Annotated in this window: 97 protein-coding genes and 1 riboswitch (2 of these 98 only partly in view); of the genes, 8 read left to right on the top strand and 89 right to left on the bottom strand. The window is 49.4% G+C overall.

Translation table 11 applies throughout. The features are described from left to right. From WH37_RS14845 to fabZ, 15 genes are all read right to left on the bottom strand, one after another. Positions 1–1,106, bottom strand: partial view of a stalk domain-containing protein gene (locus WH37_RS14845; protein ID WP_046231364.1) — the 5' portion only. 1,606 nt of this gene lie to the left of the window's left edge; the window shows 1,106 of its 2,712 coding nt (coding positions 1–1,106); it begins with the start codon at positions 1,104–1,106; its stop codon lies off the left edge, out of view. A gap of 320 nt (positions 1,107–1,426) precedes the next feature. After that, entirely contained in the window at positions 1,427–5,788 is a 4,362-nt protein-coding gene (locus WH37_RS14840; protein ID WP_046231363.1) for an Ig-like domain-containing protein, read from the bottom strand. 233 nt (positions 5,789–6,021) lie between these two features. Then, a complete protein-coding gene (locus WH37_RS14835) occupies positions 6,022–6,918 on the bottom strand; it encodes a hypothetical protein (RefSeq protein WP_046231362.1) in 897 nt (298 codons plus the stop codon). Positions 6,919–7,175: 257 nt separating this feature from the next. Then, complete coding sequence (metK, locus tag WH37_RS14830) at positions 7,176–8,378, bottom strand: methionine adenosyltransferase (protein WP_046231361.1); 1,203 nt, start codon at positions 8,376–8,378, stop codon at positions 7,176–7,178. Positions 8,379–8,551: 173 nt separating this feature from the next. Beyond that, positions 8,552–8,824: an alpha/beta-type small acid-soluble spore protein gene (locus WH37_RS14825; protein ID WP_046231360.1), complete on the bottom strand. Its 273-nt coding sequence runs from the start codon at positions 8,822–8,824 to the stop codon at positions 8,552–8,554. Positions 8,825–8,930: 106 nt separating this feature from the next. Further along, positions 8,931–9,449: a hypothetical protein gene (locus WH37_RS14820; protein ID WP_046231359.1), complete on the bottom strand. Its 519-nt coding sequence runs from the start codon at positions 9,447–9,449 to the stop codon at positions 8,931–8,933. Between the two features lie 96 nt (positions 9,450–9,545). Further along, the gene (locus WH37_RS14815) at positions 9,546–11,687 is read right to left on the bottom strand and encodes a hypothetical protein (protein ID WP_046231358.1); all 2,142 of its coding nucleotides are present in this window, start codon (positions 11,685–11,687) and stop codon (positions 9,546–9,548) included. A 195-nt stretch (positions 11,688–11,882) separates the two neighbouring features. Continuing rightward, a complete protein-coding gene (locus tag WH37_RS14810) occupies positions 11,883–14,603 on the bottom strand; it encodes an S-layer homology domain-containing protein (protein WP_046231357.1) in 2,721 nt (906 codons plus the stop codon). A gap of 539 nt (positions 14,604–15,142) precedes the next feature. Beyond that, the gene (locus tag WH37_RS14805) at positions 15,143–18,802 is read right to left on the bottom strand and encodes an S-layer homology domain-containing protein (protein ID WP_046231356.1); all 3,660 of its coding nucleotides are present in this window, start codon (positions 18,800–18,802) and stop codon (positions 15,143–15,145) included. A 360-nt stretch (positions 18,803–19,162) separates the two neighbouring features. Then, positions 19,163–20,305, bottom strand: coding sequence for a glycosyltransferase family 4 protein (locus WH37_RS14800; RefSeq protein WP_046231355.1), 1,143 nt, complete (start codon positions 20,303–20,305; stop codon positions 19,163–19,165). Between the two features lie 103 nt (positions 20,306–20,408). Beyond that, positions 20,409–21,119 carry a WecB/TagA/CpsF family glycosyltransferase gene (locus WH37_RS14795; RefSeq protein WP_082110825.1) on the bottom strand — a complete coding sequence of 237 codons (711 nt, stop codon included), beginning with the start codon at positions 21,117–21,119 and terminating at the stop codon, positions 20,409–20,411. Positions 21,120–21,177: 58 nt separating this feature from the next. After that, complete coding sequence (gene csaB, locus WH37_RS14790) at positions 21,178–22,377, bottom strand: polysaccharide pyruvyl transferase CsaB (protein WP_046231353.1); 1,200 nt, start codon at positions 22,375–22,377, stop codon at positions 21,178–21,180. Beyond that, positions 22,341–24,521 (bottom strand): DUF5693 family protein, encoded by a 2,181-nt coding sequence (locus tag WH37_RS14785; RefSeq protein ID WP_177218088.1) that lies wholly within the window; start codon positions 24,519–24,521, stop codon positions 22,341–22,343. Before WH37_RS14785 ends, csaB begins: the two co-directional genes overlap by 37 nt. A 57-nt stretch (positions 24,522–24,578) precedes the next feature. Continuing rightward, the gene (locus tag WH37_RS14780) at positions 24,579–26,288 is read right to left on the bottom strand and encodes a phospho-sugar mutase (protein WP_046231351.1); all 1,710 of its coding nucleotides are present in this window, start codon (positions 26,286–26,288) and stop codon (positions 24,579–24,581) included. A 41-nt stretch (positions 26,289–26,329) separates the two neighbouring features. Further along, positions 26,330–26,761 (bottom strand): 3-hydroxyacyl-ACP dehydratase FabZ, encoded by a 432-nt coding sequence (fabZ, locus tag WH37_RS14775; protein WP_046231413.1) that lies wholly within the window; start codon positions 26,759–26,761, stop codon positions 26,330–26,332. A gap of 437 nt (positions 26,762–27,198) precedes the next feature. Here fabZ and WH37_RS14770 point away from each other — a divergent pair, with 437 nt between their 5' ends. Then, entirely contained in the window at positions 27,199–29,400 is a 2,202-nt protein-coding gene (locus tag WH37_RS14770) for an Ig-like domain-containing protein (protein ID WP_143088707.1), read from the top strand. A 262-nt stretch (positions 29,401–29,662) separates the two neighbouring features. On the opposite strand, the gene WH37_RS34675 is transcribed toward WH37_RS14770, so the two are convergent. From WH37_RS34675 to WH37_RS14530, 49 genes are all read right to left on the bottom strand, one after another. Then, positions 29,663–29,968, bottom strand: coding sequence for a DNA-directed RNA polymerase subunit beta (locus WH37_RS34675; protein WP_082110810.1), 306 nt, complete (start codon positions 29,966–29,968; stop codon positions 29,663–29,665). 17 nt (positions 29,969–29,985) lie between these two features. Beyond that, complete coding sequence (locus WH37_RS14760) at positions 29,986–30,831, bottom strand: flagellar hook-basal body protein (RefSeq protein WP_046231349.1); 846 nt, start codon at positions 30,829–30,831, stop codon at positions 29,986–29,988. A 35-nt stretch (positions 30,832–30,866) separates the two neighbouring features. Beyond that, entirely contained in the window at positions 30,867–31,736 is an 870-nt protein-coding gene (locus WH37_RS14755) for a flagellar hook-basal body protein (protein ID WP_046231348.1), read from the bottom strand. Positions 31,737–31,933: 197 nt separating this feature from the next. Beyond that, positions 31,934–32,935 (bottom strand): rod shape-determining protein, encoded by a 1,002-nt coding sequence (gene mreB, locus WH37_RS14750; RefSeq protein ID WP_046231347.1) that lies wholly within the window; start codon positions 32,933–32,935, stop codon positions 31,934–31,936. A gap of 133 nt (positions 32,936–33,068) precedes the next feature. After that, on the bottom strand, positions 33,069–33,356 hold the full coding sequence (gene spoIIID, locus WH37_RS14745; RefSeq protein WP_046231346.1) for a sporulation transcriptional regulator SpoIIID: 288 nt from the start codon (positions 33,354–33,356) through the stop codon (positions 33,069–33,071). Between the two features lie 171 nt (positions 33,357–33,527). Continuing rightward, the gene (locus WH37_RS14740) at positions 33,528–34,271 is read right to left on the bottom strand and encodes a M23 family metallopeptidase (protein ID WP_046231345.1); all 744 of its coding nucleotides are present in this window, start codon (positions 34,269–34,271) and stop codon (positions 33,528–33,530) included. A 119-nt stretch (positions 34,272–34,390) separates the two neighbouring features. Further along, complete coding sequence (gene spoIID, locus WH37_RS14735) at positions 34,391–35,572, bottom strand: stage II sporulation protein D (RefSeq protein WP_046231344.1); 1,182 nt, start codon at positions 35,570–35,572, stop codon at positions 34,391–34,393. A 97-nt stretch (positions 35,573–35,669) separates the two neighbouring features. After that, positions 35,670–36,842, bottom strand: a complete 1,173-nt coding sequence (locus WH37_RS14730) for an ABC transporter permease (protein ID WP_046231343.1) — start codon at positions 36,840–36,842, stop codon at positions 35,670–35,672. After that, a complete protein-coding gene (locus WH37_RS14725) occupies positions 36,784–37,542 on the bottom strand; it encodes an ABC transporter ATP-binding protein (protein WP_046231342.1) in 759 nt (252 codons plus the stop codon). The genes WH37_RS14730 and WH37_RS14725 overlap by 59 nt, the downstream gene beginning before the upstream one ends. Then, the gene (locus WH37_RS33610) at positions 37,539–39,233 is read right to left on the bottom strand and encodes an efflux RND transporter periplasmic adaptor subunit (RefSeq protein ID WP_052736985.1); all 1,695 of its coding nucleotides are present in this window, start codon (positions 39,231–39,233) and stop codon (positions 37,539–37,541) included. Before WH37_RS33610 ends, WH37_RS14725 begins: the two co-directional genes overlap by 4 nt. 264 nt (positions 39,234–39,497) lie before the next feature. Next, on the bottom strand, positions 39,498–40,976 hold the full coding sequence (locus tag WH37_RS14715; protein ID WP_074905012.1) for a glycoside hydrolase family 32 protein: 1,479 nt from the start codon (positions 40,974–40,976) through the stop codon (positions 39,498–39,500). A 25-nt stretch (positions 40,977–41,001) separates the two neighbouring features. Next, positions 41,002–41,829 carry a carbohydrate ABC transporter permease gene (locus tag WH37_RS14710; protein ID WP_046231341.1) on the bottom strand — a complete coding sequence of 276 codons (828 nt, stop codon included), beginning with the start codon at positions 41,827–41,829 and terminating at the stop codon, positions 41,002–41,004. Next, on the bottom strand, positions 41,829–42,713 hold the full coding sequence (locus WH37_RS14705; protein WP_046231340.1) for a carbohydrate ABC transporter permease: 885 nt from the start codon (positions 42,711–42,713) through the stop codon (positions 41,829–41,831). The genes WH37_RS14710 and WH37_RS14705 overlap by 1 nt, the downstream gene beginning before the upstream one ends. Before the next feature lie 103 nt (positions 42,714–42,816). Further along, positions 42,817–44,160: an ABC transporter substrate-binding protein gene (locus WH37_RS14700; RefSeq protein WP_046231339.1), complete on the bottom strand. Its 1,344-nt coding sequence runs from the start codon at positions 44,158–44,160 to the stop codon at positions 42,817–42,819. 177 nt (positions 44,161–44,337) lie between these two features. Continuing rightward, positions 44,338–45,315, bottom strand: a complete 978-nt coding sequence (locus tag WH37_RS14695; RefSeq protein WP_046231338.1) for a LacI family DNA-binding transcriptional regulator — start codon at positions 45,313–45,315, stop codon at positions 44,338–44,340. A gap of 377 nt (positions 45,316–45,692) precedes the next feature. After that, entirely contained in the window at positions 45,693–47,129 is a 1,437-nt protein-coding gene (gene murA, locus WH37_RS14690; RefSeq protein ID WP_046231337.1) for a UDP-N-acetylglucosamine 1-carboxyvinyltransferase, read from the bottom strand. Between the two features lie 311 nt (positions 47,130–47,440). Beyond that, complete coding sequence (locus tag WH37_RS14685) at positions 47,441–47,707, bottom strand: DUF1146 domain-containing protein (protein ID WP_046231336.1); 267 nt, start codon at positions 47,705–47,707, stop codon at positions 47,441–47,443. Between the two features lie 68 nt (positions 47,708–47,775). Continuing rightward, on the bottom strand, positions 47,776–50,316 hold the full coding sequence (locus WH37_RS14680) for a S8 family serine peptidase (protein ID WP_052736984.1): 2,541 nt from the start codon (positions 50,314–50,316) through the stop codon (positions 47,776–47,778). 211 nt (positions 50,317–50,527) lie between these two features. Further along, positions 50,528–52,042, bottom strand: coding sequence for an NADH-quinone oxidoreductase subunit N (locus WH37_RS14675; protein WP_046231335.1), 1,515 nt, complete (start codon positions 52,040–52,042; stop codon positions 50,528–50,530). 4 nt (positions 52,043–52,046) lie between these two features. After that, entirely contained in the window at positions 52,047–53,684 is a 1,638-nt protein-coding gene (locus WH37_RS14670; protein ID WP_046231334.1) for a complex I subunit 4 family protein, read from the bottom strand. Between the two features lies 1 nt (position 53,685). Then, positions 53,686–55,551, bottom strand: a complete 1,866-nt coding sequence (locus WH37_RS14665) for an NADH-quinone oxidoreductase subunit 5 family protein (protein ID WP_046231333.1) — start codon at positions 55,549–55,551, stop codon at positions 53,686–53,688. A gap of 121 nt (positions 55,552–55,672) precedes the next feature. Then, positions 55,673–56,335: an NADH-quinone oxidoreductase subunit K gene (locus tag WH37_RS34670; protein WP_052736983.1), complete on the bottom strand. Its 663-nt coding sequence runs from the start codon at positions 56,333–56,335 to the stop codon at positions 55,673–55,675. Positions 56,336–56,671: 336 nt separating this feature from the next. Continuing rightward, positions 56,672–58,900 carry a methyl-accepting chemotaxis protein gene (locus tag WH37_RS14655; RefSeq protein ID WP_046231332.1) on the bottom strand — a complete coding sequence of 743 codons (2,229 nt, stop codon included), beginning with the start codon at positions 58,898–58,900 and terminating at the stop codon, positions 56,672–56,674. 235 nt (positions 58,901–59,135) lie between these two features. Beyond that, positions 59,136–59,921, bottom strand: coding sequence for a tyrosine-protein phosphatase (locus WH37_RS14650; protein WP_046231331.1), 786 nt, complete (start codon positions 59,919–59,921; stop codon positions 59,136–59,138). Between the two features lie 88 nt (positions 59,922–60,009). Next, on the bottom strand, positions 60,010–60,408 hold the full coding sequence (locus tag WH37_RS14645) for a F0F1 ATP synthase subunit epsilon (RefSeq protein ID WP_046231330.1): 399 nt from the start codon (positions 60,406–60,408) through the stop codon (positions 60,010–60,012). Positions 60,409–60,432: 24 nt separating this feature from the next. Beyond that, positions 60,433–61,836 (bottom strand): F0F1 ATP synthase subunit beta, encoded by a 1,404-nt coding sequence (atpD, locus tag WH37_RS14640; RefSeq protein ID WP_046231329.1) that lies wholly within the window; start codon positions 61,834–61,836, stop codon positions 60,433–60,435. Between the two features lie 79 nt (positions 61,837–61,915). After that, positions 61,916–62,779 carry an ATP synthase F1 subunit gamma gene (gene atpG, locus WH37_RS14635; RefSeq protein WP_046231328.1) on the bottom strand — a complete coding sequence of 288 codons (864 nt, stop codon included), beginning with the start codon at positions 62,777–62,779 and terminating at the stop codon, positions 61,916–61,918. 158 nt (positions 62,780–62,937) lie between these two features. Then, positions 62,938–64,452 carry a F0F1 ATP synthase subunit alpha gene (atpA, locus tag WH37_RS14630; protein WP_046231327.1) on the bottom strand — a complete coding sequence of 505 codons (1,515 nt, stop codon included), beginning with the start codon at positions 64,450–64,452 and terminating at the stop codon, positions 62,938–62,940. A gap of 15 nt (positions 64,453–64,467) precedes the next feature. Continuing rightward, positions 64,468–65,016, bottom strand: coding sequence for a F0F1 ATP synthase subunit delta (locus WH37_RS14625; RefSeq protein ID WP_046231326.1), 549 nt, complete (start codon positions 65,014–65,016; stop codon positions 64,468–64,470). Continuing rightward, positions 65,013–65,495 carry a F0F1 ATP synthase subunit B gene (atpF, locus tag WH37_RS14620; RefSeq protein ID WP_046231325.1) on the bottom strand — a complete coding sequence of 161 codons (483 nt, stop codon included), beginning with the start codon at positions 65,493–65,495 and terminating at the stop codon, positions 65,013–65,015. The genes WH37_RS14625 and atpF overlap by 4 nt, the downstream gene beginning before the upstream one ends. 89 nt (positions 65,496–65,584) lie before the next feature. Further along, complete coding sequence (gene atpE / locus WH37_RS14615) at positions 65,585–65,797, bottom strand: F0F1 ATP synthase subunit C (RefSeq protein ID WP_046231324.1); 213 nt, start codon at positions 65,795–65,797, stop codon at positions 65,585–65,587. An 84-nt stretch (positions 65,798–65,881) separates the two neighbouring features. Continuing rightward, a complete protein-coding gene (gene atpB / locus WH37_RS14610; RefSeq protein ID WP_046231323.1) occupies positions 65,882–66,640 on the bottom strand; it encodes a F0F1 ATP synthase subunit A in 759 nt (252 codons plus the stop codon). A gap of 22 nt (positions 66,641–66,662) precedes the next feature. After that, positions 66,663–67,031 carry an ATP synthase subunit I gene (locus WH37_RS14605; RefSeq protein WP_046231322.1) on the bottom strand — a complete coding sequence of 123 codons (369 nt, stop codon included), beginning with the start codon at positions 67,029–67,031 and terminating at the stop codon, positions 66,663–66,665. Further along, positions 67,024–67,257: an AtpZ/AtpI family protein gene (locus WH37_RS14600; RefSeq protein ID WP_046231321.1), complete on the bottom strand. Its 234-nt coding sequence runs from the start codon at positions 67,255–67,257 to the stop codon at positions 67,024–67,026. The genes WH37_RS14605 and WH37_RS14600 overlap by 8 nt, the downstream gene beginning before the upstream one ends. A 189-nt stretch (positions 67,258–67,446) precedes the next feature. Next, positions 67,447–68,595 (bottom strand): non-hydrolyzing UDP-N-acetylglucosamine 2-epimerase, encoded by a 1,149-nt coding sequence (gene wecB, locus WH37_RS14595; protein WP_046231320.1) that lies wholly within the window; start codon positions 68,593–68,595, stop codon positions 67,447–67,449. Positions 68,596–68,634: 39 nt separating this feature from the next. Continuing rightward, positions 68,635–69,264 (bottom strand): uracil phosphoribosyltransferase, encoded by a 630-nt coding sequence (upp, locus tag WH37_RS14590; protein ID WP_046231319.1) that lies wholly within the window; start codon positions 69,262–69,264, stop codon positions 68,635–68,637. Between the two features lie 122 nt (positions 69,265–69,386). Continuing rightward, positions 69,387–70,478, bottom strand: coding sequence for a glycine-rich domain-containing protein (locus WH37_RS14585; RefSeq protein ID WP_046231318.1), 1,092 nt, complete (start codon positions 70,476–70,478; stop codon positions 69,387–69,389). A 144-nt stretch (positions 70,479–70,622) separates the two neighbouring features. Next, positions 70,623–71,870 (bottom strand): serine hydroxymethyltransferase, encoded by a 1,248-nt coding sequence (locus tag WH37_RS14580; protein ID WP_143088606.1) that lies wholly within the window; start codon positions 71,868–71,870, stop codon positions 70,623–70,625. A 129-nt stretch (positions 71,871–71,999) separates the two neighbouring features. Then, positions 72,000–72,623 (bottom strand): TIGR01440 family protein, encoded by a 624-nt coding sequence (locus tag WH37_RS14575; RefSeq protein WP_046231316.1) that lies wholly within the window; start codon positions 72,621–72,623, stop codon positions 72,000–72,002. Between the two features lie 71 nt (positions 72,624–72,694). Next, a complete protein-coding gene (gene rpiB, locus WH37_RS14570; protein ID WP_046231315.1) occupies positions 72,695–73,147 on the bottom strand; it encodes a ribose 5-phosphate isomerase B in 453 nt (150 codons plus the stop codon). A gap of 113 nt (positions 73,148–73,260) precedes the next feature. Continuing rightward, positions 73,261–73,341, bottom strand: a riboswitch (ZMP/ZTP riboswitch). Continuing rightward, a complete protein-coding gene (locus WH37_RS37050) occupies positions 73,308–73,433 on the bottom strand; it encodes a hypothetical protein (protein ID WP_269431312.1) in 126 nt (41 codons plus the stop codon). (Overlaps the previous riboswitch by 34 nt.) 4 nt (positions 73,434–73,437) lie before the next feature. Then, positions 73,438–74,016 carry a low molecular weight protein arginine phosphatase gene (locus tag WH37_RS14565; protein WP_046231314.1) on the bottom strand — a complete coding sequence of 193 codons (579 nt, stop codon included), beginning with the start codon at positions 74,014–74,016 and terminating at the stop codon, positions 73,438–73,440. A gap of 25 nt (positions 74,017–74,041) precedes the next feature. After that, positions 74,042–74,587 carry a manganese efflux pump MntP gene (locus WH37_RS14560; protein WP_046231407.1) on the bottom strand — a complete coding sequence of 182 codons (546 nt, stop codon included), beginning with the start codon at positions 74,585–74,587 and terminating at the stop codon, positions 74,042–74,044. Positions 74,588–74,832: 245 nt separating this feature from the next. Continuing rightward, positions 74,833–75,906, bottom strand: a complete 1,074-nt coding sequence (locus tag WH37_RS14555; protein WP_046231313.1) for an L-threonylcarbamoyladenylate synthase — start codon at positions 75,904–75,906, stop codon at positions 74,833–74,835. 692 nt (positions 75,907–76,598) lie between these two features. Next, positions 76,599–77,351 carry a stage II sporulation protein R gene (gene spoIIR / locus WH37_RS14550; RefSeq protein ID WP_046231312.1) on the bottom strand — a complete coding sequence of 251 codons (753 nt, stop codon included), beginning with the start codon at positions 77,349–77,351 and terminating at the stop codon, positions 76,599–76,601. Between the two features lie 349 nt (positions 77,352–77,700). Beyond that, complete coding sequence (locus tag WH37_RS14545; protein WP_046231311.1) at positions 77,701–78,795, bottom strand: N5-glutamine methyltransferase family protein; 1,095 nt, start codon at positions 78,793–78,795, stop codon at positions 77,701–77,703. Between the two features lie 151 nt (positions 78,796–78,946). Then, the gene (gene prfA, locus WH37_RS14540) at positions 78,947–80,017 is read right to left on the bottom strand and encodes a peptide chain release factor 1 (protein ID WP_046231406.1); all 1,071 of its coding nucleotides are present in this window, start codon (positions 80,015–80,017) and stop codon (positions 78,947–78,949) included. A gap of 184 nt (positions 80,018–80,201) precedes the next feature. After that, complete coding sequence (gene ychF, locus WH37_RS14535) at positions 80,202–81,302, bottom strand: redox-regulated ATPase YchF (protein ID WP_046231310.1); 1,101 nt, start codon at positions 81,300–81,302, stop codon at positions 80,202–80,204. A 156-nt stretch (positions 81,303–81,458) separates the two neighbouring features. Beyond that, positions 81,459–81,728: a hypothetical protein gene (locus WH37_RS14530; protein ID WP_046231309.1), complete on the bottom strand. Its 270-nt coding sequence runs from the start codon at positions 81,726–81,728 to the stop codon at positions 81,459–81,461. Between the two features lie 65 nt (positions 81,729–81,793). On the opposite strand from WH37_RS14530, the gene WH37_RS36000 reads away from it, so the two are divergent. Continuing rightward, positions 81,794–81,937, top strand: a complete 144-nt coding sequence (locus WH37_RS36000; RefSeq protein WP_172455457.1) for a hypothetical protein — start codon at positions 81,794–81,796, stop codon at positions 81,935–81,937. Between the two features lie 147 nt (positions 81,938–82,084). Here the strand turns inward: WH37_RS36000 and WH37_RS14525 are convergent, their stop codons facing one another. From WH37_RS14525 to WH37_RS14485, 9 genes are all read right to left on the bottom strand, one after another. Beyond that, on the bottom strand, positions 82,085–84,433 hold the full coding sequence (locus WH37_RS14525; protein WP_046231308.1) for an S-layer homology domain-containing protein: 2,349 nt from the start codon (positions 84,431–84,433) through the stop codon (positions 82,085–82,087). Positions 84,434–84,637: 204 nt separating this feature from the next. After that, the gene (gene trxA / locus WH37_RS14520) at positions 84,638–84,949 is read right to left on the bottom strand and encodes a thioredoxin (RefSeq protein WP_046231307.1); all 312 of its coding nucleotides are present in this window, start codon (positions 84,947–84,949) and stop codon (positions 84,638–84,640) included. Between the two features lie 70 nt (positions 84,950–85,019). Further along, positions 85,020–85,439 (bottom strand): RrF2 family transcriptional regulator, encoded by a 420-nt coding sequence (locus WH37_RS14515; protein ID WP_046231306.1) that lies wholly within the window; start codon positions 85,437–85,439, stop codon positions 85,020–85,022. Between the two features lie 135 nt (positions 85,440–85,574). Then, the gene (locus tag WH37_RS14510; protein WP_046231305.1) at positions 85,575–86,408 is read right to left on the bottom strand and encodes an aldo/keto reductase; all 834 of its coding nucleotides are present in this window, start codon (positions 86,406–86,408) and stop codon (positions 85,575–85,577) included. Positions 86,409–87,149: 741 nt separating this feature from the next. Beyond that, on the bottom strand, positions 87,150–88,004 hold the full coding sequence (locus WH37_RS14505) for a carbohydrate ABC transporter permease (protein WP_414811837.1): 855 nt from the start codon (positions 88,002–88,004) through the stop codon (positions 87,150–87,152). A 48-nt stretch (positions 88,005–88,052) separates the two neighbouring features. Beyond that, positions 88,053–88,964: a carbohydrate ABC transporter permease gene (locus WH37_RS14500; protein ID WP_046231304.1), complete on the bottom strand. Its 912-nt coding sequence runs from the start codon at positions 88,962–88,964 to the stop codon at positions 88,053–88,055. Between the two features lie 73 nt (positions 88,965–89,037). After that, positions 89,038–90,411 carry an extracellular solute-binding protein gene (locus WH37_RS14495; RefSeq protein WP_046231303.1) on the bottom strand — a complete coding sequence of 458 codons (1,374 nt, stop codon included), beginning with the start codon at positions 90,409–90,411 and terminating at the stop codon, positions 89,038–89,040. 47 nt (positions 90,412–90,458) lie between these two features. Next, positions 90,459–91,775, bottom strand: coding sequence for a glycoside hydrolase family 125 protein (locus tag WH37_RS14490; protein WP_046231302.1), 1,317 nt, complete (start codon positions 91,773–91,775; stop codon positions 90,459–90,461). Between the two features lie 292 nt (positions 91,776–92,067). Next, a complete protein-coding gene (locus tag WH37_RS14485; protein ID WP_046231301.1) occupies positions 92,068–93,225 on the bottom strand; it encodes a GntR family transcriptional regulator in 1,158 nt (385 codons plus the stop codon). A gap of 227 nt (positions 93,226–93,452) precedes the next feature. On the opposite strand from WH37_RS14485, the gene WH37_RS14480 reads away from it, so the two are divergent. Further along, positions 93,453–93,659 carry a hypothetical protein gene (locus WH37_RS14480; protein WP_046231300.1) on the top strand — a complete coding sequence of 69 codons (207 nt, stop codon included), beginning with the start codon at positions 93,453–93,455 and terminating at the stop codon, positions 93,657–93,659. Between the two features lie 53 nt (positions 93,660–93,712). Here WH37_RS14480 and WH37_RS14475 read toward each other — a convergent pair whose 3' ends face one another. The 9 genes from WH37_RS14475 to WH37_RS14435 form a co-directional block, all read right to left on the bottom strand. Next, on the bottom strand, positions 93,713–94,378 hold the full coding sequence (locus tag WH37_RS14475) for a serine/threonine-protein kinase (RefSeq protein ID WP_046231299.1): 666 nt from the start codon (positions 94,376–94,378) through the stop codon (positions 93,713–93,715). A 139-nt stretch (positions 94,379–94,517) separates the two neighbouring features. Further along, the gene (locus WH37_RS14470) at positions 94,518–94,832 is read right to left on the bottom strand and encodes a DMT family transporter (protein ID WP_046231298.1); all 315 of its coding nucleotides are present in this window, start codon (positions 94,830–94,832) and stop codon (positions 94,518–94,520) included. 1 nt (position 94,833) lies between these two features. Further along, on the bottom strand, positions 94,834–95,250 hold the full coding sequence (locus WH37_RS14465; RefSeq protein ID WP_063838022.1) for a DMT family transporter: 417 nt from the start codon (positions 95,248–95,250) through the stop codon (positions 94,834–94,836). A 41-nt stretch (positions 95,251–95,291) separates the two neighbouring features. Further along, positions 95,292–95,906: a TetR/AcrR family transcriptional regulator gene (locus tag WH37_RS33600; RefSeq protein WP_052736982.1), complete on the bottom strand. Its 615-nt coding sequence runs from the start codon at positions 95,904–95,906 to the stop codon at positions 95,292–95,294. A 262-nt stretch (positions 95,907–96,168) separates the two neighbouring features. After that, complete coding sequence (locus WH37_RS14455; RefSeq protein ID WP_046231297.1) at positions 96,169–96,864, bottom strand: stalk domain-containing protein; 696 nt, start codon at positions 96,862–96,864, stop codon at positions 96,169–96,171. A 302-nt stretch (positions 96,865–97,166) separates the two neighbouring features. Next, a complete protein-coding gene (locus WH37_RS14450; protein ID WP_046231296.1) occupies positions 97,167–98,513 on the bottom strand; it encodes an MBL fold metallo-hydrolase in 1,347 nt (448 codons plus the stop codon). A 3-nt stretch (positions 98,514–98,516) separates the two neighbouring features. Continuing rightward, complete coding sequence (locus tag WH37_RS14445; RefSeq protein WP_046231295.1) at positions 98,517–100,187, bottom strand: ABC transporter permease; 1,671 nt, start codon at positions 100,185–100,187, stop codon at positions 98,517–98,519. A 126-nt stretch (positions 100,188–100,313) separates the two neighbouring features. After that, positions 100,314–101,399, bottom strand: a complete 1,086-nt coding sequence (locus WH37_RS14440; protein WP_046231294.1) for an ABC transporter substrate-binding protein — start codon at positions 101,397–101,399, stop codon at positions 100,314–100,316. Positions 101,400–101,457: 58 nt separating this feature from the next. After that, the gene (locus WH37_RS14435) at positions 101,458–102,432 is read right to left on the bottom strand and encodes an ABC transporter ATP-binding protein (protein ID WP_046231293.1); all 975 of its coding nucleotides are present in this window, start codon (positions 102,430–102,432) and stop codon (positions 101,458–101,460) included. A gap of 223 nt (positions 102,433–102,655) precedes the next feature. On the opposite strand from WH37_RS14435, the gene WH37_RS14430 reads away from it, so the two are divergent. Then, positions 102,656–103,579 (top strand): LysR substrate-binding domain-containing protein, encoded by a 924-nt coding sequence (locus tag WH37_RS14430; protein WP_231594240.1) that lies wholly within the window; start codon positions 102,656–102,658, stop codon positions 103,577–103,579. Positions 103,580–103,666: 87 nt separating this feature from the next. Beyond that, entirely contained in the window at positions 103,667–104,530 is an 864-nt protein-coding gene (locus WH37_RS14425) for a hypothetical protein (RefSeq protein WP_046231291.1), read from the top strand. Positions 104,531–104,696: 166 nt separating this feature from the next. Here the strand turns inward: WH37_RS14425 and WH37_RS14420 are convergent, their stop codons facing one another. The 7 genes from WH37_RS14420 to WH37_RS14390 form a co-directional block, all read right to left on the bottom strand. Then, positions 104,697–106,373, bottom strand: coding sequence for a ribonuclease J (locus WH37_RS14420; RefSeq protein ID WP_046231290.1), 1,677 nt, complete (start codon positions 106,371–106,373; stop codon positions 104,697–104,699). A gap of 126 nt (positions 106,374–106,499) precedes the next feature. Then, complete coding sequence (locus tag WH37_RS14415) at positions 106,500–106,922, bottom strand: hypothetical protein (protein ID WP_046231289.1); 423 nt, start codon at positions 106,920–106,922, stop codon at positions 106,500–106,502. After that, positions 106,922–107,986 (bottom strand): histidinol-phosphate transaminase, encoded by a 1,065-nt coding sequence (gene hisC, locus WH37_RS14410; RefSeq protein WP_046231288.1) that lies wholly within the window; start codon positions 107,984–107,986, stop codon positions 106,922–106,924. The genes WH37_RS14415 and hisC overlap by 1 nt, the downstream gene beginning before the upstream one ends. Positions 107,987–108,082: 96 nt before the next feature. Continuing rightward, positions 108,083–108,772 carry a YIP1 family protein gene (locus tag WH37_RS14405; RefSeq protein ID WP_046231287.1) on the bottom strand — a complete coding sequence of 230 codons (690 nt, stop codon included), beginning with the start codon at positions 108,770–108,772 and terminating at the stop codon, positions 108,083–108,085. Next, entirely contained in the window at positions 108,769–109,275 is a 507-nt protein-coding gene (locus tag WH37_RS14400) for a GNAT family N-acetyltransferase (protein WP_046231286.1), read from the bottom strand. The genes WH37_RS14405 and WH37_RS14400 overlap by 4 nt, the downstream gene beginning before the upstream one ends. A 95-nt stretch (positions 109,276–109,370) precedes the next feature. Further along, entirely contained in the window at positions 109,371–110,990 is a 1,620-nt protein-coding gene (locus tag WH37_RS14395) for a helix-turn-helix domain-containing protein (protein ID WP_046231285.1), read from the bottom strand. Positions 110,991–111,159: 169 nt separating this feature from the next. Beyond that, entirely contained in the window at positions 111,160–112,215 is a 1,056-nt protein-coding gene (locus WH37_RS14390; protein ID WP_063838021.1) for an ABC transporter substrate-binding protein, read from the bottom strand. Between the two features lie 360 nt (positions 112,216–112,575). Between WH37_RS14390 and desA the strand changes: the two genes are divergently transcribed. The 3 genes from desA to WH37_RS14375 form a co-directional block, all read left to right on the top strand. Continuing rightward, positions 112,576–113,622: a Delta(5) desaturase DesA gene (gene desA / locus WH37_RS14385; RefSeq protein WP_046231284.1), complete on the top strand. Its 1,047-nt coding sequence runs from the start codon at positions 112,576–112,578 to the stop codon at positions 113,620–113,622. 124 nt (positions 113,623–113,746) lie between these two features. Continuing rightward, positions 113,747–114,895, top strand: coding sequence for a sensor histidine kinase (locus WH37_RS14380; RefSeq protein WP_046231283.1), 1,149 nt, complete (start codon positions 113,747–113,749; stop codon positions 114,893–114,895). Further along, positions 114,892–115,343, top strand: partial view of a response regulator transcription factor gene (locus WH37_RS14375; RefSeq protein WP_046231282.1) — the 5' portion only. Its footprint extends 148 nt past the window's final position; the window shows 452 of its 600 coding nt (coding positions 1–452); the start codon lies at positions 114,892–114,894; the stop codon falls past the right edge of the window. The genes WH37_RS14380 and WH37_RS14375 overlap by 4 nt, the downstream gene beginning before the upstream one ends.

Genomic DNA, 115,343 nt, shown 5'->3' with positions numbered 1-115,343 from the left:
CCCTTGCTGTCTCCGTACTGTTCGCTGGTAATCAGATATACCTTCGTACCGTCCTTGGAATAGCCTACGGCTGAACGGGAAAGATATGCCGCTCCGCTAACACCTGTAATGCTGCGCGAGAATGCCGATGCTACCCCATTATTAACCAGAATCGTATGACCGCTAACCATCATTTCGAATTGATTAGGATCTACTTTGCTTCCAGTCGTTTGGGAGACTAACGAGTAGTCCGATTTCAGCTTGTCTCCGACCTTGATCTCGGCGCGGATGAATTTAGCTGCCGTACCGTTGGCGCGTAAAATATATCCGTCCTTAGGCGCAGCCATCGTGAGCGCAGTCCCATCGGAAATCTGCTCGACAACGCCATTGCGAACAAACACTTCAGTCGGCAATGCCGCAGAATTTTTTGGACGCTCCGATCCTGCCCATGCACTTGTATAGATATACATCGTGTTGGCGTGGCTGTAAGTGGAGTCTCCGCTATCCGGCGTATAAGCCGACTGGTTAATGCCAGAAAGGGCAAAGGAAGATCCGCTTGCAGACGTTACCGTTCCACTGAAGCTGTAGCTGTCAATTTTCGGCTGACGGTCCTTCGTTACTCCAAAAGCATACATGCCTTTAATTTGCATCGGTGTCGTCATGAGCGTTCCGCTAGTAATCTGCGCCCCCATCGGCGAGCCTTCGCCTGTTGTCACGTAGACGTCGCCGTTAATGCCGGCTACCGCTCCACTTGTTTTCGCCATATTCAAAATCGTATCGCGATCGCCGATCGTATTGTTTTTGCCGCTTAAAGCATTCAATTGCACATATTTATTCGTGAGATCGACTTCAATGACGTGGACGTTCGCTTGCGCTGTTCTGCCGCTGCGTGTTGTCGTCCAAAGATAATCGATTCGTTTGGCGCCTGATGTAACGTAGGACTGCAGCAGCTGTTTAAGCGTTCCGCTGCTCGCTGCTGCGGCCGTTTCTATTTTTAACATTTTCCAGCTTGCCGGAGCCATTTCTGAAATTGGATGCAGGAGCAACGCTCCTCCGATTATGACAATAGCTACCTTTTTACCTATTCCGCGGTTACCTTGGTCGTATCCTCTTACTAACTTGCGCATTATTTTTGCAACTCTCCCATCTCAGGCCCGCCCCATCCATGCTGAAAATATGGAAAAAGGAATGGCGGCAGCAGCCTAATCTACTAAGCCTATTAAATATAGACTATAAAGAGGTGCAAAAAGTTCCGCTAATCTTCCGATTTTTGCGAATTTTGTCGTATGGCAACAGCGTTCGTCTCTGATCCTGCTTCTTGCTGTGAGCGCCTGTCGCTGCGGCATCAGTCCTCTCTCCAGTGATTTCATCACCAAATTGGTATGGAGCTATAGAAAAAGCCCCGTACAACCTTTATGCAAGGTGTCCCGGGGCTGGTACCAATTTACTACGTGTTTAAAAATTGAATATGCTCTAATAAACGCTTGATCATGACGACTGCTTCTGCCCGGGTTGCATTCGTCAAAGGACTAAAGGTTTTTGTAGTCTTACCGCCGATTACGCCGGTATAAATCGCTTTTGCCGCATCCGTACGCGCCCATGAGCTGATGCTGTTACGATCAGTAAATGGCTGCAAATACGTAGAGGCTGAAGATGGCAGTTGAATGGTGGCGCCAGCTGCACTTGCTGCGCGCGTCATCATTGCCGACATCTCCTGGCGTTGAATGTATTTATCTGCTTTGAACGTTCCGTCCGTATAGCCAAGCACGATGCCTGCTTCCGATGCCGCTCCAATATACGCCGCAAGCTCGCTGCCTATATTAACGTCCGTATATTTGGAAGCCGCTGCCTTGTTGCCTTGAAGCCCTAATCCCTTCGCAATATAAGTTGCGAACTCTCCGCGGGTAATAGGCTTGTCTGGAACGAACTGGTTACCTGTGCGCGCTGCAACAATATTTTTGTTGGCAAGCGACTGCGCAGTTGGGCCAGCCCAATGATTGCTAACATCAATAAGGCTGACGGAATTGCTAATTAATGCAAAAGCGCCGATGCTTTTGCTTCTAAAGGTAGCGACCGTCTTGCCGCTCAACGTGGAAAACATCGTCGGTACATAGGTCAATGCACCCGCAACAGGGTCAACCCGTACGATTGCCGTATTTTTCTTCGTGACGGCCAAGGATGTGTCCACGCTTAAAGTCGCATAGCTGTTAAGCTCTGTAATCTCGCTCTTCATTGTACCACTAACCGCATAGAGCTGAAAATGTACAATTCCCGATAATAGCGAGATCGTTGATAGATTCAGCCTATTCGTCAGCGCTGTCGTAAGTGATGTCGTACCAAGCTCGATCTCAATGAGCAGCTCGCCCGTTGAGCCTACGATGCTTGTAAGCTTGGAATAGTTCAAGGCACCCAGCGGAATTTCATACGATGTTCCATTATATTTTACGACAAACGATGGATTCGTATTGATAGAGCTCGCATTCAGCAGCGTCGATAGCGGCACGGCTACGACAGCCGCATTTTCAGAATTCGGAATTTCTACTATAATTCGCGCTTTCGTAAGACCAGCTGTTCTTGCCGCTTGGTAGGCCGGAGACAGCTTTTCTGCTGAAATAGAATATTTCACTGATGATTTTCCCGATGCGGTCTGATAGGAAGCCTTCGTAAAAGCACCGCTCGTCATTAGAACACCGCCATCGGACGATTGGGTAAACTCTCCCGGAATCAAATCAATGATTGACGAGCTGTTCGTGACAGACTGGCTCAGTATATTCTCAATGATTTTGCCCGATGAAGTACGAAGCGTCGTTCCAGAAGCATAATAGCTAAAGGTTACCGTACTCGTCGAAGCAATCGCCGTTGCGAGCGTCAGCGTAACGGTAGAGCCACTAATTGACACGCCGGACACTGTCGCCGTTGAGCTTCCCGCCATAACGGAAAATTGTGTTGTATAAGGCACATAGGAGCTATTCAACGTTTCTCCGAATGTAAGCACCAGAGAATTTCCCTTAATGACTGCCGAATACAGCGAGCTGTTTGCAGATCCCATAGATGCTTTTTGTGTTGAGAAGCTTGCTGCCGCATTACCGGCCAGATCCACTACTCTTGGTGAAGATACATTATACGATACATAGATCGTATCACTTGAGCTGATGGGCGAGCTTAGTGTGAGCAGCACTTGGCTGCCAGAAACAGAAATTTGCACAATCGAACGGAGGCTGCCATTCACGCTGACTGTATAGCTGCTCACAGGCGGAATCGCGCTCGTGCTTAAGCTCTCGTTGTAGCTCAGCGTAATGGTGCTGCCGCTGGCATATACGCCTTGCAGCGTTGGAGCTGTCACATCAACTGTATTCGTAATGTAATAGCTGCTAAAAGCGGCCACACTGGCTCCATCCGCGCTTTTAAGCGGATAACTGCCCGGTGTGTAAGAGACACTAACGGACTGATTGGAAATCGTCGCATTTACACTCATCGTGACAACCGAGCCATTAATGTTGATAGCTGTTGGTGTATAGGAGGCACCGCCAATATTGACGCGGAATTGCTGATACGCCAAATTATTGACAGAAGCCAGCGTTTTATTAAACGTGAGCGTAACAACGCTGCCTGTTGCCGTACCGCTTGAAAGCGTTGGCGCTGTCGCATCTACTGCAAATGCCACGTCCTGATTCGCAATGCTTACCGCCTGATTGCCAACGAGATCCTGTATGCCGCCAGTTGTCGTCGTAGGCTTGGAATAGGACAGCTTGACCGTCTGAATATTAACGAGCGTTCCTGCTAACGTCAGTGTAACGGTATTTCCGGACACAACAGCCGAAAGCAATTCGCGCCGCTCGCCATTAACTGTAATATAGAAGCTGCTTAAGGCAGGGACAGAGCTTGCTTTAAGATCCTCATTAAAAGTCATGATGATAGTGGAGCCTCTGGCTTCCATCTTGCTGACAGCAGGAGGCGTCGTATCGACACCTATCGTTTTGAAGGTCCATTGATAAGCATTCTGAATTCCGAGAAATGCATTATCCGACAGATCGTAAACAGCCGTTGGACTAATTTCGATATAATAATTCGTGTTTGGAGCCATCGTCGTTCCCGCTGGGAGCGTAATGACTAGTTGACGGCTGTTGTGTGGATCAATGTAGAAATTAGCCGGAATATCGGCTATGCCAGTCGCCGGTGTGACCGGTCTAATCGTAATCGTACCCGTCCCTTTTACAATCGTCTCGCTGAAAATAGCGGAGAAATACGCATCTGTAAGTACATTTTGCGTATTATTAACGGCATGTTGCGACTCAATCGTTGGCCTTACCGTATCTTGAGTCACCCGGAACGTCCAGCCGTTCGCCGCAATTCCGGCGAAATAGTTCCCCGCCGCATCACGGAAAGATCCGCTGCCAATGACCACATAATACTGCGAGTTGTTAATAAAAGCTTTATTCGGGTTAATCGTAATTTTGCTCGTTCCGCCACCCGTTACATAGCTTGAAGTCACGGGAATAGTGGCAAATATCGTATTGTTCGAGTTGCGAATTTCTATATTGCCTGCGCTCGGATAAACCGGCTCCGTAAAGTTAATTTCAATGCCGGAGTTAAGCATACCGATTGCAGCTGTATGTGCAGGATAAGTGCTCTGCAGCCGCGGCGGATCTGTCTCGTCGCCAGGACTCGTCGTAAAGCTCCACGTAGCGGCATTGGACACACCTTGGAACCAGTCTCCGGTCGCACTGTCTGTAAAGGCTCCTGCATCGATTAAAATATAATAGCGGGTGTTCGCGAGCAGCTTCGGAGGCGTAAAGGTAACGGTATTTCCGCCGCTAATGACGACACGGGAAGTATCCGTTGCCTGGTAGCGGTCCGCATAGTTATCGTTTACACGAACGAGGCTTATGTATTTTCCAGCATTCGCTGTCACATTTTTATCAAAGCTAATGCTAAAAGAGCTGTTTACTCCGACAGAAGTAGCGGAATTTGCAGGCGCTAGGCCCGTCGCATTAACTGGCGCAGGCGCGGTTGTAAAGCGCCATGTCGTCCCGCCATAGCGATTGCCTGAGCTGTCTTGAATCACGTGATTCGGTATCGTTACCGTATAGGTCGTGTTCGGATAGAGCGCTTCAGTTGGCTTAATCGTTAAGGTTGAGGTGCCACTGCCTACCACCTGCGCGGAATTGACCGCAATCTCTCTGGAATCATAAGCCGTTGCGCTTGGAGCAGATACAAGCGTAATCGCTCCATATGTCGTATATACGTTTTCATTAAATGGGAGCGTTATGGTTGTTGTAATAAGCGCTCCGCCTGATTCAGGAGCAGGCGACACCGCAGACCGCAGGTCTGGAGGTGTACTGTCCACCTGACTTACCGTTTTAAAGTTCCAATCCGCCGCATTGGATATGCCGCTAAAATTCGCACCATTGGATACATTCACAAATGCGCCTGGGTCAATAAATACATAATAATCCGTTCCTACCGCAAAGGAAGTGCTTGGCTGAATAGTAACCGTTCTGCCAGTACCATCAATGGTGACACGGCTACTTGTTGCGACATTAAACGTCTCAAATCGTGTGTTATTCGTGTAATCGTAAATCGTAATAGCGGCAGAGCCCGTCCCTTTTACTACACTCTCATCAAAGGTAAAGGACAGTGGCGCACCTAGTCCGGCATTTTCAAAATTATCAGCTGGTGATTTACTTGTAATGATAGGGCCAGAAGCTGCCGCATGCACTTCATTGGTCAGAAGGCTGCTGCTAGGCGGCAATGCAATTTGTAGCAAGAGTACGAATACTAGAAGAATACTAATTTTGTAACGACTCATTTCATTCACTCCCCAAAAATTTACACTCGTACCTTATTTGTCGGCTTATTAGTGCCGAAAATGTAGGTTTTCCGGATAATTTCCATCCATTTTGAATAAATCGTCATTTCTCATTAAAAATAGCCTGTGAATGGCATTCTCCATTGAGAAAATGCTTATTCGCAGGCTATTTATATATGAGTAAATTTTTATAGATAGACTTCTTATTCAAACAATACCCAAAACTTAAGTTATTAATTTGGATTTAATGCCGGAAGATTATTAAACCTCATTGTTATATATCGAGAGGTCCCATTGTCATAATTACGAGCATACCCTGTAACGATCAAATCATTACCTTCCCAATAGAAATATTGCAGATAATCTATATTCTCATAAACGCCTTGCGGAATTTGATAGTTCGCCAAAAGTACATTTTGTGTATTCCTTACTTCAATATTAGTTCCACTTACACGAGACACTTTATAACTTTTCCCATCTGGCCCCGAGAGCGTGCTGCCATGCATTTGAATTGTTGATACTTGATGTGAATCTGTGGCTATGATTTCGCCTGTATTCACCAAAATAGCTTTCATATTAATTTTCACATTTTCTCTAACCGTAATCGTTGATTGTTTATTTGTTTTCACCCATGCTCCTGTATCCCCAAATTGATAGTAATATTCAATATTTCTCGTATTACCCAAATTAGAAAAACTGATATATCTAATATTTGTATATGGATCTCCTTCCTTTATTACTAATCGATCTGATTTCGAAGTAATGTTTAGAAATGTAGAAGTATAAGATACCAACCCAGGCCACCTGACCCAGGCCACAAGATTATTCCCATTAAAGTGAGCACTTACTAACGAAGCTTGATCAAACCTATAATTCATATGTCTTGGAGGAATCTGTCTATCAATCCACTCAGTTCCCCCATCTCTTGTCACGAACAATTCGTCCGCATAAAAAGCAACCGTGTAAGTTAAACCATCTGGCCCCTGTACATGCAATGTTTCTCCATATGCCTGCACAGCTGCTGGACTAAGGTCTCCTTGCGTCAAACCAGTAAATGTCGCGCCTGATAAAAAAATCGTTGACGCTAAAGCAGCAACTGCTACACGCCTAACATTCTTTTTGATACTCAAAAACGTCCACCCCTTATCATATATTAAAATAAATTTTTACATTTTAAATCATAATTTCATAATATACTCGTTTAATATTCAAGTCAATATTATAAATGGATTTTTTTTAATTTATAAGATTGCTAGTATATGTATAAATTTTAATTTCATCAAATTCCGGACCCTATATTTTTCAAATCAAAGAAAAAGCCCTTCAGAAAAGTTAAGAACTGAGGTTCTTAACTTTTTTCTGAAGGGCTTTAGTTTTGAAAATATAATTAAGCCAAAGCATCTGCTTTCAGCTTATCCGCTTTGTCAACGCGTTCCCAAGGAAGATCCACATCTGTACGACCAAAGTGACCATATGCAGCTGTTTGACGGTAAATTGGGCGACGCAGATCCAGCATTTTAATAATGCCAGCAGGGCGAAGATCGAAGTTGTTGCTGATAACTTCAACCAGCTTCTCTTCAGCCACCTTACCTGTACCGTAAGTATCAACGCTAATGGAAACAGGTGTTGCTACGCCGATTGCGTAAGCAAGCTGAATTTCGCATTTATCAGCAAGTCCAGCTGCAACGATGTTTTTAGCTACATAACGTGCTGCATACGCCGCAGAACGGTCAACTTTTGTAGGATCCTTACCGGAGAATGCACCGCCGCCGTGACGTGCATAACCGCCGTACGTATCAACGATGATTTTACGGCCAGTAAGACCTGCATCACCTTGAGGACCACCAATAACGAAACGGCCTGTCGGGTTAATGTAGTATTTTGTTTCAGCGTCCAGCCATTCAACTGGTACAACTGGTTTAATAACGTGCTCAAGAATATCGCTTTGAATTTGCTCAAGGCTAATTTCCTCAGCATGCTGTGTGGACACAACGATTGCATCAACACGTACCGGCTTGCCATCCACATACTCAATTGTAACTTGAGTTTTGCCGTCTGGACGAAGATAATCCAACGTACCGTTTTTGCGCACTTCAGACAAACGACGTGCAATACGGTGCGATAGAGCGATCGGAAGAGGCATAAGCTCTGGTGTCTCGTTGGTTGCGAAACCAAACATCAAACCTTGGTCACCAGCACCAATATCTTCGTTTTCTTGTTGAATATCTTTGCCATCGCGTGTTTCAAGGGCAGCATTAACACCTTGAGCAATATCAGCAGACTGCTCATTAAGCGAAGTCAGAACCGCACAAGTGCTGGAGTCAAAACCAAACTTAGCTCTAGTATATCCAATTTCTTTAATTGTACGACGCGCGATTGCCGAAATATCGACATAATCTGCACGACTGCTGATTTCACCAATAACGAGAACAAGACCTGTTGCCACAGATACTTCACACGCTACACGTGCATAAGGATCTGACTCCAGGAATGCATCCAATACTGCATCGGAAATTTGGTCACAAATCTTATCGGGATGACCTTCCGTTACTGATTCTGATGTAAACAAATGACGACCTTTAATTGACACCCGTATCAACCTCCTACAGCTTTAGTATAAATAAGTTCATAACTTATAAACAAAAAACGAACCTTTTCCTTAGGGAAAAGGCTGTTTTACAACTCTCTAATAAAGTATGTTACCGAAAATGTCGCTTCCTGTCAATGGATACTATCCCGATGAGAATTAATTTTCAGTAAAGGTTAAATATAGCCGTTTAAAACCGACTCTGCTTGAGCTACAAGGCGTTTCGTCATTTCTCCACCAACGGAACCTGCTTGTCTTGTCGAAAGCTGTGACCAATGGACTGAGCCTGTAGTTTGTGGTACTGACCCTAGCTCGCCCGCAAACTCCGTATCATCACTAGATGATTGGGAAACATAAGAGTAAAGCCCAAATTCTTCAGCGATTTCATATTTCATTTGTTGCAGCGCTGCTTTACTAAGTGGAACGGCTACTTTATTAGATCGACTCATAATAAGAACACCTCACTGTTGAATGATGGGAGCGTGCTCTTATTTTAACCTCAAGGCATTTATTCAAGCGTATAATCTATTGTCAACTTACACAAATTATACTAAATCAGTTAACTGATTGCAGCTTATATTCACCGCGTACCAATACGGTCAACGATTTAGTGTAGCCTGCTGCTGCTGTTACTCCCCTACCGGAGCGAGGCATAAGCAGTAAATGGTTGCTGGCAATTGTATTGCCTTTCACCAAATCCTTGCCACCCGTTAAATCGACAATGCCGCTGCTGTCTGAGCTGTAGGCCACCGCCTTCCCTACGCGAAGAATGATTTCCGTTCCTTCGTCACCAAGAAGCACTTTGCCGCTAGGCACGCTAACTACTTTAAGTGATGAATCCGTATTAGATCCACTGGACGAACTGCCTGAGCCATTACCGGCCCCGCTGCCGCCTCCAGATAATTTAGCAAGCTGCTCATCTATATAGCTTTTAGTAACAACAGGATCGTCAATTGAGCCTGGAGTCGTGGACACACCGTCTGCTTCAATTGCTTTCGGATTCAAAAAACCGATGCCAAAGCCTACTAACAGGAGTGCCGCGCCTATTACCACTCTAATTGTCGTTTTTTTCAACTCTATTGCTCCTCTCAAAAAAAATCAGGTATCTTATAAAGATACCTGATTTTTCAAAAATTAACTACCTTATTTTAATTGCGATATTCAAGTAAACTATTCTTTATTGTTTGGATCAGCCCAATTTAAGTATGGCGACCATTTAATATTTTTCGATACTAGCTTCGTTTTATAACCATTAATTTCTTCATAGATATTCAACTGAATCGTTTTAGCAACGAGTTTATCCGTTACACTTTGAACAATATTAGTGTAGTTGTTGCCAACTTTCCATACATATTGCCCCGCTGTACCAGCTGTACCTTCAAGCTCAAATGGAGAATTAATCATGGATAAATTAGTTGATTGATCCTCGATGGCGAAAGTGAATTTCTTAGCACTGAAGCCTTCATAGCTAAGGTCTTTCGTTACTTGACCAGAGAAATCAACATCAATTTTATCATCAGTCAGGTAAGTAATAATATTATCCATATTAATAGTATAAGGCCCTACTTGAACTTTGCTAAAATCAGAAGTTATCGTTTGGTTATACTCTGGCAAAGCATAGCTTACAGGATTAACAAAACCCGTAATCTCAGCATCATCTTTCTTCACAATACCTTGTGCATTAAAAGCAGTACCCATTACTACCGTTGCCCCGCCTAATTCCAATTGTTTAGGAACCTCAGCAGTTACGATAATTTGCTCTTTCTTGCCTGAATTAATCAAGTTACTTGTTTTCATCAATTTGATATCGTATTTATCTCCATCAGCTGTCTTCAAATAACCAACTAGCTTGGTAGTAGCAAGTGCGCGAGCCTGTTTATTCGTAACATCCATATAAATAGCATAAAGATTGTTAGAAGTGCCCTCAAGCAGTTGCGTTTTCATCACATTCACTGTGAAATTTTCGCCGATATCATTAACATTGTTTTCACTACCAATAGCAATCGATTTCGGTACGATAGCCGCAGGAGTCTTCAATGCAGCCAATTCCGTTTGCGATTCGCCAGACTTCTCAAATAGCTTGAGCTTCAAATCAGCTAACGATGTAGTTGTAGGAACCGTACCCGTATAATAAATCGTTATAGAACTTTTCGCTGGAATAGCTACAGGGTTTGTGAATGGGATGATCGTTGTTTTCACAGCTGCATTATCTCCAAGATACAATGAACCTTCGACTGCTGGGATTGGAGCTGTTTTGGAGCTTGTGTTTGTAATAACAAGCTTACCGATCAGGCTGTCTTCACCACCCCATGTGTTTCTTTGAATAGAAGCTACGTTCATTTTATAAGTATAATCATCTTTAATATATTCATAATTTGTTGCTGTTGTGGTATTTGCTGTTTTCAGATTATAACCAATTTTCGAAACAGGTAATGATAAAGTCGAAGCACTTTCACCTGACCCAGAACTAATTCCTTGTGTAATGACTAGCTTTTGCCCTTTTGTAGAAACAGATTTAGGAAGAGTAATACTTAATTTAATCTTTTCAAGAATCTTTGGACGCAATACGATAGCTTCTGCTGTTCCTGAGGTTGTCGAAGTCACTTTCATTTTATACATCCCACCAGCCGCAGACTGGGCCAAAAATTGCAAATTGGCAATCGAAAGCTCCGAACTACTCGTATTACGCATAGCAAGCTCAATATTAACCGTATTATTATCTGTGCTTGTCGACATAGTTGATTTGCTAATTCTAATATTTACAGGAGTACTATTCAACTTCACAGAGGTATAACCACCTGCTTTAACATCTGTAGAATAGTCTGATGGAAACTTGAATTGTCCTAATGTCTTCTCATAACCGGCAACGTTGAAATCAAACTTCACTACTTTAAAAATAAGCTTTGGCAAAGTCATGCTCGATGGCAGCTCACTATAAAAAGTCAATGTTACATTTGAATTTGCTTGAACAGTTTTTTTCGTTTTATCACTGTCCAGCATATACAAGGTATATTTCGTCCCACTAGTAGAAGCTAAACGGAACCAATAGTCTTGAAGATTAATAGCTTTGCTTCCCCCGTTATAAAGCGTGATCGTAAAGCTGGCCGTCTTCCCTTTGCTTGTAGACAGGATATCCGCGCTATCCAGCTTCACGTAAGAGTTACTGTTTATGTACACAGGTTTAATACTGCTTGCCGTAGAGGCCGCTTCACTCATAGGTGGTAACGTAGGGAAAACCAAAGCTACAACTAACAACATAGCTACATAAAAACGCCATTTCAATTTCGGGCTTCCAGAAACAACCGTCTGCATTAAAATATCACTCCACATCTTTTTTTATATAGACGTTCATACCCAACAAAAAGTTTCGCTGTAATGCCGAGCAATTCACCCCTCCAGAACATTTTTTTCTACTTTAATTATAACAAACTTTTATGAATCAAGTGTGAACGCAAAAAAAAAGAAACCGATGAGAAATCTCATCGGTTTCTTTGTGTTAAAGAAATATTATTTCTTTTTAACAACTACGATAGCTTTAGCAAGTTGGAAGTTGCCATAGTTCGAATCGCCAACGATAGCGATTCCGTATTTGTTAGTTGCTTCACCAAGGTGAGCAGTTACATCAGCAAAGATACCATTAGTTACAAGGGAGTCATTTGCTTCGTCGTAAACATAGATTGCAGTCGTGCTGTTAACATAGTATACAACGCCGTTAACAGTTACAGTCGAATCAGAGTTGTTTACAGCTGTCAGAGCGTTAGTAGCTGCGTACACATTAACTGTGTCATAAGCTGTGCTTGGCTCTCCAGTGTTACCAGCAACAGGGTTGCCAAGAGCATCCTTGATTACGGAGTCTTTAACTTCAATCAAAGTTCTGGAATCTTTGTTATAAGTCGAGTTACCTGCAGATACGCTAGTAACGATCGAGTTATAGATAGCAGCGCCTTCAGTACCAGTCAAAGCAACAGTCTCGTCAGTACCTTTAACGTTGATTGTGATGGAGTAGTCGTCACCGGATTTAACAGCGCCAACATACAAACCATATTTAGTTTCTTTTGCGTCAGTAGCAGATTTCTTAGTAATCAGGACATACTTAGCAAAAGTAGAAGTGCCATCAGCGATAATTGTTACTTTGTTACCTACAGCAAGGCTAGCAAGTGTGCTAGTTTTAACTTCACGATCACCAGCAGTTGCTTTGTTGTAAGTAGTAGCATCAAGAACTACTGTGTTAGCGTTGATATCGTAAGTGATTGTAGAAGTAGAAGATGCAACTTTCAAAGTAGTATCTTTCTTCTCTTTCACTTCCCAATTTTCAGTAAGCGGCGTAATTTCTTTAATACCATTGATGCTTGCATCGGAGTTTTTCAACGTCCAAGTTACAAAAGCAGCAGCAGTGTTATTGAAAGAAGTTGTACCAGTTGGTACAGCTACATCGCTACCCAAACGAATTGTTGTTTGTGGAACATTAGTGTCAGTTACACCACCGTACCACGTTTTTTCGTCTAAGCTAACTTCAGCCGTTTTGTTATCTTTAATCGAGTAGTATTTGAAAACGTCTTTGTAGTCCGAGAAAGCACCAGTTGGAGCTACTTTGTTTTGAGCATTCAGGATAACGCCGTATTTAGCATCGGAGCTTCCGCCGCTCAACAATTCAGCACCAGCAACTTTACCGTCTTTGTTCAAGAACAGTTTGAAAGTGCCGTCTTTAGTAACTTCTTTCGAACCAGTCAGATTAGCACCTTTTACACTTGCATATGTTTTACCATCGATAGTATAAACAAATGTGCCATCAACAGAGCTGCTTACAAGTGTTACTTTACCTTCAACTACGTTACGAGTCGCGATAACTTTAACTGCTACTCTGTCTTTGTTATAAACAATGTCAAGAACATCGTTTTTAGCAAGATCAGTTGCAGCTTTAGCTTCACCGTTCAGAACGATGGAAGTGGAATCGTTAAGCGAAACGGACAGATTGTCTTGTGTAAGGATACGAGCTTTAGCAGTCGAAGTTGCAGCGATGTAAGAATCAAGCAACTTGTTAGCGCCGTTAGCATTAGTTACAACTACTGCACGAACTTTACCTACAAGACCAGCAGTTACGTTAGCAGTTGTGTTGTCGTACAGGTAAACAGACACATCAGCGTCTTTTTTCAGGTTGGAATCATTACCAGCAACAGAATCGCTGTTGAAGTAGTAAACAGAGCTTGCTACAGTAGTATACTTAGTTACTGCAGTTCCGTTTTTAACTTCAACTTGTTGCGCGTTAGCGAAATCAGCATTCAGTTTACCAGTTACTACATTGTTTTCCTTTTGGTTGTCAGTGATAGCGCGAATGCGACCATCAGTATCAGACAAAACAGTTACGTTGTGAGCAAGCAGGTCAACCAGTTTCACTCCACCAGTGATAATGAAGTTAGGTGCCAAAGTTTTGGAAAGACCGTTCAACGATAGACGACCGTTGTCATCAAGAACTGCAGAAGTAACAACTTCTTCAGTAGTTGTTCCCAGACGGGAGATCAATTTTTTGCCAGTGCTGCTGTAAACTTTAGCATCAGCAATCCATTGAACCAGGTCAGTACCAAGTGCGTTGCTAACTTGTTGAGCAACAACAGCACGAGTAGCTGCAGTACCAAGAGCTAGATCAACTTTTTTGAATACGCCAACTTCTTCAGCTTTCAAAGTGACGTTATAAGGCCACGAACCAGTCAGGTTGGAATCTTGGTAACCAAGAGCACGAACCACGATTGCAGCAACTTCTTCGAACTTGATGTTAGCGTTCGGGCGGAAGTTTTTAGTACCTTTGTCACCAAGCAGCAAACCTTTACCAGTTGCTACGTTGATGTAACCAGTGTACCATTCGTTTGTTTTAACATCTTTAAATTGCGATTTAACGTTTTGCAGTGCAGTAGCAGCTTGCTCGCTACCTGTTGCGATAACGATAATTTTAGCAAGCTCAGCACGAGTGATGCTGTTGCCTGGTTTGAATGTACCGTCAGTATAACCATTGATAATTCCAAGAGCTACAAGCTCCTCAATTGCACTTTGTTCTTTCACGCCAGCTACATCAGTAGGAGTTGCAGCAAATGCTGGAACCGCTAGGGACATAACAAGGGAGAAAGATAGCACGAATGCCAATAATCTTTTCTTCATAACCTTTTTTTCTCCTCCTCTAAATTGCTTCGGTTGTTGAGAGTTTTGTTTGGAAAATGAATTGCTCGTTTCCCTCATGTGTGTGTCACCCCCTTCCCAGAGTTGAGCAGTATTTAGTATAAATAATGTCTGTCGCCATGTTTAACCCTATGTAATAACATGTCGCAGAAACTCGTAAACACGCAGAAAATTGCTAGACCTTTATACCACTATAACATTATACAATGGCATCCCCTTATCGTAAAGAGAAAGTTGAGAATTCATTCCAACTAACTCTGATATTAGGCAAGTCTAAAGAGCGATTTTTTTGGCGATTGATGTAACACCACTTAATTAGACGCACAGGTATCAAAAAAGTTGCGCCCTCCGAAAAAATAATTTCAAAAAAGTTTTACCCCTGCTATGTAGCATCGAAACAACTGCATGCGAACCATGTGAAAGCTAGCCGGAATAGTTCTAGATGCACTTCTATGTTTTTATTGCTTTTTTAGTATAGCTTGGCTTCCTGCCTTACGTCGATGCAAAAGATTTTCCATGGATAATCTTACTCATTATTTTAATGTACAGGGAAGGATTAGCCAGAGACTAACCCTTCCCTGTACGAATTCAACTGGCTTTTACAGAAGTTTGTTCTTTCTCATAACACGCTCTGCGATTATTGCAGCATCACCACGTTTAAGATTAGCTTTAGGATCAAAACGGTATGTTGGTTTAGCTGTTCCAGTAGTAGTATTAGGCAGTCCTTCTAAAAACTTAGCTTTTACTACTGCAATAACCGAGCTTAAGGAGTACCCATCAATAGAGTTGGCATCTGTAAATTGTTTTTGAAGTGTTGCTCTATCCTTTGTTTGATCATCCTTGCCATCCTTGAGAAGATTAGCAGCACGAGCAATCATAACAGCTGCTTCCTCTCTTGTCAGAGCTTCATTCGGCAGGAACTGACGTGGGCCTTTACCTCGAATAATCCCTTTTCTTACTGCCGTTTCAATATAACGATAATCCCATAGTCGACTTATACCAATTACAGGAATAACATCGTCAAAGGTCATATCATTTGGATTGTAATCCAGTGGAATTTGGAACATTTTCACTAGCAACTGTGCAAATTCGCCGCGCGTGATATTATCATAAACACCGAATTCGTTGTTGCTGGTTGAGATCATCACACCCCGAGCGAACATAAGCTCCATTGAGTTGCGTGCATAAGAATGACCGATAATATCTGTAAAGCTATAACGCAGCTGCATAACTACATAATAACCAAATCCATCAATAGGTGTTGTAATAGTCTTACTTCCTGCATTGACTTTACCACCCATATTGGTCCATTGCCCATTATAATAGCGCCAAATACTCAGTGTGTTAGCAGCTGTATTAATAATTCCCGAATCGTATTTAAGCGTAATTCTGCCCGGGTTTGTTGTTTCAAGCCAACGTGATAGCGGACGCTGGTGGAACAGGTTAGTCAAATCATATGGCTGAGTCCCTTTATGGAACGTATACCCTGTACTTTTCGTCCCGTCAACATATCCAGGATCGATCCAGAACAGTTTGGAAGCATAGCCAAAATGTGCAGATGGGCGCAGAACTGCCGCACCATAATCATCATAACCAATTTGAACGAAAGTTCCATCTTTAGCAACAGATTGGGTACCGCCAGTATATTCACCCACCGCATTATATGTTTTTACTGTTCTGCCGTCTGCACGGTCAGCAATAGCGAACAAAACCTGCTGATTATCAAACATATCGATGGTTGTTACATCTTGGCCAGGACTTTCATTGGCTTTACGCAAGAAGGTATTTTTCGGGAAATTAACTGATACCTCTCCTTTAAAAGCCGATGCTTTTCCAGCCTTAGTAATTGATGTTTTAAATTGTGCGCCAGGTGAATTGTCAGCTGCGTAATTTACTGAGAACTCTCCATTAATTTTTTGGGTGCCACGGATAACTGTAAATTTAACCTTGTTGACTCCTGCTTTTAGACCAGTCATCTCGTATCTAAAAATATCATCAATAAGGCTTTTATTCATTTCATTTTTACCGATTGTAACGGAGTCCGCACCTTCTGCCAAAATACTTACATTAAGGAAGTTTTGGTTAATAACCGCTTCTTGAGGCAGCTTAGGCGATAAAATCTCAAAAGTGGGACGCTCTCTCGTAATCGTTACAGTCTGACTTACACTTTCTGTTCCTACTTGTGAAGTAACTGTAATACTCGATGCACCCGTGACTGGCAGAGGAACATTATAAAGACGCAATCGATATGTCTTGTTATTAGTATCTGTTCCATCAGGCTCCAAAAATAATTTATTAGCGACTTGATACACAAGCTGGTCACTTGCATTAACAGAAGCTGTAGCATAGGTTTGACCATCTATAGTGACAATTAAATTTGCAAGTTTGGCCACCGTAAACAATAAATCAACGCTTTTTTGTGTGGTAACATAATTATCCGCTTTATCTCCTAAAATAAACTTATTGTCAATGTCACTCTGATAGCGCGTATTACCAGTATCTTGAGTAGGATCGATTTTATATGGAACAGGAACGAGCTTAGTTACCGCAGGTTGCTGATCCGAGAAACGATAAATTAATAACGTATTGGTGACATAAACACCATTAGCACGACCGCTTAATACCAACTCGTTGCTGCCAAAAACAAGCTTAGAGCTCGTATCCGCATTAAGCAATGGGATTGTAAACTGAGATCCATTAAACATAGCAGCAGTCAATGGAATTTCTGCACCATTCAACTTGAAGGCAACAGTACCAATATCTGTCGCTAAATTAAAGTTCAACAGCTTACCTTTCAATTCAGCCAGTCCTGTTCCGTAGAACACAGCACCATTGAAGGTATTTGTTACTTGAATGGAAGATATAGGATTGAAATTAAACGTTCTGGTGACGACATCTTTCTCGGCACCTTTTATAACGGTAAATGTTAATTCAATCTCGCCTTGCGGCATTGAATCAATACGATATACCCTTTGAGAATCTGATGTACTAAATGCTGCTGAACTGAAGGATGAACCTGTAATTGCAGTACCATTTAGCTTTGCCGTTAGGGTTGTAGATCCGCTACCTAAATTGAAGTTTGACGTGTCAATTGCAACATAGAGAGGCAACTGCGATACTACAGCGTTATTTGAAAAAATACCGCTCGAAGTATAGTTTACAGTAGAGCCCGACTCGGTTGCATCGTATACTTGCTTTAATCCAGTTATATACGGAGCAGTCGCTGTTCTAACCGTAAAATCGACTGGAAAATTAGCCTCCTGCCCACTATATATCGAGCTCCTCACCCGCAATTGATATTTTCCGCTTGATGCCGCAGAAATGGCTGTATCGGAAGTGAAGTTAAATTCCGTATAATTGGAATTGCTTGTGCCTGCCGTTACTGTAGCCGTATGGGTGCTTACAACAGTCGCAGTATCATCAATAAGTTCTAACGTTACTGTCGGGGCTGCTGTTGCAGTTGCAGGTGTTGAAAACAATAGTTTACCTGTAACCGTTTGATTTGAAATAGGCGAAATTATTGGATTGCCATCAAGCTGAGTCGTATTTGCAAATACATTATAAGCAACGGGTGTATTTGCCTGAAAATAAACTAACTCACGATTCAGCGTATAACTTTTATCTCCATTGCGAGAAACAATCTGCAGCTTGTTTAATCCAAGCTGTAATTGTAAATCTGACGTTACGAACGTCCCTGCACCCCCATTGAACATAGAGGTTCCGTTAATCAAAACTTCAGTAGCATTTGCTGCCTTTACAATTAAAGAAGGACGTGCGGTCGTTACGATTTTCGATTGCCCTTCTTGCAAGACAGTTCCATCAGCCAGAGCAATACTTGAAATTACAGGAACATTACCATAGCTGACATAACTTACGCCTTCTACTGTCCCTCCATTTCCGCTAATGCTGCTGCTCATGCCCGTTACCGTAATTTTATTCAATCCCTCGTAAAGCTGTACCCCTGCAAACAAAAAGGTATTGCCGACAATAGAAGGAGTAAGCGCTCCATTAGAGGTGGCGACTACTGCACCATTGACTAGACGTTCTACTTTAAATGTAATCGAGTTTGCCGATACATCACTGAAAGAGCCTCGCAAATCAACCGTACTCGTATTAACGATAGTTGGACTCGCCTCTACTGTACTAAAATCGGTAAATTGAAAATAGATTGACGCAGCTTTCGCCGGTTGGAGCGGAGCCAACGTTACAATCAAAGCAATTGATAAAAATAAGCTTAGCATTTGTTTCCACTTTCTCATCACACTGGTTCCTCCTTGTATGCATTGCTTTTGAACAAACATCTTAATGGCCGATACTTGTTCGTCATAAAAATGGTTTATGAACTTGCTGTATAGACAAACGTTGATATCGCACAGAAGAGCTTATCGTTCTCTACTCTATAAACTTTCCTCCTTCTCCCTCTTGAGTTAATGTTTGTCATTGTTCGTTACAATTAGACGCAAAGACCCAAGAAAAGTTCCGTACTGTTGTTATCGGTTATTCCTTCCTATATTTTTAGTCTATTTGGGAAAGTTACGCAAAAAAGCTCCACAGCCTTTGCAAAGGCTGTGGAGCTTCATCATAAAATCCTATTATAAAATAATAGCGGGAATCCTTAATTATTTCGAACGCGATTGTGCATCTACCTTTGTCCGCAGCAGCAAACGGTTAAAGAAGTTAATAACCGGGCGGCGCGTTTTATCAACGATACCAATAAGCTCAGCGCCAATTTGCAGGCCGAACATAAGCAAGCAAATGACGGAGAACGTGACCCAATTCGCTGCGGTCGATTGAATAACGGTAGACTGCAAAATCGCAAAGCCTCCAAATATCGCCGCCACACCCCAAATAATCAGAACCGTACGACGATGGCTAAAGCCAAGCTCCTGCAAGCAATGGTGCAGATGCCCTTTATCCGGTGCGAAAATCGGGCGCTTATTCACCCAGCGGCGAACGATTGCAAAAAAGGTATCCGAAAGCGGAACGCCAATAATCAGCAACGGTGTAACGAACGAAACAATTGTAACCTGCTTAAAGCCAATCATGGACAACGTAGCCAGGCTGAATCCAAGGAACAGCGAGCCCGAATCGCCCATAAAGATTTTCGCAGGATGGAAGTTGAAAAATAAAAATCCGACAATGCCGCCGAGCAGCAGGCTGCTGAGCAGAATAATGGGGATATTGCCCATTACAATCGCCATGATCAAAATGGTAGAGATCGCAATACCGGAAACACCAGCCGCGAGCCCATCCAAGCCATCGATCAAATTAATCGCATTGGTTACGCCGACAATCCAGAGAATTGTAATCGGAACAGCGATCCAGCCAGCAATCGGCTGCATAGCATCACCGAAAGGAATGTTAACCAGATCGATTTTAATGCCAAAGCCAAATACGACAACGCTTGCCGCAACCAACTGGCCCAGCAGCTTCACTTTGGCGGACAGCTCAAAACGGTCATCCAAGGCGCCTATTAAAATAATAATCGTGCCGCCTACAAGCAGCGCTTGAATCATATTCATATTTGCATCTGTCAGCATTCCATCCGGAATGAACGGGAACAGCAATAAAAACCCTGCAACAAATGCAGCATAAATTGCCAAACCACCCATGCGTGGCATAATGCGGGTATGAACCTTCCGATGATTCGGCTTATCAATCGCACCGACGAAAAAAGCGAATTTTTTAACAAGCGGTGTCATGACAAGCGCTAACGTCAGAGCAAGAATAAAACCAATCGAATACAATAAGCCTTCTGGCATGTAATGCAGCTCCCCTTTTGTTTCTACCGAAGTGAATTATACTCCGATCGAAAAAGAAACTCCAATCCCGTTTTCATTCAATTTCAACGGTTTTCACGAGTTTTTACGATAATGGCCCAGGTTTTGTTACGTTTTCTTTGTCGCGCATCACTTTCACAACGAATTTCGGCAAAACGAGCATTCTTGGCAGCCTTTTTGGTTCCTGAAGCAAGCGGTAAAACCACTCTAAGCGCAGCTTTTGGAAAATCATCGGAGCGCGCTTCAGCTTGCCCGCAATAATATCGAAGCTGCCGCCAATGCCCATAATATAAGGGACGCCCAGCTGATGCTTATACTTCGCAATCCAAGGCTCCTGTGTCTCGGCTCCTCTGGCAACAAGCAAAATATGTGGCGCTGCCTGACGAATCTCCTCGACAACCTCCTGATCCTGATCAGGACCAAAAAATCCGTTGCGGTAGCCTACGATTCGCACCTGCGGATATTGGAGCTGCAGCTTTTCGGCCGCCGCTTCAATAACCTCCTGGGATGTTCCGAGCAAATATGCGGTCCATTTGCGCTGCTCGCCTTCACGCATTAAACGATGCATCAGGTCAAAGCCGGCAACTCGCTCGGCTACAGGCGTACCTACATAATTGGCCGCCCATACAACGCCTGCGCCGTCAGGTACAATAAGCTCTGCCTTCGTCATCATCCGGTAGTAATCAGGACTCTCCAAAGCAGACATCACCATTATCGGATTAGCTGTAATGACATGCGTTTGACGCTTCTCCTCAATTGCTTTCACTAAGTAGCTGACCGTCTCATCCATTGTCATTTTAGAGAAGGGTATGCCGTAAATAGATACGGTTGGAACATGGTTCGACAAACGAATATCACCTCGATATGGGATGGAGCAGCAGCTTCATAATTTGCTCAGCAGGCTGCTGCGCTTGTTGCTTCAACTTCGAAATAGCTTCCTGATGCGATCTGCGCCAGCTGTCGCCGTTCTCCAGCATCCGCTCCGCCTCATCGGCAAAAGCCTCTGCATCAAGCAGCTCCGTTGAGCCAATTGGCTGCAAATGGATCCTTTTCAGAAATTGATCGATTTTCGGATCATACGATAAGCCAAGCATTGGCACCATCTGGTTTGCTGCATAAATTAACGCATGCAGCCGCATTCCGAATAATATATCGCAATGGCTCACTTCCAGCAGCATTTGCTGCGGGTCGTCGCCCGGCGATGCCAGCTCAGCGATGCTTCCGCTGGCGAGCTTCCCTTGCAGCCGTTCCATGACCTGCTTCGAGCTTTGCGCATCGTCTGGGGTATGGAACGGGAGAAACCGCAGCCGCACCTGACGGCGGCGCGTCAGCGCGATTAGCGCATCGGCGGCGCGCGCAAGATCCGCGCCGTCTTCGCGCCAGCTGCGCAGGGACACGCCGACGACCGGCAAAGCTTCGCTGCCGGCCTGCGCGGTCCCCGCACCGCCAGGCGCAGCCGCCGCGGAGGCTCCGCCGCCTGGCGCCCCGGCCGCCGCTGCGCCTAGCGGCAGCGGCAAGCCCATCACCGGATCGGGTACAACCTCGATCCGGTCATGCGGCACGCCCATCCGCCCAAGCAACGCGGCGGATTGATCGTCCCGCACTGAAACATAAGCGCTCCGCCGCATAACATGGCGGATCATCGGGTCCATCCACCGGCGGTTCACCGGCCCGATGCCCTGCGAATAAATGAACGTCGGCTTGCCCAGCAATTGGGCAAGCTTCACGATTCCGGTATAATACGGAATCGTCTTCGTGCCTGTGGCATCCTGCAGCAGGCTTCCGCCGCCGCTGATCAGCCCATCGCAGCTGCGCAGCGCGCCCCACACATCCGCGGGGCGCATCCGATGTACGGCCTCTACGCCGTACATCGCTATCGTCCAAGCCGGGTCGGCCGATAGCACGACCGGCTGCACCTCAAGCCCATGCACCTTGCTCTGCTCGGCAAGCGCCAGCAAAATCGAACGCAGCACAGCCTCGTCGCCGCTATTACTAAAGCCGTAGTAGCCAGAAATCGCTATTCGGCGAATATGCGTTTGAGAACCGGCGACCATTTAGACCAGACTCCTTCCAGTAGCTGCCACACTCCGATGAGTATAAATCCGACTGCCGCACCAAGGCCAAGGCCAAGGAATACTCGGATGATCGAAATATGCAGCGGCGTATGAATATGCGCAAATGTGTCGACCATAGACAGCTGTCCAATGGAGCCAATAATAACGAACAGCCAGGCTGCGCGGTATCGCAGCGCGGCGAACAATCCCACCAGCAGCAGCGGATGCGCCAGCAAAAACTCTTTATTTCGCGGACGAACGCCGAACGTACCTTCCAGCCATTCGCGGAAGGGACGCTCGAATGGCAGCGTCTGTCCCTCATTACCTGTACGTGATAAATAATACATACCCGCAGCTACGACAATTAAACCAACGACAACCATCAGCACGTTAATCGGTGTGGACAGCATTTTGCGAAGGCGGGCAATAGGAGCATGCCCCGTATAAAACACGACGTAAATCGCGACAAGCCCAATCGGCGCGAGATGCAGCAGGCTAACTCCGCGGAATTGCTGAAGCACCAGCATATACGTTATATTGTTCAGCAAGCCGAACACATATGGCACCGCAATAAGCGACATGAGCGCTACTACAATAAACCAGCTGAAAGCAAGTCCCAGACGGCGGCGTGCCGGCAAGCCTTCGAATATCCACTTGCCGCCTGCATCAACAGAGCTGTTCAGCGGAATAACAACGCCTTGTCCTTTATCTTTGTTGCGGAAAGTCCAATCCGCTCCGCCAACAAAACGCTGGTTTCCTTCGGTTCTGGAGTAAATACGGTTCATGACCCAGATGAGCGCAAGCGTTGGGGCACTAATACCGGCTCCAAGCGCAAGCGCCTGCTCCAGCACGGAGCTGCTCAGCACATACAAGCCGGCACTTCCGACAATGCCAAGCAGGAACACCGCAATAAGCGTACCTGGCAGAAAAGCATTGATTAACAGCGCAATCAAGGCAATCGCACCAATAACAACGATTCCTTTCAGCATTTTAACCCATGACGGGTATTCCCGATCAAATGGCTCCGCTATACCCGGAGCAAATCCGGCATCTGCCAAACGCTGAATCGTGCCTTTGTTTCCATCCTCCCCTTTAAGAGACAGGTAGAGGTTGTCCAACGGATTAATAACAGCCGATTTTTCCTGGCTTGACGATGGAGCACCGTTCAGGAAAAACATCCGGATGTTGCGGTCCTTCGCTGCAAGCAGGAAGCGATCTGCAATATCTTCCGGCTTCATTCTCATCCCGTCTGTAGGAGACAACGAATAAAGACGTACAATATTATAGTCGGTCAGGTAAGCGAGTGTCGTCATGCCCGATTGCTCTTTTTTCAAATTCTCAATGGTAATTACACCGATTTGATATTTATTAAGCAGATCGGCAAATACGCGCAAGCTCTTCTCCTCGGCGTTGTCGGTATAGCCTTTTACTTTATCGCCGTCGAACAAAATCCGTGTAACTCCATAATCCTTCAACTGAGCAAGAGTCGCCTCTGCTTCTTCCTGCGAAAATGGAAGCACCCGATCAGTCAAGCGGGGCAGAACACTTAACCCAGCTGCTTTAATCTTTTGAAGCGACATCGGATCAAAGCCGAGTGGCTGAAGCAGCGAATTTTGCAGCGGCAGCTCCACCACAAGGCCATCGCGGCCATCAAAGGACCAGTCCCGATAGACGATGCCCGCCCGGTCAAATGCAGCGCGAACAAGCGGTCCAACCTGCTCCTTCTCCTCGCTGCCGGTATACAAAATATAAGTGAAATTTTGTCCCGGCGTCTCCAGCTTGCCTTGAAGCAAAGCCGCATCCTTGGAGTTATAGTAGGTCAATCTGCCCGCCTGCATCAGCTCGCGAAGCGAGCTTTCATAGACGGCCATGGTCGAAATGCCGGCTTCTTTCATAAAAATGAGATGCTGGGCTACAAATTCCTGCGGCTTCGCAGAATATTCCGCAATTTCGATCAAGTCGCGATAATCAAACACATACTCCACTTGCTTAGACGTTGACTCCGTATTCATTCGGTTATAACCAATAGGAAGTGCCGCCATCACGCCAATTAGCGTAATGATCCAGAGCCACTGCTTAGCTCTGCGATTCCATTGCAGCCAGTTTTGAAGCACGAAAATCCTCCGTTCATCTATCCTTTTCATTCCGCTTCCTACTGCTCTATTACCGAGCTGTTGCCCACGGTTGAAGCCACATATCCTTTATCCGTCTACTCTTGCCATAACCGCCTGTCGCAAAGCATTCAGCGCTTCTTCAGCTTGCGGAGTCGATTCACCGCGAACCGCAAAATAAACTTTAATCTTCGGCTCGGTACCCGATGGACGAAGACAGAACCATGAGCCATCAGCAAGCATATATTTCAGCACGTTTTCAAGGCGAAGACCATCCAGACCCAGCTTGTAATCCAGTACTTGCTCCACCTTCACGCCGTTGATATCAACGGGCGGCTGATTGCGCCAGCTGTCCATAATGCCGGCAATTTTTTGTACGCCGTCAAGGCCTTTCAGCGTCCGCGACTCTAGGCCCTCCAAATAAACGCCATGCTTCTCATACAGCTCAAGCAATACATCATATAGTGTTTTACCTAAGCTTCTATAATATGCCGCTGCTTCACAAATCAGCAAAGCCGCTACGATAGCGTCCTTGTCCCTTGCATAAGTTCCAGTCAAATAACCGTAGCTTTCTTCATAGCCAAAAAGGAAGGAGCGCTCGCCTGTTTTTTCATAGCCCGTCATTTTTTCGCCGATGTATTTAAAGCCAGTGAGCGTATTTTCAACAGCTACACCGTAAGAGCGGGCAATATCCGCACCCATCTCGCTCGTTACAATTGTTTTAATAACAACGCCGTTATCCGGCAATTGTCCGCGCTCCTCCAGCTGGCTGAGCACATAATTCACCATTAAGGCACCCGACTGGTTGCCGGTCAGAACGACATATTCGCCGTTATTGTTTTTCACTACTGCGCCCATTCGGTCGGCATCCGGGTCAGTTCCGATAATAATATCGGCATCGACCTGCTGCGCCAGCTTCATAGCCAGCGTGAACGCCTCGCGTTCTTCCGGATTAGGCGATTTTACAGTGCTGAAATAGCCATCCGGCTGTTCCTGCTCCGCAACAATATGTACGTTGCTAAAGCCGGCTTTCGCAAGCACCTCGCGAACCGGCATATTGCCCGATCCATGAAGCGGGGTGAATACAACGCTGAACTGTTTGCCTACGCCACTGCGAAGAAGCTCCACATTCAAGCTTTGCGCAACCACCGTATTAATGTAGGACTCGTCCGCATCCTCACCCAGCCATACGAGCAAGCCTTGCGCCTCTGCCTCTTCACGACTCAAACGCTTCACTTGGTCAAAGCCTGTTACCTGCTGAATGGCTGCAATAACCTGCTCTGCATCCTCAGGTATGAGCTGGCAGCCGTCAGCAGCATACGCCTTATATCCATTATATTCAGGCGGATTATGGCTAGCCGTAATCACAATGCCGCTGGAAGCTTTAAGCGCACGCACAGCATACGACAGCTGTGGTGTTGGGCGCAGCGATTGGAACAAATACGTTTTCACGCCATTTGCCGCCAGCACAAGCGCTGAATCCAGCGCAAATTCCGGTGAATAGTTGCGGGAGTCGTGTGCAATGACCAGTGACGGGGCATCGCCTGCAGCATGCTCAAGCAGCCAGTTCGCCAGCCCTTGCGTCGCTTTGCCGACCGTATAGGCATTGAGACGATTCGTGCCCGCGCCCATAACGCCGCGCAGACCGCCTGTTCCGAATTCCAGATCGCGGTAGAAACGGTCTGTTATCTCCTTCTCATCGCCCGTGATGCCGCGAAGCTCCTCTTTTGTCGCTTCATCGATCAACGGATCGTTTAACCAAGCATTGTAACGCTGGATTGCCGCTTCATTTTGACTCATATGGCCATCTCTCCCTTATATATAATGATTGAAAAATAAATTTAGGATGGATCAGACAGGGCAAACATAAGCTCGCCTTCAGCGACAACTTGATCTCCAACCTTCGCAGTAGCTTGTCCTTTGCCGATGCTGCCTTTCAATCTCGTAATGACGACCTCAAGCGTAAGCGTATCGCCAGGCTTCACCTGACCGCGGAACCGAACGCCATCAATGCCTGCAAAAAAGCCTAATTTTCCTTTGTTGGCCTCCAGCATAAGCATCGCTACAGTGCCGACCTGCGCCAGTGCCTCAACGATAAGCACGCCAGGCATAACCGGATAACCCGGAAAATGTCCTACAAAATAAGGTTCGTTCATCGTTACATTTTTCAGGCCAACCGCTCTGACACCCGGCTCTACCTCCAAAATACGGTCAATGAGCAAAAAAGGCGGGCGATGGGGGATAATTTCCTGAATTTGATTAATATCGAGCATGAATAAAGCTCCTTCCTTGTAATCGAGGGTATAAAAAATGCAATTTTTACTGAAACTATAGATATCCTTCATGAAACTGCAGTTTGTGAAGGTTGAGATAGAGGGCTTGGCTGTGCGGACCCGAAGCGTCTGCGGCCAAGCTTCTTTCATTTTACCGCGAATCCCTATGGACTCCCTAGCGGCACGCAAGTGTAGATTGACAAGCATTCTACCCCTTGGCGGGCGCGGCATTAAGGCTCCAAACCATTATACAACTACCGTATCAAAAATAAAACTGCCACGGCCCTCGTATGGCTAAACTTGGGACTTACAGGTACAATTGCGGCGGCAAATGATTTTTTTTAACTAAATACGACATCTTTATTCATTTCCTCTATATGTAAACCGTTATATAGAATAGAGAGTTTTTTATTCTATAGACGAAGGGATAGGATGTAGTGAATTTAAGTGTAAACGGGAACAAGTCGCTCAGAGAAATCAGGAGATGGCTCGCCGCCGTTCTATCTGTCATGCTCATCGCTACCACATTCAGCAGCATCGCGAATGCTGCAGACGAAACTGTAACAAGCATTGAACTAAGCTATGATTCATGGGATTACAATACCAGCACCTCATCACTAGAAGTATTTATTGAGGATGATGCCGTTATCGTCTCCTTACTGGCTGCCACTTCAAGCTCTTCCACCAAGAAGGACGTCAGCGCCTCCGCTACTTGGAAATCGTCCAACACCTCCTACGTCAAAGTGGACAAGGGCGTCCTAACGGCTGTAGGCAAAGGAACGGCTACGATTAGCGCTACTTATGGCGGATACACACAAAATATTAAAGTTACATCCGATTACGTTTATAATTCTGTACAAATTTTGAAAAACGGCAGCAACGCCGCTGAAAGCTACGACGTGAGTCTCGGTGCGGATCAAGTGTTTACGCTGAGCGGGATTAAAAGCGGCTCCTCCAATGAGAACATTACAACCAATGCAACCTGGACATCCTCCAGCACTTCCGTCGCGACAGTCGATGACGGTACAGTTACGCTTGTGGGCGCAGGAACAACAACCATTACAGCAAAATACAAAGGAAAATCAGACACTGTAAAGCTCGTCGTCACTTCTCCTTATAAATCACTGGCTTTGTCGCCAAAAACGTTGCTTGAAATGGATATGGGCAGCGATGACCAGAAGATTGAAGCAATAGCTACAACTACAAGCGGCTCGACAGAAACCGTAACGGCAAAAGCAACTTGGACAACCAACAGTGCTGCTGTTGCAACCGTCGAGGACGGTGTCGTAACTCCAGTTGCTACTGGCCAAACTAAAATCACCGCAACTTATTTGGGAGTAAGCTCGACGATTGATGTTGTCGTTCGTACACCATACCAATCGATTAAGCTGTCGCCAGCCAAGGAATATCAATTGCTGCTGAACAGCCCGGATTTGCAAATTACAGCTGAAGTTCAGGAGCTTTCTGGAGGAAGCAAAAACGTTACTACGCAGGCGGAATGGACGTCCTCCAATCTGAACGTCGCTACAGTAACGAATGGGCTTGTTACACCAAAAGCGGTTGGAACAACTAAAATAACAGCATCTATTAAAGGCATCAGCCGCAGCATTGACATTACAGTTTTTCCTAGCGTCACCGAGCTGAAAATCGATAAAGAGTCCATCGACACATTCCCTGAGAAAAGCGAGACGCTGCCTAAAGTCAGCGGCACCACTTTCGGCGGAGATACAGCCGACGTTTCCAAAATCGTGAAATGGACCGTTGCCGACGAAAAAATCGCTACTATCAAAGATAGCAAATGGACAGCAGAAGCTGTAGGCAAAACGGTTGTAACGGCTGAGCTCAATGGCCTGAAAGCGACATTTGAGCTGAATGTACACCTTACACCTGTGAAGCTCGTTCCAAGCACTAAAGAACTTAGCGTAGTAATCGGCAAGGATTCGGCGCTGCCTACGATTACGGTTGTGAATCAGGATGGATCGCAAGAGGACGTTTCTTCCAAAGCAACGTGGAAAGCATCATCGGATAATGCAATTGTCGTTAATGGCAAAGTGAAGGGTCTTGAAGCCTCCAAAGTGACGTTAACTGCAACCTATTTAAATAAAACAACTACCGTCAAAGCCTACGTTGAAGAAGAGATCGAGAAGCTGGTAGCAGAACCATCCAGCCTTGAGCTGTACCCAGGCAAAAGCAAATCGGTTAAAGTAACAGGCTACTATGTTAGCGGCAAGAAAGTGGTTCTGAGCTCCAAAATGGACTGGACCGTTTCTTCCAGTACGCTGGCGTCGGTTAAAGGTAGCACAGTCAAAGCATTGGCAGTTGGCAGCGGCAAGCTCACGGGTTCTTATCAGGGCAAAACGCTGGAAGTTCCAATTACTGTATCGCCTAAGCTTAAATCGCTAACCCTGTCAGACAAGTCGCTTAAGCTAAGCCCAGGCGCTTCTTATTCGCTGAAGCTGCAAGCAAACTATACGACTGGCAATCCAGTAGACGTAACGTCAAGCGCAACTTGGGTAACAAGCAAAGCAAGCGTAGCTACTGTATCGAATGGCAAAATTATCGCTCTTAGCAAAGGCTCCGCTACCATTAAAGCTACCTTTGACGGCAAAACAGTATCCATGCGTGTAACTGTAAAATAAGCACATGATTACACAAGCGTAAACGGCTGAAGCCGTCCTCTGGCGGCAAAGCTACCGTTTCGAGGGTGAAAAATAAGCCCATTATAAGTGTGAAATTTACAAATGCTTATATTTTGAAAAAGAACACCTTCCGCTTTGTTTTCTTAACAAACGGATTGGTGTTCTTTTTTTCATCTGCTGATTTCATCCCCGCAGACGACGCAAAAAAGCGGCATCCGCAATAAGCTGCGAATACCGCCTTCAACCATTCGTACGGTGCGAACTACGAATCCGAGAATACAAGATCATAGACATGCTGCCAAGTCGACCATTGGAACACGTCATCCCCCGATTGCTTACCCAGCACCGTATAACCGATATAGAGGCCTGCAATCAGCATAATGACCATGATGCAAGGCACAATGCTGCGACGCAAAATCCATAATATGATTCTCAGTACCAGGGGCCGCTTCTTCTTCTCTGGAGTGGAGCTTTGCCCCTTCCTGCGCGAGCTGCTGCGGGTCTGTTCTGCTTGTTCGTCTTCCAGCCTGTCATCCGCATAATCAGCTCGTTCATTCGTCGTACTCATTACCACCATCACCCTATCTATCTGCGCAAGCCGTTCGCCAACCCCATCATCGAATCGCTTGATGTTAATGCCCTAGCTACCAGTTGGTAAGCACGTTGTACATTAATCAGCTCAGTCATCTCGCCGCTCATATCCACATTGGATTGCTCAAGAGAGCCTTGGCGCAGCGCGATCGCATTATCCGCGTCAGGAGTAACCACCTGGATTACATCACCCACATTCAGTCCTTCAGCTACGGAAAACAAATTGTCATCCAGCTGAGTAAGAGCAGAAGGGCGGGTTGCTTGCATCAATTTAATTGTGCCTAAATTAATGGTTGTACCGTCAGTAGCAACACCTTGCGCACTGCCATCAGCACCAATATCCAGCTTATAGCCATCTGGAACAGTTACTGGCTGCTCAACTACTACATTTCCTGGCTGGGTCACCACTGTCGAAACAATAGGATAGCCTTCAGCCGTTGCCAAAATGTTATCACCGTTTGCATTAACCGTCAACTGAAACGCACCGTTGCGCGTATAAGCACGGTCGCCATTAGCGTTCACAATGACCTCGAACAACGCATTTCCTTCAATAGCAAAGTCCGTGTCCTTGCCTGTTGTTGCGATCGTTCCTTGCTCCAGATTCGGCTTAATCATCGTCAACTGGGAGCCCCAGCCTTGGTTAAAATCAAGCGGCGTCATACGGCCCGGCTGCCTAAAATCATTTGGCTGCTTTCTGACGTTGGTCAGCAAATCCTCAAAGGTTGCTTCCTTGCGCTTATAACCTACCGTATTCACGTTGGCGATATTATCAGCGATCATATCAAGCTTCTGCTGGAGTCCGCCCATCGAGACCACCGCATTAATCATTGAGCCGTTCATCGTCTGCCTCCTTCACGTTTCTTGCTGACTTCGTCTTAAACGCGGCCTACTTCCGTTACAGCCTTCTCAAGACTTTGATCGTAAAATTGTACAACCTTCTGGTTGGCCTCATAAGCGCGAAGAGCCGCCATCAAATCGACGGAAGATTGTGCCGCATCTACGTTGGAACGCTCCACATAGCCTTGCTGCACCTCTACCTGATCCGTCTCCTGAAGCGCGACAGCTTGCGCAGCATCTCCATTAAAGCGGAACTGGCCGTCTCCGGCGCGTACGAGTTGGTTCGGTTCGTTAATTCGTGTCACCAGGAGCGGCTGCACGCCACTATCCACACCGGTTAGCGTATTAACAAAGCGCAAATCCTTCGTCAGCGACAGCTGCTCAAGCCCGGTGCCTGCTGCGAATTGAATAGGATTGCCATCGGCTCCAAGCACATTGGCGCCGTCTCCGTTAACGAGAAAACCATTCGCTGTCAGCGTAAAGGAGCCGCCCCGCGTATAGCGAAGATCCCCTTGCGCATCCTGCAGCGTAAAGAATGCTTGCGGCTGGAACGTCACCGTACCGTCATCCGCCACGTATTTGCCGGACTCGTCAAACGCCGCGCCCTCCACTTCAATGTTGGACACGAGTGCGAAGTCAGTAGGCTTGTCCGTCTGGGACAAGTCTCCTTGGACATGCAGCGACAAGCTCTCCTCTGCAAATACCCCCATGCCGAGACGGCCGATGGATTTGCTTGGCTCGCCCTGTACCCCTGTCATGGAAAGCAGCGTATCCGGGAACGAACGCGTGACCGCATTCGTCTGCTTATAGCCCGGTGTATTTATATTTGAAATATTATTCGTTACGGTATCATGTCTCCGCTGCTGGGCCGTCAAGCCTGCAGCTGCTGTGTAAAGCCCTCTAAGCATTGCAATTGCCTCCTCGAAGATCGTATAAGGCTGTTCCCTCTCGCTGTATATGCCACTATTTATATATCGGTAAAAGGCATGACTTCAGTTATAGCTTCCTATGCGACCTTTGACTCAATTTAACGCCTCGGCGCGTCCCCTTTTAAACGCCCTACCCGCGTAAATGGCTATGCAAGCCTTGCTCCTGCTTGTTTTCTTTAGAAGCGTGGCTTCTTGCCAAGCTTGTCCAAGTTATCAAGCAGAATGCCGGTACCTTTAACGACGCAATGCATGGGATCTTCCGCAATCAGCACCGGAACCTTGAGTTCTTCCGCAAGCAGCGTGTCCAGGCCATTCAGCAATGCGCCGCCACCTGTCAAAATAACGCCCCTGTCAATAATATCTGCCGACAGCTCAGGCGGCGTCTTCTCTAGTACGGACTTCGCCGTAGCCACGATTGACATGACCGAATCCCACAGCGCTTCTTGAATCTCTTGCGAATGAATCGTCATGGTCAGCGGCAAGCCTGTTACCATATCGCGTCCACGGATATCAATTTCCGAACGTTGCCCATCCTCGTACACTTTACCGATTTTGATCTTGATATCCTCGCTTGTCCGCTCGCCGATCAGCAGCTTGTACTTATCTTTAATATACTTCATGATCGCAGCATCGAACTTGTCTCCTGCGATTTTAATGGAAGAGGCGGTCACGACGTCGCCCATGGACAGGACTGCTACATCCGTCGTGCCTCCGCCAATATCCACAACCATGTTGCCGCTAGGCTGGAAGATGTCCATTCCAGCCCCAATAGCAGCAGCTTTAGCTTCCTCTTCCAAAAATACTTCCTTGGCTCCGCTGCGTTCCGCCGCTTCACGAATCGCCTTCTGCTCAACGGATGTAATATTCGTTGGCGCGCAAATCAAGATACGCGGACGGCTCAGCCACTTACGCCCTTCCACCCGATCAATAAACGCTTTCAGCATAATTTCCGTTATTTCGAAGTCAGCAATAACCCCATCCCTTAACGGGCGGATTGCAATAATGTTGCCTGGCGTACGGCCGACCATCCGGTGCGCTTCCTCACCAACGGCAAGCACCTTCTTCGTGTCGCTCTCAATCGCGACGACAGACGGCTCATCGAGCACAACGCCTCTCCCTTTTACATGAATAGATACGTTAGCCGTTCCCAAATCAATTCCAATGTCCTTGCTCAGCATAAGGCGTAAGTCCTCCAACGAATAGTGTAAACGCTACGGTCAATTAGTTCCCACGACGTGAAAACCCCTAACGTACATTATTCGCCAAAAAACTATAAAATCCTCTACACGTTTGTAATAATTTGCGAATAAATTATGTTTTCCCGGCTGCCAGTACTTCCCTCTTCTTCGTGCTCGTTTTCTTATATTTGATTTTCGTTGCTTCTCCCCCGCGCAGATGGCGGATTGACTTGTGGTACTCCAAAATGTGCTTCACCTGATCCGCCAGGTCGGGGTTGATTTCCGGCAGCCGTTCGGTTAAATCCTTATGGACCGTACTCTTGGATACGCCGAACTCCTTGGCGATCGTTCGTACCGTGTGCTTCGTCTCCACGATGCAACGGCCTATTTTAATGGTTCGCTCTTTGATGTAATCGTGCACGTTCCCGCCTCCCTACTCGAGATAGTTTGGTACATTATATGAGGGGCGCGGGTATATATTCTTTATGGTCAAGCCTGACAAGCCAGTTTGTCATAAAATTTTCATAAAAATATAAAACAGGCAGGGGATATTCCCCTGCCTGCAAGGTCTAGAGACCTATTTTGCCAGCGCTTATTGCTCGCTGACTACGGTGCTTGGATTGACGGCTTTTCCGTTTTCACGCACTTCAAAGTGCAGATGGACGCCCAAATCCTTTTCCAGCTCATTACGAGCCGCTTTGGCAATAATGGTTCCCTGCTTCACTTCATCGCCTACCGCCACGTTCACGTCGCTAAGGCTTTGGTAAGTGGTCACAAGACCATCGCCATGGTTGATTTCAATAATGCTGCCATTCGTCGGATGATTGAGCACCAGGCTCACTTTGCCCGACATAGCGGCTACGACATCAAACGGCTGGTCATTCGGGTCTACAAGATCGATGCCCATGTGCGGCGAGAATGTATTCCCCGTCTGCACCATAGCTGCCTGACGCTCATCACTGCTCGCATTAGCATCGTAGAAAGGTGTCTCGATTTGCAGCGCGTCCTTGTTCACAACCGGCCATTGCAACTGCTCGCCTTCGCGAATGACTTCATCTACTGCGCCCTCCGGCTGTGTTGCCGTACCCTCGCCTACTGTGGCTTCCGTTTGGCCCGGATATTCTGTAGCTGTCGTCTGCTTGCTGTCATCCGCTCCCTGGTAGACCCACATTAAGGTTACGATAATTGCTGCCGCGGCCATAAATATTGCTGGCGAAACCCATTTGCGTGCCAGCAGCCTTTTAAATCCATTGCCTGAACCCGCGGCAGATGATGCTCCCAGTCCATTTTTGGGAGTTTCCTCTGAGCCTTGCTTTGGTTTGTTTTGATTGTTCATTTCTATCACCTCACTAGCCATTGTTGCCAGATTCGCTAGGTTTATACGTGAGGGTATATGGAATGATGGATAAAAATATAGAGACTTTAAGATTTCGAAAAAGCCTGTGTTTCCTTGAGCTAGGAGCGCCCAAGCAGTACTGCCGAGAACTTGGAAGCCTGCTCTATCTTCACATCCGTATAATAGTAGGTTAATATATCTTTCGCCGAATAGCCTAGCTTTGCCATGCCGTTCGCTCCCCATTGGCTCATACCGACGCCGTGTCCATAACCATAGGTTGTAATGGTAATAGCCTTATCGTTCATGCTCCATGTAAAAGCGGCCGAGGCTAGTCCCAATCGTTCGCGTACCTCGCGGCCTGTGAACACCGTTCCGGCGATTTCGATTTTGCTGATGCTTTTTCCTTCCGTTGCAGCTAATACCCGAATGGAAGGCTGAACCCTGCTCTCCCCCTGAAGGCCAAGCTTCTCATAAAATTGCGCCAGCGTTAGCTCCACGCTTTCTTTATAACGCGGTGACAGCTCGATGTCCCATTGACTCGCAACGCTGCGCAAATAAGGAATCTGATTGGTCCAATAGTCTTCGGAATTTTCCGTATACCCGCTGCTTGTGGAAAAAAACGCTGCCTGGATCGGCTCGCCATTATACGTGACGATTAACCCCTCCGTCTGCTTGACCGCTTCATTCAGCTTTTTCATATTAGCTGTCTGCTTGGCACCTTGCCAATGCTGCTTCAGCTGTGCAAGAGGCAAATACGCTTGATGGGCAATCGTGTCCGTTACATCTGCCTCTTTATTCTCCACGCCGCTGTCATCACCGGAAGCGAGGCGGCGTACGATATAGGTGCGTGCGGCTATCGCCTGCGCCTTAAGCGCCTCTAGCTCAAAATCGGCTGGCATTTCCGCTGCGATAACGCCGCGCACATACTCCTCCAGCGGCAAGCTTTCCGTACGCTGTTCCTTCATCATATAGGTGCGTACGATGAGCCCGCTAAGCGCGGCTGTCGTATTAGGCAACAGCCCGCCCATTTGCTGCGCGATAACGGCGCTGCCCGCTTCGACTTTATTCGCCCCGCTGCCGCTGCCCGTGCTGGGCAGCTCAAAGGCCGCCGACACTGCCCCTCCCGGCTGCGCATTCGCTAGAGTCGCAGGCATGCGGGCCGGTATACCTCCAATGGAAACTTTCATTAAAGCTACCGTAATGCCAAGCAATAGACCTATGGAAAAAATAGGCACCCAGCGGCTGCCCTTCAAGCATTGCAGCGCATCTGACACTCTGTGTTCGATTCTTCTTCGTCTCATCCCTGCTCCTTCCGCTACCTTTTTATAGCAATGTCATCCTGCTTAACTGGATAGTCCATTCTATGAGCGGATTTGATAGGGTAGAACAAAAGGAGAGCTAATCGTGACGCAGCGCGTCGACTGGCTTCAGCCTCGAAGCTTTGTTCGCTGGGAAAATGCCGAACACAATTCCGACAAAAGCAGAGAAGGCAAACGACAAAATGACCGTATTAAACGGAACCGAAGTATCCGTCCCATTCACCACCCCAATGACATAGGAGCCCAAATAACCGAATCCAATGCCAAGTGCGCCGCCCATGCCGCTAATGACAACGGCCTCCACAAGAAACTGGAACAAAATATCTCTGCGCTTTGCGCCCAGCGACTTGCGAATGCCGATTTCCCGTGTCCGCTCCGTAACGGACACCAGCATAATATTCATGACCCCAATGCCGCCGACGAGCAGCGTAATAGCCGCCACATAAAGCAGCATCGTATTCATCGTCTCATTGACCGAATTAAGCGTCTCTACCGCATCCTGCTGGTTGAACACCCGGTAGCTGCTGTCATCGCCCCTGAATTTTTCCAGCAGCTTTGCCTCGAGCGCCGCGACTGTTATATCCATCAGGTCAAGATCAGTCACCTTTAGGGCGACCGTACGCACACCGACACTATCAAAGAGCTTTTGCCCCGTCGTAATTGGAATCGCAATTTTTTCATCGTTGGAGCCGGTGAGCGAGCTGCCTTTCGCCTCCAAAAGTCCGACGATCGTAAAGCGGCTGCCGTTCACCTGAATCGTTTTGCCAACCGGGTCCTCTTCTTCAAACAGCTCCGTTGCCGTATCGACTCCGATTAATGCGACCTTCTGGGTGTTTTTCACATCCATCGAGGCGATGTATCTGCCGGACTGCACGCTAAAATCACTTACCTGCTCGTAATCCGGCGTAATGCCCTCCACCGTCACACTCGTACTATTTTTCCCATACTTCACTGTTGCACTGCCGCTGACCGTTGGAGATACGCCCTCCACATTCGGAATATCAGCCAGAGCCATCGCATCATCGAGCGAAAGGGAGGTGGCCGTTCCACGGCCCGTTATGGTGACCGACAAGGAGTTGGTGCCAAGGCTGGCTACCTGCTCCTCCACCTGCTTCGTTGAGCCTTGCCCCATACCGACCAGCGCTATAACCGTCGCTACGCCGATCAGTATGCCTAGCATCGAGAGGGCCGTTCTAAGCTTGCTTGACAAGACGCTCTTGATCGCCATCCTGAACCCCTGCGTCAGCTTCATCCCTGTCCCTCCTTTCCTCGGTCAGCACGCCGTCTCGCATAATGACCGTACGGCTCGCCCGATGAGCGACCTCCATATCATGGGTAATCAGCACAATCGTGTGGCCCTGCCGATTCAAGTCTTCCATGAGCTGCAGCACTTCCTGCCCCGTCTTCATATCGAGTGCTCCGGTCGGCTCATCCGCCAGCAAAATCGGCGGGTTCGTCGCCAGCGCCCGGGCAATGGCAACCCGCTGCTGCTGTCCGCCCGACAGCTCGCTTGGACGGTGATGCACCCGCTCCCCAAGGCCAACCTGCTCCAGCGCCTTCATCGCCATAGCCCGGCGCTGCTTGGCAGGCAATCCTCGATAAATGAGCGGCAGCTCGCAATTTTCAAGCGCGGTAAGCCGTGGCAGCAAGTGAAAGCCTTGAAAAATAAATCCGATCTTCTTGTTGCGAATATCCGCCAGCTTATTCTCGCTCATTCCTCTTACTTCAATGCCGTCCAGCTTGTAGCTGCCGTCGGTCGGCGTATCCAGACAGCCGATGACATTCATCATCGTTGATTTTCCCGAGCCGGAAGGCCCGACAATAGCGACAAAATCGCCTTTTTCCACCTGAAAGGATACGCCCTTAAGAATCGTCACCGTTTCCCGGCCCATCACGTAATTTTTCACAAGATTGTTAATGTCGATTAAAATGCCGCTGCTCTCGTTGGTCATGGGCGACCACCGCCTGCTCCGCCGCCAGTGAAGCCGCCGCCACCTCCGCCGAATCCGCCACCTGTTCCGCCGCCAAAGCCGCCTGGCATCATGCCGCCCATAGTTGCTTGATTTTGCTGCGTCGTCGTTGTCGTCATGCCCACCGTGCCTTGCGGTGTTGGGATCAGCACTGAATCGCCTTCATTCAGTCCTGAAATAATTTCCACATACGTTTCATCACTGATTCCCGCTTCCACTTCAACTAACTGTCCTTCCATCTGAGCGCCGCCAGTGCGCTGCATGCCGCTTGTTCCTTGAGCGCCAGCTGCACCTTGCGCAGTTCCATTCATACCTTGAGCGCTTGTCGTTCCTTGCGCTGCTCCACTCGTACCTTGGGTACCGCGTGTTCCCTGTGTACCGCTGGCACCTTGAGTTCCAGCCGCACCCTGTGCTGTGCCGCCAGCTCCTTGGCCACCCGTTTCAGCTTGCGCGCTACGGCCCCCTTGCGTACCTGTCCCGCCCTGTCCTTGTGTGCCGCTTGCGCCTTGCGTGCTGCTTGCTCCCTGTGTGCCAACTGCACCTTGTGCTCCGGCTGCTCCTTGCGCTGCTCCACCTGCGCCTTGGCCGCCAGCAGCTCCGTCCGTACCTTGTGCACCTGACGCTCCAGCATTTCCTTGTGCCCCCGCTGCCCCGTCCATGCCTTGAGCACCTGACGCTCCAGCAGCTCCTTGCGCCCCCGCTGCCCCGCTCGTACCTTGAGAGCCTGTCGTACCTTGCGTGCTTGTTGGCACGCGAACGAAGGATTTGCCGCCACGTTCAATAACCGCGTCTACCGGTACAACGACGACATCATTTTTGGACTCCAAAATAATATCCGCTTCCCCCGACATGCCTGTTATCACACCCTCAATGGTGTCGAGTGAAATTGTCACCTCATAGGCAGATACGCCATTCGATGCCGTTCCCTCACGAGCCAAGCTGGCTACTTTGCCTTCGATCGTCTTGTCCGTCAGCGCGCTCAAATAAACCTGAACCACTTGCCCTGCTTTAACCGATGGAATGTCCAGCTCATCGACCTGTACGACAAAATCAAGCAAATCATAATTAACGATAGACGCAATAACCGTATTTGCTACAACCTCGTCGCCAACGGAAACCTCGCTTTCCGTCACCTCGCCATCAATTGTTGCCACAACCTCCGTCACCTTCAGCTGATCTTCCCTCATGGTGCTCAGGCTGTCTTGGTTTTGCTTGATTTCCAGCGCCAGCATTTCCATGTCCGTTTTGATGCTTTGCTGGGTCGTGAGTTCATCCTCCGTGCCCGCAGCTTCCTTATATTTCGTCTGATATTGCTCCATCTGCACCTGCTGCTTCTTAATCGAAAGCTCCGTCTGCTCAATCTGGCTATCGTAGTCCTTCTCGGATTCAAACGTCGCCAGCACCTGGCCTGCCTTCACCTTATCGCCGACTTTGAAGTTCAGCTTTGCAATCGTACCGGATACGCCGGACGTTACGGTTTCGCGGGAGTTGGCTTCTACACTGCCTGTCGCGCTTATTTTCAGCTCAATATTGCCCCGCGTCGCTTTCACCGTTTGCGAGGTTGCCGCCTGCACCGTCGCCGGCTGCCCCATCTTCAAATAATAATAGGCACCGCCTCCACCGGCCGCGCCTACCACAAGGATAATACCAAGCCATAGCTTCCACTTTTTCATCGACTGTATTCCACCCTCCGACTGACATATTCGTGACGAATATAGCATGAAAAAATGAACGGAGAATGAACAGGCCTTACAGGGTGCCCGTTTAGCAAATAAAGAGCTGCATGAACCTCCAACGTTTCTACCGCTGAAAATAAAAAAAGAACAGGACATAACCTCTGTCCTGTTCTTAAGCCTAGCTTGCACAAGCCACGCTCCGCGTTTCCGGCACTGCCCTAATCTAGCCGCAATGTTTCCCTCGCTTATATGAAAGCAGCATTAAAGCTGGCGCTCGATATCCCATTTTTTAAATGAAACGAGTGTACTAGTTCCGCCAGAGGCGAAAGCTGCAATGCCCGTCGAGGCTTCGCCTGGGTAAATACGTCCGGTCATCACTTTTTCCCCGCCTTGGAGAAACACCTCAACCGACGATTGATCGACAAAAATACGCAGCGAAAGCTCGCCTTCTGAAAGTCCAACTGCCGTCCTTCTCTCGCCGCCCTGCCCAATACCGGAGCGGTCCCGATTGAAGCGGAACAGCCCTTCCTCCGCATCATAAGCAAGCACCGTCTCTTCTCCCGCCCCATTCGTCCTCAGCTTCAAGCCGAACTCACGAGCGCTGCCAGTACGAAGCACCACTTCAAGCTCATAGCAATCTCCCTGCGCAGCGAGCAGCTGCTCGCCTGCAAGCTCCAGCCCACTCAGCTCAAAGCTATCGCGGCGGTACGCCTTCAGCTCTTCCAGCGGCTGAAACAGCAGCTTTCCGTCGCTGCTGCGCAGCACAGCTTCACGCGGCAGCGTCATCGCGCCCGCCCAATAATGTCCGAGCTGGGTCGGAATTTCCTGCTCCCACGTTTCCATCCAGCCGATGACGATGCGCCGGCCCTGCGGGTCCAGCGCCGTTTGCGGCGCATAAAAATCAAAGCCGAAATCAATGGGCTCATAGCCGTCATACGAGAACGAGCCTGTCTCCGTATTTAATTTCCCTACCATATAAGTGGTAGAATGCAAATTACGATAGTTGTCACCTTGAGCTGGCATTCGCTGCGGCGACATTATCAGCACATCATAGCCATCAAGCTCGAACAAATCCGGGCATTCCCAATTATCGCCCAGCTGTCCGTCGCTGCGCGCCATCTCGCCGACAAAGGTCCAATTAACGAGATTCTGTGAACGGTAGAGCAAAATCAAGCCATGCCCTGCACCATCATTCGAGCCAATGACCGTATAATAGCAGCCACCCCGTTCAAATACCTTCGGATCACGAAAATCTTTACGGCTCGTTCCGGTCGGAATCTGCTCCAGCCCGAGCACCGGATTGCCCGCAAGCTTAGCAAATTTCACGCCATCGTCTGATACCGCAATATTTTGCGTCTGATAATAGTCCTTATCCGTATTCGGCCCCGTCACTACATGTCCCGTATACATAAGATGAAGCTTGCCTTCGTGGACAATCGCGCTTCCAGAGAAGCAGCCGCCGCTGTCATAAGGCTGGTCTGGCGCGAGCGCAACAGGAACATACTCCCATTTGACCAAATCACGGCTGATCGCATGGCCCCAATGCATCGGTCCCCATACCGGCTGATACGGATAATATTGATAAAACAAATGATAATGCCCATTATGATAAATAAAACCGTTCGGGTCGTTCATCCAGCCGAATTCCGCCATCAAATGATAGCCAAGACGGTACTGCGGGCGCAGCAGATGCTTTCTTTCCGCCACAAACTGCTCGGCATTCTCAAGCGTATACAACATGACCAATCATCCTATTCTTACGCGTTTATTTAATGGAGCCTTGCATGACGCCTTGAATAATAAATTTCTGTGCGAACAAATAGACGACGAGTACCGGCAAAATAGTAAGCAGCAGACCGGCCATTAGCGGCCCGTAATCGACGGTATAAGTTCCATAGAAGTAAAAGGTCGAGAGCGGCAGTGTGCGCTGCTCCGACGAAGTCAGCACGAGCGATGGAAGCAGGAAGTCATTCCAGATCCACAGCACATTCAAAATCGCGATCGTCACCGACGTTGGCGCGAGTACTGGAAAAACAATACGGAAAAACGTCTGTGTCCGCGTGCAGCCATCAATCATGGCAGCCTCCTCCAGCTCCGCCGGAATGCTTTTCACAAAGCCGTGATAAATGAATACTGCAAGCGGGCTTCCGAAGCCGAGATACATATAAATCAGCGACCATTTGTTATCCAGCAAATGCAAATTGCCATAAACCTTCACGAGCGGAATCATAATCGCCTGGAATGGGATAATCATCGCTGCCACCATTAGGAAAAACGTATATTGATTAAATTTGCTTTGATTTCGCACAAAGAAATGGGCTGTCATGGCCGCAAGCACCGAGATGAGCAAAACGCTCAGCACCGTAATGATAACCGTGTTCGAAAACGCGGATACATAATTCATTTTCGTAAACGCTGACTCATAGTTAGCCAGATTGAAGCTGTCAGGCAAAGAAAGCGGCGAAGCGGTGATCGCTTTATTTTCTTTAAAGGAATTGACGATTAACAAAATAAATGGAAAGACGAAGGCCACGAGGCCAACCAGCAAAACAATAAACTTGCTCCATTCCATAGAGGCTTTCAAACGCTTCATTAGGCCTCCACCTCCAGCTTCTTGCTGAAATACACTTGCAATAACGTAATGCCCGCTACAAGCAGGAACAGTACAAGCGCTTCCGCCTGCCCTACCCCATAATCCCTTGAAAGGAAGGCTTTCTCATATACATGCATCGATACCATTTCCGTGCTTTTGAACGGTCCGCCCTTCGTCAGCGTCAGGTTCAAATCGTAAACCATAAACGTGCGTTGCAGCGATAAAAATACACATACGATAAAGGAAGGCACCATCAGCGGCAAAATCATCGTCCGCAGCTTGCGGAATGCCGTTGCCCCGTCAATGCTGGCCGCCTCCATAATATCCTTCGGCACATTCATGAGGCCCGCAACGTAAATGACCATCATATACCCAGCATATTGCCACACCGTTACAATAATAAGCGCAAAAAACGCTTTATCCGGATCAGCGAGCCAGGAGGTGCCGAATATGGAAATGCCCGCTTTTTGTCCAATGGATACGAGAACGTTCGAGAAAATAAACTGCCAGACGAAACCAAGCACAATGCCGCCGACCAAATTCGGAATAAAAAATCCGGCCCGGAAAAAGCTCTGGCCCTTCATGCCGCTCGATAAAAAATACGCCAGCAAAAAGGCTGCCACATTGACGAGCGCCACACTAATAAACACATATTTAAGCGTTAAATAAAATGACTTCCAGAATACCGCGTCTTTCCACACATACGCATAGTTTTCAAAACCGACCATCGTACTCGTTGTGGAGATGCCGTCCCAGTTCGTGAAGGTTAAATAAATGCCGTACAAGAACGGTACAATCATGACGGTGGCAAAAGCAAACAAGGTAGGCCCGGTGAACAATAGCCGTAACCGAATGCGGCTCCAAAGTCCTTTTTCCGATATCATCGTTATCCCTCGCTAACGTTTCATTGAAGCGAAGCAACGGACAAGTCACACGGGCTTATCCATTGCCTCCTCTTCGAAGCTGTTGTTTGTCGTCTACTTCACACTACTTTACAGTAGTCCAATACTCTTGAATTTCCTTGGCAAGCGTGGCACGGTCAGCTGCTCCTGCTAAATATTTTTGCATCGAAGCGCCTACCTTGCTCCAGTGATCCGCAGGGAGCGCACTCATCGATTCCTCGATTTTGCCGCCAGCGATATAAGCTTGAATCGACTTGGCGAGCGGATCTTTCGGCTCCAGCGTAATGTTTTTGAAAGCAGGCACGATGTTCGCTTTATTGATCAGGAAGTCTTGGCCTTTCTCTTTGTAGACCATCCACTCCAGGAACGTCTTCGCTGCTGCTTGCTGCTCCGTCGTGCTTTTCTCCTTGTCTAGAACGAGACGTTTCGAGACAGCAGCGGAAATTTGCGTGTTGCCAAAATCATCCGTGTTGTTGCTGATCGGCACTGGCAGGAAGCCGTATGCGCCGCTTGCTGTATCAAAGCTGCTAATTTGCGGCCAAGCCCAGTTGCCCTGGAACCAAATGCCGACCTCGCCTTTGCCCAGCACCTCAGGGCCCTTCTCATAAGTGCCTGCCAGTGGCGAAGCTTTATCAATGTTGTGCTCCTTCATAAGGTCGAAGGTATCCATCAGTCCGTTAAACACTTTATTGGACGCAAGGTCTACACTGCCTGCTTGAAGATCGGTAATAAACTGGTTCACCGCCGCTTTATCGGCTGATTGTCCAGCATAAGCGAGCGGTAGGAAGTGGGCGGCAAGCGACCAATCCATTGGCGAGACGATCAGCGCGCCAGTGCCGGAAGCTTCGATCTTTTTAAACAAATCACCCAGTGCCTGGGTCGTCGTAATAGTAGCCGGATCGAAGCTGCCGCCAACTGCCTTGTCAACAACTGCTTTGTTGTAAATAAAGCCGTAACCTTCAATAGAGAGCGGGAACGCATAGTTCTTCCCATCAAATGTCGTCAGATCCGTGCTGCCGTCAACCTTGTCGGACATCCATTTTTCTTCGCTCAGATCGAGAATGCGATCCTTGAACTTCTCGACATCGCCTGTGTCCAGCATCGTAATCGTCGATGGGCTGTTCGCCGCGTACAGGGCGGATGCTTTCTCAAATGGCGACTGTCCTGCCGGAACCGGAATGATCTCCAGCGTAATGTTCGGATAATCCTCTTTAAAAGCTTTCGCCGCATCTTCAAGCTGCGTTTGAATTTCCCCTTTGGAATTCAGCAGTGTAATTTTCACATCTCCTGAAGCGCTCCCACTATTCGCACTGCCTTCAGCTGTGGATGAATCTGCTGGCTTCGAGCCGGCATTTCCTCCGCACGCCGTTACGACCATAACCATCACCAAAGATACGAGTAGAGCTTGCAAGCTTTTCCAAGATTTCATTTGTTCGTCCCCCGATTCTAAATGATAAATATTCTATGCTGGTACCGATTTATAAACCGCTTTCATAACGTATTATAGTATGTCCAAAAAAATATGTCAATCGTTTGACATGTCAAACGATTGACATTAAACATAAAAAATAAAAATCCCTTGCTGTATAAGGGATTTCGGCCTCTCCTAAGTCGTCAGGCGCTCCACCAGTTCGACTTCCAGAACATACCGATGCTCCAGCGGCTCATTGTTCATTTGCCGGATGATCGAGTCAACCGCGACCCGCCCGATTTCGGCAATCGGCTGGCGAATCGTCGTCAAAGATGGCGTTATCCAATTGGCCGCGCTCACATCATCATAGCCAACTATTTTTATTTGCTCTGGAATATGCTTGTCCGCCTTGCGGCATTCCTTCACCGCAAAGGAAGCAATAATATCGCTTGTCGCAAACAAGCCATCGATTTCAGGATGCTCAGCAAACAGTCGGCTCATAATCTGCTCATACTGCTGCTCGTCAAATACGTTCATATCCGTCTGGATGATAATCGGCTCGATCTCATTTTCCGCCATCACATCACGGAAAGCAGCCGTTCGCTGGTTCGCGAGCAGCTGAAGCTCTAAATTCCCGCAAATATGTGCAATTTTTCTGCATCCTTTGTCCACCAGCAGCTGAGCGGCCAGCCTGCCTCCCTCGTAATTGTCCGATGAAATAAACGGGATTTCCTCGCTGATCTGCCGATCTATTGTCACGATCGGGGAATGCAGCTCCTTGTATTCCTTAACCTCAAGCGTATGGCTGCCCATAATAATGCCGTCTACTCGGTTGCGCTTGAGCATGTCGATGTATTCCTTCTCCTTCACAGGATCAAGATGCGAATTACAGAGCATAATTTTATAGCCGTTCTCATAGGCGTAACGTTCGACATGGCTGGCCAGCTCGGCGAAAAAAGGATGCGCCACATTCGGAATAATGAGCCCGATGACATTGGATTGCTTGCGCAGCAAGGAACGTGCCAGCTCATTCGGCTGATAATTCAGCTCCTTCATCGTCTGAAACACCTTATTGCGGGTCGTCTCGCTAATGTACCCCCTGTTGTTTAATACGCGGGATACCGTCGTAACCGATACTTTCGCCATCTTCGCGACATCATGAATAGTTGCCATAAAATCTCCTTCTCATTTCCTAGAAAGTTATACGCTTACAAACCGCTCTTTCATCATACCACACGAAGACTATGACAAGAGAGCAGCTTATACATGCTTAAATCCAAGGTGAAACGGCTCTCGCCGTCCTTTGGCGGCGCGGCGCGTTTCATTCCGAGAAATATAGAGAAAGGATTGCTTTAGGATATCCTTTCTCTATATTTCAAGCGTAAACGGCTGTCGCCGTCCTCTGGCGGCAAAGCTACCGTTTCGAGGGTGAAATATAAGAATGTATAAGGGTGAAACTTATACATTCTTATATTTTCAAAAAAAGAGCCGTTCACACCGCCCCATCTGGCGCGTCTGCAAACAGCTCTGCTCTTATGCTTATTAAATGGTTAAGCCCAAGTAGGTTGAACCTTCAAGACCGTTGCTTCCTTCTCTCGCTTGAAGCTTGAAGCCGAATCCAGCTCAGCTGCTGCAATAACAGCGGCAGCTTCCTTCACTTGTTCTACAGCAGCGACAGCTTTAGCTTGAAGTACATTTTCTACTTCAGCAGCTTGCTGCTCTTCCTCCTCCGCTTCAACGCGGTGAATAAGCGCTCCAAGCGAAGCCAGCTTGCCTGTAATATCCACATAACCGCGATCCACATGGTGGATACCCGTTACTTCCGTCTCGCCATCAGCACGCAAGGCTGCACAGATCAAGGCTGCGCCTGCACGCAGGTCCGTCGCGCATACTTTCGCGCCAGTTAGCGGCATATTACCGCTAACGATAGCGGAACGGCCTTCGATCTTAATATGCGCATTCATCTTCTGGAATTCTTCCACATGCATGAAGCGATTTTCAAATACCGTTTCGGTCACGACCGACGTACCCTCGGATACGAGCAGCAGCGCCATCATTTGCGATTGCATATCCGTCGGGAAGCCTGGGTGCGGCAGCGTCTTCACGTCTACCGATTTCAGCGGATGATCCGCTTTAACCCGAATGCCGTTATCCGACTCCAGCACTTCCACGCCCATCTCTTGCAGCTTGGAAATGACCGGTGTCAAGTGGTCGCCAATTGCGCCTTCCACAAATACGTCGCCGCCCGTAATCGCGGCAGCGATCATATAAGTGCCCGCTTCTACACGGTCAGGAATAACATGATGCGTTACACCGTGCAAGCTCTCTACGCCTTCGATGCGAATAAGGCCTGTGCCTGCGCCGCGAACCTTCGCGCCCATCGCATTCAAATAATTGGCGAGGTCTACGATTTCCGGCTCCTTCGCGGCATTTTCAAGCAGCGTTGTGCCTTCTGCGAGTGCTGCAGCCATCATAATGTTCTCGGTAGCGCCTACGCTTGCTACGTCGAGATATATTTTTGCGCCCTTGAGACGCGTGCTTGTGCTTGCTTCAATGAAGCCATGTCCGAGTGTAATTTCCGCTCCCATCGCTTCGAAGCCTTTCAAATGCTGATCAATCGGACGTGTTCCAATCGCGCAGCCGCCTGGAAGCGAAATACGCACCTTGCCGATTCGTGCAAGCAGCGGTCCCATAACAAGGAAGGAAGCACGCATTTTGCGAATCAGCTCATATGGCGCCTCGTAAGAAGCAATCGTTCCTGCCGAAATTCTCATTGTTGTATCCTGATACGATATCGTTGCGCCTAATGATGCCAATACCTTCTGTATAGTCATGACATCGTCGAGGAGGGGAACGTCACAGATGACGCTGTCTCCTTCCGTCGCAAGTAAAGAGGCTGCTAGAATGGGGAGTACTGCATTTTTTGCACCGCTGACACGTACCGTTCCCGATAAACGCTTGCCTCCGCGGACGATAATTTTGGTCATCTTATGGTTCCCTCCGCGAACTGAATTTCTGTCTCTCGCTTTAAAATTATTGTTTAAAAGTGAAAAATTCCCGTCTTAATCCAAACTCCATATTAACACTTATCTACACTAATCGACAAGCTTTAAATTTCCATGCAATAGTAGCATTTAAAGCAGCCCGATCCTGACCCTAACATCCTATGCTGAACGATGCTTTTAGGTGTTGCCCTGCCTGATACTGGAACGGAAATTCCCACACTTGTATAGCTTTCGCGAGCAGGTAGAAATTTCAGTCCGTCATTACTACCCATTGTTAACATATTCCGCTCTGGTTATTCGACAAAACTCTTCATCATTGTCGTCCAAGACCAGTAATCCAGAATGAAGCTGGCAAACGCATGCCCGAGTATGATGGCAATAACCGCCTGAAACATGCGGGCTTTCGGGCTGCGGGGAAACGAAAAAAACGCTTCCCATTTCAGCTCCTGCATAATAAACCATATAAGTATAATGCTAACGAGCGTTACAACAATGGAGAACAATCCCGTTATTCCTGTGGTTGTCTGCATGCTGTTCAACATATCCTGAGTCAAACCCATCTGTGCTCCAGTTGCCTCCTTTTGTTCACTTGAGTTCTGATCTGCCGCTTATTTGCTTATTCTCTAAGCTACTGCACGAGCAGCCGCTCTAAAGCAAATGGCTCCCCGCTGTTTTCCAAGGCGGGATCCTCGGCTCTAAACATGCGGCGTGCTTCATCGCCTCCCGCTTCGCTGGCCGGGAGCTGTTGCTCTGCAACCGCAGAAGCACCAGCAAAGGCATTTTTGACCGTGACCTTAAAGCGGTAATATTGCTTGTCGAAGGGCTCATTGGCTGTCAGTTTAAAATAATAAACGCCTGAAGGAAACCGCTTGTTTTTCACTTCTAGCTTGCCTGTGCTTCCTGTTTTCTGCGTAAACAGCTGCTGCTGCTTTTTATCGTATGCTATGACTTGCATTACCTTTCCTGATGGTACATTAAACACCTGCAAATCAATTTGGCTCGCTTTGGTGAGGCGCAGTTGGAACCAATCGACATCGGTGCTGCTGTTAATGACACCCACATACTCTGTACCGCTGCGTATGCTCAATCCTTCGTAATATTGATTGTTTGGCTCGTTGGGATCATCGTATTTCGGTACATAATTGATTTTAAGCGTGTATTGCCCGGTAACCGGGCTGGCCTCAGACGAAATAGCATTATGCACACGAATATAATATTTCCCGGGTGTGACTGTCAATATTGGCGATATTTCAGCTTGACCTTCAGACTCCTCGTCATAGGCACGAAGCGACTGTCCGGCACGCTGGATCGCAAGGCCCGGGTCAATTCGCGCCGTATTCCCTTCCAAGGTGAGGCGCAGCGTGCCGCTTTGCTTGAACGTAATCGCATACCAGTCGCGATCCGCCTTCTGATGAAAGTTGCCAACTACAGTCTGGCTGCGCGGTGACAAAGCAAATGCTTCATACGTCTGGTCATTCGATTCATAAGCATCCGGCTTCATGATAAAAGAGGAGTTCAGCAAATAGGGCTGACGGGTGCCGTTATCGCTGTTCATGAACTGGACGCCTATTTTTTGCGTCCCTTTTTTTACCGTGAACTCGGCATTGCCGCTGGCAAGCTTCGTCGTATAAGTATTTTTCTGGATACCGTTCACATAATGCAGCAACCGAACGGGCGGAATCGCAGCTCCTGTTTCAGTAAGCGATTGATACTTAATCGTGAGCTTGCCATCATATGGCGCCTCCACGGTATACCAATCGATATCCTTGCCCGTATTCAATACAGCAGATAGTTGCTTGTTCAAGGGGAGAAAAGCAGCTGTGCCCCTCGTATCATTCGGCTCAAAGCCATCTGCAATAACTGGTGTGCTCAGCGCTTTATCAATTTGCAGCAGCCCATAGCCTGTGCGATTGTCGAAGCCAGACTCACCAATGTTGCGCGTAGTTTGGCGCAGCAGCTCCCTGACTTGATACGTTTTGAGCTTCGGATAACGGGCCCAGATGAGTGCCGCCGCTGCTGCCACCTGAGGGGCGGCCATCGACGTGCCCTCTTCCTTCTTATAGCTTCCGCCTACCGCCGTCGTATACACGTTCCAGGCAGCCGACAAATCCAGCTCCGTACCTGGATTCGAACGCAAATCTGGCGAATTGTCCGCCTTCACGCCGCCAACTGCAAGCACCGTCGAATAGGCGGCGGGATATTTTACTGCAGCCAAGCTTCCGAGCGACTGACCATCATTGCCCGCTGCCGCGACCAGCAGTACCCCTTTGCTCTCAGCATAGTTTACAATATCCTGCATATAAGGAGAATAACGATATAGTCCAACGGAGAGCACGACGATTTTGGCCTGCTTGCGCACAGCGTACAAAATCGCTTCGCCCAAATCCTGCTCCGTGCCATCGCCATTATGATCAAGCGCCTTGATCGGCATCAGCTTCGCTTTCCACAAAATGCCGGACACGCCAATGCCATTGCTGCCCGATGCGGCAATTACCCCGGCCACGCTTGTTCCGTGGCCGTTATTGTCCTCAGGCGGCATGTCCGTGTCGATCAAGTTGATGCCGGGGACGAGATTTTTTTTGAGATCGGGATGGTCGAGATCGATACCCGTATCGACAATCGCGATCGTCAGCGCGGTTTGCTCGCGCACGGTTTTCCAAGCGGCTAGCGCGCCGATCTGCTTGAGATAGCTTTGCTTCGCAAGCTCGGGGTCGCTGGCCGCCGCTTTAGACGCAGCGGCGGCTTTGAGGGTCGAAGCCTCGCCGGAGGCTGCTTCGGCTGCGGAGCTGTCGTCCGCCTGCTGTGCGGCGGACAGCTCTAAGGCGTGTACCCGGCCATTCGGGTACACGTATTCCACGCCCGGCGTGCTCCGCAGCCGGCGCAGCCACGCTTCGACGTCCGCCGACGCTTCGGCCGGACGTACGACGTCGACCGCCGCCTCAGCCTGGCGGCGGATCACGAGCGTCCCGCGCAGCTCAGCTGCTTGCGCGGGGTCGCTCCATTTGAGGAGCCAGCTTTGCGGCGGCTCCTCTTTTGCACTTGGGGCGGCGTCAATGCGCCTCCCCGCCCAGGGCTCTGCGGCGGATACAACGCCGCAGAGCAACATAACCGCCAGCAGCGCAGCAAGCTGGCGGCGCAAACTGCGGAACCTACCATGATTAACCTTCATGTTATTTATTCTGCCTTTGCATTCGTATTTTTCTCGCACCTTCGCATCTCGCACCTATCTCATGCCGTTGTATCTACTCATATCCCATTACCTTTCGCGCTCCGAGCAAGCTTGTCCTTGTTCCAGCCAAAGATAACGACCAAAGACCCAGCTTGCCTGCATCCATACTGCCTTCTTACCCGGTTGTGTCCCTTCCAATCAGGGGCCCCGGCTACTTCATCAGCAAGCCTGGGAACAAGCCCAGCACAACAAGAGCGACGGCGCAAATCACAATGCCCGCCGAGGCAGCAAACGGAAGCTGCAGCGAACGTTCATCGCTGCCCGTTCTCATGAACATTTGCCGAATGAAGCCAAAATAAGCATAGGTGGCTGCCAGAGTGCACGCAGCCATGACGCCCAGCAGCCAATAGGCCTCTGCAGCGGCGCTGCCCAGCCATATATACACTTTGGCAAAAAAGCCCCCTGTAACGGGCAGGCCTGCAAACGACAGGACGAAAACAACCATAGCTGCCGCGAGCCAAGGCGACCGATGATACAAACCGGCCAGACCGCTGAGCTTTCCATGCCCCGTCGCTTCCCGAACGGCTGCCAAAATAGCCGTAGCCCCAAACATCGCCAGCATATACACGGCGAAATGATAGCCAAGCGGTGCGAACGAGCTGCTATGAACGGGTGCAAGACTAAGTGCGACCGGAACAAGCAAATAGCCGCTGTTTATGACGCTCGCCCAGCCCAATATGTGAGCAGCCTGCTTTTGTCTCAGCAGGGCGACCGTGCCCCAAGCCATTTGACTGGCCGCAATCGCCTGCAAGCCAACATAGGCGCTGTTTAAACCTAATAGTTGGACAATCGCCGTTTCACGAAGCAGGTGAAATAATACAGCGGCGGTTGCACCTTGGCCTGCTACCGTCAGAAACATAGCGCCCGCCGTATAAGAGAAGCTTGTGTTTGTCTCTTCCTCGTTGGAAACCCAAATGCCAAATGGGAGGGCTGCCACTTTAACGCCCAAGCCGCATGCCATCAGCAAAATGGCCATGTAGCCAAGCGAAGCATACGGCTTTATATCGGAGATGCCCGCACGAATAGCAGCTAAATCCAGTTCGCCTGTCAAACCATAAATATAAGACATGCCGAACAGCAGCAGGGCAGTACCCACTCCGGAACGTACCGAGAAACGTAATGCCGGTCGCTCGGGCCGGGACAGATGCTTGTACCGCTTGTTCAACGTGGCAAAAATCAGGCTCAATGCTGCCAAACTAAACAGCTCTAGTCCAACATACAGCGTAATCAGATTGGAAGGCGCTAGCAGCAGACGTATGCCAAGCAAGGCAGTGGGAATATATAAATAATGGTTAATACGCCGCTCCCGTTCCTCTTCTAGGCTGAGCAGAACCACTACGAATGCCCCCACAATAATTAGCAAAAACATTAAGCTTTCCGCATTTAAAGCGAGGTACGTGATTCCAGCAACTCCGCCAGGCCCTCTGCCCTCCGCGAACTCTATCGCTGCTTCTGTACCATTGGCTAACATGCGCCATAAAGCTGCCGCAAATACGACGACCAGCCAAGTCAGTGTCAACCAGCCTGACGCCGCTCCCGCCTGGTTCCACAAACGAAACCGGACACCCGCAGCAAGTGTAATCAGCAGCAAAAGAAGGAGCAGCTCAGGAATAAGCTGTACCGTGCTCCACCAAAGCTGCGATCCCAGCGCTTCACTATTTGTCATGAGCTTATCCCCCCATCCTGCCTGCCAGCAATTGACTATAAAGCCCCGTAATGCTTTGCTGCACCGTATCGGTCAAAAATGACGGGAAGCAGCCCAGAAGGACGATAAAAGCAAGCAATATAATCATGGGCGCCGCCTCAATGAAGCGGGCATCCTTGAAAGCTGTATGCCGCTCATCAATCGGCCCGAAGATCACTCTCAGCAGGCATCTCAGCATATAAGCCGCAGTGAGCACGATTCCTGGCATTGCGGCAGCAGCAAGCCATGGCAGTGTATCGAACAAGCCGAGCAGCGACAGCAATATCCCCGGAAAGCCAGCTAGGCCCGGAATGCCGATAAGCGACAGCCCTGCGGCCATGAATATGCCGCAAATAAACGGAAGCGAACGGGCCAAGCCGCCAAGCTCGGATATTGCCGTTGTTTTAGCCCTCTCCTGCAAGCTGCCGACAACGAGCCATAACAGGGCAAAGCATAAGCTGCTTGCCATGAGCTGAAAGATCGTCCCTTGCAGCCCAATTTCATTAAAGGCAGCGATGCCAAGCCAAATGAACCCCATTTGGCTGAGCGAGGCATAAGCAAGCAGCTGCCTCATATCCGTCTGGCGCAGCGCCAGCAAAGCCCCGTACAGAAGCTGAACAATGCCGATAACGGCCATAGCCGGGGCCAGTTTCTCCGCTTGCTCTGGGAACAAAAACACCCCGTAGCGCAGCAGTCCATAAGCCCCGGCAGCCGGAAGCAGGCCCGAAACAATCATCGCTACCGATGTCGGTGCACCGGCCTGCGCTCTCATTAACCAAGTATGAAATGGCAGAAGTGGCATAAATAGCCCGAAGCCGATAAGCTGCAAAATAAACAGTACCATCCTGACGCCCTCAGACAATGGCGCGACGGCAGCCTCTCTCATATCCAGAACCTCTTGGCTCATTGAGGTGTCTTCTGCAAGCAGGCCACGGGCGATTCCGCCATATCCCCCGCTGTATACCGTCTGGAGCTGCTCGCCAGCCTTTTCTATGCGAAGCCCCGCCGTACAGGTCAAAATGAGAAATACGGCAAGCAGCAGCAAAGAACCTAGACCGGCCCCAGCCAATAACCGATTTGCCGTACGCTCTCCGTCCGGATTGCCCCAAATGCCAAGCAGAAAATAAAGAGCGACCAGCGCGGCCTGTATAAATACAATAAACAGCAAAACATCCCTTGCCATAAAAAGCCCTATCAGTGAAGCTTCCAACCCTAGCAGCCAAAAATAAAACGCCTTGCGCCGCTTCCTAAGCTGAACGGCTGTCACAACAGCGAGCCCTGTCACTAGCGCGGCAGCAAGCAGCAAAGGCAGCGAGAGCCCATCTACCGCAACCGCATAGGAGAAGGACAATTTCGCTTCGCTATATGCTTGTCCCGCAGATAAAGCAAAAGGGAGCGGGATTTCAATCCAATGATGGTGCTCCGCATAAGCGCCGCCCCCCTGCTGCTGATTAAACGTCGCATATAAAAAAGCGGCGAAAAGCAGCGGAAGCAGCGCTGCAAGCACAGCAAGCGACTGCATCACTCGTCCTTGCCGCGCTGGCGTGAGCAGTACAAGCAGCATCCCGGCAGCAGGGGTCAGCCACATCAAAGACAAAAGCGGCAGCTCTGTCAAAAATGCCATTTTACCACTCTCCCTTTGCAGCCATGATGATGATCGTGATGACCAAGCCAAGTATGATCGCTAGTCCCATCCCGCGAATCGTACTGCGAAGGCTAAAGCTAACCGCTAGCCTTCCCAGCGCATACAATAGTTGAGCCGCCAGCTTGGGCAGCGCGCCCATGGCCTGCTCAATCGCCGCTAATGCCGCTCCAGCGACGGCAAACGACCGTTTGATCGCACTCGCTTTGTCTGCCACCCATCCAGCAGAAGCATCCTTCAGCTTATTTCCGTTAGACAGCAGCGCGCTCGCATCACGTTTATTTTTCAGCCATCCCAGCCAAATTCCACCTAGAAGAATCGCGACAGCAGCCAGCATCAATCCTAAGGACATGCTGCCCTGCCTGCCAGCCGCATCTCCATCGAGCCAATGTTCAGGCAAGCTGCCCCAGACCAATTGAAAGAAGCCTGAAAGGACAACAATCGCGGCAAGTATAACAACCGAATAGCTCATAAGGCGCGAAGGCTTTTGCCCTTGCTCAGGTATTCCTGCTGCAGCTGAACGAGGCTTCCCTTCAAATATAAGAAAATACATGCGGGACATGTAGGCTGCGGTCAAGAACAGTACAAGCATGATCGCGGCTAGCCATAATATATGCTGCTCTGAGGCTTCCGCCCAAATAGACTGCTGCAGCCAAAAGCCTGTGAGCGGAGGAAGCCCGCATAAAGCCAAGCCGCCAATTAAAAATGTCCACGCCGCAAGCGGCATATGCTTGCGCAAACCACCCATAGCCCCTATATCCGCTGTTCCAACTGTCCGTAGTAGATGGCCCGCTGCTAGTACAAGCAGTGTTTTGCATATCGCATGGACCAGCACATAAAGCATACTGCTTGTGGCGGCCCCTAGAGCAAGCGAAAGCTGAACGACTCCTAGCTGGCTAATCGTCGAATAAATCAACACTTTCTTTATATCCCGCTCCATTAGCGCCCTTACAGCGGCGTAGACCGCCGTCACAACGCCAATATATAGCGCTGCTTCCGTTACGGCTGGAGCCGATTGGAAGATTTCTGTCGTTTTGGACAGAAGCAGCGCTCCTGTCATCATGCCTGCTCCTTGCAGCAGCGCGCTCGCGGGCGCAGGAGCCTGCTCCGCGTTGCTTAGCCAAGCGTAAAGCGGAAACTGCGCAGCCATTCCCACCGCTCCAAGCAGCAGTAGACTGGCGATCAGTGTCGTTATATTTTTCGCAATCGCACCGGATTGCCCTTCAAATACGTTATGTATAGCGGCAAAATCAAGCGCATGCTCCGGCATGAACCAGAACAGCAGCAGCGTTGCAAGCAGTAATCCGGCACTCGCTAAACGCAGCATTATAAAAGCTCTCTTGGCAGCTGCACGCGCTGTACTCTTCGCGTACCAGAAACCAAACAACAGAAATAGGCTGACGGAAGCCAGCTCCCAGAACAAATAAAACGCCAGTACGTTATCTGCAAGAGAGAGTGCCAGCAGCGAGAAGGTGAATAAGGACATATAGCTGTAGAACACCGTCAAGCGTTCATCCCTTTTCATATAACCAGCGGCATAAATATGGACCAGAACGCTCAGCAAACTGACGCCCACCAGCAGCAGCGCGCTCATATTGGTAACCTCAAACCCTATTCGCAGCGTAATACGATCTATCGAAATCCAGTTAAAGCTATCATTGTAGTCGACCGCGCCCTTGCGGAATCGCTCTATCCATACCAGAAGCGACAGCAGCAGCGAAGCAGCAGCGCCTCCCGTTCCAACCCAGACGCCAGCGGTATGAGATCCCCGGCCAAGCGCCATCAGGATCAAATAAGCGGCAAGCGGCAGCAGCGGAATAAGAAAAGCAGCCTCGGCATACATTTGCATCTGCTACGATCACCTCCTGTTCAACTATTATTCACGATTAGAGACTGCGACGAAATAAAGTACCGCTAATTTGTTGACAAAACTCCCAAAACCGTGGAGATTTTGTCAACAAAAGCGGGTACTAATTCCCTTGCAGCTCCTTAGAGGTGGAGTCTCGTTTGTATAATACAATTAATACGGCCGCTCCAATTGAAGCCTGCGCGAAAAAAACCACCAGAGGAAGAGTTCGAAGCCCTTCCGCTATCCCCTGCTTAAATAAGCTTAGTGCAGCAATATTCAACTGGGCTCCGCATAAAATGATACTTACACATAGCAAGGCCACCAATGAATTTCGTTTGACAATTGCCCCGTACACACCAATAGCCATCAGCGTCGCCGCCATCATCAAATGGGCAGGAAGCAGAGGCATTTCATCGCCAGAATAGGGCGTCTCCACAATAACATACAAAAGAATAGCGAGCAAAAGCGGAATGCCTACAGCAGCTGCCATTTCGCGGGAAGCGATTGCAATAGCCCGGTTATGCTTGCCTATTTCCGAATGTCTCCTAATTTCTGAGCCTAGCAAAATCCCCATTGTCCCCACATATAGGAGAGCCTGAAAAAGCGCAATCGGACCAGCCTCCAGCCGGACGAGCAATCCTGTATTCCCTATAATCGTGAACACTACGCCCAAAGTCAGCTTGGGCAGCAGCCTAGCATGAATCATAATGCAAGACCCCACGACAACAAGAGCCGAATAAAGGAAGAACGCGGTTGTTTCTGCCGTAAACCATCCATTAAACAATGAACCGCACTCTCCCTCTCCTAAGTTTAACATAAAAGGACCGAGCTAATCATAAGCTTCGGTCCTTGCAAAAAAGGGATTTGCCTCGCCCATGCATGCTAGCTTAGCATGGCGTTATCGTCCCTTTGCCGTCACCTTCAACTATCCGATGAAAAAGGGTTGTATTTTGCTTTTTTTCCAATCTAATAATAGTTACAATTATAACAAATGCTCCCACTACCGTCTATGATGGAGTTTTAGGTGCACCCACAGTGAAAAGGCCTGCCAAACCGCTGAAAACCGCGATCCGCAAGCCTTTATCTGCCCTACTTTTCTATTACCGGAACGCCGAACCGACTATCTAATTCTAGACTCTGTTAATTTGAATTGGCCCACGAGCTGCTGGAGCAGCGTTGTAATAGACTCGACATTCGTTGAAGTATGGCGAACGTTGTCCATCTCCACAATCAGCTCCTGCACCTGTCCTTCCACATCAGAGGAAACCGAGCGATTTTGCAAGCTGACCTCGGCAATTTGCTCCATCAGCTTCACAACCTCCTCCACAACCTGGGTTTTGCGCTGATCGTCCGCTTGCGCCGATTGCAGCGTGCGGGCTGCTGCAGCAACCAGCTCAGTGCCTTCTTCTACCACCTTCGTGCCCTCGTCCATAGAATGATAGGCCTGCTCGGCCTCTGAATAAATTTGCTTCGTAATGCCATGCACTTCCTCTGTCGATTTCTTGGTCAATTCCGCCAGCTTGCGAATTTCGGAAGCGACGACAGCGAAGCCCCGACCCTGCTCACCGACACGCGCCGCTTCAATAGAAGCATTAAGTGCAAGCAAATTGGTTTGCGACGATATTTCCTCAATAACTTGCAGCACATCGCGGATATCTTCTACCGTCTTCATAAACTTGCGAATCGTCTCATTGGTGTCCCCGACCTTGGAGGAAATATGCTGCATCTTCTCGCCGATACGGCCTACCTCCGTTTGCGCTACAGCGATTTGCTCTGCCGCTTGGCGCTCCAGCACATTAAGGGTATCGCGCATTTCACCCGCGGCATTTTTTGCCTTGTCGATATCCTTCAACTGATGACGAAGGCTGCCAATCATATGGCCCACCTTGCTGCCTACCCGTTCCGTTGACAAAGCGGTATTCGCCGACGACTCATTCATCACAGACTGGCTGCTAAGCACCTCGGAAGCCGTCAGCTTCACCTGCAGCATAATGCCTTCGAGCGAATCGATCATATTGTTGATCCATTTTGCCAGCTCCTGCGTCTCGTCGCAATCGAAGTCACTCGTCGACAGCCGCTGGGTCAAATCGCCTTTCCCTTCGGCATTTATGCGAATAAAACGGTTGATCCGCTCCAGATGCCCCGTCAACCGCTGCGATTCCTTGCGCTGTACCGACATCGCAAACAAAATGCCGTACAGCAAATTAAATCCGCCAAGCACAGCCGCCGCTCCCCATAGCGGCATATAGCCGATTACCAGTGAAGCAAGCAGAAACGTTAGAACGCTTTGCAGCATCACCGCATACATTTGCAGCTTGCGCTGCCGCCAGCCAATACTGCGTTGCCGATAAACCTCTTCAAGATCGCCCTCGCACATCATCCCCCATAGATCAGGGCAATGAGGCATTCGGAAGGTCACTCCTTTGCCAATGACGGCAATGTGGCGATAGTCCGAATAACCGGGAAACTGGGCGAACAAATTGCTGCCATTGCGAATCGTACCTGCGACGCCAGGATGCAGCTCGCCCGTTGCCGGATCAGTAAAAATAATTTCCAGCTCGGTATGCTCCTTAATCGATACGGTACCCCAGTCTGTCGTTACGCCATCTTTTAAATTTTCGCCATGTGTGAATGTACGATCCTCAAAGCGGCTGCGGGATAGCGCTGTTCCGGGCACAATATTACGCTGCAGGCTGGGCTCTGCCATGAACAGATAATTGTCGCCCGAATCTGGATAGACATGTCCTGACTCACGCTGGATCAAATCGCCCAGCACATCGTTAGGCACTCTCCCGCATAAAGTTCCGACACGGCTGCCGTTCACAAGCAGCGGCTGCATGAACATAATCGTCATTTTGTCGTGAAAGGAGGAGGTTCGGGCCCCTAGCTTGAGTGTAATCCCGTCTTCGAAAGGACCAAAAAAACAGCGTCTGCCGGCTGGATCGCCTATGTTCGTGTATTGCATACCCGGAGATAGCGGACTGCCCTCTCCATAGTGCGTCCCCATATGTGCCGGGTAGGTGGAGTGCGCTACATCATTGTGGTTGTCTAGGAGGAAAAGCTCCGTAAAATCCATACCCCTCGCATAGGCTCGTTCGAGCAAAGGAGCTATCCATTTCTGCTGCTCCTTGCTGAAGGCAGCGGCTTGCATTGCGGATAGGCCATCCGATAATTGATTCGACAGGCGCTCCATATGCCCCCAATACTCACCCGCCCATTGCATCAGCAGCTCTTTGCGAGTATCTGCAACGCCTTCGAAAATGTGCTCGACATCTTCCTTAATGCCAGAATTGAGCTTCCATGATACCCACAGTGGAAACCCCGTCCTTGTACCTAGCCAATCAAACATGCGCACTCCCCCTATGCCCTTCCTTAATTTTCTTTTATGTAAAGTATATTAACATACATTTCAACCGTTTTCCTAGAATAATGTTAGCTTTTTTAACCAAATATGTTTAGATAGATGCGATTTGTGCGAAAAAAAACCAATCTTCTGCACGAATCCCGTACAATTGATTGGTTTCCTCATTATATTGAATGATTAGTTCAAAAGGCTCATTTGATAACAGAACACGAAATCCCTCTTATTTCTTGAAAAAAGCTTTAAAAGCCTGCCAGCGGTTTGCCGCGGCCCCACTTTGCCAATCTGGAGCATCAGCAAGGGCCTCGCCCCTTAAAAGCGAAGAAGCATTTTGCTGAAAATAGTCCGACCACTCCGTGCCCATTACCTTTTGTATCCGGTCATACGCTTCCTTCAACCTGAATCCTCTGCGCTCTACATGATGTGCATCAGAAGACACGAGGTGAATAAGTCCCGCTTCACATAGCTTCCATGAAGCCCGCTCCACCGTCTTGCCGAAAGCGCCCAGCAAGGAATGGCTCGTCACTTGGCCAAATGCGCCTAACCTGACAAGCTCTTCAAGCCGCGCCGGCTGCTGTATGATAGCTGCGTTCCGCTCGGGATGAGCGATGACCGCATGTATGCCAAGCAGCCCAAGCTCATAAACGGTCTGCTCCGTATTTTTCGGAATATGGGAGGATGGCAGCTCCAGCAGCATGTAGGATGAACCTGCCAGCGTCAGCAAGCTTCCCTGCTGAAAGTGTTCAAGCAGCTCCTGATGCAGCCGAACTTCCTGTCCGGTATACACATCAAGCGGAATATCCAGCTCTTGCAGCAGCTCATTAAGCGTACGGGTCAGCTCTTCGACAACTTGAGTCGGATTCACATATCGTCCGTTAAGGTGATGAGGAGTTGCAATAATCGTTTTAATTCCCTCGGCAGCAGCCGCTCTTGCCAGCGCAACCGAATCTTCCAGGCGGGCCGCACCATCATCAATACCGGGAAGAATATGTGTATGAATATCAATCATAGTGGAGGGCTCCTCTCCTGCGTTTTCATTTACAAAAAACACCGCTAACGCCTCTTACAGGACATTAACGGTGTTTGGGTATCAAGTATTATTTTTGCGCTGTGCCAATCCGATTCATTGCGCGCTGCAAAGCAAGCTCCGCACGGCGGAAATCGATCTCATCGCGTTTGGCAGACAGAAGCTGCTCAGCGCGTGCTTTCGCTGCTTTCGCACGATCAAGATCAATATCGGTCGCAAGCTCGGCGCTTTCAGCCAAAATGACGATTTTATCTTTACGAACCTCGATAAAACCACCATTTACAGCAATAACATCAACTTTTCCATCGCGCTTGATTACAACTGGTGCAATACGAAGCTGTGTTACGAGCGGAATGTGGTTTGGCAAAATGCCCAGCTCACCTTCGACACCTTTCACACTAATCATATTCGCATTCTCCGCGTACACTTTACGCTCAGGAGTAACGACTTCTACCAAAAAGGTACTCATGTGGATTCCTCCCGCCTTTCGCTACTACAGCGTTTTGGCTTTCTCCACGGCCTCTTCAATCACACCTACATACCGGAAAGCTTCTTCCGGAAGGTCGTCATGTTTGCCCTCGAGAATTTCTTTGAAGCTGCGCACGGATTCTTTAACTGGTACATATTTACCTTTAATGCCTGTGAAAGGCTCGGCAACGTGGAACGGCTGGGACAAGAAGAGTTGAATTTTACGTGCGCGAGCAACGGTCAATTTATCTTCCTCGGACAGCTCGTCCATACCAAGAATCGCGATAATATCTTGAAGCTCTTTATAGCGCTGAAGAATTTTCTTAACGCCTTGAGCTACATTGTAATGCTCTTCGCCAAGAATATCCGGGCTAAGGATACGGGAAGATGAAGCAAGTGGATCTACCGCTGGGAAAATACCCATCTCGGAAATTTTACGCTCAAGGTTTGTCGTTGCATCCAAGTGGGCAAACGTCGTTGCTGGAGCTGGATCCGTATAGTCATCGGCAGGTACATAGATCGCTTGGATCGATGTAACCGAACCTTTTTTCGTTGAAGTAATACGCTCTTGCAGTTGACCCATTTCAGTTGCCAGCGTTGGCTGGTAACCTACCGCGGAAGGCATACGGCCTAGAAGGGCCGAAACCTCGGAGCCTGCTTGTGTGAAACGGAAGATGTTATCGACGAACAGAAGTACGTCTTTGCCTTCCTCATCACGGAAATATTCAGCCATTGTCAGACCCGTTAGAGCTACACGCTGACGTGCGCCTGGCGGCTCGTTCATTTGTCCGAATACCATTGCTGTTTTGCTAAGTACGCCAGAGTCTTTCATCTCGTGGTACAAGTCATTACCCTCACGCGTACGCTCACCAACACCTGCGAATACGGAAATACCGCCGTGCTCTTGTGCGATGTTGTTGATCAGCTCTTGAATCGTTACCGTTTTACCTACGCCCGCGCCGCCGAAGAGGCCGATTTTACCGCCTTTTGCGTATGGTGCAAGCAAGTCGATAACTTTAATGCCTGTTTCGAGAATTTCCGATTGTGTCGACAATTCGTCGAAAGCAGGAGCTTCACGGTGAATAGGAAGATTGATTGAAGAAGTAGCATCGCCAGCTTCATCGATCGGTTGTCCAAGTACGTTAAATACACGGCCAAGTGTTGGAGCGCCAACCGGAATCGTGATTGGAGCGCCAGTATCAATGGCTTCAGTACCGCGTACAAGACCGTCCGTTGTGCTCATCGCTACAGCACGGACTTTATTGTCACCGAGGTGAACAGCGACTTCAAGCGTAAGATTAATATCTACACCGCCATTTTCGCCCTTCTTCTCGATTTTGACAGCGTTCAAAATTTCCGGCAGGTTGCCGCGTTCGAACTCTAGATCGACGACCGGACCCATGACGGATACAACGCGTCCTTTTTTCATGGTATTCCCTCCTGGTTCCTTCTTGTTACTAGCCGGCGGAGCAGCCTCTCTCAGGGCTTCTGCCGGCGTAGTGTGTTACCTAAGATTGAGCATTTGCTCCTGCAACGATCTCGGAAATTTCCTGTGTGATAGCCGCTTGACGAGCACGGTTGTACGTAAGCGTCAAATTGCTGATCATCTTCGTCGCATTTTTCGTTGCACTGCCCATAGCCGTCATCCGGGCGCCGAACTCACTTGCCTTGCCGTCCAGCAATGCGCTGTAAATAAGCGTCTCCGCATATTTAGGCAGCAATGCCTCCAGCACGCCTTCCGGCGATGGCTCGTATTCATACGCTGCTGTAGAAGCTGCGCTTCCGTCTACCGATTCTAGCGGCAGCAGGCGCATTTCCGTAGGAATTTGGGTAATGGCATTAACGAATTTATTGTAATACACGTACAGCTCGTCAAAAGTGCCGTCGGCAAATTTCTGAACTGCTGTCGAAGCTACGATCTTGATATCTGCAAACGTAGGAGCATCCGGAAGACCGGTTACTTCTTCTACGATCGGCATATTGCGGCGGCGGAAATAATCCCGGCCCTTCTTGCCGATGACGAACAATACGAAATCATCATTCGACTTATGCTTGCTGCGAATCGCGTCCGTTACCTTACGAAGCACGTTGGCGTTGTAGCCGCCTGCCAGACCACGATCAGACGTGATGACAAGATAACCTGTCTTTTTGATCGGACGGGTTTCCAGCATTGGGTGCTTAACGTCCTTCGTACCAGCAGCGATGCTTGCCACAACTTCCTTCAGCTTCTCTGAATACGGGCGGGATGCCTGTGCAGCTTCCTGCGCTCTTCTCAGCCTGGAAGCCGCGACCATTTCCATCGCCTTCGTAATCTGCTTCGTATTTTGTTTACTCTTGATTTCGCGTTTAATATCGCGCATACCTTTAGCCATTTGGTTTCACCCGCCTTTGTTGCCTCGCAGCACTCCTGTACGCAAGCTCGGATATAGAGCCGCGCAAGCTATAAGGGATGGCTGCGAAGCCTAATGATTGGTACGAGCAGCATATATAAGAACTTAGAGGAACCTTTCGTTCCTCGTAAGCTCCAAAATTAAGCCGTTACGGCAAAGCTTTTCTTAAATTTGTTGATCGCATCAACAAGGGCTTTCTCGTTATCAGCAACTAGATCCTTCGTATCGCGGATCGAATTGCCGATTTCCGGGTGATTGGAATCGAGGAACGCCAGGAATTCTTTCTCAAAGCGCAAAATGTCGGCAACCGGAATTTCATCCAGATGACCTTTAACCGCGGAGTAAATCGAGATAACTTGCTTCTCAACCGGCATCGGCTGGTTAACGCCTTGTTTCAGGATTTCCATTGTGCGAGCACCACGGTTCAGACGGGCAAGCGTTGATTTATCAAGGTCGGAACCGAATTGCGAGAACGCTTGAAGCTCACGGTAAGCCGCAAGGTCAAGACGGAGCGTACCGGCAACCTTTTTCATCGCTTTAATTTGTGCGGAACCGCCGACACGGGATACCGAGATACCAACGTTAACCGCTGGACGTTGACCAGAGTAGAACAGGTCCGCTTCCAGGAAGATTTGACCGTCAGTGATCGAGATAACGTTCGTCGGGATGTAAGCCGATACGTCAGAAGCTTGTGTCTCGATGAAAGGAAGGGCAGTCAAGGAACCGCCGCCTCTTGCATCGCTCAGCTTAGCTGCGCGCTCAAGCAAACGGGAGTGAAGATAGAAGACGTCACCTGGGTAAGCTTCCCGACCCGGTGGACGGCGAAGCAGCAAGGAAAGCTCACGGTATGCTGCCGCTTGTTTCGACAAATCATCGTAAATAACGAGTACATGCTCGCCTTTGTACATGAAGTATTCGCCCATCGAGCAGCCTGCATAAGGAGCCAGGAACAACAGTGGAGCTGGCTCGGATGCGCCCGCAGTTACAACGATTGTATATTCCAAAGCGCCATGACGGCGAAGAGTTTCTACAACGTTAGCAACGGTGGATTGCTTTTGGCCGACAGCGACATAAATACATTTTACGCCGTTGCCTTTTTGATTGATGATCGCATCAATCGCGATAGCCGTTTTACCTGTTTGACGGTCGCCGATAATAAGCTCACGTTGACCACGGCCAACTGGAACCATCGCGTCGATCGCTTTAATACCTGTTTGCATAGGCTCATGAACCGATTTACGGTCGATAACGCCTGGAGCTGGAGATTCAACCGGACGGGAATGCTTCGTGTTGATTGGACCTTTGCCGTCAAGCGGCTGTCCAAGCGGGTTCACGACGCGGCCCAGCAGCTCTTCGCCAACTGGAACTTCCATGATGCGGCCTGTACGTTTTACTTGATCGCCTTCACGAATGTCCTTGTAAGGACCGAGAATAACGACACCGACGTTGCTTTCTTCAAGGTTCAATGCCATGCCGACAACACCGTTGGAGAATTCGAGCAATTCGCCTTGCATCGCATTTTCCAAACCGTGAACGCGAGCGATACCGTCACCGATGCTAATAACGGTGCCAACATCCACGACTTGAATTTCGGATTTATATTGTTCGATCTGCTGCTTAATCAGCGTGCTGATTTCATCAGGTCTGATACTCAATTCGCTCACCCCTATCTACAGTGCTTTAGATTTTAACTGTTTTTCTAACCGTTCAAGCTTGCCGGACAAGCTGCCATCGTAAAGGCGGTCGCCAATGCGGACCTTCACTCCACCCAGTAGGGCAGGCTCTACGACTTGCACAGCAATAATGGTCTTGCCTGTCAATTCACCAAACTGTGCTGCAACTTCTGCCAGTTCTGCGTCATTCAAAAGACGAGCTGTATATACCGTCGCATGCGCTTGCTTAAGCACATCGCCTGCGATTTTTGTAAATGCTTCGTAGATTTCCACAATTAGCTCCTGACGCCCGCGCACAAAAACCAGCTCCAGCGTATTCAGCAGCAATTCGGAAATGCTTCCACCGAAAGCGGCTTTAAGAACAGCCAGCTTCTTCGAAGCGTCGATATTCGGATAATTCAGAAACTTTTGGATTTCCAGATCTTCTCCAAGCGTTTGTGCAATAGCTTGCAGCTGCTGCTCTACCTCAGAAATAATGCCGCCTTGCTGTGCAAGCTCGAACAACGCTTTGGCGTAGCGCTTCGCTACCGCTGCGTCCCGGCTCATTTGCCGCTTACTTCTTTCAGGTATTGATTAACAAGCTGCTCTTGCGATTTCTCATCAACTTGCTTCTCAATGATTTTCGAAGCGATTTGAACGGAAATACCGCCAACTTCAGAACGAAGGGCTGCAATTGCCTTGTTTTTCTCGCTTTCGATGTCTTTAAGAGCATCATCCTTCAAGCGCGACGCTTCTGTCTTAGCAGTGTTCACGATCTCATCTGCTTGCTTGCTGCTTGTAACTCTTGATTGCTCAATAATCTCGTAAGCTTCTTTACGAGCCTGCTCAAGAGCCGCTTTCTGCTCAATCATTTGCTGCTCAGCTTGCTTACGGCTGGATTCAGCTGTATTCATCTGTTCAAGCACGAGCTGTCTCCGTTTCTCCATAACGCCGAGCAGCGGACCGAATGCGTACTTGTTCAGCAACCAGTACAATACTATAAAAGCTACTATCGCATATACTGTCGATGTCCAATGCAATGCCATTAAAGCCACTCCTTTCCTAACACAAAATTGTCTCAATCACAACGAAGGCGAAGAGGGCTAGGCCTTCCCCGCCAGATACGTGTTTTTAATTAGCTAAAGAATGCAAGGAAGCCGATAACTACGCCGATAATCGGCACAACTTCGACGATACCTACACCGATAAACATTGTTGTTTGCAATTTGCCTTGAAGCTCAGGCTGACGAGCGATACCTTCAACTGTTTTGCTGACGATCATACCGTTACCTACACCTGCGCCAATTGCGGCCAAACCAACTGCCAATGCTGCTGCCAATACTTCCATTTTAAAAATCCTCCTCAATAATATCTCGTTTTGGTTTTGTATTGCTAACCTAGGGGTAATTAAATCCTAGGCATCAAGCTTAAATTAATGATCTTCCTCGTGAATTGCAGCCTGTGAAATGTACACCATCGTAAGCATAGTGAACAAGAAAGCCTGAATTGCGCCGACAAAGATACTGAACGCTTGCCAAGCTGCGAGGAACGGAGTACCGATAACCCCCAGCATCAAAATGGTCGAGATCAGCACTTCGCCCGCATAAATGTTGGCGAATAGCCGTAGTGCCAAAGTTACTGGCTTCGAGATTGTCTCGATCAAGTTGATCGGCAGAAAAATTGGAAATGGATGGAAATAGTGTTTCGCGTAATGCTTCGTGTTCATTTTCAAGCCCAGATAATGGACGAGTATGAATACGATTAGCGCCAAACCAGCCGTTACGGAAAGGTCAGCCGTAGGTGATTTCCACCAAGCTAGCTCCAGATGTCCGCCCTTCGACTGCAACAGCTCCTCTGTAATGCCTAGTGCCGGATAAGCGTGATGGACTTCTGTCACGATACCGAAAGGCAAGCCTAGCAGGTTGGAGATGAAAATAAACATAATCAACGTCATACCTAAGGAAATGAAAGGCTTGACGCGGTTAAGCGGCATTGCGCTGGCAATCAGATTGTGTACAAATTCGACGACCCATTCCAAAAAGTTTTGCATCTTGGAAGGGTTGTCCACCGATAAATTGCGCACAGCAAGTCTCGCCACAACAAAGGTGATGATGGCGGAAACCGTTATCGCAATGAACGTTGAAATGTCGATCTGCAGCGATCCGAGCTGCCACACCGGAAATTCATGCATGTAAAATTCTCACCCCTTTCCACTAAAGTTTATTTCTATTATGAATATAAGCTGCTACCAGAAGAATAAAAGGCATAACCATACAGCCAATTAATGCGGCTGGCATGCTGAAGTCTTCCGGAAAGCGATAAGCAACCATGGCAACCAGCAGCACCATAGCGATGCGGCTTCCAAGTCCCATACCCATTCTGCGAGAGGCTCCTCCTGCTGCTTTAAGCGTAATCATTTCCACTCTGCGCCTCAGTAAAAACGCATTCATGAAACTCGCTGCTAGACCCAGTAGAAGACCGAGTGCGGCTGTTCGCCAGTTCGGCATAAATGCCCAGACAATCAGACACACACCCATCATGAAGAGTAGTGACCTTACTGCTGTGTTCATTATTTTATCCATCGGCATCCTCCATTACCTTCTTCACAAGCAGAATGCCTGAGAGAAGACCGACAGCCAGACCGACCAGTATGCCTCCAACCGTCCAACCCGAACCTCCGCCAAAGCGTTCACTGAGCGACGATCCGAGAAAGTACCCTAAAAAGATACAAATAGCGACTTGCAGTCCGAGTCCGCCGACAAGACCTGCGGCAAACAGCGGATTGTCTCTTCTGTTCTTTTTATCCATGGCCCATACCCCTGTCAATCCTCATTTATTTTATCCAAGCGGCGCAAGGTTTGTCAATTGATAATCCTGTATAGTTTTACTGTACAGATTGCCCAAAAGCCAGTCAAATCAAGCCCTCAGAGCCGACAAAACCATACAGTACAACTGTATGCTGTGCATTGCGCCGCTATTTATAAGACCATGTGTAAACTATGAACGTTGTGTGAACGGATCGGGACGCTCAGAATTTCTTCCAAAATGATGCAGCAAAGCTTGCACGATGCGTGTCGAAGCTTGTCCATCACCGTATGGATTTGCCGCATGGCTCATCTTTTCATACAAGGAAGCATCGTTCAGCAAAGCGCTTGCCCGTCTGTAAACAACCTCTTCATCCGTACCCACAAGCTCAAGTGTACCCGCCTCAATACCTTCAGGACGCTCTGTTGTATCGCGCAGCACCAGCGTTGGCACTCCAAACGAAGGAGCTTCCTCCTGCAAGCCGCCGGAATCGGTCAAAATCATGTAGGCATGTGGATAAAAATTATGAAATTCGAACACATCCAGCGGATCGATAAGCTGAATACGCGGATGCCCGCCGAGAATTTCCGTTGCCGGTTCTTTGACGGCTGGGTTCGGATGAACGGCATACACAATAGCAACATCTTCATGCTCATCAGCAATGCGTTTTACCGCGCGGAAAATATTGCGGTGCGGCTCGCCCAGCGACTCGCGGCGATGCGCCGTCATCAAGATCATCCGTTTGCCCTTCGCCCAGTCGATTACCGGATGAGCAAAGGAAGGATCCACCGTGTACTGGAATACGTCCGTTGCCGTATTGCCCGTTACATAAATCGTAGGCTCCGACTTGTTCTCCTTGAGCAAATTGCTAGCCGACCACGAAGTCGGAGCAAAATGCACATCGGACAACACGCCTGCAAGCTGGCGGTTCATCTCTTCCGGATACGGAGACAGCTTATTCCAAGTCCGCAAGCCCGCTTCCACATGACCCACCTGGATTTGCTTTAGGAAAGCTGCGTAGCTGGCAAGGAACGTCGTCTGCGTGTCACCGTGCACAAGCACGATATCCGGCTTCGCTTCCTCCAAAATCGGATCAAGGCCCTCTAGAACGCGCACAGTAGTTTCTGTTAGCGTCTGGCGGTCCTTCATCACATTCAAATCATAGTTCGGCTGGATTTCAAAAAAATCAAGCACCTGATCCAGCATATGACGGTGCTGCGCAGTAACACAAACGATGGATTCAATATCGTCCGAGTGCTTGTTCAACTCAAGAACAAGTGGCGCCATTTTAACTGCCTCCGGGCGCGTACCGAAAATAGTCATTACTTTTAATTTAGACAAAACAATTCACTCCTATAATCTGCTTGCGCCAGGCAGGCGCTAATTAGTGCCGAACATGCGGTCGCCCGCGTCGCCAAGACCTGGAACAATATAGCCCTTCTCGTTCAGACACTCATCCAGCGCAGCAATATAAATATCGATGTCTGGGTGTGCTTCCTGAACCGCTTTAACGCCTTCAGGTGCAGCAATTAGACACATCAGTTTAATATGCTCGCAGTCGCGTTTTTTGAGCGCAGTAATAGCCGCGATTGCGGAGCCGCCAGTTGCCAGCATCGGATCTACAACAACGAGCAGGCGATTCGGAGCATCCGTCGGCAGGTTGATATAATATTCCGTTGGCTGTAGCGTTTCATGATCGCGGAACAAGCCGATATGACCAACCTTTGCAGCAGGAATAAGCTTCAAAATACCCTCTACCATGCCAAGGCCGGCGCGCAAAATCGGAACGAGGCCCAGCATACGTCCCGATACAACCTTCGATGGCGTCTCAGCAACCGGCGTCTGTACGGTAATCGTTTCAAGCGGGATGTCCCTTGTAATTTCATATGCCATTAATGTTGCTACTTCGTCAACCAGTTCCCGAAAATCTTTCGTATTCGTATCTTTATTCCGAATAAAGGTCAGCTTATGCTGGATTAACGGATGGTCGCAGATGACCAGTTTGCTCATGGAGCGTGATTCCTCCCGTGTAATTACGTATTTCTGTATCAGTAGACACAATCCCGTATATTATAGCATTGTAAAAGGTCTGATGCATCCTGTGATTTTTCACTTTGAAAAATCGACCGATTTTAGCTGCTGCAGCCGCCGCCACAGCCTCCACCACCACTATCTCCGCTGCCGCAGGAGCTGGAGGAATCTCCACTGTCGTGGCTCCCGCTGGGCTCGTGGCGGTCATTCGAGAAGCTTCCTCCGTCGCAGCCATATGTAGAGGAGCCGCTACCGTTCGCTTCCCGCTGCGCTTTCGTCTGCGCAGCGTTCATCTGCTCTGCAAAGACGTCAGGCGTAGAGGCGGATAGCGAATAGAAAATCAGCATACCGGATAGCATACCTGTCGCTCCAATGACGGGATCATAACCGCCCTTCCATGAGGAAGAGGCGCTTGCCGGGTAGGGAGCCACCTGCTCATCGTTGTTATTCAGCTGCGATTTCAAGCGCCATAGCAGATAATCCATCGCCTCTTCCATATCGGAATAAGCATCCGCCGCTTTCACATTAAACCATTTTTCCTTTAACGCCTGCTCGGACTGCTGCAGCAGCTCATCCGCCCGGGCGCGGGGCAGCGGCGTCTTGAAAAAAGCGCCCCAAACCCTTCCGCTTGCCGGCGTCTGCTGAAACAGCTCGCCGTACACCCAGTCGAACCAAGAACGGTCATCTGGCTGCAGACGCTCATCCGCACTATGCGGAGCATGATGAATAAGACCGCCGCAAAACGCGTTGCAGAACTGCTCATACTCCCGCGTAAACATCAGCATTTCATGCCAGATGAGATCTGCCCGGCCGCTGTACATCGGAACCCCACGAAGCAGCCCGCACATCAGGAAAAATCGTTTCAGCTCGAAAAAGGTCCATTTCCATTCCTTATCGGACAAGCTCGGCAGCTGCTTAAGTACGCGATCCTTGATCCGGCTTTCAAAATCATTCGTAAGGGCAGCCTCCAGACGCTCGGCGGCAGGACGGGCGGGATGTCGATAAGGCACGCCAAGCGCGCTCGGCGGCTCCTCAGACGGCCATGCCGTCAGTGAAAGACTGCGGGAGCCTGGCGAATAGCCCGGCGCGCGTTTGCTTTTTCCCATTTTTGAACGATTGGATTTGTTAATCAGCATGATCACAATGAACATAAACAATACAATAATTAGTATAGCTGGAATCGTTTTTTCCATTTGTTCTCCTTCCACGCTTGGTTTGACTTGAACCTATTGTAGCATGCCGATAGAGCTTCCTGTATATGTAAAATCAGCGAAATAGCGAAAAAAATGCCGCACAGAGGCAAAAGCCCCCATGCGGCATTTTTCAATAACAAAATATTAGTATTTCAGCTCTGGATAAAGCGGGTATTGCGCTGTCAGATCGCGAACGATTTGGCGGGATTTTTCAAGCGTTGCCTCATCCTTCGGATTTTTCAGCGTAACAGCGATCACTTCGCCGATCACTTTCATCGCTTTCTCATCCATGCCGCGCGAAGTGGCAGCTGGCGTTCCAAGACGGATGCCGCTAGTGATGAACGGGCTAGTTGGATCGAAAGGAATCGCATTTTTGTTAGCTGTAATACCGATTGAATCCAGCACGTGCTCAGCTTCTTTGCCTGTAATGTTCAGGGAACGCGTGTCGATCAGCATCAGGTGGTTGTCTGTGCCGCCGGATACGATGTTAATGCCTGCTGCAACGAGTGTATCGGAAAGAACAGCCGCATTTTTCACAACGTTTTGCGCATACGTTTTGAAGGATGGCTGAAGAGCTTCGCCGAGCGCTACCGCTTTAGCTGCAATAACATGCATCAGAGGGCCGCCTTGTGTACCTGGGAATACTGCTTTGTCGATCGCAGCTGCCCACTCTTTACGGCACAAGATCATGCCGCCGCGAGGACCGCGAAGCGTTTTGTGCGTTGTCGTTGTAACGAAATGTGCATGCGGCACTGGGTTCGGGTGAAGTCCAGCTGCTACAAGACCTGCAATATGAGCCATATCTACAAAAAATAGCGCGCCTACATCGTTTGCGATTTTAGCCATTTTTTCGAAATCAATAATTCGCGGATATGCAGATGCGCCAGCTACGATCATGCGAGGGCGGTGCTTGAATGCCGCTTTGCGGACCTCTTCATAATCAATCGTGAAGGAATCTTCATTTACGCCGTATGCTACAAAGTTGTAAAGCAAGCCGGAAGCGTTAACCGGGCTGCCGTGCGTCAAGTGGCCGCCATGAGCCAAATTCATGCCCAGTACCGTGTCGCCAGGCTTAAGCGCCGCCAAATAAACAGCCATATTCGCTTGTGCGCCGGAATGCGGTTGTACGTTGGCATGGTCTGCGCCAAACAGTTCTTTGGCACGATCGCGTGCGATATCTTCCACGATGTCCACATGCTCACAGCCGCCGTAGAAACGTTTGCCCGGGTAGCCTTCTGCATATTTGTTCGTCAAAGCAGAACCCAATGCTTCCAGTACGGCTTCGCTTACGATATTTTCCGATGCGATTAGCTCGATGTTATCGCGTTGACGCTGCAATTCCAGTCCCATTGCTTTCAAAACTTCCGGATCTTGTTTACGTAGATTTTCCATTATAATTGCCTCCTTAGTAGTGTGTGCTTGTTATATAGATAAGGATTAAGCATGATATGCTCTTCAGATACATGTTCTACGGGCTGCATGCTCCTCCGCCAATAATAAAATCTTATGGAATACTTACAATTAATCGCAAGTACCGGCTGATTGTTCAGGGGTCAAGACAACAGCATCACGGCTGTCTGCCACCCCATCCAGCTCATACACCGCACGTACACCGCCAATAAGCTTTGGCCGCGTAACCGCCATCGTGACGTGCGCCTCGCCAATGCTGCGAATAGAAGGCCGCACCGGAACCGCCACTCTGCGCAAATGCATACCGATGAAGGTGTCTCCGATATCTATTCCAGCATGCGCGGCTACCGTCTCGACGAGACAGGCATCGCTGATGTGCCGATACGCGTAAGCCGCCATGGAGCCGCCTGCCTTCGGAACAGGAATCGCCGCGACCTGCTCAAGCCCGTAGCGTTCAGCCGCTTCACGCTCGATAACGAGCGCACGGTTCAAGTGCTCACAGCATTGATACACGGGATAAAAACCTATATCGCGGCGCACGGCCTCAACCCCAGCGAAAATTTCCGCAGCAGCTTCAAGCGTTCCCGACGTCCCAATGCGCCGGCCCAGCACCTCGCTCGTGCTCGTGCCGATGACGAGAAGCTGTCCAACCCGCAGGCTGCCCGCTGCCGCAAGCTCGCGAACGATCGTCTCTACTGCACTTGCTATCGCTATTGTTTCCTCGTTTGCTCCCATAGCAGGCGGCCTCCTTGTCTAACCGTATCAATAAAGGTATGGAACAAAGCCTTCGTCCATGCTCGTTTAGCTTAAGCGTTATATTTTTGCTCGATTTGGCCTACTTTATGAATGCGTCCCGCATGACGTTCGCCACCGGAGAATGGCGTGTCCAGCCAAATGCGAAGAATTTCCTGTGCAACGCCTGGGCCAATGACCCGCTCACCCAGTGCAATTACATTCGTATCATTATGCTCGCGCGTCGCTTTGGCGGAAAATAAATCGTGCACCAGCGCGCAGCGGATGCCTTTAACCTTATTAGCGGCAATCGACATGCCAATGCCTGTTCCACAAATGAGAATACCGCGATCCACTTCCCCGTTTGCCACCTTTTCTGCTACAGGCAGTGCATAATCCGGGTAATCGACCGATTGGTTGCAGTCACAACCGAAATCTTCAATAACATGTCCAAGCGATAGCAGAAATGGTACAATTTCGTCCTTCAGCCGGTAGCCGGCATGATCGGCGCCAATGGCAATTTTCACGTATAAACCTCCTCCAAAGTATGACGATGCTGCACTTGCACGAATACGACTTTATTATACCTAAATTTGTCCTAAAAGACGAAAAAAGAGCATGACATGCTCTTCAGCATGCTGCTCTTTGCCCAGGCGACCGGCCGTATGTTCCGATGCTCCACCGTGGTTACCCACTTCCGTCGCCAGTCACATCGGAAACCGTATATCTGTACCCATCATAGCCGAATTTTTGTGAAAAATCAATCGTTCCCGCGCCTAAATTCGCGCTTCCACTTTTGCTTGCCGCAGCCATCCACCTATTCCTGCTTTAGCCGCACGAGCAGCAGCTGCAAGCAGCTGTGAATTTCCTCGGCGCAGCTTTTGTAATTCCCGAGGGTTCCGCCAAACGGGTCTATTATATCAAAGCTTGGTATACGGCGCTCCAGCTCCAGCAAACGATTGCGTTCGCCATCGGTCAACTGCTGTCCCAGCGTCTGCTTCATGTGCAGCTCCGTATAAAGCCGCTCAAGCTCCTTGATGTCTGCCAATACGCCCGTATCCTGATTGACATATTCTTTGAGCGTATGCGCTTTGTCGACGGCTTCCGGAAACCATTGGAGCAGTCCTCTTTTGTGGCTGGCTGTCATTGTCAGTACGAGGTCGGCCCATTTCACCGCTTCCCCAGTCAGCGCGCACGAAGAGCTCTGATGCTCAATGCCATAATCGCGCAGCACCTCTGTCGCATGGCCGGAAACGGCCAACCCGTCAATCGTCGAAATGCCTGCCGAACGCACTTGGGCCGCTACGCCTTGCTGGACCGCCATATTTTTCAGCATCGCCTCCGCCATTGGAGAACGACAGGTATTTCCCGTACAAATGAACAAAATGCGTTTCACGCCACATACCCCTTTCTATGTGCACTCAGAAAATAAACAATAAACCGAACACCAGCAGCACCGCGCCGCCGCACGCTTCGCCATAGCCGCCTAGCTTATGGCTGACCCTTTGTCCAAGCAGCAGCCCTATGATCGACATCATGCTGCCAAAAAAACCAAACAGCAGCACCGTCAATAGCAAATCGGCCGCAAACATGCCGAGCGTTACGCCAACGGAAAAGGAATCAGCACTGACGCCGAGCGCGAACAGCAGCGTTCCCCAAATCGTGCGGTGATCAAAGGTTTGCGCATCTTCTCCCCGCAAGGAGCTATAAATCATATGCCCGCCGAGCAGCACCAGCAGCACACCAGCAGCCGCAGTCGCTACATGACCGAGCAAGCCGCTGACGAATCCCCCAGCGTACATGCCCCCGAGCGGCATAATAATATGAAATATACCGATAATGGTACTTAATCTTATCATATGGTTCCAGCGAATGCCGCGCAGACCAATTCCGATTCCTAGCGAAAAAGCATCCATGCCAAGCGCAACCGCCATAATCAGCAGTGTAACAAATTGCCCTCCAAGCATATGGCTACCCCACAAAACGATCTCCCCCCACGTCCGCAAACATTCATACCCCAACATATGCGGAAATGGGGACAAACATACTATAGCTTGTTTAAGGGGTACTAGACATATTCTTACCCTTCTAAGGCGTGCTGCAAACTGCAAAGCTGCAGCCGCTTAAACGCATAATCGCGTAATCGGCACGACTGGCACGAGCTTCAACTTTTCTAGTGAAAAATAGGCCGCTGGCTTAAGCTGGTTTTGCCCTATACCTGATGAGTGCGATGACCGGCTGCCTTGAGCAGCCGATTCATAAGCGCAGCTCCAATACCGTCCGGCTCGCAGCCCTCTGCCCAAATCCGCTGTACGCCTTCAGCATCAAACTGGCGCAAAGCTGCATATAGGCGATGGGCAGCCTGCTCCAGCTGCTGTCCGCTCCCATAAGTCAGCACAAAAGCGGAGCCGCCCTGCATAGCAGCGGCCTGCTCATCGAATACGAGAACGCCTGCTTTCAGCCCAGCGTTTGCTGCTTGTGCCACCTGCTCCTGCATATAAGCTATACGCTCGGCAGCTGAGCTTCCTTGCACAATGCTAAGCTCGCCCTTCGGCGCATAATGCGTGTATTTCATGCCTGGCGAACGCGGGGCTGCCAGCTCCTCCGCTGCCGATGCAGCATCCGCAGGCGCATCGATCTCCGCTTGCGGCGCCGCTTCGCGCAGCTGCTCCACCGTTACGCCGCCTGGACGCAAAATACGAAGCGCCTGCTCGCCCGTCAGTTCAATGACGGTCGATTCAAGGCCGATGCCTGTAGCGCCGCCATCGACAATGCCGCTGATACGACCGCTGAGGTCTTCAGCCACATGCTCGGCGAGCGTTGGGCTTGGCCTGCCTGAGCGATTAGCGCTCGGCGCGGCAACTGGACAGCCAGCAGCTGCTAGGAGGCGCAGGGCTACCGGGTGGGAAGGCATCCTCACGCCGACAGTGGACAAGCCAGCCGTCACAAGCGGTGACACCGCTCCCGGTTGAACGGGAAGCACAAGCGTGAGCGGTCCAGGCCACAGCTGCCCCATAAGCTGCTTTGCAAGCGTCGAATAAGGCAGCACCAGCTCGTCGAGCTGCGAAATATTTGCGATGTGAACAATAAGCGGATTATCGGAGGGACGGCCTTTCGCCTGAAAAATCCCCGCTACTGCCTCCGAACTGCGAGCATCTGCCCCAAGCCCATATACCGTCTCCGTCGGGAAAGCAACAAGCTCTCCACGGCGGAGCAATTCCGCTGCTTCCGCAATGGACTCCTCAGCGTGCTCGTCCGCCATGCGCCATACCTTCGTCGTTGTCATCTCTATCCTTCAATCCTTGCTCTATTGTAGTCATCCTTCTAGTCCGTATACTCCTGTTAGTATACCATACGCTTGGATAAAAACGGAGCCAGCAGCATAACCGCTGCCCGCGGATGCTCACTGGCTCAATCCTGACTACTGGCTGCTGTATGCTAGGGTGTGTATGCAAGCCGGAGTCGCCCTGCTACTCCTTGCTCAGATCTTATTCAAGGCCAATCTCATCTGACGAAACAAGGCTTGAGAACCGAAGCATGCGATTGTTGCTGAGACCACGCAGCTGAGACCATTGTTGCTAAGACCTCACAGCTTGGAAGCTTGGGAGCTAGGGACGCTCATTTCTTTTTTTGAGGACTGAGATTCCGCTATTTTGGCTTTTGATTCATTTTTAGGCAATAAGCGGACAGGAAATCCGCTATCGTCCTCATTATCCCGTCAGAATGGCTAAAGGCAGCGCATTAGCGGCTCCTGAGTCCGCAACCTATGCCTTTACGCGTAATTCTATTAAAATAGCGGCTGCTGTGTCCGCCAAGTCTATCTTTGTGCAGGGAGTAAAACCCTGAAACGAAGAGTATGGAGCTGCCATTCGGTATATAAGCTCACGTTCATGTCGGGCAGCATTCCCGGTAAGAGAGACAATACGTTCGATACTACATTCTATCTGGATCTGGCTTGCATACTTTTGCATATACGCCCTAGGCGAACAAGCTTTGCACCCAAGCAATCAGCTTTTGCAGCATTTCCCAAAGAAAAAACTTCGCTTCCGGCGCTTCGCCTTCCGCTTTGCTATTAGCAGGCTCCTGCTTGGCATGGACAACTTCGCTGGCTTTATCTTTTTGTACGGAAGCCTTTTCTACATCAGCTTTAGTTTCTTTCGATTCTTCCTTGTTTGCTGCTTTTGATGTCTCAACCTCGACATCAGCGGCTACCGCTTCGCCGGAAGCTGCGTCAATGAAGCACAGAGGCGGGAACAGCACGCACCACCAGTTTTGCCCCTTGCCTTCGCCTAACGTAATCAGCAGCGCTTCGTAGCTGCCAGCAGGATATACTTCACTTCCGTACATTTTAGTAGGGAACGGAACCTGGCCAAGCTCAATGTGGAACGCATAATCAAAACCCCGGCTGCTCAATACTTTGCCAACCAATAGCTCCATTTCGTCCATATGCGTGCGCATTGTTGCACGCGCTTCCTCTATTGTCTGCGGTCCAGTCACCCAGCTGTTCATCGCTTCTACCACAGCATCACGAACGACGCGTTTGACTGCCTGATCGGCAGGGGCGTCGGAATTAGCCAATATACGGAGCCTGATCGACTCCTCCGGAATATGGCTGCCAGCTACAGCGGCATCCACCTTTTGCATCTCCCAGCTCATCACAAGTACAGCAAGCACCACCATAATAAGAACAACCGATCTACGATAAGAAAAACGGGAATAATTGCGGGACATACACAAGCTCCTCTCGATGGCACCCGTCGGTACCTCTGCTTGCGTTCCGGAACGTATCTATCCGTAAGTATGTCCGCGATTCCCTTTCTATAAACCTCAAAACTATTAATTTTTAATAGACAAGGTGAAACGGCTGTCGCCGTCCTTTGGGGCGCGGCGCGTTTCAGTCCGAGAAATAGAAGAACAGTAAGGCTAAACATATACTTTCTTATATTTCAAAAATAGACAACCCCTATGAGCTATTCTAATGTGATTGCCTTGTATCGATTATAGGATTAGTCCGCTCCTGCATGAGCGCACTGGCAGCAAGCATGGTAGCCAGCTTCACAGGAGGGATTGATAATCCTGCCTAGCCGTTCGTGCGAACCGCAATAACATGGCGGTCAATGCCGCCATAATCCGTAATCGTCCGCACCTCGTCCCATGCTCCCGCTTCCCTTAAAAGCTTCGCCACCGCTTCCGCTTGGCCCATGCCCAGCTCGAAAGCGACGATGCGCGGCAGCTGCCTCAGCAGCGGCAGCTGCTCTACCATGCGGCGGTACGGGTCCAGCCCGTCCGCTCCCCCATCCAGCGCGAGATGCGGCTCGTAATCCCGCACCTCGCGCTGCAAGCCCGGGAGGTCATCCGCCGGTATATACGGCGGATTGGACACCAGCACATCGACGCGGAGGTCTGCCGCGCCGGGTGCCTGGGCTGCGGCGGCGCCGCCCGTTCCGAGGAACGGCGCCAGCAGGTCGCCCTGCACGAACGCCATGCGGCCTGCCGCTCCATGGCGGGCCGCATTCGTGCGGGCGACAGCCAGCGCGTCCGGCGAAAGATCGGACGCGCATACGCGCCAGAGCGGACGCAGCGCAGCCAGCGTCACGCCGATGGCGCCGCTGCCCGTGCCGACGTCAAACACCGTCGGCCGCGCAGCCCAGCCCTTAGTCGCGTCAGCAGCTTTAGCTGACGCTTCCCCCTGCTCCGCCTGCTCGCTGGCGCGATTGCTCGCAGCGGCCAACCCCGTCCCAGCCGCGCCTTCCACTGGCGCGTCCGCCGCGTCCGCCGCTTCCGCCTGTGCCGATTCCGGCCACAGGCGATCCGCCGCCTCAAGCACGGCCTCGACGAGCAGCTCCGTCTCGGGCCGCGGAATCAGCACGGCCGGCGTAACCGCAAACGGCCTGCTGTAAAACCATTGCTCGCCGATGATATATTGCACCGGCTCGCCGTTCCCTTTTCGCTGAGTGAGCGCATCCCATGCTGGAGCCAGCTCGCTCGGAAAAGGCTCGCCCCCGTCGCGCAGCAATTCCATGCGCCCGATGCCCAGCAGATGCAGGAGCAGCAGCTCCGCATTATTGCGCGGCTCCTCCACGCCCTGCCCCGCCAAAAACGAAGAAGCCTGCAAGCAGGCTTCTCTAATGGTACAAGGCAGCACAACCTTCCACCCCTTGCTATTGTCGCCCATGTATCCAACGTCCCTTTCTTTACTTCCCTAAACGCTTGGCAATAACACGCATAGCCGCATAAAAGGCAGGCTCTCCAAGCACTGATGCTCGAAAACCCTGCCTCTTCACGCAGCATGCCTTAATCGGCAGCTTATTTGGAAAGCACCTAAGTTAGTTCAGTTCTCTCTCCATAATGTCCGCTTGCTCGGCAATCGTCAGCGACGAAATAATTTCCGCCATGTCGCCGTTCATAACCGAATCCAGCTTATGCAGCGTAAGTCCGATACGGTGATCTGTCACGCGGCTCTGCGGGAAATTATACGTGCGAATCCGCTCGCTGCGGTCGCCCGTTCCGACTTTGCTTTTACGCTCGCCGGCATATTTCGCCTCTTCCTCTTGACGCTGTACATCTACAATACGCGCACGCAATACTTGCAGCGCTTTGGCTTTGTTTTCATTTTGCGATTTGCCGTCTTGGCAAGTAGCCATAATGCCCGTCGGTACGTGAAGCACCCGGACAGCGGATTTCGTCGTATTAACTGACTGACCGCCTGCGCCGCTGGAGCAGAACGTATCCACCCGAATATCCTTGTCGAAAATCTCGACTTCTACTTCCTCAACCTCCGGCATAACCGAAACGGTAGAAGTGGACGTATGAATACGGCCGCCAGACTCCGTTACCGGAATACGCTGCACCCGATGAGCGCCGCTCTCGAATTTCAGCTTGCTGTAGGCGCCTTTACCCGTAATCATAAAAATAACCTCTTTAAAACCGCCCAAGTCATTTTCATTAAAATCCATCAGCTCTACACGCCAGCCTTGCGTATCCGCAAACTTCGTGTACATGCGGTACAGCTCATAAGCGAATAAAGCCGCTTCATCACCGCCAGCAGCGCCGCGAATTTCCACGATAACGTTTTTGTCATCGTTGGGATCTTTCGGCAGAAGCAAAATTTTAATTTTTTCTTCCAGCTCTTCCTTGCGGTCAGATAGCTCATCAATCTCCATCTTGACCATTTCGCGCATTTCATCATCCAGCTTCTCGCCCTGCATAACCTTCGCGTCATCCAGTTGCTCCGACACTTGTTTATATTCAGTATAAGCCTCATAAGATTGTTGCAGATCGGACTGCTCCTTGGAATATTCCCGCAGACGCTTCGGATCACTTGCTACATCTGGATCACACAGCAGCTCACTCAGCTTCTCGTAGCGATCGGCCAGTGCTTGTAAACGGTCCAACACCATCATTCACCTCTGTTATCACACTTTGATACTCCATTATAACATATGCGCGGCATTCTATCGACAAGCGAATTACTGCCGCCACACCCAGTTTTTATTTGGCTTCTTCGCCCATCTATGCGAAGAAGCCCCCGACCCCGCTGGCAAAGCGGTTCGAGGACTCCCTTTTTCACAAAAAAATAATTTATACGTTGAAACGGAAATGAATAACATCGCCGTCTTTTACGACGTAGTCCTTGCCTTCCAGGCGAACCTGGCCACGCTCCTTCGCAACGTTCATGGAACCGGCAGCAGACAAATCGTCAAACGATACGATCTCGGCGCGAATGAAGCCACGCTCAAAATCCGTATGAATAACGCCAGCCGCCTGCGGCGCTTTCGTTCCGCTGCGAATTGTCCAAGCGCGGACTTCCTGCACGCCTGCCGTAAAATACGTATAAAGGCCAAGCAGCTTGTAAGCCGCACGAATTAGACGGTTGAGTCCCGATTCCGCAAGGCCAAGCTCTTCAAGGAACATCGCCTTGTCTTCGCCTTCCAGCTCAGCAATTTCTTCCTCAACGCGCGCGGAGATTGGCACCACTTCTGCATTTTCAGCAGCCGCAAACTCACGAACTTTATTAACAAATTCGTTATTGTCCGTATCGGCAACTTCAGCTTCGCTCACATTGGCTGCATAGAGCACAGGCTTCATTGTCAGCAAATGAAGATCGCGAATGAGCAGCTTCTCATCATCGGACAGCTCCAGGCTGCGCGCTGGCATATCATTGTAGAGCGCTTCTTTTACACGCTCAAGCACTTCAACCTCTTGGACAACTTTTTTATCTCCGCCCTTGAGATTTTTGCGGGAGCGCTCGATCTTTTTATCCACGGAATCAATATCGGCCAAAATCAGCTCCAGGTTAATGGTCTGAATATCGTCGATCGGGTCGATTTTGCCCGCTACATGCGTAATATTCTCGTCTTGGAAGCAGCGAACGACATGAACAATCGCATCCACTTCACGGATATGCGCCAAAAACTTGTTGCCAAGTCCTTCGCCCTTGCTCGCGCCTGCAACCAGACCGGCAATATCAACAAACTCAAACGCTGTAGGCACGATGCTTTTCGGCACTACAAGCTCAACGAGCCTGTTCAGACGCGGATCCGGCACCTCTACAACACCAACGTTAGGATCAATTGTACAAAAAGGATAGTTAGCGGATTCAGCGCCCGCTTGCGTAATTGCATTAAACAAAGTCGATTTGCCGACATTCGGCAAGCCTACGATACCAGCTTTTAAAGCCATGCGTAAAGACACCCCATTTTCCGAAGTAACAAGCTCTCGTCATTATACCCGATGCGTATAAACAATAAAAGGGGCGAGTTCGCTGACACGTTTAGTAAAACGGTTGTGCTAGGGTGTTGACACAACCTTCTCCCCCCTCCTCATGCAATCGCTTGATTAGAATCCATATTCGAATTCATATTTGTCGTTTAATTCATCCCATAGCTTTTGTTTGATTTCGAATGGTTGATCCCCGCCCGTTTTTAAGTCAGGCTGCTTCGAACCTCCCACTTCAAATTTCCCATTATCCATATTAATGATGGAATACTGCCCCATGCTGTTTTTCTTTAGAAAAATAATGTACTTCTGCTGGTATACCATTTCATTGTAGCCTGCTGCCTTTACTTTGTAACCTTGACTAAAACGCAGCACATGTCCTTTTTTCACGCATGCTTCAGAACGCTTCGGCCATACTATAGCTGGGATTATCCGCAGTCAGGAGGTGAAGCGCCGTGGAAAACAACACCCATAAAGGCAATTACAAAGGCACAACGAAGATGCATGCTAAAAATCAGGACATGGCATTCGTGAACGATAACATCAAGGATACGAAATCCGTCTCCAACTTCACAGACAAGAAGAAAAAAACCGACTAACAACCTTTGAACCTATCTATTCTTTCAGTAAAAAAGCATACAGAAGAGCCTCCAGCCGCTTAGCTGCCTGGCTGAAGGCTCTTCCGTTGTTCAGTACCGCCGTTAGATTATGACTCGTATTGCTGAGCAAGAGATAGCCTTCAGCCCTTAGTCGCGAATCGGCGCTTCCTTCAAATCCGCACGCGTTTGCAGGAAACGGAAAAATGCCGTCGCCGCCTCTGCCCGCGTCACTTTACGCTCTGGAAGGAAGCCTCCATCCGACAGTGACATTATGTTCAGGCCGACCACGATTGCCGCCTGGCCTTTTTTCTCTGTCTTGTCCGCATCTTTAAAATTAATATTAAACAGCTGCTCATGATTCGCTAGTGTGTTGTAGCCCAATGCCCGCACGATCAGCTCGGCCATTTCCTCACGGTCTACCTCGCCCGCCGGATTAAAGGTGCCGTCTCCAATATCAATCAGATTTTGCTCAAGCGCGCTTTGGACATATACATAATAGCCTGATCCTGCCGCTACATCGCTAAAAGACGCGTTGGCCGAGTCAGCGCTCTCCATCACAATCGGGCCGCGCCCACTGTTCATGGCAAGCACGAGCATTTTAATCAATTCGCCGCGTGTCACAATCGCATTTGGACGCACTTTGCCATCCTTCACATCCAGCGCCTTGTAGGCAACCATCAGCTCCAACTGACGCTGCGCCCAGTGGCCTTCGACATCCAGCGCCTTAGGCTTCTCTAACGCCGTAACCTCCCCACTTTCGCGATTCCGCCATTGCCCGCTTTGGGCATCCAGAAACACGGATTCATCAATGGCAGCCGGAACAAGTCGGTAGACAAGCTTCACATCCGTCTTGCTTTCCACTTGTTCGGAATCCAGTTCACCGGCAGCCAGCATCAGGTTATATTTTTCGATGGGAATCGGCTGGCCTTGCAGGGAATATTCCCGCTCTACATAATAAGTCAGCTCTGTACGATAGTAGGTGAGCCACTTTTCGATCGCTTCCGTTTTTTCAATAACCTTTGGCGCTTCCGTCGGGTAGTTAAAGGAGGCAAGCTGGGCGTCATACATCGTCACTTCATTCGTCCGGGCATCCACGTTGACATTGACCCGGTCATAGGACACCGTCGCTCCCTGGATTTTGCGAATAAATGAAATGTAATAGGAATTAATCGTACCGGCTGGCGCCTCGCTGTACTTCTGTGGATCAGGCTTTACAACGTACAGCTGGGCAGCCGCCCATGGAAGCTGCTTTGTGACCGTATCTGTTGCCATTTTCTCCGCCTGCTCATAGGTCAAGGAAGGCTTCAAAGAGGTATCCACACCATCGTAGGCATAGGCGTAATAGCTGCGAATGATGCCCGTCTTGCTATCAACAGTGGCCGATACAGAGCCTGTCTCTCTAGCTCCGCTCTTCGTCGTCCAATTGAGGTTCCAATACGATTCGTTATGGCCTGTTGTATCGTCGTTGTACTCATTGTAGCTTGAATTAGACAGCACAGCACCTGTTGGCAGCTTGAAATTCGACTCTACGAGCGAGGTCGCCTGTTTATCTGTCAAATTGCCCGCTTTTGGCGCTTCGCCAAGCGCTGCTGGCGCAATTGGAGTATCGGAAACGCTGCTTGTCTGATCATACAGCTTCTTAATAAGCGAGCCGTCTAGTGCATTTATCGCCAGACTGCCCATCTCGTAGCTAAGCATAGGGGAACGCTGGCCTTGTGGGCTATAAGGCACAATATATTGCAGCTCTGGCTGGGCAAGCTCACGAAGCTTAGCATTGGCCTGCGCTAGCGTAATGCGCGAGTCTGCTTTTGGAAACTGAAGCGTATCGTCCCATTGCAATTTATAATTAGTAATATGGCCTTCACTGTCGACATCGAGTTCAATATAGTTGTCAACATAAGGAATATCATTAATGATTCGGTCATAGCGAATTTTATGAACAACCTCGCCTGTCAGTGGGGGAAGCACCTGCGCACCATATTCGGGATTGTAGCGCACCTGATTCACATAGGCTGCAGCAATTTGCTTCATGAAGGAAGCAGCAACATCCTGGGCAGCTGAGCGCTCTACTTTGAGTGGATACGTCGGCTTGGAGCTAGGATTGTCTATATAGGAACTAAAGGACAGCAACTGGCCACCGTCAGCATCAATTTGAACATAAATGCTGCCCTTATGCTTGCCATTCACTTTCTTGACGAAATCAAGCCCCCATACATTACGTTTGCCCTGTGCCAGCACGCTGACCGCCAAAGACGCGCCCTGCAGCGTGTATTCATTCGGAATGCTCACACGCTCGCGCGCCAGCTTCTCTGCCTTATCCTTCGAAACCGATACATTCGCCGCAGCCTCCATCGAGTCCTCCCCGGAAATACTATCTGCCAGAGAAGTCTGGCGATCAATCGTCACCTTCGCTCCGCTTGCAAAAGCGGCGGTAGGCACACTGCTTGTAAGCGCGACTAACGCTACAAATGCAATCAATCGTTTTTTGCTCCCCATCTCCTGCTTCCCCCTCCAATACATTCCTGAATATCCTATAGACGCCTAAGCTTTGAGGGAAGTTGCGTCTTTTTGAAGAATAATTTGCACAAGTGTGAACGGAATTGCCATCCTTTAGCGTCCCTATATAAAAAAGAAGCCGCACACCGATGAACCATCGGCGATGCAGCTTCTCTTCATTTAATCAATGCGCGACCAAAGGTCTTACAGTTGATTGTTGATTTTTGTTTTCAACGCGTCTTTGCTTTGCAGACCTACCATTTTGTCAACGGGCTGTCCGTCTTTGAACAAAATAAGCGTTGGAATGCTCATTACCCCGAATTGCGAAGCCAGTTCAGGCTCTTCGTCAACATTGATTTTTGCAATTGTTGCTTGGCCAGCAAGCTCAGTTGCCAATTCTTCAACGATTGGAAGCTGCATTTTGCAAGGTCCGCACCAAGGTGCCCAGAAATCTACCAGAGATACGCCGCTCTCTACGTTAGATGAAAAGTTGTCTTTCGTTAATGCTACTGCCATTTCAATCATCCTCTCCAGCTGTGTTGTATGATAAGGGAATACCCCTCACACCGTCTTTATAATCAGTTGCCTATTCACACGCATGAATCTGGCCAAGCACATCCTGAATGGTCGTGTGACTGAAATGCGATTCCAGCTGCTTCTCCGCCTCACAAAAAATCCGGAACATCACCTGGTTCATATTGGAGCCGACGACGCACTCCATGCCCGGATCGCCCGAGCACCAGCTTGGAATAAGCGAACCTTGCGCCATCACTCGGTAAACATCGGCAAGCGTTACTACACTCGGATCAATCGTCAGCCGATAGCCGCCTCCCGATCCTTCGCGCGTATCCACATAACCGCTGCGGCGCAAGCCGCTCATCACCTTGCGAACGCGGGCTGAATGAGTCCCAACGTTGACGGCAATCATCTCGCTGCTTGCCATGTTTTCCGGCAAATGAGCTAAATATACAAGACTGTGTACGGCAATTGTAAATTCGCTGTTCAATGTGAACGGCCTCCCTGTTTAGTACTGTAATTTTATCAATTACAGTTCAAACTGTCAATAGTCCGTTCCCGCTAAAATTCATCATTAGGATGCGATGACTCTCGATCTATTATGCATTGGCCGTTTATGCCCGCTTTAAAAATTGAAATTCATCGGGTTGGAGCCATAACGGCGCCCTTCGTTTAGTCCATCAATTGCCGCAACCTCTGCTTCCGTCAGCTCAAAATCAAAAACATCGCCATTTTCGATAATGCGCTCTTTTCGAACGGATTTAGGAATCGTAATGACGCCTTTTTGCAGATCCCAGCGGATGACGACCTGTGCCGGGCTTTTGCCGTATTTGCCAGCCAGTTCCTGAAGCAGCGGCACGTCTAAATTCCCTTGCATGAGCGGGCTCCATGCCTCAAGCTGGATGCCTTGCTCACGGCAGAAGCTTTGCAGCTCCGGCTGTGTCAGCAGCGGATGGAACTCCACCTGATTGACCATCGGCTTAATTTCGCAGCCTGGCAGAAGCTCGTCGAAATGCGGCAGCAGGAAATTGCTCACGCCAATCGCCCGAATGTAGCCATCCTTATAGAGCTTTTCCAGCGCGCGGTACGTTTCCGTAAATTTGCCAGCCACCGGCCAATGCACTAAATACAAATCTATCACATCCAGACCTAGACGCTTTCGGCTTGCTTCGAATGCTTGCAGTGTCGTCTCATAGCCTTGGTCCCGGTTCCACACCTTCGTCGTAATGAACAGCTCTTCCCTAGCAATACCACTCTCGGCAATTGCACGCCCTACACCCGTCTCATTGTTGTAAGCGCTTGCCGTGTCGATGCTGCGATACCCTGCTTCTATAGCGTAACGTACAGCGTGCTCAACCTCATCGCCTTCTTTCGACAAGTATACGCCAAGCCCCAGCCGCGGCATTTGCACCCCGTTATGCAGCGTCGTTACTTCTGTGCTAATTGCAGCTTTAGTCATTTTTGTTCCTCCTGTTCTTTTTTAAGAAAAGTGATGAACGATAGCAATAAAACTATTTTCCACAAAATAGTAACAACAAAAGAAGGGTGGGTCAACCTATTCCTGTGACTGTATTTATATGAAGCAACCTATTTGCTGGATATGTCCACTCATTTGCAGCGTGATTCACCAGGTGATATATAAATCAGAGTCGGCCTGCTGCTCCTTGCCCAGCGCTCATTCGTGGCCAAACTCATCTGACGATTAGTCTGAGACAGCAGCAAGCAATTGTTGCTTAGACCATTGTTACAGAGACCACTGTTGCTGATAACATGAAGCTCGAGACGCGCATTCCTTTTTGGAGGACTGAGGAGCCGCTATTCTGGCTTTTACTGCGATTTCAGGCCGTAAGCGGACAGGAAATCCGTTATTTCCTTAATAATCTCGTTAAAATGGGTTATGGCAGCTCATTAGCGGCTCCTGTGTCCGCAGACTGTGCCATAACCCATGGTTCTGATGAAATAGCTGCTCCTGTGTCCGCCAAATCTACCTTTGAACAGGGAGTAAGCCCCCGAAGCGAAGAGCATGAAGCTACCTTTCGGAACGTAGGTTCACATTCATGAAGAATGACTACGCTTCAATTACTAAGTCGGGATGCAGAAGCCCGCCGATTGTATGAAGCATGAAGCAATAAAAGTAAAACAGCGGCAAGCTCGTCCCTCAGGGATATCGAGCCTTGCCGCTTTTCTTTTACGTTTGTAATTAACCCTTATTCGCTCCGCCGAAGCTAAAGCCTTGGGACATAAAGCGTTGGCCGAACACATAAAGCGCAACCGCAGGGATCGTGTAAATGATTGAGAAGGCTGCCAGCTTGCCGTACTGCACAATGCCATTTTGCCCAAAATACTGGTAAATGGTAACGGCAGCAGGAAGCTTCTGCGGACTTTGCAGCAAAATGAACGGAACGAGGAAGTTCCCCCAGCTGCCTGCAAAGGCGAAAATGCCGACTGTGAAAATGCCTGGCAGCATCAGTGGAGCAACGACCAGGCGAAGCGTCGTCCAGATGGACGCACCGTCCACCCAAGCAGCTTCCTCCAGCTCCAAAGGTACGGAATCCATGAAGTTTTTCATCATCCAGATCGAATATGGCAGCGCGGATGCGGCCAAGAACAAAATGGTGAAAAACAAGGAATCCTGAATTTGCATGTACAGGAAAAACTGATAAACCGGAACCATAACCGCCGTAATCGGCAAGCCTGTTGCGAACAGGATTACATACATAAACGGACGTTTATACCGCAGCTGATAACGTGACAGCGGATAAGAAGCTAGCCCTGCCGCCGCTACAACAAGCAGTGCTTGTCCAAGAGCCAGCAGCAAGCCATTGCCGAAAGAGCGCTGATTGTCAGAGCTCGCTAGTGTAGACGTATAATTGCTTAGCGTTACCTCATCCGGCACCTTCAAAGCAAGGGTAGCTGCTCCATCGAACGAAGCCAATACGAGCCACAGCATTGGAAGCAGGAACAATAAAGCGATAAAACTCAAAATAATATAAGGAAGCACCCGGCCGACCATAAACCGATTCATTCTGGGGCGCTTGCGTACGTTGCTGCTCATTCTCGCGTCCTCCTTTTAATAAACTATTATCCAAGCTTTGCGCATGGCTTACAGCTTCACTTTAAGAAGCTTCATATACAACAGACTGGCAACAATACCGATCAACAGCAGAACAAGCGAAATAGCTGTGCCGTAGCCAAGCTGATAGTTGACGAAGGCCTGATGATACATATAGATTGGCAGCGTCTCCGTTGCATTTCCCGGACCGCCACCTGTCAGCGCATAAATGAGCGTAAAGGAGCCTAATGTTTGAAGCGTCACGAGTACCATATTCGTTACAACTGAACCGCTGATCATTGGAATGGTAATGCGGATAAGTCTCTGCCAAGCCGAAGCGCCATCGATCATTGCCGCTTCCTCAACCTCTTTAGGCACGTCGCCCAGTGCAGCCTGGAATACCATCATGGAGAAGGCTGTTCCATGCCATACGTTTGCCACAATAACGGATACCATCGGGAACGTATACAGCCAAGCGATAGGCTCAAAGCCGATGCCTTGAATAAACGCATTAGCCGTTCCGGTATCATTCAGAAAAGCGAACCATACAAACGCGCATACCACTTCTGGCGCTACCCAGCCCGAAATAACGATGGAGCCGACAACACTGCGGAATACGCGGTTTCTGCCATTCATTAGAAATGCGATAAGAAAGCCCATAACCTGCTGGCCAACAACGGCCGAGAAAATGAGGAATACGATGGTGTTGCCTACAGAAGTGCGGAATGTCGCATCCTGAAACATATTCGTGAAGTTTTGGAACCCGACAAACTGCGTATTCGCTGCTGCCGCTCCGGTCAAAGCCATATTCGTAAACGCGAAATAAAAAGTTAAAACTGCCGGCACGAAGAAAAAGAGTAAGAGCAGCAGCCAGCTAGGCGATAAGAATAGCGCCGCCCTCCACTGTTCACTGCCGTTCCCTTTCCTTTTCGCTTTGGGAAATCGCGAGTTTATCGCTTCCATCTGGTATCCTCCTGACTGAATTTGAAAAAGACAAGCCGATTGTCGTTAAGCAACAATCGGCTTCTCAGCTGTGCTACTTCGTCGCTACTTTATCAGCGCCGACTGTTCTTTCTACACTTGTTGCATATTCTTTCATTGCAGCTTCAGGTGCAAGTGATCCCGATGCAACTTTTTCAACCATTTCCTGAATGGAAGTCGATACGGCTGGATAATTCGCATTAGTAGGACGAACGTGTGTGTACGTAATAAATTCAGCAGCTACGCCATACAGCGTGCCAGGCTGGCCCGTGTATTCAGTATCAGCCGCAACGTCGGTACGAGGCGTTAGAGCGCCGTCCAGCATAGCGAACTCTTTGTTATGCTGTTCATTTGTTGCCATTTTAATAAATTCAAAGCCTAGCTCTTTTTCAGTGGATTTCGCACCAACGCTAAGCGTCCAGCCGCCAGACATCGAAGTGAATCCAGGCTCTTGGCCTTTCTCTGTTGGCATTTTCACGTAGCCATATACATCAAGCGCTTCCGGCCACGGCTTGCTGCCGCTTGCCGACCAGTTGCCTGTCAACCAGTTGCCGTTCAAGACAATTGCGACCTTCTGATTCGGCATCAGATCGGTCTCCAGTACTTGACCTGCTTGTGCAGTCAGTACTTGCGACATTTTCGGCCCCATGCCCTCGGAGTAGATGGAGTGAATGAAATTCAGCGAGCTCAGAATGCCTGGGCTCTGCGTAACCCACTTGCCATCTTCATAAAGCGTATCGTCTGTTCCGTAAAGCAGCATTTCGAACGTTTGCATCGTCGTTGCTTCTTGGCCTGCTTTACCAGAGTTCATCCAGAAAGGAATAATGTCTGGCAGCTTGGATTTAATCGTGCGGGAAGCGCTCAGCACTTCGTCCCAGCTCTTAGGCTCCCAAGGTACAGGCAAACCTGCTTTCTTGAACAGCTCTTTGTTGTAATACAAGCCGCGAACGTCAGTGGAGAAAGGTACGCCATAAACTTTGTTGTCCGTGGCTGTTACAGCCGCTTTAATACCTTCGTTGAATTTGCTCCAATCTTCCCATGCATCCACAGCAAGCGGCTCAAGGTAGCCAGCCTCGCTGTCCGCATTAATCATGAAGGAATCTTCAGCAAGCACCTCAGGCGCCGTTTTCCCATCCATCATGAGCAGTGGAATTTTTGTTGCATACTGCGAGCCTTCAATCGGCTGCAGCTCAACAGTAACGCCAGGATTCGCTTTTTCAAAATCCGCCTTTACGCTAGTCAGCCACTTGCCCCAGTTGTCCGTCTCATTCCATTTACCATAAGCAACTTTAACCGTCTTTGCCGCTCCGTTTGCGGAAGTTGCTTCTGCGCCCTCCGAGCTATTTGTGCCTGCATTTCCCGAACATGCTGCTGTGAATACAGTTAAAGCTGCAACCGTACCTGCCAGAACTCTTTTTTTACCTGCCATCTTGATCGCTCCCCTTATTGTCCGTCTGTTACGCTTATTATTTGTTCCTATATTGAACGAGCATTCATGCTCGATGGAACCTTAAAGCCGCAATACGTCAAAATCAATTCGCTAAACAAGGCATTGGCCCAAGAAAACCATTCGCGCGTATACTCGCTAGGATCATCTTTATGAAAGCCTTCATGCAGAAAATCAGTTCCGGCATCCGTGCTCTCCAGCACGTTCAGCAGCCGCTCAACCTCTGCCTCATCTTGTGAAGTCAGCGCTTGCATAGCCAGTGAAATGTGCCAAATATAGTTTTCCGGAGTATGAGGGCTGCCAATTCCTTGCGCCGCCGTACCTACGAAGTAATAAGGATTATCCTCGCTAAGAACGAAGCGTCTCGTATTCAAATAGATCGGATCATCCAGCTTGCAGCAGCCGAGATAAGGCAACGACAGCAAGCTTGGCACATTCGCATCATCCATCAGGTTGTAGCCGCCAAGACCGTCTGTTTCGTAAGCAAAAATTTTACCGAACTGCTCATGCTCGACTGTCGCATATTGCTCAACGCCTAATTGAATTTCCTGACGGAGAGCAGCCGCTTGCTTCGCCAGCTCTTGATTGCCAAGCACTTCAATCGCAATTTCAGTCATATAATCCAGCACAACGATGGCAAACATGTTCGATGGAATGAGATAGCCGTAGTCGCAAGCATCGTCGCTTGGGCGGAAGCCCGACCAGGTCATGCCGGTTACTGCACTTGGCGTGCCTTTGCCTTCATTTAGCAGCGTGTCCGACTGCGGGCAATCCATTCTCTGGAAACGGTAGCTTGATTGTTGATCGTGGTTCTGCTCCGTTCTCCATACCTGCAAAATGCTGAAGCAGGCTTCACGGAATGCCTCATCAAAATGCGACGTAGTTCCAGTTGTCTTCCACAGAAGATAAGCAAGCTGGATCGGATAGCAGAGCGAGTCAATTTCATATTTGCGCTCCCATAGCCAAGGAGTCATTTCCGTTAAATCGTCCTGATGTCCCTTACCGTTCGCATGCTCATTAAACGCATTAGCATAAGGGTCCTGCAATATATGTTGAATTTGCCGTTTGACAACGCCTTCAATTAAACGGGCCATCTCTGCATCTTCATTCGCCAAAATTAAGTACGGACGAACCTGCGCCGCGGAATCTCGCAGCCACATCGCTGGAATGTCACCCGTAATGACGAAAATAGCTCCGTCAGGCTGAGGCTTCAACGTCGTCGTTAAGGTGTTGGAGAAACAGTTTGCAAACATCCGGGCCAGCTTCGTACGGGAACCGAGCTTCCCTTCTACTTCCTGGATTAACGACTGCACCGATGTCGGCAGCGTTTCCATTACTTCAGTCATTTCATACATCCCTTTCTATTAAGCGCTTTCAAGAGGTTTATGTACCGATATTAATCTATATTTCATGGTATGTCAATATACTATGTTATATTATTTATGAACAAATAGCATGCTAATCATTTTGCTAGACATACCTCCGATTCGAGCCCTAAAAGAATAATGTTATATAGCAGAAAGCCCTTGCTGTCTCGGTTGACAGAAGGGCTTTGTCCATCTATATACTGGTATTCCGTTTCTCACATTAGCCTGCAAATATGCAAGGCGCGCACAACCTGCCCTGCAGCCCGTTTGCCTATTGCGGTGCAGGCCCTGTCGATTTGCCAGGGACAAGCTTTACTTGCAGCGATATTTTGCTTGGGAGCGTGGCGCCTTGAATGAGCTCCAGAACATTATTGACGGCGAGGCGGCCAATTTCTTTCTCGTTCTGCTCCAAATGCGTGAACGGATACAGTGCCGACGTGCTCTGCGGGCTATCAAAGCAAATAATCGAAATTTGCTGCGGAATTTGCAGGCCCATCTTTTCTACCGCTTCCTTCGCTATAAGCGCCAGCTCATATTCCATCGCAAACAATGCGGTAATCCGCGGATGCTCACGCAGCATCTGCTGAATGATTTTCACATATTTATCAATGAGGTGGCTGCTGGAATTGTCATTGGACGTCCAGTTCATATCGGTCAGCCAGGACGAGCGGTCCAGCAAAATGCCGCCTTCGGCATGCGCCTGCACAAACCCTTCGATCCGTTCCTCAATGGCCACATTATCCGTCACCCGCGAAGCAAGCAGTCCAATATGGCGATGGCCGTAGTTAAACAAATGCTGCACACCCATTCGCGCCGCTTCCACATTGTCTGAGCTGATTGCGGTTGTGTCCGTCCATTTTAAATAACGGTCTACCAGCACATGCGGGAATTTGTCGATGACCAGCTTTAAAATTTCCGGGCTGAAGTTTTGGCCGCGCGTCGGATAAATGATTAGTCCGTCTACACCGTATTGGCGCAGCATCTGAATCGCCTTCTCTTCAACATCCGGCTGGGAAAAAGAGATGCGCAGCATTAAATAAACGCCGAGCGCCTGTGCCGTCCGTTCCATCTCAGACAGCATTTCCTTACCATAGCTATCGCTGAAATCCTCCATAATAAGCCCTAATACAATTTGCTGTGTACGCACAGAAGCAGACACTGGCTCTTGAGCAGGAGAAGCTTCCCCCTGTTCCTGGATTGCATGCTCGATGACGAACGAGCCGCGGCCCGGCTGGCGCATAATATAGCCGTCCTGAACGAGCATATCCAGTGCTTTCTTGGAGGTAATCCGGCTGACTGAAAATTCCTCCATCAGCTCCTTCTCCGAAGGGATGCGGTCACCGACCGTATAATCTCCGATTTGGATCTTTTCGCGCAGCATAAGATACATTTGTTCATATCTAGGCTTTAAAGCGTTCATGCCTTCCATTATACATTCACCTTCAGCATCTATTTGGTCGTACCGGAACGATGTCGTAATTATACATATCCACCTAGTATACTATGTCATGTCATTTCTGGAAAGCTTATAATACCGCTTCCGGCAAATGCGAGCTTATCCTTTAGCCCTTTGAATAAATCTGTCATGGCAGCGGGAGGACCCGGAATATATATAGCTTGAACGGATAATCTGTGCAGAACTCGGAGGTGCATAGGATGGGGCTGCTGTGGCGGCGGTGGGTTGCCATCAGAACCGAAAGCGGTTCTAGGGCGGATATCATTGACCGATTGGAGGCTCATTTGAAAGCAAGCGGCATTAAGGCAAAAATTACACTTGAAGGCAACTTGAAACGGCTTCACGTGCTTAAGAAGGACGTTGAAGCCGCTCAGGAACAGTTGGACGCTTTTGACGCCGAACCTTAAGCACAGGCGCGGGCCGGGCACGCATCATCGATGCGGAGCCCGGCCGCGCAGAACTATCTGGATGAAGAACGCACCCAGCGATAGCCTTTGCGGACACCATTCATGACCCACTCAGGCACGGGCATGGAGTGTTTGGATAGGAACGGCATATAAATCCGGTTGTACGCTTTTTTCAAATCATCCCACATCATGCAAGGCTCTTCTTTAAGAAAATCGGATACGTCCACGACAAGGCCGCGGTCATCGCTGGATACCATTACATTTTTGCCATGAACATCATGCGGAAACAGTCCCTGCTCACGAGCGTAATCCAAAGCTGCATCAATTTCCGCGATAATGCGGTCCTCAATGATCACACCCTCAAGCACACACTTATATAGCGTCTTCCCTTCAAGCCTGCGCAGCATCAAATATTCCAGGCCATTGCTTTTGGATGCATGGTAGCACGTGGAATACGCGGGATGATCGCCCAAACGGCGATAAACTTCCCTTTCCGCTTCCCAGCCTTCCCTGCCAGGCGCATACACCTTAACTGCTATATCCTGCGCATCCCTATGGACGAATACGCCAGCATAATTTCCTGCCCCAAGCAGCTCCCAGCCTTCCGGCAATACATCCACTTGAATGGGCTCGCCATGGTTAATGCTTTGGAGCTTCACGCCTTCAAGCAGCGTCCGTTCGGTCAACTCAATCCATTTCTCCAGCCGTTTCTCTTCCATACCTCGTGCCTGCCTCTCTCACCATGTCTATACTCTATTCTATTATTTTAAATCGGAAACGGCGAAAAGAAAAGAAGAGCGAAATAGTTTCGCTCTCCTTCTTTAGGTTTATTGTCTATTTTTATCCATACCCCAAATATTAAGCTACCAGCTTAAGACCAATGACACTTCCAATAATAAGCAGGACGAAAAAGATTTTACGCCAATCGCGCGATTCTCCGAAAAAAATCATGCCCAGAACGACGCTGCCAACCGAGCCGATTCCCGTCCAAATGCCATAAGCGGTACTGATCGGAATGTCCTGAAGCGACCGCGACAGGAAGTAGAAGCTGATGAAGCCGAAAATAATCGCTCCAACCGTCCCTCTCCAGCGTTTAAAGCCATCCGACAGCTTCATGAATGTCACACCGCCGACCTCGCCAAGGCCGGAAATAATAAGAAAGATCCATGCCATTTTATTTTCCGCCCCTTCCCTGCACGACCGGTGCTGTCTGTGCTGCTTGCGCACTCTGCGTGACCTCTGCATCTGCTGCCTGCTCTTGCTTAGGCTTGTCGCTGGATACCAGCTTTAGCCCAATAATCCCGATAATCAGCGTACTGACCAGCAGCAGCCGTTTAATATCCGCCGACTCGCCTAATACCAAAATACCGAAAACGACCGTACCTGCCGTACCAATCCCAGTAAATACCGCATAAGCTGTGCCGATCTCAAGCAGCTGCATCGAACGGGCGAACAGCACAAAGCTAATAATAATTAAAATGACTGTAATGACGCTTATTAGCGGATCTGTAAATCCTTTCGAATATTTAAGACCGAAGGTCCAGAATACCTCAAATATGCCCCCTAGTATGACATAAAGCCAAGCTTTCATATTAAATCTCCTCCTGTTAACTTGCAATGAAGCCAAGATGACTAAGCTGTCGTCCAGTCTTTCACTAACATTTCCCAAACCGTCTGCTTGCGCGAGCTAAATACCGATTGTTCATAAATCTGATTGGCCACCAATAAACCATCCAGCAGGGTATAAAACACCGCAATCATTTTCTCCACATTTTGCTGATGAAAAATGCCTGCTTGCTGTCCCTCCAAAAATAACGCGCCCACGACGGCGTCCACCCGCTGCTCATGCTCCAAAAAATCTACGCGGAACTGCTGCTGCAAATGCTTGGGCGGCATCAGCATCATTCGTTTTAGAAACCATTGGCCGACCGTCAAATGCGGAAAATCCGTGAAAAAATCGTACACCTCGCGCAGCCGCTCCAAAACAGGCTTGCCTTGCGATTGCTGCATAATCTCCTCAAATTTTATGCCCTCTTCGGCAATAACATCCGCGCAAAGCTCTAAAAACAGCTGCTCCTTCGACTTAAAATGAGCATAGATAGACGGCGTCTTAATCTGAACCGCCTTGGCGATATCGGACATCGACGTTCCTTCGTAGCCAAATTCGGTAAAGATCGTCAAGGCGGCATGCTTAAGACGCTCTGCCGTTGCTTTCGATGCTGGCACTTGTATGGAGTCCTTTTTCATAGCCTCATTCACCTTTCGGCAGTTATTCTTTTTCCCTAACGAACGTTAGTTAGTCTGTTGATATTGTATGACGCCTTTATTGAAAAGTCAAGGCTATAAGCTATAGGCTATAGGAGAAGCTGCTTGTCCCCGTGCCCCCTTTCGGTCCACACACGCAATTATGGCGTCTACCTTTATATACAAAGAAGTCACCTCTGCCGCTTGGAAGCAGCAGGGATGACTTCTTTGTTCATATAGTGAGAGGTTGTTTCCCTCGTCAATCTTATAATTTTGCTACACTCACTGCGATTTTTTCCATTTGTGCCTGGGTCAGCGCTTTGTCCGGGGAGCTGATGGTGATCGTGCGGTCATCGAGCTGGAAGCTAAGCATTGGCAGGTCGCTCGGCGTATACCATTTCGCTTTTACCCCGTTCGACAGCACGACCTCCTTGCTCTCATAACCGTCCGAGTAGTCTCTTGGAGATACATTGACCATCATATGGTTGAAAATCACATTTACGCCGTCGCTCCCAGCAAACGATTTGACAAAAGCATCCCCGGCCGCCATTTGCTTAGGCGCATATGCCGTTTCAAAGCCATCAAATGCAGCAAAATCCTTCTTAATGGCTTTGATTTGCGCATCGCTGTATTTGACCTCCACATACTGCTCAGATGCTTGCTGCCCTTTGCCAATCAGCACCTGATTATTTTTCGAATCATATTGAATCGGTGTATCGAGTGCTCCCGCAAGCGAGCGGACAGGCAGATACATTTTATCCTGATACATAATTGGCGAAAGCTTGTGGCCGTTCTCATCTTTAAGGGTATAAGCAGCTCCATCGACTTTGATACTAATATTGCCGTTCAAATATGCTGAAATTTTTTGGAGGCTCGCTCCTGCATATACGCCTGCTGCGCCCGTCAATGTCATTCCGACAACTACCATCGATACGATACCTTTTTTCATGTTTTTTTTCATTTTTATAATCTCCTTTTGAATACTCCGATTTTTTTGTTTTATCTCTATTTTTATGATTTCAACAACTGGACGCTCTAGCTGGACGCTACTGCTGTCCCTCCTTGTTTGCCGCTGCTGCGTCCTCCCTGATGAATACAGTATATAAAGCGGATATCTCAAGACTATGTCCAGCTTGTATCTAACTTGTAAATAATATTCCCCAATTACAACATGGCTGAAAACTTTAGCCGGCAGCAAAAAAACAGCATAGATTCATTACGACATTTTAGCGCCATAAATCACTGCTGTTTTCCATTTTTCATTTAAAAAATCAACCGTTCCCCCGGACTCAGCGAATAAACGCCCTCATAGCCCTCTTCCTTCAACACTTCAAGCAGCCCGTCGGTTCTCGACTTAACCGCATGCGCTAGCACAGTGGTGCGGCTGGGTACCCGCTCCAGCATCTGGCGGACATCCGGCAGCCCCTGATGCACCTTATAGCGGATATGCTGCACCGGTGGCGGGAAGCCAGAGGCGACGCTCCCACTCCTGCCGCTGCTCCGCAGTGCCATTTCGCCATAAGAGCCTGCTGCGAGATGTCCGGTCAGCAATACGGCATGGTGGGCGGCACCCGAAAGCTGCTGGTGGTACCACCGTGCAACTTCAGACTGCATCATGCCATCATTCGTAAAAATCAGGGCGCTGCCCTTGCGAGCAAGCGCCCTTAAGCGCTCCTCTTCACTTGCGACAATCGTAAGCCTGCCACTAGCCAGCAGCGCCTCCATACGGGCCAGCGCTCCGCCGCCCAGCCATTCCGGCAGCGCAGCCAACTGGTGGAGCGGCTCCATCAGCGCCCGCTCCACGATAAGCCGCGCTTGTGGGAAGCGCTCGCTCGCCCACACCAATAGCTCCTGCCCTCTCCCGCTCGTCGGCACCGGATAAAGCACCGAGCCCTGCGCAAGCAGCACCTCCTCGGTCGCCCGCTCCAGCTCCGCCAGCCGAACCGCCTGCGAATCCGGGTTCGCCCCGTAAGCCGCATCGACGATCGCAAGATCGGCGATACGCATTGTCTCTGAAATCGGACGGCGGGCGGCATCCGCCCCCTCGCCAATCACTCCGAGCAGCGGCTCATCCGCCGCAAGCAGGCCCGATTCTGCGGTATAATCGCCCGAGAAATACACCAGCTTGCCATGCCAGTCGAGCGCCAGCCAAACCGCGCCAGGCAAATGCCCGCTGCGCCCCCATTTTATGCGCAGACCCGGAAACACGCTGCTCCATTCATCGGCAATGGATCTCTCCTCCAAATAGGCATAGCGGATAGCCGCAATATGCTCATCCCTATAAGGGAGCTCGGCAGCCTGCGAGCGGGCATAACGGCCCCACGCCTGAAAATAACCCGGAAGCTGCTGCGCCGTCACGCGGCTCGTCCATACTTCACCTTCATAACCGTGCTTATACAGCAGCGGCAGCGCCATGGAATGGTCCTCATGCGCATGCGATAAGAATACCGCTTTCAGCTGTGGAATCACTTCCCGGCTGATGAGCGGATATTGCCCGCCGCCTTCTTTTTTCCCGCCGCAATCCAGCAAAACCGCTTCCTCATTATATTGCAGCAAATAGCTGGAGCGTCCGTGTTCGCCCGCTCCACCCCAAATGGTCAGTTGCATCATCAGCTATTCCACTTTCTGTTGTGAGCTAAAAACATTCATCGCCAGCAGCAGCACGGTTGTAATGCCAACAGTTATGACGGCCATCGCCATCCCCATCGACACCTCTCCCTGCTCAAACTGGGCAAAAATATAAGTCGCCGACGTTTTCATTGACGGCGGCAGGACGAGCAGCGACGCCACCAGCTCCCGATTGGCTATCGTGAACGTCATCATCCAGCCCGCCAGCATGCCCGGCAGCAGCAGCGGCAGCAATATCCGGCGCAGCACATAGAGCCTGCGTCCGCCAAATACTTGACCCGCCTGCAGCAGCATCGGGTCAATTTGCCCATAGCTCGCTTTTACATACTGTACGGTGTAAGGCAGGAACAGAATGACATACGTCAGCACGACCATGCCGTACGTATTATAAAGCGGAATGGGCATCCACTTGGCATTCCATAACAAAATCAAACCAACCACGATTACGATCCCTGGTACTGTATTCGGCAGCAAGCTGAATAGATCAACCAGCTTCTGTCCCGGGGTACGCGAACGCTGCACCGTCAAGGCGAACCACGTGCCCAGCACGACGGCAATCGTGGAAGCGACAATCGACAGGCCAAAGCTGTTCAGCAGCGCCTCCAGACTTGCGGAGCCTGGCGTAAGCAAATCCACATAATGCTGGAGCGTAAGATTATCCCAAGCAAGCCCTACGCCTCGCAGCTTTAACAGCGATGCCGTAATAATCGAGAAATAAGGGATACCGATGGAGGCAATGAGCAGCACCCCAATGTACATCCAGCACAAGGCCCAGCCCCAGCGGCTCATCGTCGCTGTCTGCTTGATGGCGCCTTTGCCGCCGACCAAGCGATACGAATAGCGGCTGCTAATCGTGCTCTGGATATACCACATCACGAGACAAGCAGCGAGCAGCACTGATGCGAGCGAAGTCGCCTTGCCGAAATCGATCGGCCAGCTGGAAATATATTTATGGATTTCCGAGGTCATGACGTAAAAGCCGATTTTGCGCCCAAAGGTGGCGGGTGTGCCGAACTCGGCAATCGTTTTTACAAAAATGAGCAGGCTGCCCATAACGTAGCTCGACAGCAGCAGCGGCAGAACAATCCGCCGCAGGCGGTACAGGAAGCCGCCGCCATGCACCGCCGCCGCTTCCTCCATGCTGCCGCCGATTTGCAGCAGCGCATTGCGCAGCAGCAAATACAGAAACGGAAATAAATGCAGGCTCATAATCGCCACCATGCCGCCAAAGCTGAAGAAAGCGGGCGTCAGCGCCGAGGAAGCCGGAATAAACTGCTCCATATAGCCATTCGTCTGCATGAACAGCATCCAGCCCATCGACCCGATGTAGGGCGGCGTCATGAACGGAATAAGCAGCACGATATCGAGCCATTTGTGGCGGCGCAGCGGCGTCTTCGCCATGACCCAAGCCAGCGGGAAAGCAAGCACCGTCGTCGCCGCGATGACGCATAGTCCCAGCCAAATCGAGTTAAACAGCACCTCGCTAAGCTCGCTCTGCCTAATGATTTGCAGCGGAGCAAGCAAATCCAGCTTCTGGTCGGTATATAAGCTCGTGCCAAATACGATCAGCAGCGGTGCGAGCACCAGCATACCGAGAAGAACCAGCGCCAGTCCCATGCCGAGCCAAGCATAATTTTTGAATAAAGAGGATTGCATCTTCAGACCACCTGTCTATTACCTGTCTAGAACGTTGTCCATTACTCGTCCATCGCTTGTCAATTGCCAGCACCGCCTGATACCTAATGCCTCAGGGCAGCAGATATCAGGCGGCTGGTGTTTGCTTTATTTAAACAATTGGGTAAAGCTCGTCGTTACGCTGTCGGCATTATCATTCATCCACTGCCAGTTCACATTAAAGGTCGGAATGTCGCTCACACTTGCGCGATCCTTCGCCTCCACATCCGAGCGGCCTGGAAGCAGATAAGCGCCAGCTACCAGCTGCTGAGCCTCATCGGAAAGCAGGTAGTCGATAAAAGCTTTAGCATTGTCCGTGTTTTTGCTTGTCGATACAATCGCCGCAGGACGCGGGCTGATGACGCTGCCCTCTTTTGGATAAACAATATCAACTGGCTCGCCAGCCGCTTTCGCTTTGTACGCCATGTAATCGACGCCAGCTGCTACGACCGATTTTGCCCCAGTAATGACAGGATCAAGTGCCTCCTGATTCGCGCCCGCCATCGCTACGCCGTTCTGCTTGTAGCTTTCGAAGAGCGACCAGCCGCTATCTCCCGAAGCGCTCAAATAACCAGAGATAAAATCAAGCGCTGAACCGGAAAGCGATGGATCTGGAATGTTGACCTTGTCCTTCCACTCCGGCTTCGCCAGATCTGCCCATGATGCAGGAGGCGCCTGAACCAGCTTCGTATTGTAGACAATACCGAGCGCAGAGGCGCTGTAGCTGAAATATTGCCCGTCTTTATCCGACCAGTCGGCAATCAGCTTGTCCGCATTAGCCGCTTCCGGATAGCTCATCAGAATGCCATCCCCCTTGAGCCCCTGCATTGCTGGCAGTGAAGCGAGCACAAGCACATCAACGGCTGGATTTGATTTCTCCGCTTCCATGCGGGCGAGAATTTTGCCCGTCGTGCCTTGGAACATTTCGACCTTCACGCCAGTCTTCGCTTCAAAACCTTCTTTAATTTTGTTCGCGAGCCCTTCTGGTCCTGCGCTGTACACGACTACGCTGCCGCTCAGCTTGACATCCGTTTGCTGCGGCTGCTCTGCTGCTGTAGAAGCAGCTGGTGCCGAAGGTGCCGTAGACGATTCACTACTTCCTTGTCCATTGTTCGCCGCAGCTCCGCAGCCTGCCAAGCTAGCTCCCATAAATGCGGTTAAAGCAAGCATCATGCCTTTTTTAGCTAATTTCATTGGTAGGGCCTCCCGATTGTTTTCATTTTTTTATTTACAAAACATGTAATCCACTCGTTTATGACACGACTTCATGCACATGCTCCGGCGAGGCATAAACTTGCACCTTATCGCCAACGAGCAGCCTCGACGGAGAGTAGGCCGTCCAAATGCCCAGATTCTCCTGCATCTCAAGCTCTACCTCGTAGCGGTCGCCCATGTAGCTGGCATGGCGCACCTTCGCCTCGAAGCGATGGTCCTCCGCATCCGCCTCACGAAAGCGCACATGCTCCGGCCGCAGCATCCACTTGTCCTTCATCAGCCAATTCGACTTGCCGATGAATCGGGCGACGAATGGATGCTCCGGGGCGCTGTATATTTGCTCCGGCGTGCCTTGCTGCAAAATCTCGCCGCCCTGCAGCACAACAACCTCATCCGACATGCTCATCGCCTCCGTCTGGTCATGGGTGACGTAAAGCGCCGTCACGCCCGCTTCCTTCACCAGATGGAGCAGCTCTGCCCGCATCTCATCGCGCAGCAGCGCATCCAATGCGCTGAGCGGCTCGTCGAACAGCACGAGCTGCGGCTTCATGACAATCGCTCTCGCGAAGGCGACGCGCTGCTGCTGGCCGCCTGATAACTGATGCGGATAGCGTTTCTCCATGCCTTCAAGACGAACCGTTGCGAGCGCGTCTAGCACCGCTTCCTGAAGCCCAGCCTTCATGCCGGCAGCACGCAGGCCGAAGGCGACATTTTCAAACACCGTCATATGCGGCCAAAGCGCAAAGTCTTGAAAAACCATTCCGAATTTCCTTTGATGAGCCGGCTTATTGACATGCTTCACTTTGGAATAATAGCACTCTCCATTCACATGAATCTCGCCGCCATCCGGCGTCTCAAGTCCTGCGAGCATTCGCAGCAGCGTCGTTTTGCCACAGCCTGAGGGGCCAAGCAGCGTCGTAAAGCTGCCTTTGGCAATCGATAAGCTGGAAGGCCGCAGCGCCTGAACGGAGCCGAAAGACTTTTCCAAATGATTCATTACGATATGTCCCATATGCATTAACCTGCCTGTCTATTAAATGACTGGCGGAGCAGGCAGCCGAGGCTTCCTTGTCCGCTAGGCTTTAAGCTTGACCTCAGTATAGCTCCCGACTATTCGTTGTTTATTTGAGCTGTGTAAATGAAAGATTAACTTTTTAGTGGATTTGTTTTAACATTCATCGAATTTTTCTATGCTACTTTTATACATATCCGCTAATAGTAGGAGGCAACCGCCTGTGAATTTATTGAAGCTGAAAATTATTGAGCTGCTCGACAAGCATAAGAAAATTACCCCCGTTGCCCACGAGCTCGATCTCAAGCAGCCGACCATCACCTATCATATGAAAAGCCTGGAGCAGGAAATGGGCGTCAAACTGTTCGAGGCGCGAGCGGATAAAATGCTGCTGACCGCGCCCGGCAAGGCGCTGCTTCATTATGCGGTGCGCATCAATAAGCTGGCGCAGGAAGCCGAGCGCGTCGTTATGGAATATGGCAGCCTTGCCCGAGGGAAGCTGACCATTGGAGCGAGCTACGTCCCCGCCACCTATGTGCTGCCAGAGGTGCTGAGCGATTTTTCCAAACATCATCCGGGCATTGAAATTTCAGTGCTGGTGAAACCCGCGCCTATTATTAAGGAGAAGCTGTGGAACCATGACATTCATCTCGGCCTCATCTCCTCCGAGCCGTTCGAGCAGCCGTCCTTGTCTACCCAAAGCATTTGTGAAGACGAGCTGGTCGTTATTTTTGCACCTGAGCATCATCTGGCTGCTTATGAGACGCTTAATCCCGGGCTCATTGCAACAGCCAATTTTGTGCTGCATGGCGAGCAGTCCAGTACGCGGGAAATGACAACGAGATGGCTGAACAATCACCGCATTGCTCTCATCGGGCCGATTGAGCTCGATTCGATTGAAGCCATCAAGCAGACGGTGCAGCAAGGTGGACATATTGCTTTTATTTCGGAGCTTTCCGTGCAGGAGGAAGTTCGAAAGGGACAGCTGCTCATGCGCAAAATCCCCAATACCCGCTTTCAGCGCTCGATTTATTGCTGTTATAACAAGGATCGCTATGACTCCAGGCTGACCGAACAATTTATTGATACCCTCCATAGAAGCTTTAAAAATTCTCCGTCCCCATCCATTAATTATTGGAAAAATTAACATAATCCGTTTCCATGCTTGATTCCTCGCGAACAATGGATCCCTAAAGTAGAGCTTGTACTTCCATTATGAAGAGGAGATGAGATAATGAAACATTGGTTAACGAAAGCAGGCACGCTGGTTTTGAGCGCGACGCTGCTGCTGTCGGCGTTCCAGGCGCCCGAGACGGCACAGGCAAAAAAACAGGAAGCGAATATGGTCCCATCCTACGAGGTCAAGCTGCTGCTGGATTCCGCGCAAGTGCTGAACAGCAATTTGGCGCTAACTTCTGCCGTAACCTCCCAGTTCAATCTGACTACTTCGAGACAAACCAATGTGGAATATTTCGATACCAATAGTCTCGGTCTGGATGATGCAGGCTGGAACGCACGTTTTCGCAAAAAAGAGGATAAAAACAACTACGAGCTTACGTACAAAAAACGTTACGCTGTGCAAAACGGCAACATTGATGCAGCGCTGACGCTCGCAAACACAGAAGGCTTCGACATTACGGATGACAATTATAAGGCGGAGATCGATTGGGGCTATAGTAAGCAGACGCTCAGCATGTCAGTGGATAAAAAGGTGACTAAATCCTTGAATGGCGCACTCGGACTTCCATCCGAATCAGCAGCCCGCCAAATGCTGCTCGACGAGCTGCCAGGCAAGCTGAAAAACTGGGGAACAAGCAATTGGGGCAAGACGCAGCTGCAAAACTCGCGCGCTTACGGCCCTATCCTCACAACTAAGCACACAGGCACTTGGAACGGCCTTGAGGTGGACGTTGAAATTTGGCCAATCCGCAATGCTGCGGGTACAGGCATCGAACCAATTGTGGAAATTTCCTTCAAAACGGATGAATATAGCGTAGCTAATACGAACCGCACCGCGCTGATAAACAGCTTGAACAATTTGGGATGGCTCGTGCCAGCAGACGGACTGAAAACGCAGCTTGTATTGGAACGTTATTAAATTAACAAGTTATTAGGTTGTTGAGCTAATCCATAGCCGTCCAATGAACGCAAAAAAGACCGCATAGCCGCCTGACGAATCAGGCTGGTTATACGGTCTTCTTGTTCATAAATCTATTCAATGATCGGCTCACTAAGCAAAGTGAAGTGGACTGGTTAGGCGCCGATTATACTTCCATGATGATCGGAAGAATCATCGGCTTTCTTTTCGTTTGCTCATATAAGAATCGTCCGAGCGCGTCTTTTACATTAGATTTTAGCGTCGTCCATTGATTGACGTTATCGCTAATTGATTTAGTAATGGTGCGGGATACAATGCGGCCTGCTTCGTCGAGCAGACCTTCCGATTCACGTACATAGACGAAACCGCGCGAAATAATATCCGGACCGGATTTAATCGTTTTATCCTGCTTGCTGATCGTTACTACAACAACAAGAATGCCGTCCTGCGACAAATGCTTGCGATCGCGCAATACAATATTGCCGACATCGCCAATGCCCAGGCCATCGATATACGTATTGCCGGACGAAACTTTGCCCGCTTTGCGTGCTTGGCCATTCGCAATCTCGACCACCTCGCCGTTATCGACAAGGAAAATATTTTCCTTCGCAACGCCTACAGCTTCAGCAAGCTTCTTGTGGTGAAGCTGCATCCGGTATTCGCCGTGAATCGGAATAAAATATTTCGGTGCCATCAGATGAAGCATCAGCTTCAGCTCTTCTTGGCTGGCATGGCCGGATACGTGCATGCCTGTAGCAGCGCCCTGACCGTAGATAACGTTCGCGCCAAGGCGGAACAGCTCGTCTACTGTACGGCCAATGCTCCGCTCGTTGCCTGGAATCGGCGTAGCGGAAATAATGACCGTATCGCCCTCCAGAATTTCAATCTGGCGGTGATTGGAACGCGCCATACGCGTAAGCGCCGACATCGGCTCGCCTTGGCTGCCCGTGCACAAAATGACGACCTGATTGTCAGCATAACGGTTCACTTCATTCGTTTCAATGAGCATCCCGTCCGGAATATTCAAATAGCCAAGCTCAGAAGCAATCGTAATCATATTGACCATACTGCGGCCAATAATCGCCAGCTTGCGGTTCGTTGCGACACCCGCGTCGATAACTTGCTGCAAGCGGTATACGTTCGATGCGAACGTCGATACGATGACACGGCGCTCTGCCTTGCGGAAAGCGTCTATGAAGTTCGCTCCAACGTTTCTTTCCGAAGGCGTGAAGCCCGGACGCTCTGCATTTGTGCTCTCCGATAGAAGCGCCAGTACGCCCTTGCGGCCAATTTCAGCCATGCGATGAAGATCAGCATGGTGATCATTAACCGGCGTCTGATCAAACTTGAAGTCGCCTGTGTGTACAACGACACCTTCAGGCGTATCCAGTACAACACCGAGGGAATCCGGAATACTGTGGTTCGTACGGAAAAAGCTAGCAGTCAACGTGCCGAATTTCAGCTCGGATTCCGCATGAATCAGATGTCTTTCCGTTGCGCCCAGCAGGCCAGCTTCCTTCAGCTTGCCTTCGATAAGTCCCATTGTCAGACGACTTGCGTAGACAGGCAGGCTAAGCTGCTTCAAAATATAAGGTAATCCACCGATGTGGTCTTCATGGCCGTGCGTAATAAGCAGCGCTCTGACCTTGTCCTTGTTCTCGATTAGATAAGAAATGTCCGGCACGATAATATCGATGCCCAGCAGCTCTTCATCGGGAAACTTGGAACCGCAATCAATGACAATAATATCGTTAGCGTATTGTACTGCGTACATATTTTTCCCAATTTCACCTACGCCGCCCAAGGCAAAAATGGATAGTTTGTTTTCTGTTCTGTTATTCAAAATAATCCTCCTATTTTATAAGACTGACGACGATTAATATACCTCAAACTAAAAAGATCCGAACCAGTCACTTGTCACCATTATAGCACGAAAATTTAATAAAAAGGAAATAGGCTTATTCGCCTTTTATTCCTTGTTCATTCGACCCAAAATGTAAAGCAAGCCTTTAACAAACATTCCCATAAAAGCCGATGCCGCTACCGTGCATAAATTCAGCCCGTGGATATAAATAACGAGCAAACCTCTGGATGTCACTTCATCGGATAAAGGGAACACTAGCCCGAGCCCATACGTTAAAATGACCGTAAAGGGTACCCAAAGCACCGGAATAAATAGCGGAAAATACCAAAAGCGTCCGCTAAAGCTTCGAACGATGGCTATCGTATAAAACACGCCAAGCACTGCCAGCAAAGTAAATACACCATTCAAAATCGTCATGCTGTAAGCTGCCGCATAATACAAAGTATTGCCGATTAACGAGAAAATTAAGCTAAGCAGCGTAACCCTCCGCATAGCAAGACCGAACGGCGAACGATTTTCCTCGCTCATTACGGCTTTACAATATCAGCGATTACGTTAAGAAAGACGTCCATTTCCTCATCCGTACCAATACTTACCCGCAAATAATGCTCGATGCGAGGCTGCTTGAAATAACGAACGAGTACGCCCTGCTCGCGCAGCTTTTGAAAAATATGCTCCGCCGCTTGGTCAGGGTGGGAAATGAACAGAAAATTGGCTGTGGAATCGGTCACGACAAAGCCGAGTTCCCGCAGACGCACAGCCGTCTGATCCCTTGTCTGATTAACCTTTACCGTAATCTCCTGGAAATAATCCTCATCTTCTATGGCCGCAACAGCACCGGCAAGCGCTAAGCGGTCGAGCGTATAGGAGTTGAATGAATTTTTCACACGGTTAAGGCCGTCGATAAGCTCCTCGCTGCCGATCGCCCAGCCTACCCGCAATCCGGCGAGTGAACGCGACTTCGATAGCGTCTGAATCACGAGCACATTCGGATAATCGGCAACTAGCTTAACGGCCGATTCTCCACCGAAATCGATATAAGCCTCGTCAATGATGACCACTTGATCCCGGTTATGTTCAAGTATCGAGCGGAACTCGTCAACCGGAACAAGCATTGCTGTCGGAGCATTCGGGTTCGGAATGACAATGCCGCCATTTTCACGCGTATTAAATTGCTCCAGAGGCATACGGAACTGCTCATCCAGTGGAATTAAATCCGCCTGCAGCCCATAAAACTCGGCATACACTTTATAGAAGCTGTATGTAATATCCGCAAACAGCACCGGCTTTGCGGGATCGAAGAACGCCGCGAAGGCGAACGCCAGCACCTCATCGGAGCCATTGCCCACAAAAACCTGGCTTGGGGAAACCTTAAAATAAGAAGCCAGCGACTGCACAAGCGCTCCGCTCGTCGGATCAGGGTATAGACGTAAATCCTCGTTTGCCGCGGCTTGGATCGCCTCTATCACCTTCGGTGAAGGCGGATACGGGTTTTCATTCGTGTTGAGCTTAATGTATTGCTTATCCTTTGGCTGCTCGCCCGGCACATAAGGTACTAACGATGCCGCAAGTGGGCTCCAGAACTTACTCATGAGTCAAGCTCCCTTCATTCGATTAACGGCCCCTGCCGTTTGTCCGCTTTATTCATCCTCATTCAGCATAAAACATTTTACAGCCGAATGCATCCACTAATTTGCGATTATGCCAATGACTAAAAAAGGCAGCACGAGAATCAAAATAAGTACGACTATGGCGAACGTAATAATTAATGAAACACCAAGTGAACGCCAAGCCGAAAACTGATGGGCCTCACCGACCGCATGCAGCATAATAATGAACACCCAAATGCTCAAACCAATTTTGATAATGGAGAACAACAGGCCAATCGCCATCAGTACGCCACCTGGAAGGTCAAGCGCCGAAGCTAATCCACTCGAATACACAGGCGAATCGGTAAAGGCACCTCTTCCGAACAGCAGCAGCTGCGGAATCCACAGCAGCCCAATTAAAACGGTAGGCGCCAAAACGCCGCGGGCAAATACAATGTACATCTGATGCCTGTCGGCCGTGCCGCCAAACCATGAGCCCACCCATCTATACAAAACGCCGGATAAAAATAATCCCCCTATCCCGAGCGCTCCGCCGGCTACAACAGCCAGCAGCAATATCAAGCCTAAATACAGATGATTTCCCCACGCATTCTCTGCACCGTTATCCAGAAACTGAAAGATGCCGCTGAATAAAGCAATCACAATGAGCGGCCAGAATGGTCCCGGATGATTGAGAAAATGCCTAATCGTCTGACGGGGATGAATCCATACGCGAAACCAATATTTCCAATTTCCCTGCTGCATCATTTCTCCCCCTTCGTCCTTCATCCAACGCGGAGCCCCATAATAACCAAATCGCGCTCCACCCCATCCAGCTCCGCCACTTTGGGCATATACGCCCATTGCTCGAAGCCGAACTTGCCAAGCAGCCCAAGACTAGGAGCATTATGGGCAAAAATAAAGCCGAGCAGCGTCCGAATATGCAGCGCCGGACATGCCTCAAGCGCATGCTTCATCAGCATGCTTCCCAATCCGCGTGCGCGATGCTGCTCGGCAATGTAGATGCTGATCTCGGCTGTCGCCTGATAAGCAGGACGTCCATAAAACGACTGAAAGCTGAACCACGCCAGCAGCTCTCCGTCCTCTTCCACTACCCAAAGCGGCCGAGTATCCGGCGCATGCTCGTCAAACCAAGCCTGCTTCGCTTCTACCGTGGACGGCTCCAAATCCGCTGTCACTTGGCGCGACGCAACCGTTGAATTATATATAGCTACAATGCCGGGCAAATCCTCTTGCATGGCATCGCGAATACGATACGTTTCCCCTGCCATAAACCGCTCTCCTTAGCATCATAATATCAACAGTTTACCACCGCAGCTGGAAATTGTCTGCCTTCCTTGACGCTTCAATTGGAACCATCGCAGGCTTAAGACAATACGCGCAGCACATCGTCGATTTTTCTATGATGGGACAGCACGCCATAATTCATCCACGACAAAAAATCGACCTCATATACGCTGCCATTCCGCACGGCGGGCAGCGACCGCCAAAGCGGCGATTGCAGCAGCTCGATCTGCCTGCCCGAAATCGTATCAATCGTAATAAACAGATGATCAGCGTCCAGCAGCACCAGCTCCGCCATCGACAGCTCAACAAACCTCTTGCCTTTAGCCAGCTTCTCTACGAGCGAATGCGGGGTCAGCCCTAAATCGCGGTACAGCACCGGGCCAGTGTAGCCATTGTCCGGCCCTCCATACAGAAGGATGGACTGGGCGGACAGGCGCAAGCACGCTACGGTCTGCCGCTTTATTGATCGCGAAAGCTTAGCCTTCGCGGCTGTTGCTTTATTTTCATAATCAGCAATGACGGGCCTCACCTCCGCTACTCTCCCCAGCAAATCCGCAATGCTGTACAGCGTTGAACGCCATTCCTCGCCCTTATAGGTCAAATGAATGCTCGGTGCAAGACTCGTGAGCCTATCCATGCCCCAACGTTCGATACCGCTGTCCAGCATTATAAACTCTGGCGCAAAGTCAGAAAGGGCGGCTTCGCTATCGCTGACCACATTAAATTCAGGCACGTCATCAAGGCCCAGATACTCCTGCCTCCCCCAGTCATCATGGCTGAACTGCATAATCGGCCTGATGCCAAGGGCCAGCACATAATCCTCAATAAATGGCGCAAAAACCCGAATATTTTCCCGCTGATGGCGGCGATATTGACCCGGTGTAAGGCCAACCGACTGCTTGAAGCGGCGACTAAAATAATATTCATTGCTGTAGCCGACGCTTTGAGCGATGTTGAACAGCCGATCATCCGTGCTTGCCAGCAGCTTTTTCGCCTGCTCCACACGTACGGCATTCAGATAATGCAGCGGAATTTCTCCCGTCAGCTCCTTGAACAAGCGCGAATAACGCCAGCGCACCATATTGGCCTGCTCGGCAAGCTTGTCCACCGTCAGCTCCTCGCGGTAATTTTGCTTAATATGCGCGATAGACAGCTCCATCGCCCTTCTGACGCTGCTTTCTGTGCGCAGAGGAAGATTTTTCTGCATGATGAACAATAAAAGCTGCTGAAACCGAATGTCGCTGCGGAAAGCTTCCAGTTCGTCCTGCTCGTGCCGCTTCTCATATAATCCTTGAAGCTCACTAACGCAATAAGAGAACGGGCTGCATGCGACCTCGCCCAAACAAGGAAAAGGGTCAGGCTCAGCTGTCCCTGCAACCTCCTTGGCTTTTTCGCCTCCAACCGAATCGAAGGTAAGGCAATAATAGGATAAACCACCCACTGCTCCCTCATCACTCCCGCTGTATGTAAGAACTATCCGAATATTTGGGGAGAAAATATAGCAGGCTCCACGGCTCAGAGCATGCCGTTCCCCGTTTGCTTGCAGCGCTCCCGTTCCACCTGTCACTGTAATGATCATATGTTCATGGGCTGCATGCAGCTCCTGCTCCTGCCTATCCGGCAGCTCGACATATTGAACATCGGTAAGCCTGTAAAATATCGCATGGCGCAGCGGCCGCTTTTCCTCGTCTTCGTTCACTTCATAGCCCCCTTTGGATGTCTTGGCCGATAGCCCTAACTATGTCCGCACATGCCAAGGTAAATGAGAATGATTTTCACAACTAGTATAAATGAAAAAAGAAAGCCCATCAATGCACAGATGGGCCTTCCTCTTTATTTATTGAATAGCGCAGCTTGTCGATCGCTGCTTATTTGACGAACATTTTCAAAATATCATCGATTTTCATGAAATTTGCTGTTATGCCACCGGACTGCCAAAATGATCTTTCTACTCGGTGTACATGTCCCGCCTTAACCGCAGGAACAGCCTTCCACATATTGCTGTCCAGAAGCTTCATCGCTTCTTGATTTTCCGGTGAATCCCATGTTCCGTTTGACGGTAAAATAATAATGTGGTCGGCATCCAGATCCGGCAAGCTTTCCTCCGTTAAAACAACTTGAAATTCCTTCATTTCCTTCGACCATGTATTTGGCGTAAGTCCCAACTCGGAGTATATAGAGCCAATAAAACGATTATTCACGCCGAACAGCGCGAAGGTACTTTCATCCACATTCAAACGAATGACCGCTACCGACTCATCGCCAAGCGCTGTCTTGAGCTTGTCCTTGGCATCGGCTATTTTCTGCTCGTAAGCACTAATCACATTGTCTCCCTGTTCCTTCATATTCATTACATCCGCAACAGTCGTCAATATCGCTTTAGAATCCAATAAAATACTTTCAGGCAGACGGTAGGTAGGCGCTATTTTAGAAAATAAATCGTATTTGGTTTTATCTGCCCAGCCATCCAATATAATTAAGTCCGGCTCCATTTCAAGCAGAACTTCAATATTGCCCGTTATATCAAATGTCGGCGAGTCCAAACCAAGATATTCCTGCGTGCCCCAGAGCGGGTGATACCACTGAACAATTGGCGTTACGTCAAGAGCCTTCAAATAATCCTCCAAATAAATGGCCGCTACGCGCTTCGGATGCGCCGGAATAGTCACTTCGCCAAACTCGTCCTTCAACACTCGCGTTTCCGCTTCCTGCTCTTCCGCTGCTGGTTCCTCCGCTGCCGACGGAGAAGCGCTTGTTACAGCGGCTTCCTCGGTTGCCCCCGTATTCGCCTCCGTATTCGCCTCCGTATTCGCTTCCGTACCACCTGGCGAGCCGCATCCAGCAAGCACTATAATAATGGCCAATGCCAGCGGTGCAAGCACCGTCATTTTACCCTTGAGCTTCGTCTTTCCCCATTGCATCATCTCTGTTCGACACCCCTCTAAATCAATGATTATCATTATCAAATGACGAAAACAAGTGTAGCTTATTGCACGCCCAGCCTACAATGCACATTCTCAACAATTTTCTTATACAAACGTTAACGCCGCAGCAAACATCCACCCACTGACACGCCACTTATTCCAGCCCTTACAAAAACTTTGTTAAAAACATGCATTTATGGATTTGAAGAAACGTTTTCATATGACATATGTCATATGACCGAATTGACGTTTATGACTACAGGCGCATGACGTTTTTCTTTACAATATAAATATAGCTAGCAGGATGCGGGCATCTTGAATAGAGGATGTACATCTTGTTATTGAAGGAGGAGCTTCATTATGGATCAGAAAGCCAAGCAAGCGAGCTTGAAAAAGAGCCTTGCCCCTTATGAAAAAGTGAATATGAAAACCAGCATACGACAATTAATTAATACTCTAGTCCCACTCGCCTTTTTCTGGTACGCGGCGTATGCCGTCATGCCAATCTCCTATGTATTGACGATTCTTTTTTCCTTCATTACAGCAGGCTTTGTCATTCGGACATTTATTATTTGCCATGATTGCTGCCACGGTTCTTTCTTCAAGAGCAAACGGGCAAATGCTATCGTCGGCACAATAACAGGGATCATTACCCTCGTCCCTTTCCAACAGTGGAAATACAGCCACTCCATCCATCATGCAACGAGCAGCAATCTCGACAAGCGTGGTATCGGCGACATTTGGATTATGACCGTGGATGAATATATTGCAGCAACGCCTTTGCGCCGCCTTTTCTATCGTATTTACCGCCATCCGGTCGTCATGTTTGGTCTTGGCCCGATTGCCGTGTTTCTTATTCAATACCGTTTCAACCGTAAAGGCGCTAGACGCCAGGAACGCCTCAACACATATTTGATCAATGTTTCAATTGTTGCTTTATATGCAGGTCTTAGCTGGCTTCTGGGCTGGCAGGCGTTCGTCATGGTTCAACTGCCTGTTATGTTTTTATCCGGACTGTTCGGCATTTGGCTGTTCTACGTCCAGCATCAGTTCGAAGATACGTATTTTGAAAATGAAGATGAGTGGAGCTACGTGAAAGCAGCCGTTGAAGGCAGCTCTTATTACAAGCTTCCCCGTCCCTTGCAATGGATTACCGGCAACATTGGCTTCCATCATGTGCATCACCTGAGCCCGAAAGTGCCTAACTACTATTTGGAGGATGCGCACAACTCATCCGTTCCGCTTCAGCAGGCAACGACGATTACGATCAAAACAAGCTTGACTGCACTGCGTTTCCGCCTATGGGATGAAGAGAACAAAATGTTCGTCAGCTTTAAAGGCATGAAGCATCGTCTGCGCAAGCCGCGTGCGGCAAGCACCAAGCTGGATACAAGACGCGTTGGCTAGCAGGTACAAAGATATACAGACGAAAGAGGCTGCGCGGAACCAAATGCGCGAGCCTCTTTTATGTTAAAATAGCTTCAAAGCAGCTCCTTATGCTGCAACAGCGATTTGAAAAGGCGGGACACATATGCAAAAATGGCATCATATTTTTCATAAAAATACGGGAATCAGCCCCTATGTATGGGTCGTTTTCTACATCCTGCCCTTCTACTTTATTTTCCGCAACTCATCACCCTACCAAGCGACTTCCGGCATTGTGATGATCGTTTTATTTTTCATCTGCTATATGCTTTCCTTCGTGTCCAAGGGCTGGCAGGTCTATTTCTGGACCAGCATCCAAATTATTATTTCCATAGCGATGACGCTCATGTTTGGCTATGTGTATTTCTCGATCTTTCTCGCTTATTTTATCGGCAATATCCAGAACCGCATCGGATTCTTTACGCTGTATTCCATTCATATCGTCACGACCTTCCTGAGCATCAACTATGGGCTGGCTGTGCAAAATCCGGTCTTTCTCGCGCAGTTCCCCTTCGTGCTCATTAGCTTGATCGGCGTCATTCTGCTTCCGGTCAATACGTACAACCGCAACAAGCGCGACAAGCTGGAAGGGGAGCTTGAGCATGCCAACAAACGAATTTCAGAGCTCGTCAAGCTGGAGGAGCGGCAGCGGATCGCCCGCGACCTGCATGATACGATCGGACAGAAGCTGTCACTCATTGGCCTGAAAAGCGATCTGGCGGGCAAGCTGATGCAGAAAAATCCCGCCAAGGCGCAGGAGGAGATCGATGATGTGCGCCAAACAGCGCGCACGGCTCTCAAGGAAGTGCGGGAGCTTGTCACAGAAATGCGTGGAACACGGCTTGAAGATGAGCTTTTTCGGGTAAAACAAATTTTGAAGGCTGCCGATATTCAGCTTCTGGTAGAAGGCGACCCGGCGCATACCGATACTTCACTGCTTGCTGAAAATGTCGTCAGCATGTGTCTTAAGGAAGCCGTAACCAATATCGTCAAGCACAGCTCCGCCACCAAGTGCATGGTCGAGATTGAACCAACCCGCACGGAGCTCATCGTCCGCGTTCAGGACAATGGCACGGGCATTGCTACGGGCGGCAAGGAGTCGCGCAGCTATTACCGGGGAAATGGTCTCCGGGGCATGAAGGAAAGACTGGAGTTTATTAATGGCAGCCTGGACATTATTTGCGGCGACGGCACGATGCTCGTCATTAAAGCGCCCAATATCGTCCAGAAGCCTGAAAAGGAGCCCTCGCTATGATTAGAATTGTAATCGCCGAAGACCAGCGGATGCTGCTGGGGGCACTTGCTTCCCTGCTTGAGCTGGAGGACGATATGACCGTAGTTGGCAAAGCCGGAAACGGCGAAGAAGCGATCACGCTCGTCCAGCTTCATAAGCCCGACATTTGCATTATGGACATTGAAATGCCAGTCAAGAGCGGGCTGGAGGCAGCGGAAGAAATTCGCCAGCTAGGCTGCAAGGTCATCATTTTGACCACCTTTGCCAGAAGCGGCTATTTCGATCGTGCGCTCAAGGCCGGCGTGTGCGGCTATTTGCTCAAAGACAGCCCCAGCGAGGAGCTGGCGAGCTCCATACGCAGCGTCATGACAGGCCGACGCATTTATGCGCCGGAGCTGGTGGATGACGCCTACGGGCAGGAAAACCCGCTCACCGAACGGGAGAAGGAAGTGCTGGGCCTTATCGCCGA

It is taken from the genome of Paenibacillus algorifonticola (assembly GCF_000971975.1).
Taxonomy (GTDB): Bacteria; Bacillota; Bacilli; order Paenibacillales; family Paenibacillaceae; genus Pristimantibacillus; species Pristimantibacillus algorifonticola.
This window is presented reverse-complemented; position numbering and strand designations above follow the sequence as displayed.

Bases quoted from the DNA above. Each gene is read 5' to 3' on its own strand.
- WH37_RS14840 (WP_046231363.1), bottom strand. From the start codon at position 5,788: ATGAGTCGTTACAAAATTAGTATTCTTCTAGTATTCGTACTCTTGCTA.
- WH37_RS14825 (WP_046231360.1), bottom strand. From the start codon at position 8,824: ATGAGTCGATCTAATAAAGTAGCCGTTCCACTTAGTAAAGCAGCGCTG.
- WH37_RS14815 (WP_046231358.1), bottom strand. From the start codon at position 11,687: ATGCAGACGGTTGTTTCTGGAAGCCCGAAATTGAAATGGCGTTTTTAT.
- WH37_RS14810 (WP_046231357.1), bottom strand. From the start codon at position 14,603: ATGAGGGAAACGAGCAATTCATTTTCCAAACAAAACTCTCAACAACCG.
- WH37_RS14805 (WP_046231356.1), bottom strand. From the start codon at position 18,802: ATGAGAAAGTGGAAACAAATGCTAAGCTTATTTTTATCAATTGCTTTG.
- WH37_RS14800 (WP_046231355.1), bottom strand. From the start codon at position 20,305: ATGCCAGAAGGCTTATTGTATTCGATTGGTTTTATTCTTGCTCTGACG.
- WH37_RS14795 (WP_082110825.1), bottom strand. From the start codon at position 21,119: ATGACAATGGATGAGACGGTCAGCTACTTAGTGAAAGCAATTGAGGAG.
- csaB (WP_046231353.1), bottom strand. From the start codon at position 22,377: ATGGTCGCCGGTTCTCAAACGCATATTCGCCGAATAGCGATTTCTGGC.
- WH37_RS14785 (WP_177218088.1), bottom strand. From the start codon at position 24,521: ATGAAAAGGATAGATGAACGGAGGATTTTCGTGCTTCAAAACTGGCTG.
- WH37_RS14780 (WP_046231351.1), bottom strand. From the start codon at position 26,288: ATGAGTCAAAATGAAGCGGCAATCCAGCGTTACAATGCTTGGTTAAAC.
- fabZ (WP_046231413.1), bottom strand. From the start codon at position 26,761: ATGCTCGATATTAATCAAATTCAGGAAATTATCCCCCATCGCCCGCCT.
- WH37_RS34675 (WP_082110810.1), bottom strand. From the start codon at position 29,968: ATGAGTACGACGAATGAACGAGCTGATTATGCGGATGACAGGCTGGAA.
- WH37_RS14760 (WP_046231349.1), bottom strand. From the start codon at position 30,831: ATGAACGGCTCAATGATTAATGCGGTGGTCTCGATGGGCGGACTCCAG.
- WH37_RS14755 (WP_046231348.1), bottom strand. From the start codon at position 31,736: ATGCTTAGAGGGCTTTACACAGCAGCTGCAGGCTTGACGGCCCAGCAG.
- mreB (WP_046231347.1), bottom strand. From the start codon at position 32,935: ATGCTGAGCAAGGACATTGGAATTGATTTGGGAACGGCTAACGTATCT.
- WH37_RS14740 (WP_046231345.1), bottom strand. From the start codon at position 34,271: ATGAACAATCAAAACAAACCAAAGCAAGGCTCAGAGGAAACTCCCAAA.
- spoIID (WP_046231344.1), bottom strand. From the start codon at position 35,572: ATGAGACGAAGAAGAATCGAACACAGAGTGTCAGATGCGCTGCAATGC.
- WH37_RS14730 (WP_046231343.1), bottom strand. From the start codon at position 36,842: ATGAAGCTGACGCAGGGGTTCAGGATGGCGATCAAGAGCGTCTTGTCA.
- WH37_RS14725 (WP_046231342.1), bottom strand. From the start codon at position 37,542: ATGACCAACGAGAGCAGCGGCATTTTAATCGACATTAACAATCTTGTG.
- WH37_RS33610 (WP_052736985.1), bottom strand. From the start codon at position 39,233: ATGAAAAAGTGGAAGCTATGGCTTGGTATTATCCTTGTGGTAGGCGCG.
- WH37_RS14715 (WP_074905012.1), bottom strand. From the start codon at position 40,976: ATGTTGTATACGCTTGAGAATGCCGAGCAGTTTGTGGCGGAAAGAAAG.
- WH37_RS14710 (WP_046231341.1), bottom strand. From the start codon at position 41,829: ATGAAGCGTTTGAAAGCCTCTATGGAATGGAGCAAGTTTATTGTTTTG.
- WH37_RS14705 (WP_046231340.1), bottom strand. From the start codon at position 42,713: ATGATATCGGAAAAAGGACTTTGGAGCCGCATTCGGTTACGGCTATTG.
- WH37_RS14700 (WP_046231339.1), bottom strand. From the start codon at position 44,160: ATGAAATCTTGGAAAAGCTTGCAAGCTCTACTCGTATCTTTGGTGATG.
- WH37_RS14695 (WP_046231338.1), bottom strand. From the start codon at position 45,315: ATGGCAACTATTCATGATGTCGCGAAGATGGCGAAAGTATCGGTTACG.
- murA (WP_046231337.1), bottom strand. From the start codon at position 47,129: ATGACCAAAATTATCGTCCGCGGAGGCAAGCGTTTATCGGGAACGGTA.
- WH37_RS14685 (WP_046231336.1), bottom strand. From the start codon at position 47,707: ATGGGTTTGACTCAGGATATGTTGAACAGCATGCAGACAACCACAGGA.
- WH37_RS14680 (WP_052736984.1), bottom strand. From the start codon at position 50,316: ATGAAGGTTAATCATGGTAGGTTCCGCAGTTTGCGCCGCCAGCTTGCT.
- WH37_RS14675 (WP_046231335.1), bottom strand. From the start codon at position 52,042: ATGACAAATAGTGAAGCGCTGGGATCGCAGCTTTGGTGGAGCACGGTA.
- WH37_RS14670 (WP_046231334.1), bottom strand. From the start codon at position 53,684: ATGGCATTTTTGACAGAGCTGCCGCTTTTGTCTTTGATGTGGCTGACC.
- WH37_RS14665 (WP_046231333.1), bottom strand. From the start codon at position 55,551: ATGCAAATGTATGCCGAGGCTGCTTTTCTTATTCCGCTGCTGCCGCTT.
- WH37_RS14655 (WP_046231332.1), bottom strand. From the start codon at position 58,900: ATGTTTGATTGGCTAGGTACAAGGACGGGGTTTCCACTGTGGGTATCA.
- WH37_RS14650 (WP_046231331.1), bottom strand. From the start codon at position 59,921: ATGATTGATATTCATACACATATTCTTCCCGGTATTGATGATGGTGCG.
- WH37_RS14645 (WP_046231330.1), bottom strand. From the start codon at position 60,408: ATGAGTACCTTTTTGGTAGAAGTCGTTACTCCTGAGCGTAAAGTGTAC.
- atpD (WP_046231329.1), bottom strand. From the start codon at position 61,836: ATGAAAAAAGGACGCGTTGTATCCGTCATGGGTCCGGTCGTCGATCTA.
- atpG (WP_046231328.1), bottom strand. From the start codon at position 62,779: ATGGCTAAAGGTATGCGCGATATTAAACGCGAAATCAAGAGTAAACAA.
- WH37_RS14625 (WP_046231326.1), bottom strand. From the start codon at position 65,016: ATGAGCCGGGACGCAGCGGTAGCGAAGCGCTACGCCAAAGCGTTGTTC.
- atpF (WP_046231325.1), bottom strand. From the start codon at position 65,495: ATGGCATTGCATTGGACATCGACAGTATATGCGATAGTAGCTTTTATA.
- atpE (WP_046231324.1), bottom strand. From the start codon at position 65,797: ATGGAAGTATTGGCAGCAGCATTGGCAGTTGGTTTGGCCGCAATTGGC.
- atpB (WP_046231323.1), bottom strand. From the start codon at position 66,640: ATGCATGAATTTCCGGTGTGGCAGCTCGGATCGCTGCAGATCGACATT.
- WH37_RS14605 (WP_046231322.1), bottom strand. From the start codon at position 67,031: ATGGATAAAATAATGAACACAGCAGTAAGGTCACTACTCTTCATGATG.
- WH37_RS14600 (WP_046231321.1), bottom strand. From the start codon at position 67,257: ATGGATAAAAAGAACAGAAGAGACAATCCGCTGTTTGCCGCAGGTCTT.
- upp (WP_046231319.1), bottom strand. From the start codon at position 69,264: ATGAGCAAACTGGTCATCTGCGACCATCCGTTAATCCAGCATAAGCTG.
- WH37_RS14585 (WP_046231318.1), bottom strand. From the start codon at position 70,478: ATGGAAAAAACGATTCCAGCTATACTAATTATTGTATTGTTTATGTTC.
- WH37_RS14580 (WP_143088606.1), bottom strand. From the start codon at position 71,870: ATGGAAAATCTACGTAAACAAGATCCGGAAGTTTTGAAAGCAATGGGA.
- WH37_RS14575 (WP_046231316.1), bottom strand. From the start codon at position 72,623: ATGGGAGCAAACGAGGAAACAATAGCGATAGCAAGTGCAGTAGAGACG.
- WH37_RS37050 (WP_269431312.1), bottom strand. From the start codon at position 73,433: ATGGCTGCGGCAAGCAAAAGTGGAAGCGCGAATTTAGGCGCGGGAACG.
- WH37_RS14560 (WP_046231407.1), bottom strand. From the start codon at position 74,587: ATGCTTGGAGGGCAATTTGTTACACTGCTGATTATGGCGGTTGCGCTT.
- WH37_RS14555 (WP_046231313.1), bottom strand. From the start codon at position 75,906: ATGACAACGACGAAGGTATGGCGCATGGCGGACGAGCACGCTGAGGAG.
- spoIIR (WP_046231312.1), bottom strand. From the start codon at position 77,351: ATGTCCCGCAATTATTCCCGTTTTTCTTATCGTAGATCGGTTGTTCTT.
- WH37_RS14545 (WP_046231311.1), bottom strand. From the start codon at position 78,795: ATGGGCGACAATAGCAAGGGGTGGAAGGTTGTGCTGCCTTGTACCATT.
- ychF (WP_046231310.1), bottom strand. From the start codon at position 81,302: ATGGCTTTAAAAGCTGGTATCGTAGGCTTGCCGAATGTCGGCAAATCG.
- WH37_RS14525 (WP_046231308.1), bottom strand. From the start codon at position 84,433: ATGGGGAGCAAAAAACGATTGATTGCATTTGTAGCGTTAGTCGCGCTT.
- trxA (WP_046231307.1), bottom strand. From the start codon at position 84,949: ATGGCAGTAGCATTAACGAAAGACAACTTTTCATCTAACGTAGAGAGC.
- WH37_RS14510 (WP_046231305.1), bottom strand. From the start codon at position 86,408: ATGACTAAAGCTGCAATTAGCACAGAAGTAACGACGCTGCATAACGGG.
- WH37_RS14505 (WP_414811837.1), bottom strand. From the start codon at position 88,004: ATGAGCAGCAACGTACGCAAGCGCCCCAGAATGAATCGGTTTATGGTC.
- WH37_RS14500 (WP_046231304.1), bottom strand. From the start codon at position 88,964: ATGGAAGCGATAAACTCGCGATTTCCCAAAGCGAAAAGGAAAGGGAAC.
- WH37_RS14495 (WP_046231303.1), bottom strand. From the start codon at position 90,411: ATGGCAGGTAAAAAAAGAGTTCTGGCAGGTACGGTTGCAGCTTTAACT.
- WH37_RS14490 (WP_046231302.1), bottom strand. From the start codon at position 91,775: ATGACTGAAGTAATGGAAACGCTGCCGACATCGGTGCAGTCGTTAATC.
- WH37_RS14485 (WP_046231301.1), bottom strand. From the start codon at position 93,225: ATGGAAGGCATGAACGCTTTAAAGCCTAGATATGAACAAATGTATCTT.
- WH37_RS14480 (WP_046231300.1), top strand. From the start codon at position 93,453: ATGGGGCTGCTGTGGCGGCGGTGGGTTGCCATCAGAACCGAAAGCGGT.
- WH37_RS14475 (WP_046231299.1), bottom strand. From the start codon at position 94,378: ATGGAAGAGAAACGGCTGGAGAAATGGATTGAGTTGACCGAACGGACG.
- WH37_RS14470 (WP_046231298.1), bottom strand. From the start codon at position 94,832: ATGGCATGGATCTTTCTTATTATTTCCGGCCTTGGCGAGGTCGGCGGT.
- WH37_RS14465 (WP_063838022.1), bottom strand. From the start codon at position 95,250: ATGAAAGCTTGGCTTTATGTCATACTAGGGGGCATATTTGAGGTATTC.
- WH37_RS33600 (WP_052736982.1), bottom strand. From the start codon at position 95,906: ATGAAAAAGGACTCCATACAAGTGCCAGCATCGAAAGCAACGGCAGAG.
- WH37_RS14455 (WP_046231297.1), bottom strand. From the start codon at position 96,864: ATGAAAAAAAACATGAAAAAAGGTATCGTATCGATGGTAGTTGTCGGA.
- WH37_RS14450 (WP_046231296.1), bottom strand. From the start codon at position 98,513: ATGATGCAACTGACCATTTGGGGTGGAGCGGGCGAACACGGACGCTCC.
- WH37_RS14445 (WP_046231295.1), bottom strand. From the start codon at position 100,187: ATGCAATCCTCTTTATTCAAAAATTATGCTTGGCTCGGCATGGGACTG.
- WH37_RS14440 (WP_046231294.1), bottom strand. From the start codon at position 101,399: ATGAAATTAGCTAAAAAAGGCATGATGCTTGCTTTAACCGCATTTATG.
- WH37_RS14435 (WP_046231293.1), bottom strand. From the start codon at position 102,432: ATGGGACATATCGTAATGAATCATTTGGAAAAGTCTTTCGGCTCCGTT.
- WH37_RS14425 (WP_046231291.1), top strand. From the start codon at position 103,667: ATGAAACATTGGTTAACGAAAGCAGGCACGCTGGTTTTGAGCGCGACG.
- WH37_RS14415 (WP_046231289.1), bottom strand. From the start codon at position 106,922: ATGAGCGAGGAAAATCGTTCGCCGTTCGGTCTTGCTATGCGGAGGGTT.
- hisC (WP_046231288.1), bottom strand. From the start codon at position 107,986: ATGAGTAAGTTCTGGAGCCCACTTGCGGCATCGTTAGTACCTTATGTG.
- WH37_RS14405 (WP_046231287.1), bottom strand. From the start codon at position 108,772: ATGAAGGACGAAGGGGGAGAAATGATGCAGCAGGGAAATTGGAAATAT.
- WH37_RS14400 (WP_046231286.1), bottom strand. From the start codon at position 109,275: ATGGCAGGGGAAACGTATCGTATTCGCGATGCCATGCAAGAGGATTTG.
- WH37_RS14390 (WP_063838021.1), bottom strand. From the start codon at position 112,215: ATGATGCAATGGGGAAAGACGAAGCTCAAGGGTAAAATGACGGTGCTT.
- desA (WP_046231284.1), top strand. From the start codon at position 112,576: ATGGATCAGAAAGCCAAGCAAGCGAGCTTGAAAAAGAGCCTTGCCCCT.
- WH37_RS14380 (WP_046231283.1), top strand. From the start codon at position 113,747: ATGCAAAAATGGCATCATATTTTTCATAAAAATACGGGAATCAGCCCC.